A 115,343-nucleotide genomic window follows, 5' to 3' on the forward strand; every position below is an offset into this window, starting at 1 on the left:
CATTAGTAATCCTCCTTGGGAGAGAAAAAGCAATAGTAACATTAGCTGTAGCCTTTTTCATTGCTTATTTATGGATCGCGGTGGTTGTATTGATGGGTTATATAAGCCCTTGGGCATTGGTTATGTTCCTAGGTTTGAGAAAGCCAATCTCTGCTATTCAAAGTTTCCAAAAAGGAGCAAAAGATCCCGGATATATGCGTATCGCAATGAAATCAACAGCGATGACAAATACGATTTTCGGCTTCTTATTATCGGCAGGATTATTAATCAGTTACTTGTTTTAAATAAAAAATATTATTACGTGACTAAACCCCAATTTCTCAATTTTAATATAGAGAAATTGGGGTTTTATTTTTATAGCGTGTATTTTTCCTTTTAATCAAAAGCAAACTTTAAAAACAAATAAAAATATCAAGCATGTGAGCATCAAGAACGGAAGTGCATGGAATATACATCTTTAGCTTGATGGGTATGTGGCGGTACCCTATATCCATCAACTTAAGACCTTTATAACACCCTAGAATGAAAATTTTGTTTATTTTTTACAGAAAACGGGTTATTTTTTCGTTTTGGAGGTATTTTCTTTTCTTAGCTTGATGGCGATGGGGTTGAACTCCTATATCAATCTCTTGAGAAACTTTGCAACAGAAGCGGTCTAAGAATCAGATGTATCATTTTGTAACATGAACGGTCATAGAGTATTACAGTTAAGAAGAGTGTAAATATCAGATCATTCAGTAGTGATACTAATTAGGAGGAAACTAATGAAAAAACTCACATTTAACGATTTGAACTCGCTGGAAACTATGAGAAATCCCATACTGTTCTATAAAAACCTCATCGAGCAACAAGAGCGTTTCTTTCACATTGATGACTTTTATGGCATGGGAGGGGCATGGGTTGCATTGCACTATGATGATGTGGTTACCATTCTGAAAGATCCCCGTTTTATCAAAGATTTACGTAAATTCACACCGCCTCATGATAAGCAGAATCCCATTGAGGAGAATACAGCTGTGAGTAAACTGTTTGAATGGCTGATGAATATGCCGAATATGCTTACGGTAGATCCTCCTGATCATACTCGCCTACGTCGACTAGTCTCTAAATCCTTTACACCACGTATGATCGAGGACCTTCGTCCTCGTATTCAGCAAATTGCCGACGAATTGTTGGCTGCTGTACAGGAACAAGGAAAAATGGAAATTATTGCGGATTTTGCTTACCCACTACCCATTATTGTCATTTCAGAGATGCTCGGGATTCCCGCCACCGATCGAAACCAGTTTCGCGAATGGACACAAGAACTCATGAACGCCTCTGTGGATCCAAGTCAGGGAACTGCAGTTACAGCAACACTTGAAAAGTTTATTCATTACATCGAAGTATTGTTAAACGAAAAGCGTCTAAATCCTGATGCCGATTTGATAAGCGGGCTAATTCAAGCAGAAGAGCAAGAAGACAAGTTGAGTAAGAACGAGCTTCTTTCGACAATTTGGTTGCTCATTATCGCTGGACATGAAACGACAGTTAATCTAATCAGTAATGGTATACTAGCATTACTTCAACATCCCGAGCAAATGAATTTACTAAGGAAAGATCCTTCCCTGATTCCTTCCGCTGTCAACGAACTATTACGCTATGCTGGCCCAGTTATGTTTAGTAGCCGTTTTGCTGCTGAAGATATGACAATACATGGAAAGAGGATTCTCAAAGGCGAATTAGTTCTAATCTCTCTGACTGCTGCAAATATTGATCCACAGAAATTTTCCTATCCAGAAGAATTGAATATTTCACGGGAAGAGAATAATCATTTAGCCTTTGGAGCTGGTATACATCACTGTTTGGGAGCTCCATTAGCGCGACTAGAAGGACAAATTGCATTAGGCACTTTGTTACAGCGGCTTCCTAATCTTCGCCTAGCAATCGAACCGAATCAATTAAATTATAACCATAGTAAAATTCGTTCTCTTGCTAATCTACCAGTTGTTTTCTAGCCTATGATTTCAATGGGCTTAAACTGTTTATTTTTTCTTGGAAACATTCGTTATTTTTAAATTTTATAGTACACTTAGAACGAAATTTCGTGCTAATTTGTAACAAAAAAGCACAAAATTTCGTTTTGTAGTAATTCTGAATCCTTAAGTTGATGGCGATGTGGCGGTACCCCTATACCAATCAAGCTAATATTTTGAAATGCCCCAAAAACGAAAATTTTATCTTTTTATAGGTGTCCATGAGAGTTGAACTCATTTTTTCGTTTTGGGGTAATTTTGAATTCTTAAATTGATGGCAATATGGTGAGAACCTTTAATCGTAATTAGCATTATGATAATCGTTATTTAAGCTGGGCACTCTTCCATGGGGACGATATTCTATGTGAAAGGTATTATGTTATCACTTGTACTGAGGCTCTTCATGTTCAATTTGTTGAAGACGAGGATTTAAAGATTCAATAATTTCTTGAGCTTGTTGTGCTGCACCTTTATATAATTGTTTTGCTTGCTTGTTATCAGTATCAAGAACAAATCCTTCTAGGCATGCTTGAGCACTCTTTAATCCAGCGATAGTTTGTTTAAGTTTAGTACTTACTGTCATGTAGTATTCCTCCTTGTAAATGTGCTTCAAAATATAGAGTGCCTATTTTGTTATCATCGTACGATTTCCAATTTTAGGGTTATGCGAATGAGAAATTTTATAGTTAATCATTCAAAGAAGGATTTTTTTAGCTAATAGATGCATGGAATAGTTTTGTCCCAATAACAAAAACTAGCAGAAATAAAACGATAATATATAAAGGAGATTAAATGTGCTGAAAAAGATAAGAAGAATTTTCCAAGTGTTCCTCTTTTTATTTATCGGTGGATGTTTAGTTCTGTTTGTTTGGGGTGAAATTGACAGAACGATAGCCGAAAAAAATGGGGTATTTAGCCATAATTCTAGTCAATACCCTATGCGTCAAAGTGATATTACTTTGTATACAGATGGGAAACAGTTAAACAATCAACTATTCTCAGATATAGAGAAAGCAAAGCATTACGTGCATGTTAACTTTTTTTCTATTGCTGATGATAAAGTAAGCCATCAGTTTCTAGAGTTATTGCGGAAAAAAAGTCAAGAAGGTGTAGAAGTATACTATGCTTTGGACAGGTTAGGTGGAATTTTACTAAAGAAAAAGGAAAGAGAATTATTAGTTAAAAAAGGAGTTCATTTTACATATTACAATAAACCTGCTTTCCCTTATCTTTTTTCTTCTTTGGATCATCGGAATCATCGTCGTATTTCAGTTATTGATGGAAAGGTTGGTTACATTGGTGGATTCAACATCGGAAAGAAGTATTTGGGGGAAAAGGAAAAAATCGGTTATTGGAGAGATTATCATCTTCAAATACGAGGAGAAGGAGTTCAAGATTTAGAACAACAATTTGTATTAGACTGGAAGAGAAACTCAGAGAAACCGATTCCGATACACAATGCGGTAAAGGAAAAGGGAGCAACCTCGCAACGATTTACTGCATATTATAGTGGAGAAAAACTTGGGCAAGATTATAAAATGCTGTTTCAACAAGCAAAAGAATCCATTATTATATTAACACCTTATTTTATACCAAAAGACAGAACTATTTGGAACGCATTAGTAGATGCAAGAAAGAGGGGAGTCCGTGTCAAAATTCTATTCTCACCTCATTCGGATGCACTATTAGTTAAAGAAGCAGCATATCCATATATCCGAAAAGCATTAAAACAGGGGATGGAAGTATATGGTTACAAAAATGGGGTGTTACACGGTAAAGTATTTTTGATTGATGAAAAAGTATTGATGGTTGGGACCGTGAATTTTGATTCACGCTCGTTTCATTTAAATGAAGAAATGAACTGTTATATTCATGACCCTATCTATATTTCGAGAATAAAACCAGTGATTAATGCAGACTTACAAAATTCAAAGCAAGTAACATCCTCTGACGTCAACCAATTATCTATAAAAGAAAAAATAAAAGAAAAGGTTGCAAAAATGTTTGAGTATTATTTGTAAAGACAATGTATTTTTATACTTGGATAACAGGGGCTATACGCTTAGTGATTTTACATATTTTCCATGGAATCAGCTGGGCAGTTGCTACAAGTTCGATAGAAAAGGCTGTGATTGATGTATTCCACGATCTCTTCGTGGAGAAGCAATGGCATGGCTTTAGGACCAGTATTAGATCTTTGGGCAACCTAAGAAAACAGGTCACCCCCAAAACGATAAATAGGCTTTTTTCACAATAAAACCTAAAATTTCGTTTTGGGGGTGTTATAAAACTTTATCTTGATGGAAATGTGGCGGTACCTCTGGTTTTAAGTTAAAAAAATCCCCGGAAATAAACCTTTTATAAATATGATTATTTTATTTCGAGGGGCTCCTTATAAATCTTAGCTATATATTTTACGAAATCAATGACGGGATAGTGTATGAGTGAACGGTGCTGCGTAAAACGGATCCCTTCTTTTTCCATGTTCGAAATGAGTTGTTCAATTTCCAACTCTTTTTGTTGTATCCTATTATAATTTTGATATACAATGTTTTTCCATTGATAGGAAGAACCGTGAAAAAAATTCTCTCCTTTTACCCTGTGACTAAATATAATTTCTATTTTTTCTCTACGTTGTTTTTCCTTCATATGCGCTTCTGTTGACTGCATGTTTATCGCCTCTTCCCTTTTTGTTGTATACTGTTTCAAAAAATTTGGTCTAACTCATCATAGCCAATGTGCATTAAGCTTGTTGGGAATTGTCGTTTAAGGCTATCTCATCAACTATATTTTTTTCAAGCGCTTAATCTAATATATTGGATCATAATCTTACGTCTAAATAAGTTGATAGTGTATATAAAACACTATCAATCTTTATTATAAAACGATTCTTTATAGGCATGCACCTTTTTACACTCACCAAAATTTACAACATGACGAGTATCTTTATCGATGAATGTTATTCTGTATTTACTGAGGTTAGTTTTTATTTTGACTAACTAACATATTGTATGCCTCAGTATCTATTTTATAAAAAAGAAAATAGATGTAACGGTCCCTCTTTTGATAAAAAAATCCTATGAAAATATAGCGCTCTTAAAGAGTTTTGTTACAAGTTTGTTATGTTGGATTTAAAAAAAGGAAAGTAATATTTATTTGTAGAAAATTTTTAGAGATAAAAATAAGCTGAATATTCATGGTAAGAAAAGGGGGCACTTATATGCTAACAAATGATTTAGATTTCCGATTAGAACCACGTTTAAAAGAACTGTATGAACAACATAAAATAAGAGCGCAGAAGATAGACTGGGGTTATCATGAATTTTTACCATGGGATAAGGGAATGGACTTTAAAAGAGTTCCTTGGGATGAAAGTCAAGTTACTCTCCCTTCTGGTGTAATTACGGCCATTGAAACAGCTTTATTAACAGAAGTGAATTTACCGTGGTTTACAACGTATTTATCTGCAACTTTTAAAGGTTCCCTTTCTGTTATTACAGACTTTATTCATACTTGGACCTCAGAAGAGGATCAACATTCGAATTTATTAGAGACATATTTACTACTCACTCGAAGTGTAAACCCTAAACGTATACATGAATTAAGAAAATCAGTCGTTGAGTGTGGATTTGAGCCTGATTTTCATACACCAATCGAAGCCATGACGTATACGACGCTACAAGAACTTGCAACAATGGTGTTTTACAATAATGTAGCTAAGGTGGCAAGTAAGCATGATCCAGATCTTGCTACATTATTACGCCGTCTTGCAAAAGATGAAACACTTCATTATGCGTTTTATCGAGACGTTATTCGAACACATTTAGAATTGGAACCAAATTATTGCTACTATATTGCCAATGTGATTAGGAATTTTAAAATGCCAGGTGCCGTCATGCCTGATTTTGAAAATAGAATGGCTGTGATTGCAAAAGAAGCAAACTATGGGCCACTACAATATTTTGATCAAGTACTTGATGTAGTGGTTGAGTATTGGGGGTTAAAAGACTTACGACCAATTGCCCCTCTAGCAGAAAAAGCAAGAATTGAGATTTTAGAGTATCATATAAGATTGAAAAAAATACGGGATCGATTTGGCCGTTTTCAAGGAAAAACGGATCTACGTTAATGAGTAGAGATTTCAGAATATACGCGTGGGAATTCCCTTTTCTTTTATTTGAAATCTAGAACGCTCTCTATTATTTTGAGGATGTTTTCCTTAATTTAACTTCTGAAGAAAAAAGTAATTGACACCAAAAATAAACTCATGATATTATTAAATATTTGATAAAAAACAACATGTGTGTTAAGCTTGAGAAGGTTACCACATATGGAGGTGGGTTATATGTTTCAAATTGGCGATAACATTGTTTATCCAATGCACGGAGCAGGTATAATTGAAGCCATAGAAGAAAAAGAGTTCTCAGGGAAAAAGCAACTTTATTATGTCATAAAAATGTCCATTAGTAATATGCAAATCATGATTCCTAAGGGCAAAATATTGAGTTCGAATATACGTCCAGTTATTGATATACTTGCATTAAAGCACATTATACACATTTTTCACCATGAAGAATCCTGTAAATTACTGCCGTGGAAACAAAGGCATAAAGTGAACACGGACAAAATAAAAACGGGTGAAATACAAGAAGGTGCTGAAGTTGTACGTGATTTAATGCGTATGAAGAAAGAAAAAGCACTGAATACAAGCGAAAAAAAATTGTTGGATGATGCATATAAGTTTTTGGTTAGTGAACTAGAATTAATTAAAGGAATCACTGAAAATCAAATAAAAAGTTTCTGTTAAGATTTATTATAAATAATGTATGACATCTCTCAGAAATATCCTGAATTTTCTGGTCTATAATGATTATTAAAAGGAAGGTATTTCAAAGATATTCAATTTCTTCAACTCACTTTTAGAGTAGATACCTCTTTTGTTATTACTTCAATCTAATCCATTTTTATTTTTAAATTTCTTTTACGAACGTTTGAAGTTTCATCAAATAACTCGATTAAATAGTCACTTGATTTTTACAATCCTGATTCACACTGGCACGGACAAGGAGCCGTAAGGATGAAAGAGAGGTAGGGCTTTCATTGTTTTAGGTAATATACTATCTAAGTCATTATTTCTAGAAGAAAAAACAATCAATCTCACCGCCATCTTTAAGAGTTCCTTACATCTACTGAGACAGTGAATAGTAATTGTTTATCTTCTTTACGTAAAATTGATAAACGAACTGGTAACAACATATGGTCAACTACAAAAAATTGGTTTCCAGACCAGGAAACCAATTTAAATTTTATTTACATACCAATAGTAAATTAAGCGGTAAGAAGGAGTACACACATGAAAAAAATGTTAACAAAAGAATTAAGTAATGAATTAAAGAAGCGAGAAGGGATCATCTCTATTACAGTTGAGTCTTATGAAAAAATCGAAGTTGGTGGAATTCGTGTAGATGGACCAGCTATTATTCTAATTAATCAAGAATAGGTAAAAATAGTTGCATACAAGGAGAAAAGGATCGGCCTTTAAGAGAAGGGGGATCCTTTTTGTTTGTTGCAGCTAATATGGGATATACATAACTTTTATCTGATATGGTGGGGTTAAAAGGAAGGAGAGGGTTGGGATTATCATGGTGGAGAGCTTAATATTGGTAGGATTTCTTTTTACCTTATATAAATTAATTGATAAAAAACAAACTAATTATTTAAAATGATAGATTGTTTCCTTTTTAAGGGCTAGATTTATTTGAGAGTGAAATGGATTATTTAAAGGAGGAATTTAGATGGATGCAAGGAAAGAACGCATAAAATACGAGAAGATGTCAAAGAATTATAATCGTATTTATTTAGTTTCGTTTATCCTATTAATTGTACTTGTTTGTAGTAGTGTGATTATCATAGGAGCTACAGGGGGAAAATATGGAGTGTTTTTATTGTTAGCAATTTTACTTAATGCACGTATTACGAAAGAATCTCAAAAAAAGTATGAGTACTATTCTAATAAAGGGCGTATTTAAAATGATACATATCTTGAAAGGAACAACCTAGATGTACATTCAAAATATCCCTATATCATCACCTATTAACTAGTAAAAGTAACTTTATATAAATAATTTTTTAGCAATTTAGGAATAGAAACCGTATCTTATTAAAATGTTATTTCCGTTCATATAATGAATTATCCTTCTAGCATATTTATAAGATTTACATCATATATTAGGAGAAAGAATGCGAGTTAGAAAGGAGTCTTATAGAATGAGTTATTTGGAGGGAAATGACTTTAGTAAACAAAATATGGTAAGTGTGCCTAATCCCTATGTATATCAGACATTACAATCAGTAATTGGTAAACATGTGGTTATTGAAACTGTAAGAGGAAATATAAGAGGTAAATTAAAGGATGTGAAACCCGATCATTTGCTCATTGAAGATACGGTGCCATATATTGTACGCATTCAACAAATTGTATGGATTATGCCAAAACAATAATCAAATTACATGTAATTTGATTTATAACAGATTAGCGTCATAGAACATCAAATAAAAACACAGGGTTTTATCTCTGTGTTTCTTCAAATTTTCGTTTTTGGATATATGCTTGAGCATGGATAATTTCTTTCTGAAGTTCTTTTAATTCTTTCGTAGATCCAGATTCAATCCTCATGTACGTAGTAACTAGACTAATCATCATATCCATCTTCTCTACTATATTTTGAATGACCTGTTCAGATTGCTCTTTTTTAGGGTGTTGTATTGCTATTAAAGCATTTTCTATATAATTGTTCTTTCGTTGCTGGATATCATAAATAAACTGTTTTGTGTTTGAGTTCATTTGTTATTCCTCCGTTTTGGATATACTTCTATTCTATCATATTTGAATGGAAAATATGATATTACCCTAAATTCACACCTGTCTCGTATATCTCCTCAAATATATAACCTAATCTCTTAACGTACAGGGAACTAATCGAAATGTGTCAATTTTGTGTGAAACTTATAATTTTTTGACATAGTGCCCCCATGTTGCAAGATGGAGCTGCAGCACCGTTCTATCAAATGGACCCGTTTTTTACTTGTAACGTTCAAAAGGTTTAGAGGTTGTAGTACAATATCGCACACAAGCAATTGTAAATGGAATTGAATAATCAGCTTCAATCGTTGGGTGTAAATAAGAATGATTGAGGCTGAACGCGTAGAAGAGAGTAAAAAACGGGGAATAAAATAGGGAGACCAAAACTAGAAAAAGAAAAACTTTCAATTACACTACGTATAGGAGTCCTGTCCCATCGTTATCAAGCTAAGAAAATACAACTCCCCCCACAGTGACCTTTTTAGCAATCCACGCAACAGAGCCTTTATAGTAAGAGTATCTTGTTGGTAATAATCAAAAAAATCTATATTGTAATATAAAAAAACACTATGATATGAAAGGATACCTTACAACAATCCCAATAAATTCTTCTCAATAATTGAAAATAAAATCAATCCAGATTATTATATTGTTATTGTAAATTTATTTTATTGAAGGAGGATACATAGATGAAAAGCTCAAAAGGCGCTATTGAATCAGAGATAAGCAAAGCAATTACTCACTGGGAAAAGGACTACCTAGGACGCGGGTCTATATCCGTTAAGACAGATATATTACGGGATATGATTATCGTAAATTTACAAGGTATTTTAACACCGGCTGAATATACTGTTTGCGAAACAAAAGACGGTATGCTAACGATAAAGAAAAATCGTTCGGAGCTAGTTGAATCTGGAATTGATGATCTGAAAGAGATTATACTAGAATTAACGGGAGAGAAAGTGAAAAGCTTTCATACGGATATAAGCTCTCGTACAGGCGAACGAGTAATGATTTTTAAATTGCTTCATAATCTTGAGGAAAAATTTTAAAAATAAAAAATACCTTAAGGTTAGTGGAAGGATTAAGAAACCTACAAGTTTTGCACTTTATTTAACTTTATTAACATGCTAATAATTAAAAACTTGAAGCGAATTAGGTATAATAACTCTAAAAAAACAGATGAAGAAATTGACAAACTGCTTAATATGGTTTATCTTATAATTGTTTTAAAAAATTGATAGATGCTCATTTTAACAGTTTACTATAATTAAGGCTTTAGCATTTTTTTAATATGTCATATTGAAAAAATGAAAAAGTTTCTTAATGAAAAGATAGCGTATAACATAAATTGATATATTGATTGCATAATCTAGGAGATCAGAAATATACTTTTCTTTTTAACAGGAGTAATACATACATTATCTTCTATAAAATGGGAGCTCTTCAAAAAACTTTATTGAAGTTAGTTGAAGGGAAACCGACAATCTCCATAATTCAATGATGATATAAAATCATTGAATTATGGAAGTTGTCGGTTTTTTTTATGGGAAAAAACGATGTACTACAAAGAGTGAATGGAAATTGAAGTTAAAAAACTATCTTAAAAGAAATTTTTATAGGTTATTTTCGTTTGGAAGGGAGCATTGTACATGTTAATTTCGCTGAGTTCATCAACACTGTTAACATTATTTTTTATGGCGCTTAGTGCTTCTTGGCTAAGTGGATTGTTGTTTTTACATGCAAGGGTGCCTTTACGTTTTGTTCATATCCATATTGGTATCGCTGCATTGCCTTCATTGGTTTCTTTACTCGCACTTGTTAATCACAATGGAGATAGAGTTGTAGGGCCTTGGCATTTAGATACTTTAGCTTGGTTCATGGCTTTCTTTGTTCTTACAATTGGTTTAATCATTCAGCGTTTTTCTATACGCTACTTACTGGGAGATCGCTCATATCGAAAATACTTTGCACTTTTTACATTTACTACAGGTGTATCTTCAGTCGCATGGTTAAGTAATGATCTTCGTTTCATGATTATGTGTTGGGGTACAACACTTATAGGATTGATTCTACTCATAGGGCTAAATAAAGGGTGGAAAGTAGTTAGTGAAGCAACAAAAATTTCTAGTTATTTATTTACAATAAGCTGGATCGCCTTGCTAGCAGCTATCATTTGGCTTTTTCAAGTCACTGGACAGTGGCAGTTCACATCAGTTTTAACGAATGAAAATGTAGCTCAATTTGAAACGTTGGAGAAAACAGGAATTAACTTATTGATTATAGTAGCTGTGATGATTCCAGCAGCACAATGGCCTTTCCAAAGATGGTTAATTGAGTCAGCTGTCGCTCCAACCCCTGTTTCTGCTATTATGCATGCGGGTTTAGTAAATGCTGGCGGTATCATGTTAACTAGATTTTCACCTCTTTTTCATGATGATATTGCACAAATCATTTTACTAATTTTCTCTAGTATTTCTGTCTTAATCGGAACAGGAATTAGTCTAGTTCAAGTTGATTATAAACGTCAGCTAGTAGGATCAACTATTGCACAAATGGGGTTTATGCTTATTCAATGCGCATTAGGAGCCTATTTGGCGGCTGTTATTCACTTAATTTTACATGGTTTATTTAAAGCTACACTGTTTTTACAAGCTGGTTCTTCCGTACAACGTTTTGGGGCAGTGAAGCCGTCTAATGAAGGGCTATCTAATTTATGGATTATGGTCGGACGTGTTTTCGGATTATTTACAGCGATTGCTTTTTGGTTTACGACTTCTGGAGAAGGGTATCAAGTCGTGAGTGCGTTCATCTTAGGGTGGTCATTATACTTTTCATGGAAACAGCTTGTTGTTTTTGGAGAGGGAAGAATGGGACGAATTGTTGGCGTATTTATTTTAGCTGGATTTTCTCTCATTTACTTTACCGTTCATAATTCTCTTTATAAATGGTTGCATACTGACATGTATCAAAATGTTCAACCTTCAGCTTCAGCCGTTGTTTTTGTTATATGTCTCTTATTATTTGGTAGTGCTATTAGTACTCTCGTTTCTCGTAATCAATCCTCTACAATATTTGCTGTAATGTATCTTTGGTTCGTTCGAGTAGGTGAGGCGAGACAAAAGTCAGTAGAAAGTCATCCAAGCTATCTTAAACATTATGTATCAAAGGGAGGTAATCAGTGATGAGCATATCGTCAATCGTAACGAAAGAAACTTTAAAAAAGAAAGAGACAAACATTGAAGTACAAGAAAAGAATATGAATGATTTAGTTGAATCTGCTAGCCGAGTGATTGCACCACTTTGGCCGATCGCTACATTTGCAGCTCATCACCCCTGGATGGGTCTTGAAAAACAATCATTTGAACAAGTTGCAGATTGGTTAAAAGAAATTCGTAATGTGGATATATATCCGAGTGCTGCTATGATTCATTCAGCAAAGGCAAAAGGGAAGATTGAGGAATCATTTTTACAAAGTGGCTTGTCTCGTTGGCTTGATTCACAATCTTTTCATATCCCGCGAAAGAAAGCGGAGCAGTTTTGCCAAGCAGCTTTAAAATTAGAGGGATTACCTTCTAGCCTATTATCATCGCCACAATTAAATAAACTGGCAGAAGAAATGAGTTATATAAATACAGGAAGTATGAAAGACGCTTCTAAGCAACCTGTAAGTACATTGATAGAGAATCAAAAGGGTGACAACCTATCTGATATTCTTAATTATCATATTATTAAATGGTGTAAATTATATCTTGATGACTCCGGGGCAAGTTGGACGATGCCAAATCGAGAAAAAGGTTTGTATCGTGCATGGCATCACCTTATTACATTTGATCCAGCGCTCAGTAAAAATGAGCGTAGCGTTTTAAAAGATTGGCCAGAGGATGCCGAGGTAGCTTTAACAAGAGGTTTATCTGAATTAGGAATTTCTGAATCTAACAAGCAAGCTTACCTTGAAGGGCACTTGCTTGCTTTGCCTGGGTGGGCAGGAATGATACTATGGCGTTCCCGACAGTCAACTCAGGAGCAGGAACTCGTTATAGAATATTTAGCAGTTCGAATTTCTATGGAGCTGGCCATTGTCAAACCTTATTTACCTATAAAAAATCAAAGGGCTGAGAAAAAAGTTGTGATTGTCCCACTTATAGCTTCTTGGATCCATTGGGGGAATATTTCAACGCTGGAATGGTCACAAATGTCTGCAGCTGAACAAAGCGAATTATTAGCATTTGCATATCGTTTTGATGAAAATATTCGCAGGAAACTTTGGCTAGAAGCTTGGGAACAGACGCATGCAGAGCAATTAAAGGAAAAGATTGTTTCTAAGCAACGTGCAACTAATGTTAAAAAACGTGTACTAGCTCAATTAGCATTCTGTATTGATGTACGTTCAGAACCGTTTCGTCGCCACCTAGAAAAATCAGGTCCGTTCGAAACGTTTGGAATAGCTGGTTTCTTTGGGTTACCAATTGCGACTAGTGAACTAGGTAGTAATAACAGCCATCCTTCTTTGCCAGTTATATTAAAACCGAAACATCAAATAAAAGAGCTCGCGGATGAAAATGAATATAAATCTTATCAGCAACGTAAGAAGATAGACAGCTCAGTAAGTTATACGTTTAAGACGATGAAACAAAATGTACTTACAAGTATGTTACTACCTGAGGTAAGTGGGCCTTTACTTGGTCTACAAATGGTGACAAGGAGTTTTGTGCCAAGAAGAGTAGGTAGTTTCCTTCGTAATCTTCGTAAAACGATGTTACAAAAACCTGATACAACATTCTCACTTAATCATGTTCATGATACAAAATGTGAGATACCTATCGGTTTTACGAAAGAAGAAAAAGTGAACTATGTGCGTCAAGCTTTAAAAATGGTGGGATTGACAGAAAAATTCGCGCCTTTAGTTGTAATGTGCGGACATAGTAGTCAAAGCACGAACAACCCTTATGCTGCAGCGCTTGAGTGTGGTGCTTGTGGCGGAGCAGCAGGGGGATTCAATGCAAAAGTTTTCGCTACTTTATGTAATCTTCCAGAAGTAAGAGAGGCGTTGTCTGCCGAAGGTATTAACATTCCGGAGGACACCATTTTTGCAGCAGCTGAACATAAAACAACAGTGGATGAATTGGAATGGATTTACGTCCCAGAACTTTCGGAAAGTGCGCAAGAAGCATTTGATAATATTGAGTCGGTTATGCCAAATGTTAGCCAACATGCAAATAGAGAGCGTTTAACACAATTACCTAATTTTAAAACGAAAATAAAAAATCCGATTACAGAGGCACATCGTTTTGCAGAAGATTGGAGTGAAATACGTCCGGAATGGGGATTAGCCCGTAACGCATCTTTTATTATCGGACAAAGGGAATTAACTCAGGATTGCGACTTAGAAGGTAGGGCTTTCCTTCATAATTATGATTGGAAACAGGATGAAAGTGGCGATATATTAGTTAGCATCATTGCGGGACCAGGAACAGTAGCTCAGTGGATAAATTTACAATATTATGCTTCAACTGTAGCTCCTCATTATTATGGTAGTGGAAACAAAACAACCCAAACTGTAACGGCAGGTCTCGGTGTTATGCAAGGAAATGCAAGTGACTTGTTGCCAGGCTTACCTTGGCAATCCGTTATGCAGTCAGATAGTGAGGCATATCATTCACCACTTCGTTTACTAATTGTAATTCAAGCACCTATTGAATATATAGAGCGTTTGCTAAATAAGCATTTCACATTTCGAGAAAAGGTTCAAAATGGATGGGTTAGACTGGCAAGTGTTGATCCAGAAGGACAATGGAAAAATTGGTCATAACCATGTAATGAATAATGAACTATCCTTACTAGTTTAAAAGTTCTATAAATACAATAATGAAGAAGGAGTGCTCCATATGAATTCAAAGAATAAAAAAGTATTAGTATTAACAGACATTGAACATGGAATAGAGCCTATTATCCAACAAGAAACTAATATTCAACAAGAAAACATGTTGAATATACACAGCTATGATTCTGTAATTGTACATCCTTATGGAGATATAATGAGATCTATTATTATTGCTATTTATGAAGAAAATGTGGAAGAAATTTTTGTTGTAGGAATAGAGGATAAAGAAACTTCTTCAGTTAATCTACAAACTCAACGTGATTTCATAAAAAATAACAGAGAAATAGACTATCTCTTTAAAAATTGCATGCCTGAATTTTCAAGTGATAGCCTGAATGCATGGCTAAGTGGACAAGAAAATGTTAGTGAAAATATTGAAAAGAGTATAGATATGATTCGTCACCACCCGTTAGTACCTTCTGATATTAAAGTTCATGGTTTCATGATTGATAGAACATGTGAAAAAGAAACGGTGGTTAAAATTCCTACTAATAAAATAGTTGCAAAAGTTAATTAATCTATGAAAAACAAATAAATTCTTATGTATCAATCGCTGTTGTATAATAAATTTTATTATGTTTTAAGAATCAGAAGAGGTAGCCATGCAAAATAAAATTATCGTTATGTTTCAAAAAGATTTTCGATTATATGATAACCCATCTCTATTTGAAGCTTCTCAGTCCGGTGAGGTTGTTCCGGTATATGTACATGACGAAACTTTTCAATAGGAAGTGCGTCAAAGTGGTGGTTACATCATGCTATAAAAGATGTCCAAAAACAACTTGAGGCATTGGGCTCTACTTTAATAATTCGCAAAGGAAACACACAGGAAGAAATACTTTCTCTCATAGAACAGTTAGGTATAACGGCTGTATATTGGAATATTTGTTATGATCCGGACAGATTACAATCTAATCAAAAAATGAAAATAATGTTAGAAGGTAAAGGTATTATCTGTAAGGAATTTAATTCACATTTATTATTAGAACCGTGGATTATAAAAAAGAAGGATAACACTGAATATAAGGTGTTTACGCCTTTTTACAATGCATTTCAAAAGCAGGTAATACCTAAGCCTATTAGTAAAGTGCAGCGTATAAAAGGAGGAAATCCTTTGCCAGCAAGCTTATCTGTTTCAGAATTACATTTGCTGCCGACTATACGGTGGACATCTCATATTGAATCAATATGGGAGCCTACAGAAGAAGGGGCATACAAAACATGTAAGAAATTTTTCTCTAGCAAATTAGACTCTTATAGTGAAGGAAGAGACTTTCCAAATGAAAATGCTCATTCGATGTTGGCACCTTATCTTTCATTCGGCCAAATATCAGTGAGATGGATGTATCATTACTTAATAAATAAAAGTATGGAAAGACAATGTAGTCTTTTTGAAAAACAAGTAAATAGCTTTATCCGTCAATTGATTTGGCGAGAGTTTTCTTATTATTCGCTATATCATTATCCATTTACAGTATATAAACCTCTTAATAAGAGCTTTGAACATTTTCCGTGGAATAATGAAGAGGAGTTATTAACAGTATGGCAGAAGGGGGAAACTGGTTATCCGTTTATTGATGCGGGAATGCGGGAACTCTGGCAAACAGGTTTTATGCATAATCGGGCAAGAATGGCTGTGGCCTCTTTTCTTGTAAAGCATTTGTTAATTCCATGGCAGGAAGGAGCAAAATGGTTTATGGATACACTACTAGATGCTGATATTGCAAATAATACAATGGGATGGCAATGGGTTGCTGGAAGTGGAGCAGATGCATCACCATACTTTCGTATTTTTAATCCCATCACACAAGGAGAAAAGTTTGATAAAGGGGGGGAGTATATAAGAAAATGGGTACCAGAATTAAGAGATATGCCTAATAAATATATACATAAACCTTGGGAAGCATCTGAGCATATTTTACAAAAGGCTAATATACAGCTTGGTCATACATATCCTTTGCCAGTTGTTGATCATAAGGCAGCACGGGAGAGAGCACTTTGTGCATATAAAAGTATGAAAGAATTCGCATAAAATAGGTTAAACAATATGTATTTGAAATTTAAATATTAGAATGTTACCCATTAAAGGGACAGAATAATCATATAGAGTTTCTAAAACCTTTTATTGAAAAAGGAGAATGTTTATGAAAAAATCTAGTATTCTAGTGTTTTTACTAACATATGGTTTGTTTTATGTTTCTAGTATTTTATTTCCAATTGATCGTATGTGGTACGATGCACTAGAAAAGCCGTCTTGGACACCTTCTGGTATGACAATTGGAATAGTTTGGGCTGTATTATATGAATTTATTGCATTATCAGTTGCAATTATTTACAACAAATATGGATGTAAGCCAAAAATATTTTGGTTTGTATTCCTTTTAAATTACATGTGCAGTCAAGCATTCAGCTACTTTCAATTCAGTCAAAAAAATTTATTTTTAGCAACAGTAGATTGTTTACTAGTCGCTATTACTACGTTACTCCTCATAGCGGTTTCTTCCAAATTATCTAAAGCATCGGCATGGTTGCTAATTCCATATTTTTTATGGGCTACATTTGCTACATATTTATCTTGGACCATTTATCCCACTTTAACGGGCAGTAAGACCCCCACCTCCAAATGCAGCGAAAGAAAAGAATTTAGGTGGGGGATCAACTGCCCATAAAAGTCCGATTGGTTCAACTAATAATCAGTGGGGGATGAAGAAAACCCCCACTGATTAAAGTTTCACTTTATAGTATAAATTAAAGACGTAAATAAAAACTTGAGCATAATAAAAATGCTCGAGTTTTTATGTGTATGAATGATAATCTGAAATATGGAATATATACATCTTAGGGAGGTCATCTTTGTGAAGAAATGGATAAAAATTATTCTGTACTCTTTACTAGGTATTTTACTTATAGGAAGTATTAGTTTTTTTGTTTGGTCTCAGTTTACTTATAAACCGACGAAAGAGGCTTTGTCGTTAGTAGATGATAAAAAAGATGAAAATCATATCGTTTTTGGAGAGAAAGATGCTAAAATAGGGGTTATTTTTTATCAAGGCGCTAAAGTAGAAGCTGAGGCTTATAGTTACTTAGGGGAAGCTCTTGCAAAAGATGGGCACTTTGTAGTAATGCCTAAGTTGCCATTAAATTTAGCGATACTTGGAATCAATGCAGTAGACAGTGTAATGGAACAGTATCCTAAAGTTCAAAAATGGTATGTTGCAGGGCATTCAATGGGGGGAGCTATGATTTCTAAGTATGCCTTTCAGAATGAAGACAAGGTAGACGGGATCATTTTCTTAGGCTCTTATCCTGCAGATGACTTCTCTACGAAATCGATTCCGATGTTATCAATTTATGGGGAAGTAGATGCTTTAGCAACTATAGAAAAATAGAGAACAATAAAAAGTTCATGTCAAAGAATACAACTATGCACATGATAAAAGGCGGAAACCATGCTCATTTTGGCATGTACGGTGAGCAAAAAGGTGATAATGCAAGCTTAATTACGTCAAAAGCACAGCAAGATGAAACAGTGAAAGTAATGGAAGAATGGTTGTTAAAACAATGATAGCGAATGTAATCAAGTGATCGAAAGAATTCTCCTTCCTTGAGATATCCTAATGGTAGGTTGGGGAGGTAATTAAGAGTCTGCTCATAAGAGTAGGCTCTTTTATTTAATTTCTACCTCTAATTGCTTCCTTATTTTCTCCGGAACATCCTTTTCAGAAATAACGTCGTAAGAATATACATACTTTCCTTTTACATGAATTTTTAAGTAAGTTTTGTTTATAAAATCATTAGGGGTGCTAGTTCCTACTGTATATTCTTTCTCATTCCTTGATTCATCAACACCTTTTAGGACGTACATAGCTCGTCCTTTATGATGATAATCTGGAACACCATATCCCTTCGTAATGGCGTATACATTTTTTTCTTCAGTAATCGGATTAAATCTATCCAAATCCCCTCGTAATATGAAAGGGAGTATGTATATAGGTAGGCCTATTCCTAGTATGCAAAGTACTCGTGACATTTCTTTGATATTCAAAAACGTTAATAACCTATTGTATAAAGTTTTTTGAAAATTTAGGTTTAACATCTTTAAAATAGGTGTATTACATATTACATAACAACTAAATAAGAAAATAAAAAATCTAAGGGAGGAAAATACAATGCATAAGAATGAAAGAAAACCGGTGGTTCATGAATATGATAATGAACATGAAGTAGTTGTGAAAGTAAAAGAGCTAGAATTGCAAGGGATTCACCAAGATGACATTTACGTCTTAACGCATGAAACACATCTAACAAAAAAGATTGCGGATGATACAAATACAAATACGATTGGAGTAAAAGAACAAGGATTGGGAACAAGTATTATCAACTTTTTCTCCAAAAAAGGGGACGAACTCCGAAATCAAATGGAGGAAATGGGGTTGTCGAAGGAGGAAGCTAATTTATATGAAGAAAAATTAGATCAAGGGAGAATTTTACTTCTAGTAACAGCTGAAACACCAACGGCGAGTGATAGGCAGCCGCAAAACTATCATTCTCTCTAATAGATTGCAATATCTGATAAATAGATAAGTAAATTATTTTAGGTTGTAATATGGAAGAAAATAAAAGTAGAGAAGGGTGAGAAAAATGAAACATACAATATTTAAATATGCTGTGATTGGGATTACGACCGGAGTCATGGTCTCCCTGTTAAAAAAAGAAAATCGGAAAGCAATACAAACAAAAGGAAAAAGCGTAAAAGACAAACTACAAGAAGGAAACATAAAGGAAACATTAGAGAAGGTAACTGAGACAAGTAAACAATTCTCTGTAACTGCAGCTAATGTTGCAAAGCAAACATTACCACAACTGCTTACAGCCACACCGGTTGTCATTTCTACTATTAAAGATTTAACAGAAAACGAAAATAACAAAAAGAAAAAAGATGAAAAGGATAACGAAATAAATCAAAATAGTAAGGACATAGACGGAGAAAAAACGAAAAATGAAAAGGAATATATGAAAGAAGGGAAAGAAGAGAGTGCTTAGATTGAACTCTAAAAAGAGAAAGTGAGGAAAAAAGTATGAAATCTCTATATGCAATTGATGTAGGAATTGGTTTTACTAAGCGGGCATATCGACAGGATGTAGATTCTGAGGTGACGATTAAGAGTGAAGCTTCCACACTAGCCCCTGTACCTAATCATGCTGAAAGTGAAGATTTAACAAAGGTAAGTTTTATAGACTTAGACTTTGCATACTACATGGGAAATGAAGCACATCAATCTGACGCTTCATTTCTTCCTCCATTTGACGAAGAAATAGAAAATTATTATGAAAGCGAACAGTTTAAACAACAAATATTTGGTTGCATTGCAAAGGATTATAAAGAAAATGTCGTGTTACCTTTAGTTGTTACCGGGCTTCCCGTTACTTATTTTGGTAGTCAGCATGAGCAATTACAACGTGCACTAAAAAAAGAAACTTCCGTGCAAATTGATGGGAAATTTATTACTATTACGGTGGAAAATGCTTTGATTCTTCAGCAACCGGTCGCTTTACATGCCTATTTCTTAAAAGAGGGAATCATTCAGGAACAAGATCGTATCTTAATTATTGATGGTGGATTTCGTACATTAGAAATGACAGATATGAAACAGAATGTCATTTTAAATCATTATGAGACGGAACTAGGATGTAGCAAGCCTTTGAAAAATATTAAGAATATCCTGCAGAATCATGCAGGGGAAAGTGATCATTTGCATATTAACGACATACCAAAAGTATTAGAAAAAGGATATGGAGGTCGAGAAGAAAATCATCAGACGAGTCAGGTTAATACTTTGGTTCAAAAAGAGTTGGATACACATTTCCAAGACGTTATGCGTGTATTACAAGAACAATTTAAGTTAGACCAGTATGATACTATTATTTGGACAGGAGGAATAGTAGATATTCACAAAAAACGAATTGAAAAAATGCAAGGTGAAATTTCTTCTTTCCGTATGGTAGACGCTTCGAAAGAGGCTGCACTTCATGGATACTATATGATTGGAAGTCAAGTATTTGACGAAATCACGAATCAATCTGCATGTGAATCCAAATTATAATAACGACCGAAATGGAGTTCGTTGAATAGACTTGCCAAATTATGTGGCTTCTTTTCCACATATAAATAAGAAAAAATGAAAAGTGCTTGTATAGAGGAAATGTTTAAAATTTAGAATCCAAATAACTAATATATAGGGGGTCTTCCTTGTAACAGAAGAAGACCTCCTATGCCATTTAGTTTGTAATTTAGAAGATCTAAAAACTTTTCCTCCAAGACATGAATACCTACATATAAATTTCATATTACGGATATTATTCAATCAAACATAAAACTATTCAGAAAGGAAGAATGATATGGAATGCATAAAAATGCCGAAATGGGATTGGTATCATGTGAAAACTAGTGAACTTGAAAAACTTTCTTCTATAATCCCTCCTGATGTAACATCTTATTTCTCTCAATTTGTAAAAAAAATAAGTTCTCCTTGTGAAAATGGATTATATGTTTATACGTTTTCACCAAGTCAAACTTGTGTATATGGTTCGTTTTTATATGATCAAGATAAAAAGGACGCCAAAATCCAAAAGTTTCTTCATTATTTCGCAGCGCATGGAATACTGATAACGGTCCAGGAAAAAGAGGAAGAGAATTTTCAAAAATTAATACATAATTTCTCTATAGGTATAAAAAATTGTAATAGTTCCGCTGAAGGATTATGTGCTATCTTATCAATGTTTATATCTCACTATTTACGAAAGGTTGACTATTTTGAAAACAATTTCAGAAATGTGTTATGGGATTTTTACCATCATAATAACATAGCAGTTTTAGAAAGAATTTATCATATTCGTCATGAATTATTTATGAACACACATGTGTTTCGTTTAATACAAGAAGTGTTACAAGGCTTGGAGGAAGCTTGGTTAGAAAACCTAACAAACACCCTTTGTTATAAACAAACACACGTAAAATTAGAGCGGGGATTACAACTCGTTAAAGAGTACCAAGAAGAATTAGACACGATGATCCATTTACAAGAAGTTGTTTCTTCTCATCGTGGGAATGAAATTATGAAAGCTCTTACTGTATTAACTGCTGTAAGTACGCCTTTGACAGCCTTAGGAGCATTATGGGGGATGAATTTTAAATATATGCCTGAACTAGAATGGAAATATAGCTATTTAATCGCTCTCTTATTTATTATTTTCACAACAGGGGGTATGTATTTGTATATGCGATTCAAAGGGTGGACAGGTGATTTATTACGAGTAAAGAAAAAGAAATCTTTTTTTAAATCTAATTAATCCTGTTTATAAAAAATATGATAAATATATGGTTAGTAATATTTGTTAATTCAGGTAGTATCATATCCTCATCAACTTAAAGTTTTGATGTCCCCGCAATGATAAAAATGGTGAATATTTATATGAAAGATTAGAGCTCTCCTTCTTGTAGGAGGGCTCTAATCTTTGTTTAAAAACTATATCATATACATGGGCACACTCATTATCTGAAAGCGCTCCTATTATTTTTAAAGGACTGATTACAACTATATAATTGTTAATTGATAAATAAGTTGCAATTCTATCATATTATTTCTAATAAATGGAAATAACTAAAGGTGAATAATTTTGAGGAGGTTTTCAATTATGGCAGAAAACCAGGACATGAATTCTCTAGATGAACAAGACGTGAAACGTGAGACATTGACAACACGACAGGGGCACCCTGTGAAGGATAATCAAAACATCCGAACAATTGGGAATCGTGGTCCAGCAACACTTGAAAATTATCATTTCATCGAAAAAATTTCTCATTTTGATCGAGAAGAGGTTCCGGAACGTGTAGTACATGCACGAGGAGCTGGAGCATTTGGGTATTTTGAAACCTATGGAAAAGTTGGAGATGAGCCGGTAGAAAAATATACTCGTGCGAAAGTATTTTCAGGGGCTGGCAAAAAAACACCGTTAATGGTTCGTTTTTCTACAGTAGCTGGAGCCAAGGACTCACCAGAAACAGCAAGGGATCCACGAGGTTTTGCAGTGAAAATGTATACGGAAGATGGCAACTGGGATTTAGTGGGAAATAATTTAAAAATTTTCTTTATTCGTGATGCGATGAAGTTCCCAGATATGATCCATGCGTTTAAGGTTGATCCGGTTTCGAATGTGGCGAATCCTCAGAGAATGTTTGACTTTGTTTCTCGTACCCCAGAGGCAACGCATATGATTACATTTTTATTTTCTCCATGGGGTATTCCAGCAACATATCGCCATATGCAGGGATCTGGTGTAAATACTTATAAATGGGTAAATGAAAAAGGCGAGGCTGTATTGGTGAAATATCATTGGGAGCCGAAGCAGGGAATTCGAAATTTAACACAAGAGGATGCAAACAGTATTCAAGCAATGAATGTTAGTCATGCAACACAAGATTTATATGAAGCAATTGAGCGCAAAGATTATCCAGGGTGGGAGCTATTTGTACAAATTATGGAGGATGATTATCATCCAGAACTTGATTTTGATCCTCTTGATGATACGAAGCTTTGGCCAGAGGAGCAGTTCCCATGGTTACCGGTAGGACGTATGGTTCTTGATCGTAATCCAGTTGATTACCATTCAGAGATTGAACAAGCTGCTTTTGGTACAGGAGTACTTGTTGATGGAATGGACTTCTCAGACGATAAAATGCTACAAGGTCGTACTTTCTCTTATTCAGATACGCAACGTTATCGCGTTGGTGCAAACTATCTGCAATTACCTGTTAATGCACCTAAAGCACCTGTTCGTACAAATCAACATCGTGGTCAAATGGATATGCGTAATCCGAAAGAGTCTGGAGAAAATCCGCATATTAACTATGAGCCATCTATGCTAGGTGGTTATAAAGATGCAAACCAAGAAAAGCATCATCCACACCAACCAACTTACAATGCGGCTGCTATGAGTGCACCAATCGATCGTCCTAATAATTATGGTCAAGCAGGTCATACGTATCGTAGTTTTGAGGAGTGGGAACGAGATGAGTTGGTTAAAAATCTATCTGAAGCACTTGCAGTATGTGACAAAAGAATTCAGAATGCAATGATTGAACACTTCACACAAGCTGATGAAGATTATGGCCGTCGTGTAAAAGAAGGTATTGAAAAGAAAATGAAAGAAGCTAAAACGGAAAACAAACTTCCAGGCCGTGAAGTAAGTAAGTCAAAATATGGACAAGGTTCATTAGCTGCAAACGAAGCAACAAAAGATGCAGTGAAGAAAAGCCATGAATCAGATCCTTATTAATTAGACCTAAGCACAATAGGATATACTTAGAGGTGCCGTAAAATGGTTAGACAGCCTTTTATACGATTACTAAGTAGTTTTGTTTAAAAATATGAGAGTTACTAAATATCATAAGATAGTTGATAAACAAGTAAAAATAAAGCTTTATAAAAGATGCTTTTGGGTAAATCCAGGAGCATCTTTTTAAATAGTGATATTGAGATGTTAGGTTGATAAACCTCCATTAGTTTCGAATTGAATATTCTTCTTAACAGCTAACATGTATGGATTAGCTTTTTTAGGTCTCATAGGTGTATTCGTATATCATTATATTAATATAAAAATGACGCTTTAAATAACCCTCAAAACAAAGGTTTTTTGTCAGAAAACAATAAAATCTTATTAATTTTTATAATTTGTTGAATTTTTATAGAAATAATCCTCTTAATATATTAAAATAACATCGTATTATGTCTGATTTTAATTAGGGGAGAGAAATTTTATGTTGAAAAAAATCATTCCAGTTGCTTTAGCAATAAGTACAGTTACTTTTACTAGTGTATTTGCTGCGCCTTCAGCACAAGCAAGTACAGAATCAAACCGCTACATAGATGTGCAAATGCTCGGTATTAACGATTTTCATGGGCAACTAGACACTGTAAAAAAGATTAACAATAAAGATGCAGGGGGAATTGAGTACTTAGGGGCTTATTTACGTGATCGTGAAAAACAAAATCCGAATACATTAAAGGTACATGCGGGCGATGTTGTTGGAGCAAGTACTCCTGTTTCAGCATTATTACAAGACGAACCTACGATTGAATTTCTAAATGATTTGAAATTCGATGTTGGAACTATAGGAAATCATGAATTTGATGAAGGTGTTGCGGAAATGAACCGCCTTATTTATGGTGGATACCATGAGAAAACAGGAAATTTTAAAGGAGCAAAATTCCCATATGTTGCTGCAAATTTCTATAATAAATCCACCGGTCGTTTATTTTTACCACCATTCACTATAAAAAAGGTGCAAGGAGTTCCAGTTGGATTTATCGGAGTCGTAACAACGGATGTTCCTAACCTTGTTATGCCTACTATGCTAAAGAATGTAGAAATTACAGATGAAGTTGAAGCTATTAACAAATCCGTAAAGCAATTAAAAAAACTAGGCGTTAAATCTATCGTTGTTCTTGCGCATAACGGAGGTACAACAGATGGGAATGGCGTAACAAATGGTGATATCGTCCGATTAGCAAATGAGACTGATCCAGAAGTCGATGTTATTTTTGGTGGGCATAGCCACACCTATGTAAATGGAACTGTTAATAATAAACTTGTCGTACAAGCAAATTCTTATGGTATGGCTTTTGCCGATGTTGATGTAAAGATTGATCGTAAAACACAAGACATTGTTGAGAAAAAAGCAGAAATTGTTACAACTTACCATGAAGGCATAGAGCCTGATAAAAAAATAAAGAAGAAGATGGAGAAATATCAAGCAAAAATCGCACCTCTTGTTAATGAAGTTGTAGGTAAGTCTATTGCTCCACTAGATCGCAAACTCAATATGGCTGGTGAATCTACTCTTGGAAATTTAGTTGCTGATGCCCAGCGTACAACAATGCAATCCCAAATTGCACTTATGAATCCTGGTGGTATTCGTAATGACTTAGATGCTGGTGATATTACATGGGGAGAGATATATGGTATTCAACCATTTGGAAATCAATTAATAAAAGTAAATTTAACAGGTCAAGACATTCGTGATATTTTAAATCAACAATGGCAAAAAGACATAACAAGAATGCTTCAAATTTCAGGGATCCAATACACTTGGGATGCGAACAAGCCTAATGGAGAAAAAGTAACAAGTATTCGCTTAACAGATGGAGAAGAAATTATTCCTTCTAAAACTTACAGCGTCGTTGCTAACGCATTTTTAGCTTCAGGTGGAGATGGATTTGTATCCTTTAAAAACGGTAAAGATGCTGAAACAGGACCAACTGATTTTGAAGCATTAGTAGATTATATAAAAAAATCAAAAGAACCAATTCAGTCTATTATTGATGGAAGAATTCAAAAGATAAATTAGTTTTTTATTAATCTCAAAAACAAATAGATTACCTGTGCACTATACTTTTTCCTGTGCAGGTAATCTATTTTTTATGGGTTTGAAATAAAGTTTTACTGTGGACAATGGGTATACCGTCTAGATGCAGAGTGCCGAAAAAATGAAATTCGTATAATTGCCAATTCGTCCGTAACTATCATTGTTTTGTTTGATAGCAATGGAGTCCGGACACATCCATCAACTTAAGAGTTTGGACTATTCTTGAGATTAAAAGCACATTACCATTTTCTTAATTAATGAGAAAGGGTGATGTGCTTTTTATGAATATGCATAAAAAAACAAGGGTTGTCATTATTTGCCGAAGATTTATCTCGATAAAAGTCTCCCAATACACTTAAACCATTCATTAAATAAATCTTACTTTTAAATTTTCGATCTTAATGTTGATTGTTATGTGTTAATAAAAAATTAAATATTTCTGCACAACTTCTGCACATATATAGGTAGTTTCTATGTCATGATATATCAGTCAAGTGAAATGTTTCACATAAAGGGTAGAATACATCTTCACTATAGTTTCTGCGTAACTTACGCATACCCGAAACGATTTACTCTCTTGTTATACTTTTACATCAAAGCCCACATTACACTACAAAGCATAACAGGAAGGGGACATGAACATGAATAACCGAATGATTAAACACCTAAAAAACTTAAAAGTGAACAAAAAAAGTCTTGGAGCGGTTGCATTAGCAACTGGAATTATTGGCACGACACTTATTCCTCAAAATGCATACGCGCACGGTTTTGTTGAAAAACCTGGTAGCCGTTCCGCTTTATGTAGCCAAACTTACGGCGCACTAAATGTAAACTGCGGAAGCATTATGTACGAACCACAAAGTTTAGAAGCTCCAAAAGGATTTCCGCAAGCAGGCCCAGTTGATGGACAAATTGCTTCTGCAGGCGGCAAATTTGGTGGCATTTTAGATCAACAAACGGTAGATCGTTGGTTTAAAAATACAATTACTGGCGGGGAAAATACGTTTACTTGGAAGTTTACAGCGCCACACTTAACAAGCAAGTGGCATTATTACATTACAAAAAAAGAATGGGATCCAAATAAAGCGTTAACAAGAGCAGACTTTGAGCCAATTGGTATTGTACAACATGATGGCTCTGCGGCCTCAAATAATGTAGCGCACAAAATCAATGTACCTACTGATCGTAGTGGATACCATGTGATTTTAGCTGTATGGGATGTAGCGGATACTGTGAATGCGTTCTATAATGTTATTGATGTGAATTTGATTAATGATGTGAAACCAGACATAGAGGCACCAAGTATTCCAAATGGTCTTCAAGCTCAAAAAGTAACAGCGAATAGTATTGAACTAAAATGGAACGCTTCTACGGATAATGTAGGGGTAAAAGGATATCAAGTCTTCCGTAATGGAGAGATGATTGATACCGTACCAGGCACTCATTTTATTAATAAACAATTACAACCAAGTATGGAATACACTTATACTGTGAAAGCGATTGACGCAGCTGGAAATGTATCGAAAGAAAGTGAAGCGCTTACAGTGAAGACGACTGTTGAGGCTCCTGATACAGAAGCACCAACACAACCAAAAGGATTGCATAGTATGGGAACAACAGCGTCAAGTGTAGATTTAATGTGGAGTCCATCTGACGATAATATTGGTGTAGACCATTATGATATTTATAGAGAAATAGAAGGATCAATGAAAAAGATTGCAACATCTACAACGACTTCTTATATGGATAAAAATTTAGCTGCTAATACTACTTATAAATATGTAGTGAAAGCGGTTGATGTAGCTGGAAATGAATCTGTACAGAGTGATACATTCACAATTACTACAAAAACTGAAAACGCTCCATATGAAGCATGGGATGCAAAGAAAGCATATAAAAAGGGAGATAGAGTTCTACACGAAGGAAAATTGTATGAAGCAGTCCAGAATCATCAAGGGCATGGGGACCCAAACTGGATTTATGCTTTATCATTATGGAAAACAGTGTAAACATTACTTAAATATAAATTAAGAGATAATTGGCTTTGATGTAATAAGAAAAACTTGAGAAATCACTTCACTCTTTATCAAAAAGACGACGTATTCAGCGTCGTCTTTTTTTATCTATTATATGTTTTAATGTTACTAGGTAAAATATAGCATAAATCATTTCCTATCTACATTGCTATACTATTGAACTCTTTACACCCCCGTAGTCCTGGCGGCTAGAAGCCTTATCGCTTCATTCTTTAGATTGATACTTGCGTTAATATCCTTATCATGATGTGCACGACAAGAAGGGCTGTCCCATTTACGTAGATTATCCAAGCTATATGATTACAAATGTGGGGGGAATTTCTTTGCAAGCAATTATATTTCATTTTGAATAGAGAATGACGTTTTTTGTTTTGGGAAAGAATATGATTCTTAACTTGATAGAGATGTGGTGGTATCCTATTGTCATTAACTTATTATTCTATGGTTTTCTTTTCTATTTACTTATATTTTTATTGTTATTGAACTCTACTTCATTAAAAGTTTGTTTATATCCCAGGTTGCCTCGTGTGAAAATAAGAATAAACAAAGCAACAAATCCCAATCCTATCACTACAAATATATCCGTATTCTTTAAAACAGGGTTGGTGGAATGAATTTGTGCCAAGCTAAACGTATTTATACTCGCATGAATTAGCATGGCAATAAATAAGTTACCGTGATTGCAGTTATAAACCCAAGTGAGAATGATTGAAATCGGTAAACACAGTAAAATAAAAATTGGTAAATGAATATATAGGAGAGAAAAATCAGAACCCGGGCCACCCCTTTGTGCAGCCGTTAAGAAATGTGGAAGATGCCAAAAGGTCCACAAAACACTAAGTAGTAATGTAGCTTTTAACGGTCCAAACTTCAATTGTAGTCGAGGCAGGGCAAAACCTCGCCATCCGATTTCCTCAGGTAAAGGTCCACCGAGAAAGAAAATTGCTACAAAAGAGATGAGATAGGTTATAAAAAACTCATAATTAAAGTCAAGGAAAGTAGGTATCGCTCCATTTAATATCACCATACCTAGAAACATTGCAGCGGGGATAACGATGAGAGTAAACACATACCACTTCAAACCGACTTTAGTAGATAGGATGCTTTTTCTAAATTTTTTCCATGATTCCTTGCCTTCCAGAGTTCGAAACATGATATATGCTGCTAACATAGGACCTACAAATGCATTGGCGAAAAAGAAAATATCAAATGCCCTTATTTTAGGGAAAATACCCCATTGAGATAAGATAAATGGAATTAATACAATCCACGAGAATAAATATGCCATTACAAAAAATGAAGTTAACGGATAGGATTCCAAATACCCTCTCAGACCTGTTGATGAGTTTTTTGATTTTGTTAAATACTTCAACACAATCACCTCTTCATTTATAAAATACCGCATATGTGCTAATTCTACATATTTTCATAAAGAACCTTTTTAATGTAATAGAGTTGGTTTTTTTGTAAGAAGGGAGCGATATGTTCCGAAAGAAATGTAGAAATTTCTATAATAGTTTCCTTCAGTTCCTTATCTAACTTGAGTGCATCTGGGGGAAGTACCTTCTATCAAATTAAGAGCATAGACAAGATGAACTTTCGTCTATTAGAACTAAAATATTCATATTATAGAGGCATACTAGATTATGATGTTTTCCGTAACAAATATAGTTGAAAACTTCAGGTTTAGAGAGAATTATAAAGGGTATACATACACTATAAAGAGTTGATTGGAGATGAATGTTATGGTTTCAAATTACAGTAAAATTTATAGTGAATGAGTCTATAAAATTTGTATTCTTACTTTAAATAAAAAGGGGGCTAGTATACATGAATAAATGGTTAATAAATAAAAACATCCTATTTATTTTGTAAACGAGGGGCGTGTGAAAAATGAAAAATATGAAACGCAAGCTAGGAACCTTTGCACTCACAATGACTGGGATTGGCTCGATTTTAGGGTCTGGCTGGTTATTTGGTGCATGGAAGGCTGCTAAAATATCAGGAGGGGCCGCTATCTTTTCTTGGCTCTTAGGAATGATTGTAATATTATTTATTGCCTTACCATATAGCGAGTTAGGAGCCATGATTCCGGAGGCTGGCGGAATGGTAAAATATACCCAATACTCACATGGAGATTTCGTAGGATTTATTGCTGCATGGGCTAATTGGATAGCCATCGTCTCAGTTATTCCAGTTGAAGCTATAGCCTCAATACAATATATGAGTTCATGGCCTTGGGAGTGGGCAAGCTGGGCCAAGGATTTAGTAGACAATGGGATATTGACTTCAAAAGGTCTTGCAGCTGCTTCTTTACTTATTATTATATATTTCTTTTTAAACTATTGGACTGTTAGTCTATTTGCAAAAGTAAATTCTTTAATTACCATATTTAAAATCATAATTCCTGGTCTTACAATTGGTGCATTGCTATTTGTTGGATTTCATGGAGAAAATTTTACTAGTCATCAGGACTTTCATGTATCTAATTGGTCAAATGTATTAACTGCTATGGCAACATCCGGTGTTATTTTTGCATTCAATGGTTTTCAGAGTCCCATTAATATGGCTGGTGAAGCAAAGAACCCAGGGAAATCCATTCCTCGGGCAGTTGTAGGATCCATTTTAATTTCAACTATAATATATGCATTATTACAAATTGCTTTTATCGGTGCTGTAAATCCCAATATGATAATTAATGGATGGTCGAATTTAAATTTTAATTCACCATTTGCCGATTTAGCGATAGCACTAAATATTAATTGGTTAGTTATTGTATTATATTTAGATGCTTTTGTATCTCCTTCGGGTACAGGTACTACTTATATGGCAACAACATCACGCATGCTGTACGGAATGGAGAAGAATGGATATTTCCCTAAAGTTTTTGGGAAATTACATCCTATATATGGTGTGCCTAGATTTGCCATGATGTTTAATTTAATGATTTGTTTTGTTTTTTTATTCTTATTTAAAGGATGGGGTGTTTTAGCTGAAGTGATTTCAGTGGCTACATTAATTTCATATGTTACTGGACCAATAACAGTAATGACCCTGAGAAAAACTGCACCTAATTTTCATCGTCCTTTCTATATAAAGGGATTAAACATTATCGCGCCTTTAGGGTTTATTTTTGCATCATTAACATTATATTGGGCAAGGTGGCCATTAACAGGAGAAGTAATGTTTATTATACTTATGGGCTTACCTATATATTTTTATTATCAATTAAAAACAAAATGGGTTGGATTTAAGAAGAATTTTTTAGCTGGATTATGGATTGTGGGGTATTTATTATTTATGATTTGTATATCGTACATTGGAAGTGAAAGATTTGGTGGGTTAAATATTATAACTTATGGATGGGATATGGTACTTATTTCAATTGTTTCATTTCTATTTTATAGATGGGCTATAAATAGCGGATTTAAAACAAAAGATCTAAAGGTAGCACAGAAGATTAATGGTAGAATTAGTTGAATAATATACATAAATTAGAAAAAATGATTTATTCGAGGAATAAAGAATGTGTATGTATTTAGAAAATATAGTTAAATAATTTCTTTAAGTAACAGGAGCAGCTAGCAAAGGCTAACTGCTCAACTCTCGACCAAGGGAGCTAGAGTTGGGAAAATATTCAAAGCTGACTTTTTAAAGTCTTATATAGTATCGAGAAAACGTGGGTCGTATTTGTATGAAACATAAAAGAGTAGCTAATAAAAGTTAATTGCTAAGCCTTCGAGTAAGAAGGGAAAACAAAAACTGTATTTGCATTACTAACGGATGTAGCTCTGTTGGAAGACAGAGTGAATGAATCCAAAAAAATCTAGACAACTTTCTGAACAAAAGTTTATTAGCGCTTCAAGTGCTTTAACGGAAATTGAAATGAAAATTATGGGTTAATGGTATGAATGTATACCAAAAACTATTACGTGAAAAGTATGTATTAAATGGTGAAGGTAAATTAAATGAAAATGTATCTTGAACAGAAGACACTATATAGTAATACTTATACAAAAACAGTTAATTTAACTAAAAAGGACAGTTAAATGAAATATAACCGTTCCTAATTATAGGAACGGTTATAAATTTATCATGTGCTGGAGGTCAATCCGAATGGCATGGACTACCGTTGCTAAATAGTATAGACATGGAAATTAACGAGTATACGTAATAATAGCAAATAATAATAGTGGAAGCCGTAACGAATTATTAGTTCGTGATGCTGAAAGTGCAATCGATCAAATGAAATATAAAATCGCACAAAATTTCAATATACAACTTGATGGTCGATTCACTCGCTAATTATATAGTGTATGGATTAGAAGGAGGGATTATAATCTCTCCTTTTTTAATGGGAACAATCTATGCTCAAATGGTTTTCAAGGAATTTTAAGTAAAAGTATAAACTATTCTTCTGGATAGAAAGAACTAAGCTAATAGTTAGGAATTCATCATTTTGATGAGAACATATTTAATAATAAAAAGTAGTTAGCAAAAGCTAACTACTCGGTAACCAATTTGTTCTAAAACAGGTTAGTTATATTTTGGACAAGTCTTAAAAAATATACAACATAACTGAAAACAGTAATCTATGTTAATTGCTCTAACAAACAAAGCAACAAGGGTCTAATATTAATTATAAAATAAATTAATTAATTATTAAGTATTCACGATGTTAAAAACATAACAAAAGACATGTTTTATACCAATTTCGCTTCCTAATTGTTTATTACATTTAATAATGTAAATAATCTTATTAAAATAAATGGTGCAACGCAAATTAATTTAACTGTTGTAGATGTTGAAGAGTTAACTTGAAGGGGTAAAGAAGCTGTTTACTATTGCTTAGAAGAAATATCAGAATAGGTTTTTATAAGGAGAAAGCTTCATTTCGTTTATATCAAAATTTTTTGGGGGAAAGAGATAAATGGTAGAAAGAATGAATAGATAAACAAATTCTCAAAAATCATTATTACGTAGGGGGAAATCTATGGATAAGATAATAACGTTAATTTAAAAATTTCTTTTTTTATTTTTAACGTATTATTCTCGGAATAACATAATTCCTCCAAATAAAAGGGGAAATCAAATGTGAAATCATCGATAGATAGTATTCAAAAAAGTAAAAAATTAAAAAATCAAGAAAAGGAAGAGAGAGCAACATGGAAATCAATGTCTATGTTTCTAGTTCCCTTGCTTTTAAGTAACATATTACAATCAGTTGGACAATTATTTGGTATGGTGGTAGTTGGACGATGGCTTGGTGTGAATGAATTAGCTGCCATTTCAGCATTTTTTCCATTATTCTTTTTACTTGTTTCGTTTGTAATTGGGATTGGATCGGGTAGTTCGATTTTAATTGGTCAGGCATTTGGAGCCCGTAATGAAGATCGTTTAAAAGCCATTGTTGGTACGACGTTAACATTTACCTTTATAATAGGCGTTATTTTGGCAATAGCGGGAAATGTATTTGCTCTGGACATTATGCGTTTTATGGGTACGCCAGAGAATATAATTGATATGAGTGTGTATTATGCACGTATTTTATTTATTTCTATGCCAGTTTTATTTCTATATTTCTCCTATACAACGTTTATAAGAGGTACAGGAGATTCTAAGACACCGTTTTATTTCTTAATTGTTAGTACAGTCTTAAATATAATTCTATTACCTATTCTAATTTTTGGTTGGCTAGGAATACCCAAACTTGGTGTGTATGGAGCTGCCTATGCTTCTGTTATCTCGACCGTTGTAACATTTATTGTTATGCTTATGTATTTAAAGAAGAAGAATCATCCACTGCAATTAGATGAGACCGTACGGAAATATCTTCGTATGGATTGGGATTTATTAAAACTATTATTACGCCTTGGAATTCCAGCGAGTATTAATATGATTCTTGTTTCGTTATCTGAGATTGCGGTAATCGCATTTGTGAATCGTTTCGGTTCTGATGCGACTGCTGCATATGGGGTTGTAAACCAGGTTGCAAGTTATGTTCAGATGCCTGCGGTTAGCCTTGGAATTACGGTATCTATTTTCGCTGCGCAATCTATTGGTGGGAAACAATTTAATCGATTACAGGAAGTTATTCGTGCTGGAACTATTATGAATTATATAATTGGTGGTATATTAATCGCTTTTATTTACTTGTTTTCAAGAGAAATCTTATCGTTATTCTTAACGAACACGAATACAGTTGAAATTGCGCATAGTTTGGTGATGATTACACTTTGGAGTTACTTAATTTTCGGTCATGCTCAAATTATTGGTGCGACAATGCGAGCAAGTGGAACTGTATTATGGCCCACTATTATCGGTGTCGTATCAATATGGCTTGTAGAAGTCCCTGTTGCTTATTACCTTTCTTATCATACAAATCTTGGTATAAAAGGAATATGGATTGGATATCCAGCAGCATTTATTGTAAGTTTACTTTTGCAATATGGATATTATAAACTTTCATGGAAGAAGAAACAAATTTCACGACTTGTTAGTTAGAATAGAAGGTGAAAAATGATATTCTCTTATAAGTTGTCAGTTTTAGGAGTATGACTATAACATCATCAAACGAATAAAACCGAGTTACCCTCAAACGGGAGTATGTTGGGTTTAATTGTAAATTCAATTTCACCCTTTCATAGTTATCTTTAGAAATTCAACTCAATTTTTCATGTTGGGGAAGAATATATTTCTTAAATTGATAGGAATAGGACAGATTATATTTCGATTTGAGATTACGGACAATAAGGAGTTAAAAAAGCCAAAACAGCTACATACTATGTAGCTGTTTTGGCTTACATAAATTTAATTAGTAACCAGAGTCTTCTGAAGTAAGGTTATCTATCATTTTATAATCGTATTTTTGTAATGGTTTCTCAGCAGGCCCTTCAAGTACTTCTCCTGTATATGAGAATCGCGAACCGTGGCACGGACAATCCCAAGAACGTTCTCCATTGTTCCATTCAACTTCACATCCAATATGGGTACAAGTTGTATCTACAATATGAAGCTTACCTTCTGCATCTTTATAAGCTCCTTTTCTATGTCCATCAATATCAACAACAGCCCCTTCATCGTTAGATAAATCACGAATACATTTTTGTGGAATCTCTAACTTTCCTTTAATTAAGTGACCAACAACATTGGCATTTTCGACTAAGAAGTTCTTTAAACTTGGATTCATATGGAAACGGGAGGGAGTATATAATTCCCGAAATTTGTTCTTTTCTTTTAATATGATATCTCGGAATAAAAGAGCAGCTGCAGTTCCATTAGTCATACCCCATTTTCTGTATCCAGTGGCAATTAATATGTTTTTTTGATCAGATGTGATTTCACCGATATAAGGAATTTTGTCTAGTGTAATTAAATCTTGGGCTGACCAACGATATGCAATTTTTTCAAGTCCAAAAACTTGTTGTCCAAATATTTCCAAGGCCTCATAATGTTTTAGTGTTTCTCCACCCTGTCCTGTTTTATGACTTTCTCCAGAGATAAGAATAAATTCTTCTCCATTAATTGTTGTGGAACGGAGAGAACGTGTCGGTTCATCTACACTAATATACATACCACCTGGATAATCTGTTCTTGTCTTAGCGGCAATTATATAAGAGCGGTCTGCATGCATTCTTGTAGAGTAAAGTCCTGCACCTTCATAAAAAGGGAAATGGGAACAAGAGAGAATATACTTCCCTGTAATTTGAGCTCCTCCACGGGTAAGAACTACAGGTTGCTCGCCTGTTTTTATATTTACTGCCGTGGTATTTTCAAAGATGTGTCCACCTTTTTCTGTAATTATATTTGAAAGATGGACTAAATATTTAAGTGGATGGAATTGTGCCTGATTTCTCATAACAAGTGCATTATGTATTTTTAAATCAATAGGAAGTTTGTTTACAAGTTCGCCTTCAATATGAAGCTCTTTATAAGCTTCTGCTTCTTTTTCTAACTTATATGCATATTCTTCTGTTGTGGCATACAGATAAGCATCTTGTTGAGTGAAATCGCAATCAATTTGATGTTTATTAATTGTGGTTTGAATGAATTTTAAAGCATCGATGTTTGCTTCGTAATACAATCTTGCGGTAGTTCTTCCGGTATATCTGATAAGCTCGTCATAAATCATATCATGTTGAGCAGTAATTTTAGCTGTCGTATGTCCAGTCGTTCCATTTAATAATTTGTCTGCCTCTATAACAGCGACTTTTAGACCTTCATTTACTAAAAGATAGGCAGAAGTAATGCCAGTAATTCCTCCTCCTACAATAATAACATCGACCTGCATGTCATTTTCTAAGGAAGGGTATTCAGGTAAATGAACACTGCTCGTCCAGTAAGATTCAGCATTATGTGGTAATTTTCCACCGTAATTATCGTTATTCTTCAATATAAATCCTCCATCCAAAGTTTTATAGTTCTATTATTTCCACTTATTGAAGAGGTAAACTTTGAGCTTAGAAAATAGCAAATTGTGACTGGACGGCGTATTCAATGCATCTGTACTTTTGTATAAATAGAAATGATTTGTCTTTATCCTATATCTTTAATTATCTATCATGTTCAGAAGGATAAAAGTAGAAGATCCACATGGTGAAACAAGATATTTCTTAGTTTGTGTGAATGACTCGGAAGGTATTTTTCCCTATTTTAGATATTGGGTTGCATTTAAATAAAATTTGATTGAATTAATACTAAATAATCATAGAAAAGAGCGTGTTTTGAAAAAAGGTAAATCCAAACAAGCTCTTAATATTTTCAGTGGGTTTCTTTTTTTATTCACGTAGTAGATATTAATGATGTTACATATTATCTATTCTATGTTATAAAAAATTTAAATGTTCGTTTAAAATTAAGAAGTCTACAGCTTGATCTAATGATGAGGGAAACATGTATAATCTTCCTAAATGTAATGGGAAATTCAACATAGAAACAAGTGGTTTTAACAACATTAGTAATGGTTCGTGCAGTGCAATTTCATTTGTGTGATATAGCAAGAAGAATAATCACATTAGAAAAAATCAAGAATTTAATTTGTTAAGAGTAAAAAGAATCTTCAATATTTAAAACGCAAAAAACACCGAAACGACAAACATCGGTGTTTTTTGCGCTTTCGGGCACAGACGCTACTTCAATCCTATCATGATAGAAACAATTTCGAATGTAAGGAATTTGTAAGGGATAGGTAAGGAAAAAGAGATTTTCAATGTGTAGGATAAAAATATGAGGAGGCGTGAAGGGGGGATAAGTACGGCCTATATATAACAATCAGTAACAAGAGTGTTTTGTGAAAATAATGAGTACCATTGTTGCCTTTTCATCATTGGAAGAATGGATAGCTGTGTGGTTCGTATATGACACTGCTATCAACTATCTATACAATTTTAATAGAAGAGAGGAATGCTTTATGAAAACACGCAGTAAAATCACATGTGCAAGTCTAGCACTTTTAATAGGTGGAAGTTCCCTGTTATACATAACACCAACATCAGTTGTAAAAGCAGAATCTACGCAAAATGTATCTAGTTCGTTACAAACAAGTACACAAAGCGATCGTACTTCCGTTAAGAAAGCAATGCGAGATGAACTGCAACTTGGATACCCGGGAATACTCGCTCAAATTTCTAAGGGTGGTAAAACTTGGAGTTATACTGCTGGGGTAGCGGATCTGAGAACTAAGAAACCAATGAAAGAAGATTTTCGCTTTCGCATTGGCAGTGTGACGAAAACGTTCATTGCAACAGTTTTACTTCAATTATCTGGAGAGAACCGTTTAAATTTAGACGACCCTATTGAAAAATGGTTGCCTGGTGTCATTCAAGGAAACGGATATGATGGTAACCAGATTACGATCCGGCAACTATTGAATCATACAAGTGGTATTGCTGACTATATAAATTCAAAAGACTTTGATATTACGGATATAAAAAAATCGTATACGGCTGAAGAATTTGTAAAGATGGGGATTTCTCTTCCACCAGACTTTGCTCCTGGGAAGGGTTGGTCTTATTCAAACACAGGATACGTAATACTGGGGATCCTTATCGAAAAAGTAACAGGAAACAGCTATGCGGAAGAGGTTGAAAATCGGATTATTGAACCGCTTGATTTGTCAAATACATTCCTACCTGGCAATTCAAGCGTGATTCCAGGAACCAAGCATGCCCGTGGATATTTACAACTAGACGGAGCAAGTGAGCTAAAAGATGTTACTTATATTAACCCAGGTAGCTCGGATGGAGATATGATCTCTAATGCTGACGACTTAAACAAATTCTTCTCTTACTTACTCAGTGGCAAATTACTGAAGGAACAACAACTAAAACAAATGCTTACTACTGTTCCTACAGAAAGAGAGGGAACTAGATATGGTCTTGGAATTCTTGAAATTACGCTTCCGAATGGTGTTCCGGTATGGGGACACAGGGGTGCTGTTCCAGGGTTTTCCACTTTTGTTGGTGGAACACTTGGAGGAAAACATACACTCGCTATCAATTCGAACAGTTTAAACATTAATAACCCGGAATTTTTTAAAAACATTTTACTTGCTGAATTTAGCAAGTAGGAAAAACGGATAAATTTTGTCATTTGTAATTTCAATCGGAATGGATTACCGCTTGAAATGAGTATAGAGGGATTAAGTATCTAGAAACAATCAAGCCAATCATGAAGGATGGCTAAGTAAAAGGATTTGTTTATATATTGGCCAATTAAAAGAGCAACACATATAATGAGTGATTATTATGTATATACTATTGTATTTGTATGGGTATTGTAACTAATTGTAAATTTGTATAAGGTGCGAAGTCTAATTTAAGACTTCGCACCTTTGCTGTTTAACAGCTTTTATTGTGAAGCTATTAACAATAGAAAAAGGAGAATGTAACTAGTTATTTGGATGAATCTTGGTACATGCGCTATATAGGAGATCTTGCTGAAAAAATATACAAGAAAAAATCAAAATTAGAAGAATATATGTATGAGAGACAAGAAAGCTGAAGTAAATTAAAAATCTTTGCTTTTTTTGGTTTGGAAATAGTATTTTATCATCTTCACACATATAAGAAACAAAGGAATGTATATAAAGTATGTTTTGATAATAAAGGTTTAATTGGTTTGTTTTAGTAGTTTTATACTTATGAGTTAATTGGAAATTATAGCGGTTTTGTATACATAGTTTTTCTCGCCTTAATTGATAGCGCACAGATATGACGGTTATTTTAACCAAAATTTTCATGGAAATACCTTTAAGAAGAACGTGAGTTCGCACACATTGAGAACAAACGTTCTTTTTGTTAGGAGTGATAACCTTGTATGATTATTCTCTTTTACCGAATCGTATTATTCTTTGTGTAGATCTTCGTAGCTTTTATGCAAGCGTATCATGTATTAAAAAAGGACTTGATCCACGATATACGAAATTGGCTGAGATGTAAACCGGAGTGGATCAATCGTATTAGCAGCAACACCGCCATTAAAGCGTTAGGAATTAAGAAAATGGCTAGGTTGTACGAAATACCGAATCGGCCAGATATTATTATTGTGAATCCAATTATGCATACGTATATGAAATGTTCAACCTACATAACAGATTTAGCTTTACAGTATGTTGCGCCGGAAGATTTTCATCAGTATAGTATTGATGAAGTAGCTATAGACCTTACGCGGTCAATACACTTATTTGCTTCAACGCCTTATGAATTCGCAATTAATTTTCAAAAAGAAATATATCAAAAAACAAGACTAGACTGTACTATCGGTTTAGGACCAAACATACTCATGAGTAAGCTAGCACTTGACCTGGAGTCGAAGAAAAATGAAACTGGCATTGCGCAATGGGAATACGAGGACATTCCAACTAAGCTATGGCTTATACGTCCTTTAAGTAAATTTTGGGGAATTTCACATAAAACAGAAGCAAAACTAAATCAAAAAGGGATATATACAATAGGTGATTTAGCAAATTATCCTCTTCATTATCTAAAAAAATCATTTGGTAAAATGGGAGAAGAGTACCATTTACATAGCAATGGCATAGACTTTAGTCGTATATCTGAGAAATACGTACCTGCAACGACTTCAGTTGGTAAGAGCCAAATTATTTTACGTAATTACAATATAGATGAATTTCTAATTATATTATTGGAGCATATTGAAGAAGTTTGTTATCGTCTCCGTAGACAAAATAAACTTGCTCAAACGATACAGTTTTCAGTAGGGTACAGTTCAGAATATGGAGGGGGTATACGAAAAAGGCATACAATGAATAGAGCAACTAATTTGACCATGGATATATATAACGTCTGTAAATACTATTTACACGAACTGTATACTGGTGAGCCAATTCGATCAGTTAGTATTTCACTATCCAATTTACTAAATGAGGGAGAAGAACAGATTTCATTATTTGATAACATTGTACAACGTGAAAAAGAAGTTAAACTAACAAAGGCAATGGATGAAATTAGAGATCGCTTCGGAAAAAACAGTATACTAAGGGGAATATCATATACAAACTCGGCTACGGCTAGATATCGAAATACACTACTGGGGGGCCATAAAGCATGATGAATTCAAAGATACCTAAAGGACGAACCATGATCAAGTGGCGGGCATTTGCGGAGTTACCTGAACAATTTATTGGAATTAATAAGCTTATAGAAGAACAAACAAAAATTAAACGCCCTACATTAACTCCGGAAGAACAGGAAATTATAGAGAAAAAAATCATAGACTCTTACACATCAGAATCAGAAATATTACTTACATATTTTGAAGATGGTCGGCTGCTTACATGCTATATGACAGTAGTTAATATGGACTCTTTAAAACAAACTATAACATGTACAGATCCATACCGTAATAAAATTACAATTAATTTTAAGGATATCATACATATACAATAATGTTTACTTGAAGAATATAGATAATTAGTTAGGTTAAGCACTTTGAATTATGTGCCAAATATTATAACATGATAGAAGAAAAAGCTTTGCATAATATGCAAAGCTTTTATCTCTATTTACTCACAAAATATCCAATTGTGTAGATAATCCATAAGTGGACCGGATAGAAAAAATAAAACATATATTTTGTAAATGCATTATTCACACCACGTTCGCCGTTGTATAAAAAGAAGAATGGTAATGCGAATACCATCATCCATTGGTTGTTGAAACCAAATAAACCTATTTCTGTGAAAATTTCTTCCGCCATAAGTAACGTTGGGACTTCCATTAATGAAAGTAATACATATGTGATAATTAACCACATTTTCTTTTCTCTAAAGAAATAGAAGATTAATGTCATGATGACGCCCATGAAACTTGCTTCTGTAAACATTCCTAATGTACCCACAATAATTGCAGTTGGGATTCCGAGTAAATAGTTTTTTGTATGTTTCGTATAATCAATGGCACATAAGAATAACAGAAATAATAATGAAGTTATTGGTTCAAGGTGCTGAGAACGCAATTGATCAAATGAAGTATGAGATTGCACAAGAATTTGGTGTACAGCTTGGTCCAGATACAACATCTCGTGCAAATGGTTCTATCGGGGGTGAAATCACAAAACGTTTAGTAGCTATGGCGGAGCAACAACTTAGCGGTAGGTTTACTCATTAATATAAGTACAGGTAATGGAAGATATAGGGGGGAGTAATGCATATGTTTTTCCTGGATTAAATCCATAAATATATTTAGAAAGTTACAAGAAAAGCATCTAAATAGAGTGTTTTTTTCTTTATTGTATAAAAATTATCTAATAAACGTGAAATCGAAGGAGATGAACGTAGTATTGAAAATATATATACAAACGAGCATAATGAACAGAAATAGACACAGTTAAAAAGTACCTTTAATGTTTGCACAAGTGTACTTTTATAGATGTTTTTTCTTTCTGTGTTTCCTTAATAAGGTTCTTTAGGTAATGATGTAATGTAATTATTGCTAATATAAACCCACTCAAAATGCTCTGGTTTATAAATGTTTTATAACAGTATAGGAAGTAGGTAGATGATAATGAGTGATTATTTTGTAGAAACAAGCATAAAAAAGATTAAGGAAGCCAGCGAGAACAATAAATTAGTAGTCTTTGTGGGGGTAGGGGTGTCTGCAAATTCAGGAATACCTACATGGGGAGAACTAATAACTGAGATGGCAAAAGATTTAGGAGAGTTTGATGTTAAAAACTCTTCAGATACATATTTAAAGATACCTTAATTTTATTATAATGAGAGAGGAGAAAAGGAATATTTCCAGAAGTTAAACGAAGTATTTTTCTCGAGAAAGTATAAAACTAATCCCTTGCACAATGAAATATTTAAACTTAATCCTACCCATATTATCACAACAAATTATGATACTTTACTAGAAGAAGCAGCTATTGAAGGAGGATATTTTTATCATGTGGTTAGACATGATTTAGATTTACCATACGATAATTTAAATAAGACAATTATTAAAATGCATGGTGATTTTGAAAATAGAAATATAGTTTTGAAAGAAGATGACTATTTAAATTATTCAACTAATTTTACGTTAATTGAAAACCATTTAAAATCTTTAATTGCTACAAATACAGTTCTCTTCATAGGTTATTCTGTTAATGATTCTAACTTTAATTTGATATTCCAATGGGTTAAGGGTATCCTGAAGAATCATTTTCAACCAGCCTATCTTATTGAAAGTAGTAAAGAATATTCGAGAATGGAACATCACTATTATAAAAACCGTGGAATAAATATTATATATTACGATGAAATCAATTCTTTACAGAAAAATGAAGTTTTTGAGGACATGAATTGGAGAGGTAACTGACTATATGATGTAATAAAACATTTTAATACCTTTAATAAAGCTAATAGTTTAAATGAATTAGAATATGTATATGATAAATTAAAATGCTTTGAAAAGTTAAACTTTATTATGCCAGAGCAAATTATCAAAAGTTTGAATTTGAAATCATCCGTTTATGACTTGTCTGGTGATAAAACGATAACTTGTTCACTCTTAGAAAATATATTAACTAATATATTTTCTAAGAGTGAACAGCCCAAAAAAGAGAATTTATTTAAGAAGATTAGCTTGATATTTAATAAAGCAAATATTGCAGGGGTATCCAGAGATACAAAAGTTATTTTTGATGAAAACGATGGAGACAATTATCTAGATGGTATTATGAATGAAATCATAGCATCTGATAGTTTAATGGCAACTAAGGATATTAAAAATCCTAATAATCTTATTTTAGATAAAAATTATTTTTCAATGTTGAAACAGGCATTTGTTCATTATGAATCGGAAAATTTTTTAGAGGCATATAGATATTATAAAAGTATCTCCTTAAAATCTTTTTCTGATAAAGAATATTTAATCTATTATATATCCGAGTTTAATCGGAAACATGTTGGGAATATGTTATCTAAATTTTCTTTGAATAGCTTAGATATAGAAACAAAGTTAGAAATTGAGGAATTAGATATAGAAGAAATTTATTTAAAGTTGCCATATAAAGAAAGAAAAAGTTTAGAGTTTGTAAAAGAAATTCAAAATTTCAATTTAATATACAGAGTGCAAAACAAATTAACAAAAGAAGTAGAACAGCTAAAGAAGACTAAGCGTACTGTTGAAAAATGTGGATTTACAACGTTAAGGAAATTCCGATATAAAAAAGCCTAACTTCTCAATTTAATGTGAAGAAATTAGGCTTTTTTATTTAGTGATGAAACCCATTATCACATTTTGTATCATGTGGCATAGGCCCATCCAGGGAATCCAGAAAGGCAACAGTCTGTTTGAGGTTTCTCAAAAATAAATGCGCAAGATCCATGGAAAATCCATTTCGAACCACAACTCGCATAATTGTCACCGTTTCCATATCTGGAGGCAATGGATAGGCGGGTACTTGCCAACCGAACACACGCAATTGTCGAGATAAATCATAAAGGTTCCAGTTTGATGTGTAGCCATCTTTCAGTCGCCAAGCGAAAACCGGAATATCCGACCCCTCGGACAAAAGTTCAAACGGTTCCATCTTCTGAATGGCCTTGCTTAGAAAAAGAGCGACTTTCTGAGAAGCCTTTTGGACATCATAGTACCCACTTTTCCCTAAACGCAAGTAATTGTAATATTGCAGGAGCACTTGTGCACCGGGACGAGAGAAATTCAGGGCAAAGGTCGGCATATTCCCGCCCAAATAGGAAACGCGAAAGATTAGATCCTCAGGGAGATCTTCAGCTTCCCGCCAAATTATCCAACCCAATCCAGGATAGACTAATCCATATTTATGTCCGGATACATTGATGGACTTCACCCTTGGTAATTGAAAATCCCAGACTAAATCTGGTTGAAGAAACGGTGCTATAAATCCTCCCGAAGCTGCATCCACATGCATGGGAATGTCAAGACCAGTCTTCGCCTGTAAATCATCCAACGCTTTCGCAATGGCGGCAACCGGTTCGTAAAGACCAGTATAAGTCTCACCGAGAATCGGTACCACACCAATCGTATTTTCATCCACAGCTGCGAGGACCCCCTGAGGATCCAATTGAGGATGTTCAGGGCTAACCTTCACATAGCGTGGTTCAACCTCCCAATAATTCGCGAATTTTTCCCAAACGACCTGAACAGAAGAACTAAACACAATATTTGGACGATCTACCGGCTTTCCTTCGCTTTTACGTGCATTTTGCCAGCGTCGCTTTAAAGCAAGCCCACCGAGCATACATGCTTCTGAAGATCCAGTTGTTGAAACGCCCATAGTTGTAAGGGGGCTGGGCGAATGCCAGAGGTTGGCTAAGATGCGGACACATCGCTCCTCAATTTCAGCTGTCTGTGGATATTCGTCCTTGTCAATCATGTTCTTGTCGAATGATTTTGCATATAATTGCTCTGCAGCAGGCTCCATCCATGTGCTAACGAATGTTGCAAGGTTCAGGCGGGCGTTGCCATCAAGAGCAATTTCATCATGGACGATTTGATACGCTGTTTCTGGTAACATGCCTTCATCAGACATATGAAAGCGTGGAACGACGGATTCTCCTTCGCGGGCAAACAGAGGATTTACAGAAAATTCGTTAGGCAGCTCTTTTTGCATGTGATGCGGTAGAGACTGTGGATTATCTGGCATGATCTCTTTTCCTTCATATGCATCGTTTTGAACCTCTGCTTTTCGATCCTGTGGCATATAAGCACCCCTTAATTAATTGTTTAATAAACATATTATTTACAAAAAATCATTTGTTAAACAAAGGGGACAATTCTATTGAACGACTCAACACAATACCTACTTTAGCTTGGTTTTCGCAACTTCGGAAAATGAGGGACGATAGAACGTTAATGATTTTACGGTTGCAACGTTTTTCTGCAACCAACCTCATATTAATACTTTTATCTTCATTATATTAGTGATAGGTAGATTAAAAATATTGATATCTGTGCATAATTCAGCACCTGCTACTCTTAGTGATTTTTTATTATACATGAGAGAAATAGAGAGAAGGAATTACGTAATTTCTTATATCAACTTTGTTTCTTAATTGTTTATTCCATTTAATAACACAAGTGATTTTATTAAAATAAGAGGAGAAAAACCCTTGAATAGAAAGGATATTTAGTAGAAAAATATTTAAAGAGAAAATCTTTATCTTTAATTCAAATATCAGTACATGATTGATATTAGCAATACAGGAATAGTTATTTAATTCTAAGGGGAGGAACAATACTATGGCAAAAGTTCTAATATTTAATTTTCCAGGAGAAGGACATATTAATCCAACAATTGCACTTGTCGAAGAACTAATAAAAAGAGGCGAGGAAGTTATTTACTATTGCGTAGAAGAGTATAGAAGTAAAATAGAAAATACAGGAGCTTTGTTTCGACCTTATGAAAATTTCATATTACAAATAGACATGGTAAAAAGGATGAGTGGGCAAATAAATCCTCAAGAAATATTATTACACATAGTAAAATCTATGGATAAAATAATAGAGATAATTTTAAAAGAAATAAAAGGGGAAAAATACGATTATGTTATATATGATAATAATTTCGCTGTTGGATGGATCATAGCAGACATATTACAATTACCTAAAATTTCTTCATGTACAACATTTGCCATTACTAAAAAGATAGCTTCTACTCTTATGAAAAATCATGGAGAAAAAAATAAAAAATCTCCTTTATATCAGGAAGTCATGGGTATTTTAAAAAAATGGGAAGATATTTATGGCATTAAGCTTAATGAAAAACAAAATGTGATGACATGCCCAGGAGATATTACTATTGTATATACATCAAAATTGTATCAACCAAATGTAGAGGAATTTGATGATTCTTATATATTTGTCGGGACTTCTATTGAACAACGCAAGGATGTAAATTCTGTTTCCTTAGAACAGGAAAAGGGAAACAAGTTAATTTTTATTTCTATGGGAACAGTATTTAACCAGCAACCAGACTTTTATCACACATGTTTTGAAGCATTTCGGGATAGCCAGGTTACTGTCATATTAGCTGTAGGGGAACAAAATGATATTAATCAACTAGAAAATATTCCTTCTAATTTTAAGCTATATAATTACGTTCCTCAATTAGACATTTTACAGCATACTGATCTATTTATTACACATGGGGGAATGAATAGATCCAGTGAAAGCTTATATTTTGGTGTTCCTATGCTAGTTATTCCAGTTATGGGAGATCAACTTATAGTTGCTCAAAGAATAGAAGAATTAGAAGCTGGAGTTCAGTTAAATCGTAATTTGCTTACTCCAGAAATATTACGGAATACAACAATGCATGTGTTATCAAATGATATTTATACAAAAAACAGCCATAGAATTGGGAAATCTTTAAAAAATGCTGGGGGGTATAAGAAAGCAGTCGACGAAATTGAAACCTTTAAATTTAAAATGGGTATTAATTAAAGCAAAACTACTGTGACTTTAAAAATGAACTATGAAAATGAGCTATGTGGAGGGGACTAAAATGAAGCATTTAGAACAAAGATATCAAGAAACTAATTATCTACAATCTTATGAAAAAAGTCTAAAATTATGGCCAACTAGTTTTTTTTCTTATTTTGTGGAAACATCTCAAGGAAAGATCCATATTATTGAAAGTGGTAATAAATTAGCACAACCTCTCGTATTACTCCATGGAGCGAAGATGAGTTCGACAATGTGGTATCCAAATATCTTACACTGGAGTAACCATTTTAGAATAATATGTATTGATATTTTAGGGGATAAAAATAAAAGTGTTCTCAAAAAAGGCTTTACAGATCGCTTAAGTTACGCACTATGGTTAAAAGAAGTACTACATACATTAGAAATTAATAACATAAACATTGTAGGGTTGTCATATGGTGCTTTGCATACTGTTAACTTCTTGACATTTTTTCCAGAGAAGGTAAATAAGGCTGTAATAATGAGTCCTGCAGCAACATATATTCCTTTTCATCCTTTGTTTTTTTCCTATGCTTCAGGAATGGTGAGTAGTAGGGAAGGAGTAGTAGAATTTTTAGATTGGATTTTTGATAATCGGTACACTATTCATCCTTTTATTCAAGAACAATTGATAGCAGGAATGATGTGGAATAATTCAGTAAAAAGTGAAACGCAAATAGAACAGGGATTCCCATATATTTTTACAAATCAAGAGTTATCCGAAATTAAAACACCTATGCTATTAATGTTAGGAGAGAATGAAGTAATGTATAATCCAATAGAAGCTTTCAAATATGCTGAAAATTCATCACCCAATCTAACTATAGAATTGGTGAGGGATGTAGGTCATTTGATGTCTATGGAGAACCCTAAGTATATAAATAACCGAATATTAGATTTTTTTGATAATTAAGGCGTTTCTAGTATCACATTGCAGATGCTACATTAACTGCACTACTATAAGAACTGTAGTAGCTACACTAAAAATAGGTTTTTAGTTGAATGAATGCTTGTTCTTTCTAATACAACAATAAATGACCTAGCAATCAAACTTGCTATGGTACTGTTTATACCGTTATTCTTAGCATTACTTGCCAAAGTCATACTTATGAGATTTATAAGAGAATCGATTGCTGGCAGACTAGCATATCTATCTTGTCTATTTTTTATACACTATGTATTTAAATTTGTTACAGAGTAGAAAGACATCTTTGGATGTCTTTTCTTTATAAATAAAAGTAACGTGGTATGTAAAGCTATACGTTCACACAAGATTACATGTATTTAGTTTTGTAAATCTATAGAATTTCAGTTTGGATTTTCTTGTCCAATTAACTTTCATTATTCATGTGTTCGTTAAATTCACATTTAACGAATAATTGATAAAAGAAAAATAGTAGGTATTTGTGTAAATATATTGCAGGATATGGTCGAGTTAAATAAAAAATGTATTATAAGGTTTCAGAAAAAGAACTGAAGTCAAAATTGTCTTCAGTTCTTTTTGAATAATTAATGTCCTCGGACAACAAAAGTACTAATCACTCGGCCATTGTAAGTTACCTCATATTTATTTCCCTCTGTGATTGGCATAGAGAAAACAACTGGAGAAGATAACCCCTTTGTAGTAACATTTGTCATACCAATAACTTTATTAAATTCATATTGTTTAATAGTATATGTTACTCCTTTATCTCCTACTATAGAAAAAGAACTTGTCATGTGAGCTGGTACATTCGTTCTATTTCCATAATCTTTATCAGCAACCGTAACCTTTTGAATCTTCGCATCATTAATTGCAGCTTCTGCTTTTGTTAAACTTAATTCTGGAAAAGACAAAGTTGTTATACCTAAAGTTCCCAAAAGAATAGTACTAGATAAAATGATTTTTTTTGAACATTTTAAATCCTCCTAATGTTATTATTTCACTTACGTTTAAATATTAATATATTATGTTAAATTATTGCATATTCAGAATTTGATAAATAAACATCCGTTTATTCGTATAATTTGAAAATATCATTATATAATAAATGAAAAAACAGCTGACTTCTTACATAAAGTAACTAACTGTAGAGAAAGAAAATTTTGGCTTGATGGGCATGGGGTACCGCCCACATTTTAACCAAAATATATGCTAAGCAAATTTTGAAAAAAAGCCGATTTTACCCAGTTAAGAGTACATCGGCTCCTTAATATTTAGCAGTAATTTCGTATCCATGTGTACATAAAGATCTTTCCGTTATCGTTCCCTTAGAAAGAATCTGGCTTTACTCAGTTTTCTACCAAAAAATTGAAAAAATTTTAATGGCTTGATAATTAAGTTTAAATGATTTATATTTGTATTAAATGATAGATATTTCTATCAAAAATGACTTTATACAGAGAAAGGTGTGATTGAAATTGTTAAACGCCTCATTGGTGGAAAGCCTTTAGGTGCAGCAGCATTGAAAAGATTGGGAAGTAATGAGTGAGTTTTCACAATAAAGAACGCTATAGCTTTATGTAGTGCTTGATACCCTTGGATTGAATTATTTGGTAAAAACATCGAAACGCATTGAAATATATTTCCGTATAGTAACTAAATTAATTTTAAGAGATTAATAATGAATTAAAAAATCTATTAGTTGTTATCGTGTCTTGATGAAAAACGTAAAAATAGACAAGAGAAAATCCTGAAAAACCTGTTCACAAAGTATGGTATGAAGGCAAGCTAGTGAGGGGAATTCAAAAATTATTGGATAAAAGCGAGGCAAATAATATGACTTTTGAAGAAAAATTACAAGCATATGCAGAACTTACAGTGAAAATTGGTGTCAATATTCAACCAGGGCAATACTTATTAGTCAATACATCAGTGGATGTATTGGATTTCGTCCGTTTAGTTGTGAAAGAGGCCTATAAGGCTGGAGCAGGGCGTGTTCATGTTAATTTTTCTGATGAGGAAATGGATCGTGCTTACTTTGATTATGCCTCAGATGAGGAATTTAATCGTTTCCCAGAGTGGATAGTCAAAATGAATGATGAGCTAATCGAACGTAAAGGTGCATTATTAATAATAGATGCTACAGATCCTGATAAATTTACAGGTATTTCAGCTGATCGTCTAGCTATCTATCAAAAGGTATCGGGAGCTGCTCTAGGAAACAATCGCAACGCCGTAATGAAGGATTTAATAGCTTGGTCGATGATAGCAGTTCCTTCATCAAAGTGGGCATCAAAGGTGTTTCCGAATTTAGCATCTGAGGAGCAAGTACCAGCATTATGGGAGGCTATTTTTAAAGCTGTTCGTATCGGTGAAGGCAGTGCTGTTGAAAAATGGCGTGAACATGTAACAAATTTAGAATCTCGTGCGGTTCTACTGAACAATAAAAAATATGCGAAGCTTCACTATACAGCACCAGGTACTAATTTAACAATTGCATTAGCACCAGAGCATAAATGGATTACTGGAGGTGGTAAAACGCCAGATGATACTATCTTTATGGCTAATATGCCGACGGAAGAGGTTTATACGTTACCGATGAAACAAGGTGTAAATGGCTATGTAAGCAATACAAAACCTTTAGTTTACCAAGGGAATATTATCGACGGCTTTAAACTGACATTTGAAGAAGGAAAAATTATTAAAGCTGAAGCACAGAGAGGACATGATTTATTACAGGAGCTTATTAATGTGGATGAGGGCTCTTGCTATTTAGGTGAGATAGCACTTGTACCACATGAATCGCCAATTTCAGCATCGGGGATTTTATATTTTAATACATTGTTTGATGAAAATGCATCGAACCATTTAGCGATTGGTAAAGCTTATCCAACATGCTTAGAGGATGGAAGGGATTTAGAAAACGATCAACTCGAAATGTTAGGTGCAAATATTTCAGTAATACATGAGGACTTTATGATTGGCAACAGTGAGATGGACATCGATGGTATTTTACCAGATGGAACTGTAGAGCCAATTTTCCGTAAAGGTAGCTGGGCATTTTAAGTTTTTAATTTGAAGAAAGGAGTATATGAAACGATTATTAAGCATAATTGGTGCAACTATATAGATGTTTCATCTGTTTTTGCTCAGATTGAAAATTACCTCTTTAATTAAAAGTAAAATGCATTCAAAGGAGATAGGCCAATGAATTTCTGGGAAATCGTTTTGATAGTTGTGAATTTTAGTCTATTGAGTTGGATCCTGTTAGTAGGCAGGGAAACGAAAAAGTGGTCTGAATTAGCTACTTTGGTTGCTGTTGTAATGGTTACAGTTCAGCTATTGGTAGAAGGGTTTAGATGGCAGATGATTCCGGCATATGCATCCCCAGTAATCTTGATTTTATGCTATTTATTAGCTGAGCGGAAAAAGGGCTTTAGAAGCCGGGGTATATTCATGGTTAAAACTTTGTTGTTGTGCATCTATTTGTCTGTAGCAGTTGTGCTACCTTTACTTATGCCAGTATTTTCATTTGAAGAACCAACTGGCCCACATAGGGTCGGTACGAAGCTATATCATTGGGTTGATCATCAAAGAAATGAAGCATATTCGAATAATCCAACAGATCGACGCGAATTGATGGTGCAAATTTGGTATCCAGCAGCTCAAAAAAGCAAGGGTGATCAAGAACCTTATATTCGTAACATAAATGAGCTCTCCAAGGGATTGGAAAAAACATTGTCCATTCCTGCATTTGCATTCAGCCACTTGGAATTGGTAAAATCTCATTCGTTTATGGATTTACAACTCTCAGACTCAGAGAATCATTATCCCATATTACTTTTCTCCCATGGTTTTAATGGTTTTCGTAATCAAAACACGTTTGAAGTTGAGGAGTTGGCTAGTCAAGGCTATATTGTTCTAAGTATCGATCATACCTTTGATACTGCAGCTACCGTTTTTCCGGATGGTCGAGTTGCTTACGTACAGCCCTTCAATTTAACTGATGACGCAGGGGATAGCCACATAAAATTATGGGAGGAAGATGTCACCTTTGTGCTTAATCAGATAGAGAAACTTAACCAAAACGATGAGACCGGATTCTTTACAGGAAGGCTTGATACCTCAAGAATTGGAATGTTTGGGCACTCTTACGGTGGAGCTACCGCAGCACAAATACTTGCAAAAGATTCTCGTGTTAAAGCAGCTATCAATATGGATGGCGCTTTGTATGGGGAAATTTTACCTGAAAGTGGGATTGGAAAACCATTTCTGCTCATGAGTGCAGTAGAGCCTGATGAAGCAGATCCCGATAAAGTGACGGAACGATATGGGCGTGGGCTAGCTGGCGGTGGTATGTCAATGGTCATTCCTCATACAGATCATACAAGCTTCACTGATTTACATTTGTTCTCCCCACTGTTACAGAGTCCAGGTGAAAATCCAAAGGAAGTTCATCGCATTATAAACGAATTCAGCCTGGCATTTTTTAACCAGTATGTAAAACAGAAGGATGACGGCTCAACCCTTAAAAGGCTGATGACCAAATACCCGGAAGTGAATTTTAAAGTAAACCGATAACTTTATGCAGAAAGTACCTTCATTAAAAAGTAGGAAAATTACTGTAATTATTAATCCTTCATGAAAAAATGCTAAAAAAATTAGCAAGAAGGATAACCATATTAGTGAAAAAAATAAAAATATCACAAGGGAACATCGTGAAAAATAGCTTAGAAAACCTAGCTAATGTGATTATTTTCTCTACCAAGAAAGCGACTCGTACCATTTCCTTTGGCTTTTGTATGTATTACATCAAAAAATTAATCTCTTCATCGTCATCTACATAATGAAATGCTAAAAATGAAGCATTCAAAGTACTATCAGTTTCAGTAATATAATTCTTTTGGAAAAGCTAAATTCAGCAGCTGGACACTTTGTTTGAGATTGTTTATCATAATATCAAATGATATATTTATCTATCAAAAAATGACGACTTTATATATAAAAAGGAGAGATTGACGATGAAGAAAGACTTATCAACGTTAAAGGAAGCGAGATTTAACGCAATTCTTGATTCAGCTACTATATTGCTTGTTGAAAATCCTACTGCTTCGATGAATGAAATTGCGGAATATGCGGGAATTGGCATTGCTACACTCCATCGTTACGTCGAAAGCAGAGAGAAATTGATGCTGTTCTTGGGCCATCGGGCTATACAACTGGTAAGTGATACCGTAAACCAGATCCCACTGGATGAGGAAAGCAGCGAAAACTATATTCCAGAACTCATTGAAGCGTTAATTCCTTTAGGTGACAAAATCTATTTTCTAGGTCATGATGCATCTGTATTTAACAACAAAGAATTAGGTGAAGCTGAAGAGAAGCTGAGGGAACCTATACGACGCGTTATTGAGTTGTTACAACAAAGAGGTTACTTTCAGCAAACGGTTAGCAGCGAATGGATTTTGAATACGCTTTATGCCCTAGTTTTCCATACCTGGGAACAGGTACATGAAGGAAATGTGGCTAAAAAATCTGCTGCAGAGCTTGTTTTAAATACATTTTATTATGGTTTCAAAGCTAAGGATGAGTTAAGAAGGGAGTGAACGGATACAAATCCATGATAATTAACATCAATAATATAGAAAGCGAAAAGGAGGGCTGGGAAATGAATCAAATCTCTATTGTAAAGGCTGTTCATCAATCCATGGTGGGCGCCCAGCTAAATGTAATGGCATTGGAATACATGGCGTTTGCACTTGCAGGATCTGAGGAGCAGAACGCAGTCGAAGGGACTTTTTGTAAGCTATGGCGGCAGGGGAACAACCGTTTTAGTCATCAATACGCTTATGAAGCTCAAATGGATGGGAAAACTCTAGGGATGATTACTTGCTATCCCATCCCCGTTTTAAATCGTCTTGCTTGGCCCACTTTTAAACAGCTGCTTTCATTCGGAAAGTTGGATTTTGTTTTTTATAACATTCTGAATATCAAAATGCTTTATTCCATGATTACCTTGAAGGAGGGAGAAGATGACGAGTTTCACATCGGAACAATCGCCTTATTGCCTGAAAGTCGAGGACTGGGGATAGGTACCAGACTACTTGAGTTTGCCGAGGAACAGGCTGCCCTGCAAGGCTTTGCCAAATGCTCACTAACGGTAAAGAAAGAGAACCAACTTGCCATTAAATTGTATCAGAGGTTAGGCTACCAGATTACAAGTGAAATCAGTAAACCAAAGTTATCGTTGTACAGAATGGTCAAAAACATAGGACGTTACAACCTGTTATAAAAAAGTTGTAACGTGTTAGGGCAGTACTAATAGTACCGTCACATCAATATCAATCCAAGAGTGAACTACCCGCCACTTAACGTCCTAATGGACTGTTTGAAGTGGGGGCTTCTCGGTTAGTCGTTACTTTTGATAGCTAACGAATTCGTCCTAAGACAACCGAGCTAACTCCCTCGTTCCAAGGGTTATTTTATTGCTATCTATGCTAACGCTAATAGGCGTATTGCTTCATTTTTGATATTGATAGCTGCGTTATAATCTCTATCGAGATTTACACCACATATACAAGAATATACTCGCTCAGACAATGACATATTTTTCACATTTCCACAACGGCTATATGTTTTTGTGGAAGGAAACCATTTGTCTATTTTCACAAGTTGTTTGCCTTGTTCGTGTAGTTTATAAGCTAAAAAAGAAGTGAACATACCCCAACCATTGTCAGCGCCACTTTTCCAAAATGAAGTGCTTGCGACATTCCTTTCATATTTAAATCTTCAATAGCTACAACATCAAAATGAGTAGCTAACTCTTTAGACTTATGATGAAGGAAGTTCTTACGTTGGTTCGCTACTTTTTCATGTAACTTAGCTACACGGATACGTTATTTATTCCAACGAATAGAACCTTTTGTTCTTCTTGATAATACTCGTTGTGCCTTTGCTAATCGGTCTAACATTTCACGATAGAACTTAGGATAATTGGCTCTCTCATCCTCAGAACTAACGTATAATCGATCCATCGCAAAGTCTAATCCAACAACTGTTTCTACTTCTTTTTGTACAATCTCTTTTTCGTATTTAGTCAAGATAGACACATAGTATTTACCAGTAGGTGTCATAGAAATCGTACATGACTTGATTACATGGTCTTGTGGTATTTCTCTATGCTGCTTGATACGTACCATTTTCAGTTTTGGCAATTTGATATGACCGTTAAGCAACATAATATTTCCGTTCACTACATTCGTTGTATAAGACTTTCTGTCTTTTTTGCTTTTGAATGTTGGGAAGTCATTTTGACCACGAAAGAAATTCTTTCTAATAAGGCAATCAAGGAGATGGAACAAGAGGAATATAAAAAAGGAATGTGGCCAGGGGATGGAGATAATGTGTTCAACTATGGTCTTGGCTGGGATAGTGTGAAACTATACCCATTTGATAGATATGGGATAAAGGCTTTGTCTAAGGGCGGCGACACGGTCCTGCAACATGCGTCATTGATCGTGCTTCCAGAACAGAAGATGGCAGCAGCTGTGTTGTCATCCGGTGGTAGTAGTATTACAAATCAATTGTTGGCAAAAAAATTACTGTTAGCCACGCTAAAAGAGAAAGGGACAATTAAGGATATAAAACCAGATAAATCCTTCGGCAAGCCAGTCAAAGTTAAAGTGCCTCAAGACGTGATAAAAAAGTCGGGCTTTTATGGAAATAGCTATAGCCATTTCAAAATAGAAATTACGAAGAAGGGAGAACTGTTTTTACCAACTAAACCGGAAGAAAAATATGTATATACGGCGGATGGAAGCTTTATAAATGAGAAGGGCACTTCCAAGCTTAACTTCGTCACTGAGAAGAATGGAAAAGTTTATTTGAGAGAAAGCACATATGAATTATCGCCGGGATTGGGGCAAAATGTGCTCACTCACTATTTAGCCCAGAAATTAGAAAAGAATGTGTTATCGAAGAAAACAGCTGCTGCATGGGCGAAGCGTGAGGGCGGCAAGTTCTATCTCGTTAACGAAAAATTTAATTCTATGAACTATCTAGGACAACTCATACCTCTTAATACACAAATTACGCTCAAAGATGGCTATTGGGACGGTAAAAAAATTATAGGTCCAAATACGGCAACACATCACATTCAGATTCCCGTAATGGATGGCCGTGATACGAAGGAAGCACATTTCTATATAGAGGACGGTAATGAATACATGGAGATGGCCAGCTTTTTATACGTCAGTGAATCAAACGTGAAACCGCTTGATGCAGGTCAATTATCAAAGGTTACACTGCAAGCAGATGGGCATGCGAAATGGTTTACGATTCCGCAAGAGGCAGCAGGGAAAACAATGACGGTGGATTTGCCATCAGGGAGTTCATTCTCGGTGTATGATGAGAATGAAGTATGCGTCAATTTTACCGTTGTGAGTGGCAATAACAAGGTGAAACTACCGGAGAACGGAACGGTTGTATTTGCTGGCGCACCGAACTCAGAATTTACTATCACATTGAACTAGCTACAATTCGGGATAGACTTCAATGAAACAATACGACATGGAAAAGATGTTTTATTTGTATTTTAAGCATTTCCTTTACAAAGAGAAATTCCAAGAATGATATTAAAGTTAAATTCTTAGCTTAATATTGATGGGTATCTCTTTTTTTTTCGTAAATTTAAAATGTTTAATATGAGAGATTGTGTTCTAAAACGACGCTTTAGCGCTCTAACCAAAAAGGCTTTGGGAAAGAAAAATAAAATTTTATAAATTAATATTCCAATTATACCCTATATATTTACATTTAAGTAAATAATTTGTATTATTTGTTTGTTAAAAATATAATTAAAGGAGTAGTTAAAATGAAAAAAAGAATTCTTATTCCTGTAATGAGTATAGGTTTTCTAGTCTTTGGTGCATTTTATAGTCCTGATCAGAATACAGTTTCTGCGCAAATTAACACTGAAAAATTATCCGTTAATGAAAGTGAATTTTGGCTTAGTAATGGAAATCCAATAAAATATTCTCCATATTACAATACTATTATTGGGAGTGCTGATTTAAGTTCATCTAACGAAGGAAAAAGAAGCTATGTAGTATTTGAGTTTTATAATTTACGAGGTGATTTATTACATGTAGCAAGTGCCAATATTCTTCATCACTCGAATCTTCAAAAATTCTCAGTCCCTATAAAATATTTAGAAGAAGGTAGTTATTCCGTAAAGGTCAAGGTTATAAACGCAAAGGTAAATCCAAAAACCATTAAATTTGTTCATAAATAGTAAGGTGTTAATGAAATTCAATAATTAGTACAATATGATGGTTTAAATAACATAGAGACACATTTGGGTGTCTCTATGTATACAAAAGACCTACTATCCTATGAGAATAGTAGGACATTTCTATACTATTTATTATCCAATCCATCATTTTTTATAAACATATTGGATTTCTCAAAAATATACCAGTATTCCATTCGTCACCATAATAAGCATACTTGTATTTGTGGGTGGCACTTATTTTAGAGTAATTAGCAATTATAAATTTTAAAAGGAGAATTCATAAATATGAGCACGAAGAAAAAAATAGGGAAGAAGTTATTACTTGCTAGTGCAATTTTTACGATAACTATTCCTTCGGTTTCATATGCGGAGAAATTAATTTCACCTGAAAATTCCCAAGGTTCTCCAAGCATGTTTGAGGAGAGAAATAAGGATGTATTGAAATCAAGTCTATATCCCAATACATATAATAATCCGTTTAACCATCAATTTAAATCGACATTAAAGGAAATAAAAACGAATATAAAAAGAATAGACAATATTGCCAATGAAAATCCTGGAATATCTACTACTCTTTCATTTATACGTTCTATGCAAAATGAAGATTATAAGTCTGCATTTAATTTAACTTCTCGATCATTACAGAGAGTAATATCTGAAAAATGGCTGGAGAATTATTGGAAAGAAATTCCTGATCAATTACAAGCGGGTTCTTTTATAGAAATTGGGAAGGTTACACAAAAAGAGACAAATTCCGTCCATACAAATATAGAGATGCAATTAGTTTTTGAACAAATTACTGTACCTTTACTAATAAAATTGGATCCATCTGGTAAAATAGATGATTTTCAACTCAGAATGCCGTTTAGTCCTGTTGCAGATCGGCCATCGTATAGTAAGCCTGAATCATTTGTTGATAAAGAAGTAGTAGTTGGAAGTGATGCATTTCCATTACCAGGAACATTATCTATTCCGAAGGGAAAAGGTCCTTTCCCAGCGGTTATTCTTGTTCACGGAGGTGGAGCAGCCGATCAGGATTCAACAGCGTATGCTTTAAAACCATTTCGTGATCTAGCTGAAGGCCTTGCCTCGAAAGGAATTGCTGTCCTTCGCTATAATAAGCGAACCTATGAACATGGATTGAAAACAGAACTTAGTCCTTTTTATACAGTTGATAAAGAGACAACAGATGATGCTCTTCTTGTAACTCATTTTCTTCAAAATGAAACTATGATAGATAAGAAACAAATTTATATTATTGGTCATAGTCAAGGTGGAATGGTGATTCCAAGGATAATTGAAAAAGATCAAAATCAAAATATTGCGGGGGCAATTGTGATGGGAGGAGCGGCCCGTACAATTCAAGATGCTGCTTTAGATCAATTGGAGTATCGTTTGTCTATTGGAGCAATGAACCTAGAAGAATATAAATTTTACAAATCGCAATTTGAATTATTAAACGACCCTAATTTTTCTAGTCAGAATCCTCCAAAAGATTTTTATTTAGGATCACCAGTGTTTTGGGATTCTATTCGCAAAATTAAAGCAGCAGAAATGTCAAAAAAACAACAGACACCGTTATTGATTATGCAAGGAGAAAGAGACTTTCAAATTCAATCTAAAATCGAAATTCCTATTTGGAAAGAACAATTAAAAGAGCGAGATAACGTTGAGTATCGACTATATCCAAAATTAAATCACTTCTTTACAGAAGGAGATGGGGAGTTAAGTAAACCGGATGAATATAATAGCCCAGCTAATATTCCTGAGTATGTTATAAATGATATTGCTACTTGGGTGCAAGGAAAAACGAAATAAAACTGATAACTATATTTTTAATAGCTATTTTCGGTTCTTAAGATAGAAACATTTTTAATTTCTAGCTTGATGGGTATGGGGGTACTATTTCAAAAATCCAATAGCAATACTTTAAGTTTTAGAGGATACTAATGTTGAAGAAACAAAAGAAGAAGTATGAAATTAATGTATTAACTTTATAACGTATAAAAGAAAATGTAGTGATTAATCAAAATATGTTGGATGCTTCTCGATTAACTTTATTATAACATTGATATAGAAAATTTTAAATGCAATTTTACGTATATATAGATTGATTTATATTTATGCATATTACTCGTCATTTTCTTTTTGTTTTCATAATTTATTATTCTAATTTGCAATAACGATAATCAGTTAGTAAATTAGAAACATAAAAATAAATAACTATTCAAAAAACTGTGCATAAAAACCTGAATTATAACAAGTTTTTAGCACAGTTTTTTTATTTTATGCCTTTCATTAAAACTTGAATCTTTGGAGCCATAAAATATAAAATTACACTTAAAATGATTGAAAGGCCACCAATCGCACCGAAATAAATAATTTCTGTTTCAGGATTATATAATCGAACTATTTGAGCATTTATAGCTTGTGCAGCTGCACTAGTTAAGAACCATAGACTCATTGTTTGAGCAGAGAAGGCAGCTGGTGCTAATTTGGTTGTAATTGATAGACCTACAGGTGATAAACAAAGTTCCCCGATTACTACTAACAGGAAGCTAATCGCTAACCACATAGGGCTTACAAGGGATTCTGTACCATGGATATATGCAGGGATAATCATAACTAAGAAAGATAAACCAGCAAATAATAAACCAATAGCAAATTTATTAGCCGTACTTGGTTGACGTGAATTAAGCTTTACCCATAACCAAGCAAATACTGGTGCTAACAAAACAATATAAATAGGGTTTAATGATTGAAACCATGAAGATTGCAGTTCAAACCCGGCCAATTTTAATTGAGTACGCTGATCAGCATATGAAGCTAAAATGATAGCTCCTTGTTCTTGAATGGCCCAAAACATTGTTGCAGCAATAAATAATGGTATGTAAGCAATTAAACGAGACTTTTCAATTTTTGTAGTTTTCGGGCTACGATACATAAAAATAAAGTAACCAGTTGGAATGAGAATACCTAAAATACTTACTAATAAAGTGAATCGATTAATAGTTAAAATACCTGTTGGTATCGTTAAAATACAAAATAGTACTATAGCTATTGTACCAATACTAAACTGTTTAGTAACTTTTTTTCTTTCGATGTCTGTTAAAGGATTTGGTACTTGTGTTCCTGCTAAACCAAGGTTTTTCTTTTTTGTAAGAACAAAAATAATTAAGCCCAATAGCATACCAATTGCAGCAACACCAAAACCTAGGTGGAAGTTATACTTTTGACCAAGTGTCCCTATAATAAAAGGAGATAAAAGAGATCCTAAATTAATACCCATATAGAAAATACTGAAACCTGAGTCACGTCGAGTATCTGTTTCACTATATAAATCACCAACAACGCTAGATACATTAGGTTTTAATAACCCTGTACCTAGTACTAAAAACACCATAGATATGAATAAAGTACTTATAGTTCCTGGTAGTGCTAAAATTAGGTGACCTATCATAATTAAAACGCCACCCCAAAAAATCGTTCTACTTGAACCTAATAGACGATCTGCAATCCAGCCACCAATAATGCCAGACATGTAAACAAGAGATCCATAGATGGCCATAATTGACGCTGCGGTCGCATGATCCATTCCTAAACCACCTTGTGAGATTGAATAATACATATAATAAAGTAATATTGCTCTCATCCCATAGTAAGAGAATCGCTCCCAAAATTCTGTAAAGAATAGGGTAAACAACCCCTTAGGGTGTCCGAAAAAACCGCTTTGCGGAACAGTACGAATAATATCGCTTTTACTAATCTTCTCCATAAGAATACACTCCTTATATTTAAATATAACAATACCATATTAGTACAAACCAATAATTAGAAAATTAAAATAAAAATTTACTTAGTCAATTATTAGAATTTTTATAAAAAACAAATTTTGTGTTGCTTTTAATTTGGGTTTTACTTATATTATTTAATGTGGATATATTGATTGGAAATAATGATAGTGTATAAATATTAATACAAAATGTAGGAGGATTTATATATTGTTAATGAAAGAAGTTGCTATAGAAGGTATTTATCAGGAAATATTAGATGGAAAAAGAAATAAATTCCCTCCAAATACGTGGAAAGAAGATAAAGATAATAAAATGGCGCGGAGGGTAATAACATATTTGCTTAACAGTATTTTAAAATGGAATAAGGAAGACATAAGAAAAAAATGGAACACAAAATTAATTGTAAAGTATAGGCTACGGGGATTACTCAAACATAGGTATGAAAATAGCCCTTTTAAAGCAATAAATGATTTGTACCCAAATCAGTTCAAAGAATGGGAATTTGGTATGACTCCTTTAAATTATTGGACTAAAGAAAAAGCATTAACAATTTTGAAATGGATTATTGAGGAAAAAGAGGCCTTTCACGAGAAAAGCTCTTAGGAGTATACGGGAAAAAATGGTTAAAAAAAATAAGCTTAGCGCACCTCTGGCTATGTATTGGAATAGTAGCCCGTATGCAATGATTAATGATCTTTATCCAAGACGTTTTAAAGAATGGGAATTTGGTATGACTCCTAATAACTTCTGGACTAAAGAAAAAGCATTAGAAGCATTGAAATGGACCATTGAAGAAAAAGAGAGGTTAACTCCTAAACAATTGCTTGATATATACAATATAAAATGGTTAAAGACCCATGGATTAGCATCGGCATGTCAATTAATTTGGGGGAATAGTCCGTTTAGAATGATTAATGATTTATATAGAGACCGTTTTAAAGAATGGGAATTTAGAGTTACTCCTGTTGGATATTGGTCTAAACGTAAAGCATTAGAGGCGTTAAGGTGGACTATTGAAGAGAAAGAAAAATTGGATGAAAAACAGCTATTAAAGGTATTTAATCAAAAATGGCTAATAAAACAAAAATTATGGACACCGCTAAAACGTTATTGGAAAGGAAGTCCATATGAAATGCTTAATGCTCTATATCCAAATCGTTTCTCAAAAAATATGTTAAAAGGATATATTTAAAAGCAATGATTAAATTCATAATTATTGAGAAAGTTTATGATATAACATTCGGTTATTAATTTTGGAGAAGATACCTTAAAGGTGTCTTTTTTATACTTAAAAAAGAAAAATATTAATTTGTGTAAAAAACTTCAAAATACTAAAGGGATTTCTATTCTTAATTAAATAAAATTATTCATTAATTGTTTTATCTCTTTTCCTATTAGAACCAAATTTTTGCTAATTGAGATACTCCTTTTATTATCTCTTCTTCGCATAACTCACCAAATCCAAGTTGAATATTCCGAGAAATATTTTGAACAAGGATATACTATAATGCCGTGATCATGTGCTCTTTCAATTAGCATTTTTTCACTCATTTTTGTTTTCACTTCAATAATAATGAAAATACCGGAGCTACCACCTTTAATCTCGACAAATTCCTTAAAGTGCTTTGATAATTCCCTATTTAATAGATTCATTTTACGTTTATACAAAGCTTTCATCTTTCTTAAGTGCGAGTACCAATATCCTTCATTCATAAAAGTTGCCAACGTACGCTGATGAATAGATGAGGATGTTTGTTCAAGTAAAGGAAGTATCTTTTTATATTCATTTATTAGCCGCCTAGGCAAAACCATATAATTGACACAGATAGAGGGAAGGAGTGCCTTTGAAAAAGTTCCGAAATAAACCACCCTATCATTAGAATCTAAACTTTGAAGAGACGGTATAGGTTGATGAATATATCGAAATTCACTATCATAATCGTCCTCAATAATATATCCCTCCACCCTTTTTGCCCATTCAATTAATTTTAATCTTTCACTGACTGGGATGGTCACTCCATACGGAAAGTGGTGAGTAGGAGTGACATATAAAAGTTTAGAAGGCGATTTTAAAAGAAGATCGACTTGGATACCTCGTTCTTTTACAGGAATTGGATCCATAGTAAATGATTGAAGAACAAAAAGTTCCCTTGCCACGTTATATCCAGGATCTTCTACTGCCAATAATAATTTGTTCTGCGGAAGTATTAACCCCTCTTGATTGAAATAAGTAATCTGCTAGTGCTTTCCTTAATTTAATGTCGCCTTGTTTTTCTCCGTATGAAAACATGCTAGAGTCTTTAATAATTTTGTTTGTAATCATTCTCCATTTTTTCAAGGATCCATAATGTTTTCTTTTCAATTTTTTAGTATTTCACTTATGAAAATATGTTTTCCGTACTGATTCTTGTTATTGGTATTAATAATATTCATCACTTTTGTTTGGTTTTTATGTGAATGTTTATTTATAATCCACGGAAAATATTCGAGTCATTTTATCTTTTTTCGATAGTATCTGCCACCTAGTTGCAGAAGCTATTCTACTATCACACAAATTGATGAGGGAGTCTTCGGACATAAAATATACACGTTGTAACTTCTAATCTTACAATATTGTAAGATTAGAAGTTAGATAGTTAGATAGAAGTCATTAACTTATGAAAAAATCTCATCTATAATCCAGATATAAATCATTAATTAAAGGAGTATTTTAATGAAAAAAATTATAAGTTATGTGGTGGTTATTGCTATTTTTATAGGAATAGGATTAGGAGTAAAACGTTATGTGCAAGGTCCAGGACAACCAGTCGATGGGATTCTAGTTAGTGGTACTGCAGCTGATATAGAAAAAGTCAAACAAGAATTTAAAGATGATATTAAACAATCTATTGACTATAAAGTTAAGTACGTCACTACAATAAGAAAGACCCAATTATCAGAAGAAGATAAGAAACAAAATGATACAAATGAAGAATTTGAAATCAATACTACAGAATATGCAGTTATTAATAGTTCTACCGCGGTAAAATTATTTAATAAGGGACTTCTAAGAGCTAGAAAAGATCCGTATTCAGCGTCTACTATCTCTGAGATGGTGACAGATAAAAATAAAGTATCTAGTGATCAGAATCTATTATTTTCTTATGCGGGTAAGAATTCTACGGGTGATAATCCTACGGTTGATAATTTTGAAAATAACCAGTTGAATTTGAACGGTAAGATGGTACCTGCCCAGTATGTTAAACAGCAAATTTGGATTGGGTATGACCCCATGAACCTTGTTATCCTAAAAGACCAAGACTATAATGCAATTTCTGAATCAGAGTCAATAATGAAATTAATTCAATTTAAAAAACGAGATTTTGATTATAAAAACAAACAAGAAGTAAACAAAGTTTTACAAGAGATTAATAAGGTCTCATCGAATAATCAGCATAAAATAAACTTTGTAGAGGTACAAGACTAATTTAAAATGAAAATAAGGTGATATGAATGGAAATCGTAAGAATAGAAGATGTCGTCAAAAGTTATGGTGAAGGTAATAGTAGGGTAGATGCTTTGAAGGGCATAAACCTTACAATACATCAGGGGGAATTTGTTTCAATCGTAGGAGCTTCTGGATCAGGTAAAAGTACATTGTTGCATATTTTGGGAGGATTGGACCGCCCAAGTTCAGGAAAAGTATTTATTGGAGAGAACAATATTTATAAATATCCAGATAATGAACTTTCGATATTTAGAAGAAGAAAAGTTGGATTCATATTTCAGTTCTTCAATTTAATTCCTGTATTGAATGTGCAGGAGAATATAGCTTTACCCACTTTATTGGATAATGAACCTATAGATAATTCTTATATGGACGAAATTATTGAAATTCTGGGACTTCATGAAAGAAGAAATCATTTACCATCTGAATTATCAGGAGGTCAGCAACAACGGGTTTCGATTGGGAGAGCACTTATAAATCGCCCACATTTGATTTTAGCTGATGAGCCTACAGGAAATCTTGATACTCAAAATACAAAAGAAGTCATGGATTTATTAAGATTGACAGCAAAAAAATATAATCAAACTATTGTATTGATTACTCACGATTTAAAAATCGCATCAACTTCTGACCGTATTATTACAATTCAAGACGGGCAAATCATTTCCGATCAGTGGCTAGCCACGAATAAGCCTAAGACGGGAGGAAACTAATTTTGATTGGTAATTATAAACAATTAAGTAGGAGATACTTAAAGGGGAATATGAAACGTACAATTTTAACTTTGATCGGAATCATACTCTCTGTAGCGTTAATTTCTACAATCGGCCTATTTATGAACGGAACTCAGATTTCTCAAATTGAGAATACGAAAAAGAGGCAAGGGTATTCTTTTCATGCTGTTGTATTAAATTACGATGAATCGATATTGAAAAAAATTAAATATAACCCGCAAATTGAATCATTTGGTTTAATGTCACAGGGAGAAACAGTCCAAGTCGGAGAGGCTGCTGTACAAATGAATTTTGCTGATGATAACGCCTTGGAGTTTTTAAAATACAGTATTATTAAGGGGAGATTGCCATCTAATGATCAAGAAGTTGCTGTTGATCCCTGGGTATTACCTTATATAAAAGATAATATCCAAATAGGTGATTCATTCGAATTAAATGAAAAAAAATACAAATTGGTAGGTTTTCTAAGTGATAGTGTATATACACAGGAAAATAAAGTGGGGCGGTTACTAACCTATAAGCGTAAGTTTAGCGCTGGGGAAGGAAAAATATTAGTCGGAATTAGCCCGGAAGCAAACTTTAATGAGATTTTAGAGGGAATCAAGACTATTTCCGGAGAGAATAATATTAATATAAGTGAAGAATTAATTCAATTAGAGAAACCAGGTTACAATAATTCGATTATGGCCACGCTAATTATTACTATCAGCATTGTTGTGATAGCGACAGTTGTTGTGATTTACAACGCTTTTCAAATTAGTGTCGTGGAACGAACGAGGCAGTTTGGCCTGTTGAGAAGCATCGGTGCAACACGAAAGCAAATTAGACAAATCGTGCTGAGAGAAGCTACTTTTTTGGCTGTTATCGCTATACCATTAGGAATTATATGCAGCTTAATAGCACTTGCCTCTCTTCAATTCACTTTTTCACTTTTAATGGAAAATAGTAAAGGAGTCTCGATATTCCATGTTGATTGGAAGATTTTATTAATCAGTTCGATTATTACCTTCCTCTCTGTAATAGCGTCAAGTTTGTACCCAGCGTATTTTGCAGGAAAAATCTCCCCATTGTTAGCAATCAGCAGTAGGTTGTCAATTAAAAAGGAACAAATCAAAAAACAAAAGAATTCCATATTGAGAAAACCTTTATCTTTTCCTTTGAGCATGGCTATGAAAAATGTGAAGCGCAATAAAAATCGTTATACCATTACAATTTTATCAATTATTATAAGTAGTGTGTTATTTATTACTTTTTCGTATTTAATGAATGTTGCATTTGCATCTAAATCTTTTGATAAGTTATCTGTTAAATCGGATATTATAATTAAGCTAGAGGATAATAATTCAGATCATTTAGCTGAAAATGAACAAGTTTTGCATCAATTGAAATCACTTGGAAATATATCTAACGTAAACGAAAAGAAGGAGAATAGATTTGAAACTAAATTAAAGGATGTAACTCAATCTTCCGCGACAGTTAAGGAAATAGAAAACACGATTGGAAAAAGATATTCCATTACAATCGTAAATAATTATCAAGAAAATAAAACAAAAAAAGAAGAAAAACTTACTTTACAAGTGCTTGCATATAGTTTTATCACAGTCATTTCTTTAATTAGTAGCGTTAATATCCTCAATACTATAACTATAAGTATCATGACTAGACGAAAAGAATTGGCCGCTTTGAAATCCATTGGTATGTCACAAAAGGATTTGAAAAAAATGATTACCTATGAAGCTCTGATTTACGGTTTTTCTGGAAGTTTACAAGGAATCTTTTTTGGTTGTATATTGTCTTATATTATATATTTAGCTATTTCTGATATAATGAAAATGGCATGGACGATTCCCTATGAGGCTTGTATCGTTACGTTTGTTTCAGCTTTAATAATTAGTTATTTATCAGTCTTAAATCCATTGAAAAAAATTAAACAAGATAACATTATTGATACTATCAGAGAAGAATAATATTATAGGCCTGGCTAGATTATAGTCAGGCTATTGTGAGTGAAGAATAAGCTAGGGGAAGAAAAAGGAGGGGGCATACTTGAATAAAAAAATATTACTAGTTGAAGATGATGAAGCTCTTGGTCTAGCCATCGAATTTTCATTAAGAAATGAGGGTTATGAGGTAGTTAGAGCGTCCAGTGTAAAAGAAGCAAAATACCAGTTTGTTCACAATACATTTGATTTGTTCATCCTTGATATTGGTTTACCAGATGGTAATGGTTATGACTTATGTATATACTTTAAAAGGCAAAATGAAAAATCAATTATTATTTTTTTAACGGCACTAGATGAGGAAGCAAATGTGGTAATGGGACTGGATATAGGCGGAGATGATTATATAACCAAACCATTTCGGGTTAAGGAACTCATGGCTAGAGTGAAAGTACAATTGCGCAAACAAGCGACGCTTGAAACACCGCCTCAGATTTTAAGGTCTGAGAATATAAGAATCGATACGAACCTAGTCAAGGTTTATAAAGATTGTGAAAGTATTACATTGACGAATTTAGAATACAAGCTTCTATTGAATTTCATGATGAATTCTCACAAAGCCATTAAAAGAGATGAGCTCCTACTAAAAATAACGGAAGGAGATAATGTCTTTTTTGATGAAAATACGTTATCTGTATACATTAAGCGTTTAAGGGATAAAGTTGAAGACAATCCTCAAAAACCGCAGTTTATCGTTACCGAAAGAGGATATGGTTATCGTTGGAGTAAGGACGTGATTGGGTGAGCAAAATAATGAAAAATACTGAAATGAAAAGCTATATGACGATACTAACTGTTCTTTTATCTTTATTTACGATTTACCAATTTATTACTCAGCAATTATTCTATGATCATTTAAAACACGATTCTATAGCAACCTGGGGAGAAATTACCGCTAGATTGGTTGAGGAAAATCCTGAAAATGAATTAGAAATTATGAAAGCCTTAACAAATCATTCGTCTCATTCAAGTGAATATCAGGAAAAAGGGACAGAGATCCTAAAGCAGTATGGATTATATGAAGACTTGGAATCAAAATTTTTTCCTCATTTAAATTATCTAATTTTTGACCACAATCAATTTATTATTTGGGGATTGATTGCTTTTGGATTTTTGATTTTTTTTGCAAACTACATGCAACAAAAAATTATTTTTAATAAAATTAGCCAGCTTACTAGAGCTGCAAAAAAAATAATCGAGGGAGATTACTCAGTTGTCATTAATGAAAATAAAGAAGGGGATTTCGCGAAACTGGCAATTTCATTTCGCTCAATGAAGGATATCATTAGAAAAAATATGCAGGATTTGCTTGAAGAAAAGCAGTTTTTAGGAGAAATGTTGCAGGATATATCTCATCAGTTAAAAACACCGCTCTCAACTATTTCTATCTATAATGAAATGTTATTAAGTGAAAAACTATCCCGCGAGCAACAAGTTCAATTACTGCAAAATAATGATATTCAAATCTCTAGAATGAATGTCCTAATTCAGAATTTGTTAAAAGTAGCAAAAATTGATGCAAAAGCTATTTCGTTTGATAAAGAGCCAGGGAATTTAGTAGATACGACTAAGGAAGTTCTACATCGCTTGCAAAGCATGATAAGTGATAAAAATATATTGATTGATTGGAATGCACCGAGAGAAATAGTCGTTATTCATGACAAATTATGGATGCAGGAAGCTTTGTTAAATCTGTTGAAGAATGCAATCGAACATTCTAAACCCGGTGGTAAAATAATGATTCAGGCCAAAAATTCTCCAATCTATACAGAACTAGTGATCCAAGACTTTGGAGAGGGAATCTCAGCTGAAGAATTACCTCATATTTTTGAACGATTCTATAAATCAAGTAGTTCTAAAAAGCACGGATCGACCGGAATTGGGTTGGCACTTGTCAAAGCTATTATTGAGGCACATCACGCCTTGATTACAGTTGAAAGTGAAAAAAATGCTTATACAAAATTTACAATTACTTTTATGAAATTTTAATAACAGTTGGGTATATATTTTAACCTTTTTAATATAAAGGGGTTTTTTTATGTTTAATAGATTGAAGTATTTTCTTTTATCTGAGAAAGAAATAGTTGATACTGTGAAAAATTACAAGGAGGAAAAAATACACGTTTCCATAATAAAAGATTTTTTAGGGGATTTAATCTTAATAAGAACTTTTATATTTTTAATGTTTGTTCCAATATCAACTTTTATTTTTTCACTTATAATTTATGGAGCTGTTTTCTTTTTATCCGGTATTAAGATTACTGTTTGGGGCATCACTATAATGTTATTGGTTCCAATAACATTACTTTTCTATATGAATATAACTAATACATCAATTATTATTACTGATTTAGTGAGAAAATTTTTATTAACCATAAAATATCTAAATCCATTTTACTCAATATTAAATAAACCTTGGATATTTATTTTTGAATTATTATTTGGTTTTTTATATGTCTTTGTGCTATCTTTATTTTCTATTTGGATAGTATTACATTCATTAGAAATAGATTTCTCTGAATTTAGTTCGGAGGACAATCGAAGTTTCCAATTTTCAATTATTATTTTGCATACAGCAATTTATTTGTTTATAAGAGTTCATGGCCAGCATTGTAAGACAACTAAGCAAAAAATTAAAAAGCTGAAAATGAAATTTTATTTATGGTTTTGTTCTATGATTGCTAGTATTGTATATATATTTGAATCACTCTTTAATTATATGAATGGAATCCAAGCAATTTATTTTATTTTTGTTTTAATGATTGCTTTAGAAAGAACAGTGACACATTACAAGAAATTTATAGATTTTTTAGAATCTGAAAATTTGTATGAAAAATATTTTTAGAGAAAAAAGTCTTTTGAAATATAAAAATTTATACCTACTAAATACTGAACGAGTAAAAAAACGCTATTCTTTCTCTAGAATCATAGGAAAGGATAGCGTTTTTTTATGACTATTTTTGTATCTGATGAACTATGAGTAGTTGCTCAAGAAATTCAAGGCTTTTATCGCCAAATATCTTACGAAATCTTGCCAGAGAGTTTGGTTTCTTGCAACGAACCTGTAAATTTCAAACAAAAGATATACTCAATTCATGAGTAAGGATGGAAAAAAGAAAAAAATTCTATAATATTTCATATTATATCATATTATGTATATATTAATTTTATATAATATGAAATAATACATTTTATAATTATTTATTAAGATAAAATGTTATATTTTTGGGTAGAATATATAAATGGAGGAAATGTAATGAACAAGAATTTAAAATTTACTCAAATGATGATCGGGATTAGTACGATGGCATTATCATTTGGAAGTATTCAAACACAGGTATCAGCAGAAGAAAAAGCACCCTATAATATCTTACAAATGAAACCAATTGGGACAGAAACTTCAAAAGATGAAATTGTACATGCTACCAAAGTGGACGAAACATTGACTTTTGAAGAGCGTTTAAAAGTAGGCGATTTTTCACAACGTCCTACTCTGGTTATGAAACGTGATGAAAGTCAATTAAAGCAAAGCTACACTCTGGCAGAACTGAATAAAATGCCTGATAGCGAATTCATTGATACGCTATCAAGAATTTCTTGGAATCAAATTACCGATTTATTTCAATTTACTCAAGATACGAAAGCTTTCTATCAAAATAAAGAACGTATGAACGTTATCATTGATGAATTAGGACAACGAGGAAGTGCTTTCACAAAAGAGGATTCAAAAGGAATTGAAACATTTGTTGAAATATTACGTTCTGCTTTTTATGTAGGGTATTATAATAATGAATTAAGTTACTTAAAAGAGAGAAGCTTCCATGACAAATGTTTACCAGCATTGAAAGCGATTGCGAAAAATCCAAACTTTACATTAGGTACAGCTGAGCAAGATAGAGTAGTAGCCGCGTATGGAAAATTAATTGGTAATGCCTCTAGTGATACTGAAACAGTACAGTATGCGGTAAATGTTTTAAAACAATATAATGATAATCTTACTACGTATGTAAGCGATTATGCGAAAGGACAAGCTGTATATGAAATTGTAAAAGGAATTGATTATGATATACAGTCTTATTTGCAAGATACAAATAAGCAACCTAATGAAACAATGTGGTATGGAAAGATTGATAACTTTATAAATGAGGTTAATAGAATTGCTCTCGTGGGAAATATAACAAATGAAAATAGTTGGCTAATTAATAATGGCATTTATTATGCAGGTCGTTTAGGGAAATTTCATAGTAATCCATACAAAGGATTAGAAGTTATTACACGAGCGATGAGCTTGTATCCTCGTTTAAGTGGACCTTATTTTGTAGCAGTAGAACAAATTAAAACAAACTATGGTGGAAAAGATTATAGTGGAAATGTAGTAGATCTACAGAAAATACGTGAAAAAGGGAAACGACAATACTTACCTAAAACATATACATTTGATGACGGATCAATTGTCTTCAAGACGGGAGATAAAGTAACAGAAGAAAAAATTAAAAGATTATATTGGGCAGCCAAAGAAGTAAAAGCACAATATCACCGTGTAATTGGTAATGATAAAGCACTAGAACCGGGTAACGCTGATGATGTACTAACAATAGTAATTTATAATAATCCAGATGAATATCAATTAAATAGACAATTATATGGATATGAAACAAACAACGGTGGAATTTATATTGAAGAGAAGGGGACCTTCTTTACATATGAGCGTACGCCAAAGCAGAGTATTTATAGTTTAGAAGAGTTATTCCGTCATGAATTCACTCATTATTTACAAGGAAGGTATGAGGTTCCTGGTTTATTTGGAAGCGGAGAAATGTATCAAAATGAACGATTAACTTGGTTCCAAGAAGGGAATGCAGAATTTTTTGCAGGATCTACACGTACAAATAATGTTGTTCCGCGTAAAAGTATGATAAGTGGCTTGTCATCTGATCCAGCAAGCCGTTATACAGCAAAGCAAACTTTGTTCTCAAAATATGGATCATGGGACTTTTATAAGTATTCCTTTGCACTACAGTCATATTTGTATAATCATCAATTTGAAACATTTGATAAGCTTCAAGATTTAATCCGTGCAAACGATGTGAAAAATTATGACTCATATCGTGAATCATTGAGCAACAATACACAATTGAATGCAGAATATCAAGCGTATATGCAGCAGTTGATTGATAATCAAGATAAATATAATGTACCGCAAGTAACAAATGATTATTTAATTCAACACGCACCAAAGCCGTTAGCTGAGGTGAAAAATGAAATTGTGGATGTAGCAAATATAAAAGATGCAAAAATTACAAAATATGAGTCGCAATTCTTTAATACATTTACCGTGGAAGGCAAGTACACAGGTGGTACATCAAAAGGTGAGTCTGAAGATTGGAAAACGATGAGTAAACTAGTAAACCAAACTTTAGAGCAGTTATCCCAAAAAGGTTGGAGTGGTTATAAAACAGTTACAGCCTATTTCGTAAACTATCGTGTGAATGCAGCTAACCAGTTTGAATATGATATTGTTTTTCATGGTGTTGCAACAGAGGAAAAGGAAAAAACAACTACTATAGTAAATATGAATGGACCATACAGCGGGATAAGAAATGAAGAGATTCAATTTCATAGCGATGGTACAAAAAGTGAAAATGGAAAAGTTGTCTCTTATCTATGGAACTTTGGAGATGGTACAACGAGTACAGAAGCCAACCCTACCCATGTATATGGAGAAAAAGGAACATATACTGTGGAACTAACAGTGAAAGATAGTAGCGGAAAAGAAAGTAAAGAACAAACAAAAGTTACTGTAAAACAAGATCCGCAAACAGGTGGATCCCTTGAAGAGGAAAAGGTACTCCCGTTTAATACACTTGTAAAAGGAAATCTGATTACTCCTGATCAAACAGATGTTTATACGTTTGATGTTACAGTTCCAAAAGAAGTAGATATTTCTGTGGTAAATGAACAAAATATTGGAATGACATGGGTACTTTATCATGAATCAGATATGCAAAATTACGTAGCTTGTGGTGAAGATGAAGGAAATGCTATAAAGGGAAAATTTGTAGCGAAACCAGGGAAATATTATTTGAATGTGTATAAATTTGATGATCACACTGGTGAATATTTATTATTAATAAAATAAATTTATTTTCAATATGTATATAACGGTTGTTTTTTAGGAGGAGTCTGTCACGATAGGCTGCTCGGTTCTGGTGCAAAAAATCTATAAAACTTGGACATACTGATACTATTGCTCTAAAAAGGTGTATGATCGGTATGGAAAAGAAAAATTTGTTCAAATGGAAGCACTATCAGCCTGATATTATCTTATTAACGGTAAGATTGTACCTATGGTACAATCTAAGTTTTCGTGATTTAGTGGAAATGATGGAGGAACAGGGTTTATTCATTTCTCATACAACAATTATGCATTGGGTTCATCAGTATGGTTCTGAATTGGATAAACGGATCCGACGTTATCTCAAACAAATGACTCTTGGAGAGTCGATGAAGCATATATCAAAGTAAAAGGTCAATGGATATACCTGTATCGTGCTGTTGATTCGAAAGGAAGCACAATCGATTTTTGCCTAAGTAAAACAAGAGATCAGAAGGCTGCAAAGCGCTTTTTCAAGAAAGCTTTGCGGTCTTTTCATGTTTCAGAGCCTCGTGTTATAACAGTCGACAAGAATCCAGCTTATCCTATAGCAATTGAACAGTTGAAAAAAGAAAAAAGCATACCTAACGGTATGCGACTTAGACAACAAATGTACTTAAATAACATAGTAGAACAAGATCATCGCTTTATAAAGAAACGAATCCGTTCTACGCTAAGGTTCAAATGCTTTGACACAGCTATATCCATTCTTTCTGGAGTAGAAGCTATGCATATGATTAAAAAGAACAGATTGATTTACAGGATCAATCTGTCCAAAATCAGAAAGAATTCATCCATCAATTGTTTGAATTTGTAGCATAAAATACAATTCTGTTAGGAATATATTCGTTTTACTGGTTTTCATTTTATCTTTGCATCAGAACCTATTTTCTAAACGTAGCTGTCCTAATTCACTTGGCTCTTTTGGCCCTTTTCCATAAGAATATTGTTTTCCTACAGGTTGTTGAAAACAATACATTTGATCTGTACGATACCATTTCATCCATGTCTTAATTTGGGAAACGTTTTTAATTCCGAGCTTCTCCATAATCGTACGATTTGAATAACCATCTTTCTTCATTTCAATCACTTTCCACTTTATTTCTTCTGGGTAATGAACTCTAACTTTAAAAGATAGATCATAAAATTCACTCTAACATTCTTTCTCAATATTTCTTTTAAATTTTTGAAATATAATATAGTTAATTCTTTTATTTTTATATCTGTTTTCAACTGTTATGAATCCTTATTGAAAGGATTCATTTTTCATTCTGCTTTTGTAATCCAGTCGATTTTTCCGCATTAACTCATAGATTAAAAGGTCTAATTTTTGGCTAGAATCAATTACTTGTTGATGTCTAAATCCATAGTTATTTACAAGATCATTCAATTCTTTTTTTGATCTTCTATCATGTCATATAGCTTTCTTGTATCCACTTCTCTCGTTAAACTCCTTTATTTAGAATCTTGATAAAAAATGTACTCAAAAAATCACAAATAAAAAAACAAGACTGAAAACAGCCTTGTCCTGAAGGAAAACTCCTAACTAACTCTTATATCTAGAGTACAATATGTATTTTAAATTTAAAACTAGAAAATATAAACAAAGGATAAAAAAACTATAATTGTAACATTTTACAAATAAACAGTCAGAATAGCCTTTTTATAAAGGAGTTGTAGCTTTCCGTTATTTAGAACTAGTAAGGGGGCGCAACATGTCACCATCAAGCTCAGGTGTAAAGTTCCCAATGTTTCTTTGTTTTTAGTAACTATAAATTTATTGTTTAGTTTTGAAACCAAAATATTAAATATAAAATAAATCATACTCCCAAACAATATAGCTCTTAACATATTAAATAATTCGCCAACAAAATGATGACAGATAAAAGTTGAGCCAATAATCCTAAATTCCGACACCACTTTGTTAAAGTTTTATTAACTCCTATTCCATAAGATTGTGTGGAAATATGGTACATAATCTTCATATTTGACCGCCTTTGAAAATTGCTATAAGTGCCTACAAATTTCTTTGGATGTAAGAATATTCACTTACTGTAAATGTATTATTTACTTATGAATAACAAAACATGACTACTCGTATTAATACAAGATAGAGATGAATATGTTTGTGAAAATGTAGAGGAATAAATATTACTTTTTAATTTGGTATTTTATATTTAAATGTTATGTGTTAATAAAAAGTTAAATATTTCCGCACAACTTCTGCATATATATAGGTAATTTCTATGTCATGATATATCAGTCAAGTGAAATGTTTCACATAAGGGGTAGGATACTTCTATACTATAGTTCCAGCGTAACTTACGCATACCCGAAACAATTTGCTCTCTTGTTATATTTTTACATCAAAGCCTACATACACTACAAAGCATAACAAGAAGGGAACATGAACATGAATAACCCAATTATTAAATATCTAAAAAACTTAAAAATGAACAAAAAAAGTCTAGGGGCTGTAGCATTAGCAGCTGGAATTATTGGCACGGCACTTATTCCTCAAAATGCATACGCGCACGGTTTTGTTGAAAAACCTGGTAGCCGTTCCGCTTTATGTAGCCAAACTTACGGCGCGCTGAATGTAAACTGCGGAAGCATTATGTACGAACCACAAAGTTTAGAAGCTCCAAAAGGATTTCCGCAAGCCGGCCCAGTTGATGGACAAATTGCTTCTGCTGGCGGCAAATTTGGTGGTATTTTAGATCAACAAACAGTAGATCGTTGGTTTAAAAATACAATTACTGGCGGGGAAAATACGTTTACTTGGAAGTTTACAGCGCCGCACTTAACAAGCAAGTGGCATTATTACATTACAAAAAAAGGATGGGATCCAAATAAAGCGTTAACAAGAGCAGACTTTGAGCCAATTGGTACTGTACAACATGATGGTTCTGCAGCCTCAAATAATGTAGCGCACAAAATCAATGTACCTACTGATCGTAGTGGATACCATGTGATTTTAGCTGTATGGGATGTAGCGGATACTGTGAATGCGTTCTATAATGTTATTGACATAAATCTTATTAATGATGTGAAACCAGACACAGAGGCACCAAGTATTCCAAATGGTCTTCAAGCTCAAAAAGTAACAGCACATAGTATTGAACTAACATGGAACGTTTCTACGGATAATGTAGGGGTAAAAGGATATCAAGTCTTCCGTAATGGTGAGATGATTGATACCGTACCAGGCAATTATTTTATTAATAAACAATTACAACCAAGTATGGAATACACTTATACTGTGAAAGCGATTGACGCAGCTGGAAATGTGTCAAAAGAAAGTGAAGCACTTACAGTGAAAACGACTGTTGAGGTTCCTGATACAGAAGCACCAATACAACCAAAAGGATTACATAGTATGGGAACGACAGCGTCAAGTGTAGATTTAATGTGGAGTCCATCTGACGATAATATTGGTGTAGACCATTACGATATTTATAGAGAAACAGAGGGATCAATGAAAAAGATTGCAACATCCAATACGACTTCTTATATGGATAAAAATTTAGTTGCTAATACTACTTATAAATATGTAGTGAAAGCGGTTGATGTAGCTGGAAATGAATCTGTACAGAGTGATACATTCACAATTACTACAAAAACTGAAAACGCTCCATATGAAGCATGGGATGCAAAGAAAGCATATAAAAAGGGAGATAGAGTTCTACACGAGGGAAAATTGTATGAAGCAGTCCAGAATCATCAAGGGCATGGGGACCCAAACTGGATTTATGCTTTATCCTTATGGAAAACAGTGTAAACTTTACCTGAATATAAACTAAGAGATAATTGGCTTTGATGTAATAAGAGAACCTTGAGAAATCACTTTACTCTTTATCAAAAAGACGACGTATTCAGCGTCGTCTTTTTTTATCTATTATATGTTTTAATGTTACTAGGTAAAATATAGCATAAATCATTTCCTATCTACATTGCTATACTATTGAACTTTTTTCTTTAATAAGTCCAAAAGTCAACGTGGAGAATCCAAGTGCTCATAAAGGATACTTAGCTAACTGTTCACCCCACGATGATAATTCAGTTTCAATAAATCCTGCTTTTTTATATACAAATTTAGCTGTAAGGTTTTCAGGAGCATATCCAATCATTATTATAGAAATGTTTGCGTTATTATTTCTTCTTATCTCATCAATTACCAGATATATAGCTTGTTTACCTATACCTTTCCCTTGAAAATTTTCATCAATCATAAGTCTATAAATCCAATAATTATTATCATCAGGATCTATCCCAAACATAGTAAATCCTATCATTTTTTCATCAAGATAAATACCGTTTGCATAGAAATTATCTAGAAATTGAACTTCTGCGATAGAATAAAGGTTGGATGCAATAAATGTTTGTTGTTCTTCTTTAACAGATAGTCTAATTGCTTCTTTCCAATTACTTTTGTCAATAGGCTTTAAATATAACTTCTTCAATTTTATACTCTCCTTCTAATATTGAAGAGGAACACGTAGTTTATAGGCTAGTGAAACGTTATCCTCTTGTTTTTTTGCCCATTCAAATAAAAATATTTTCTCATTGACACCGCCTCCTTAAAGGTACAATTAAAATCACTTCGTTATATTCAATATAGTTATATTCTTTATCTATAAATTCTTTTCCTACTGAACAAATCCTATTTCTTTAGCTAATTAATTCAAGGTATATGCTAACAAATATCGGTAGAATTTCTTTACTTACAATTCTATTTTACTTTCAATAAAGAGTGGCGTTTTTTCGTTTTGAGGAAGAATATAATTCTTAACTTGATAGCATTGCCATCAACCTATTATTATAGGGATCTCTTTTCTATTTACTTATATTTTCATTGTTACTGAACTTTACTCTATTAGAAGTTTGTTTATATCCCAGGTTGCCTCGTGTGAAAATAAGAATAAGCAAAGCAATAAACCCCAATCCTATCACTACAAATGTATCTGTATTCTTTAAAACAGCGTTGGTGGAATGAGTTTGTACCAAGCTAAACGTATTTACACTTGTATGAACTAGCATGACAATAAATAAGTTACCGTGATTACAGTTATAGATCCAAGTGAGAATGATTGAGATTGGCAAACACAATAAAATAAAAATTGGCAAGTGAATATATAGGAGAGAAAGGTTAGAACCCGGTCCACCCCTTTGTGCAGCCGTTAAGAAATGTGGAAGATGCCAAAAAGTCCACAAAACACTAAGTAGTAATGTAGCTTTTAACGGTCCAAATTTTGATTGTAATCTAGGCAGAGCGAAACCACGCCATCCAATTTCCTCCGGTAAAGGTCCACCGAGAAAGAAAATTGCTACAAAAGAGATGAGATAGGTTATAAAAAATTCAAAATTAAGGTCACGGAAAGTAGGTATCTCTCCATTTAATATCACCATACCTAGAAACATTACAGCGGGGATAACGATGAGGGTAAACAAGTACCACTTCAAACCGACTTTAGTAGATAGGATGCTTTTTCTAACTTTTTTCCATGACTCTTTGCCTTCAAGGGTTCGAAACATGATATACGCTGCTAACATAGGGCCTACAAATGCATTGGCAAAAAAGAAAATATCAAATGCCTTTGTTTTAGGAAAAATAACCCATTGCGATAAGATAAATGGAATTAATACAACCCACGAGAATAAATATGCCATTACAAAAAATGAAGTTAACGGATAGGATTCCAAATACCCTCTCAGACCTGTTGATGAGTTTTTTGATTTTGTTAAATGCTTCAACACAATCACCTCTCCATTTATAAAATACCATATATGTGCTAATTCTACATATTTTCATAAAGAACCTTTTGGACGTAATAGAGTTGAGTTTTTTGTAAGAAAGGAGCGATACATTACGAAAGAAATGTAGAAATTTCTATAACAGTTTCCTTCATTTTCGTGTCTATCTTGAATACATCTGGGGGAGCATTTCATGCCTATCAAATTAAGAACATAGACAAGATGAACTTCGTCTTTTAGAACTAAAATATTCTTAATGCAGAGGTATACTCCAACAAATGTGGTTATTAGTGCTTTACTAACATGATTCGTTGAACCCTTAATATAGAGGCATACTAGATTATGATGTTTTTACGTAACAAATATCGTTAAAAGTTTATAGGTTTAGAGAGAGGTATAGAGGGTATACATACATTATAAAGAGTTGGTTAGAGATAAACTTTATAGTGAATTGGTCTATAAAACTTACATTCTTACCAGGTAACCGAATACTGCTCGTCCAGTAAGATTCAGCATTATGGGGTAATATTCCACTGTAATTCTCATTATTTTTCACTGTAAATCCTCCATCCAAAGTTTTATAGTTCTATTATTTCCACTTATTAGAGAGGTAAACTTTGAGTTTAGAAAACAGCAAAAGAACCATTATTCAATTAAATGGTTCTTTAACGAAATAGCTTAGTTTCATTCAACGGTTCCTTAATCCATTTTTCAGTTCCAGCAGATGTTCTTTTCATCATAAATATGACCTTTGGATCATCAAAAAATCATATTTATGATGTAGAAGAAGGTGCGATCATAATTCTAAATAACTGTTAATTTAGCGGTATTTGATAGATTTTGTCACACTTAAAATCATTAAAATTTATTCAAAACAGTATTCTTTTTTTTACTTTTAAATCTTATCTCCAACCTACAATTATTTTGGATTATAAAACATGTATCTTTAATAGCAACATGTTTTTATATTAGTTAATTGCGTTTGATATACTGCTTTGGCTCAGTGCAACGGATAATGGGTTCAATTAAAGGGTATTATCAAAAAGAATACTATAAAACAATTTAAGAAATAGATAAGGGGTGAACAAGTGGTGGAAAACATGATAAATGAGGATAAATTTGGCTTACAAAGGCAACCTTCTCAAAAAACGGTTGGTCAATATTTATTCGATTGTTTAAAATTGGAGGGCATTACCGAGATTTTTGGTATTGCAGGGGACTATAATTTTACACTTCTTGATACTTTAGAGTGTTATAAAGGTATTCGCTTTATAGAAGGGCGGAACGAACTAAACGCTGGCTATTCTGCAGATGGCTATGCAAGAATTAAAGGATTATCTGCTCTTATTACAACTTTTGGAGTCGGAGAACTCAGCGCTTGTAATGCTATAGCTGGGGCTAATAGTGAGCATGTACCAATCATTCATATAGTGGGTGCGCCCCCCGAAAATGAACAAAAAGAGCATAAGCTGATGCATCACACATTAATGGATGGGAATTTTGATGTTTTTCGCAACATGTATGAGCAAATTACTGCATACAGCACGGTGCTTACGCCTGAAAACGCTAAAATTGAAATTCCAGCTGCAATTCAAATTGCTAAAGAAAAGAAAAAGCCTGTATATCTTGTTGTGGCCGATGATTTAGTGACCAAGCCGATTAAAAATCGTGTAGAGCCAACACGCCAACGCCCAACATCTAATTTGAAAACTCTTCATGCTGCGGTCAATCATGTCCATAAGCTACTAGATCGTGCACATCGACCAGTTATACTGGTGGATGTAAAAACCATGCGTTTCGGTCTTCAAGCGGCAGTTCAACAACTGGCAGACACCATGAATGTTCCTGTTGCAACGATGATGTACGGAAAGGGAGGATTCGACGAAACCCATCCAAATTATGTGGGAATGTACTTGGGATCTTTTGGAGATTCTGAAGTTCAAAGTAAGGTAGAAAATGCAGATTGTGTCATCGCAATTGGTATGGTATTAGCGGATACTAATACCGCAAGTTTTACCGCAAAACTAAACCAGCTGATAACCGTCAATATTCAACCAGATATGGTTAAAATTGCTGAGGCAGAGTATCCGAATGTTCTTGCAACTGATATGTTACTTGCAATACAGAATGTGGGTTATAAGGGACAAGGGTTGGTAGAAAAAATGTCATTCCCTTACGACCAATTAAATACTAACACCGATGCCCCTCTAATAGCGGCGAACTATTATCCACGTTTTCAGCAGATGCTGAAAGAGGAAGACATTGTAGTTGTCGAGACCGGTACATTCTATTACGGAATGGCAGAGGTGAGACTACCGAGCGATGTAATATATATTGGGCAAGGTGGTTGGCAGTCCATCGGTTACGCAACCCCTTCGGCGTTCGGTGCTATTATGGCTGTGCCTGAACGCCGAGTGTTGCTGTTTACAGGGGATGGAGCCTTACAACTGACAGCCCAAGAAATCAGCACCATGCTTTATTATGGATGCAAGCCTATAATTTTTGTCTTAAACAATGATGGTTATACGATTGAAAAATATTTGAATGTAAAAACAAAAAATCAAAAGTACAACAAAATTCCTCAATGGTCTTATACTAAGCTAGCGGAAGTTCTTGGAGGTGATGCGTTTACAGCTACAGTCCGTACCTACGGAGAGCTTGATCAGGCAATAAGCCAAGCTGAAATAGAAAGTACTAAAAAACTCTGTATTATTGAAATGATTGTAAAAGATTCAATGGATGCACCTAGATATATGAAAACAATGCGCAATTATATGGAGAAGCAAGAAATGCAGCGTACTCAGCAATAGTCTTGAATAGACCAGGAAGATAAGTCTAATTTTTTTAGAGGAATTCTGAAAAATTGTTAGGTGTATTTTAAGATATAAAGTTGATGAATGTTCGATATATTAGGAAGAAGCGTGTTTTGAAGAAGATAATCATAACACGCTTTTTTTATATCCAATTGTCATCCCTTATTTGATACTAATAGCACAGTCCAAATCATATTCTTATAATAGAAAGGGGTGTAAAGTTAATTGATAAAAGTAAAAGTTCGTTTACAACCCATTGTAAGTAGGATAAATCTACCCACCGTTTTAAGAACAACTATACTTCCAGGTGAATCAATTGAAAGATTATTTATTGCAACCCAAATAGGAGAAATCTTTTACATAGGAGACGGAGAAATAAGAACTTTTTTAGATATTCGTTCTCGAATCATAAAATTAGGGAAGTCTGAACAAGGTGGATATGATGAAAGAGGGTTGCTAGGACTAGCGTTTCATCCACAATTTTATTATAACGGTTTGTTTTATCTTCATTATTCATTAGCTGGAACACAAGGACCGGGCGCTCTTGCTGAACCGTTTAAGCCTAATCCATGTGACCCAAAAACGTTAAATTTAAGATGGATAAATAGGGAAACTCAATATGATCATATTGATACCGTAGAAGAATGGATTTTACAACCGAATGGTCAACCTCAAAAAAGACGTACATTACTTAATATAAGAAGGCCATTTCTTAATCATAATGGGGTTAATAGCCTAAGTTTTTCACCTGAAACTGGGGCACTTGTTTTAATAACTGGAGATGGTGGATCAGGCTATGATCCATTTAATTTAAGTCAGGATGATATGGAGATAGCCGGTAAAATAATTGAAATTGATGTAGCTAAGAATACACTTATCAATAATCCCCCTGTAGTCACACGTTTTGATGAACTTCCCTCATCTATTCAGGAAACTCTTACGGTAATTGCTAAAGGCGTTCGTAATATCACAGGTATTTCATTTCAAAGGTTTTATAATCAGTATATTAAATATGTGGGAAATGTTGGGCAAGATTTGGTGGAATCAATTTTTTCATTTGTTCATTATAGACCTATACCAGTCACTCAACTTGTTCAAGCTTCTTTAATGATGAGATCTACTTCTGATCAAGACGGATTTATTAACTTTGGTTGGCGTGGGTGGGAAGGGAATTTTCCTACTTCTTTTATAAGACGCTGTTCTTCAACTCCCACTTTAGATGAAAAAATAATAGCTTATTATAATGAAACAGTTAAAACGTCAATGAAGCGGCTTCAACCATTCATTAGTTATTTTCATAAAGGTTCAGGACCTGATAAGTTTGATGGAACTGCACTTACAGGTGTCCAACCATATATGGGGAATGGAATCCCGAATTTAACAGAAAGTATTGTGTTTATCGATCTTGCTCGGAAGGAAGAATCTAACTCCCCAGTTAGAGGGGTTTTAGCCTATACTCGTCCTAGTATAGATGGTAAATTAAATGATTTTAGTGTTATTGAAACCGATTATAATTTTGGATCTCAATCAGCTTATTATGTTAACTTGGGAACAAACCTGAATCAAACTAGATTATATTTAGGGGTTTATGAATCTACAAATGTGACTGATTTAAACAAAGGTACTATTTTTGAAATTGTTCTATAAGACATTACCATAAAAATTCATACGGTAGGTCATGTTATATCTTTATGAAAATAAAGAGAGGGCATTTCAAAATAAATATAATTGCGAATTAAAAAAAAGGGTATTCAGCAATATCTTGCAAAATTTATGTTCATGAATTTATAGTAATACCAATTGAAATAGCTGCTATTTTAAAATATTTTCAGAGGAGCAATCATTCTTACAATTTTATTATAAAGGCAATACCGCATAAAATACGTGGGAATGAATAGTATAGAAAATGACTGTTTGGATATTTTTGGGTGGTGATTTTAATCAAATGGTTTGTCCGTTATTGGTATCAATCAATGAGAGAGATAGATGGAGACCATATTCACTTGAAAAAGCTCCCTTTTGCAGCCAACTTGATTATTACAGCCTTGCTGAGTGCACTTGCCGCCATGCTTCAATCAGCAGGAGGCTTTATGACAGGTATAGGCTACTTAATTAGTTTTTTAGCGACATTACCAATTTTTTTAGTTACGTCCCTTTCTATTCGTCAAGGAATCCTTTCTTATATCCTTACAATTCTCCTTTTATTTATCATTCAGCCGAGTGAATTAATTATTTTTCCATTTACAACAGGTTTATTAGGTATAGCTATAGGTGTGGCTTTTTTTCAATTGAATAAGAGAATTTTGGTTGTTTCTTTTTCATCAATATGTCTACTGGCGGGGATCATGGTGATACTGTATGTATTCCGTTTCCCAGTACTAGGCCCTACTGTTAATACAATTATAGATGCAAAGGTTATTGCAATAATATTTATATTAAGTTTTTTTTACTCCTGGCTATTCGTTGAACTTTGTAGAATATTTTTGAATAGATTGTATCGTTTTTTATAAATGCTGATTAAATTCCATTGAACGAATAAGTGTTGTAATATTAGATGTTTTAAAAGGAGGGGCAAGATGAAGCTAGCTTTTAGTACAAATGCATTTACAACATACACATTACTTGAAGCTATTTCAGAAATTGGAAAGTTGGGGTATAAAGGGGTTGAAATTTTAGCGGATGTTCCTCATGCTTTCCCACCTGTACATACTGCTGCTTGGGTAACTGATGTACGACAAAAAATAGAAAAATATGGCCTTGAGGTCTCAAATATAAACGGAAATACAGCAGCTGGATTTTTTCCATATTCTACTGGAGAACCTACATTTGAGCCTTCATTATGTAATGCAAGAGAAGAGGTGAGGAATCAGAGAATTAAATATACAAAACAATTAATAGATTTAGCTGTAATAGTAAATGCAAAAAACATCAGTATTACAAGTGGAAAGTGTCTTTCAGGGAACCCACCAGATCAAGCAATTAATCATCTTATAAATTCACTAATAGAGATTATGGACTATGCTGAACGACGTGAAATCAACGTAGGGATTGAGTACGAACCTGGCCTGTTAATAGAAAATGGCAAAGAATTGAATGAATTAATTCAAATAGTGGAATCAAATAGGCTGGGCGCAAATCTTGATCTCGGGCATGCAGATGTAATAAGAGAGGATATTCCCACTTTATTATCAAGTTTAAAGTCTAGGATATGGAACATCCACCTAGAGGATATAGCAGATCACAAACACTATCATCTTATACCTGGTCATGGGAATATTGATTTTAATCAATTATTTAATTATGTAAAGCAAATTAAATATAAGGGATTTATTACAGTAGAATTATATACCTATTGCGATGATCCAGTACTGGCAGCAAAGGAATCTATAGAATTCCTTACACCATATTTTAAGAATAGCCTTTTATGAGGGGAGAAAATTTATGAAATATTTTGATCCGCACATCCATTGTTATTCTCGTACAACAGATGATTATGAAAATATGAGTCTGGCCGGTGTACGCGCTGTTGTAGAACCCGCATTTTGGCTTGGAAGCGAACGCCGTTATCCTGAAACCTATTTTGATTACTTCCAACATTTGCTTACCTTTGAACCTGAGCGTGCTAAGCAATATGGAATCACTCATTATTGTTGTTTAGCTATGAATCCAAAAGAAGCAAATAACATTGATATTGCCTATCAAGTAATTGATGGATTGTCCGAGTATTTGCAACATGAACGGTGTCTTGCAATTGGGGAGATTGGATTTGATAGGATTACTCCTGAGGAAGAAGATGTGATGCGGAGACAACTGAAATTGGCTAAAGACCTCGATATGTTAGTTATGGTGCATACTCCCCATCAAAATAAGCGGGAGGGAACAAGAAGAACAATAGAAATCCTAAGGGAAGAAGGGCTTGAACCTGATAGGGTATTAATAGATCATAATAATTCAGATACTATTGATCTTTCCGTTGAATATGGAGGTTGGAGCGGAATGACAATTTATCCGACAAAAGTTTCAACTGATGAAGCAATTGAAATAATTGAACATTACAGCATAAATAAGATTATGGTTAACACTGCAGCAGATTGGGGACCATCTAATCCTCTTAATGTTGTAAAAACTGCACTTGAGATGCGAAAGAAAGGGCATGCGGAAAATATCATTCAAGAACTAGTTTGGAATAATCCAGTTTGTTTTTATGAGCAATCTGGAAAATTAAAACTAGATTCATAAGGGGTGAAAAGATTATGAAACTTGCATATAGCAGTAATGGATTTAAAAGATATGACCTGTTAAAAACAATAGATATATTATCCGAAATCGGATATGAAGGTATAGAAATCTTACTAGATATCCCGCATGCTTTTCCACCTGAAGTAACGAATGAGAAAATACTCATGATAAAAGACAAGTTGAAGCAACGGAACATGACTATATCAAATTTAAATGCATTCATGTTGTATGGAATAAAAGATAATTGGCATCCATCTTTTGTAGAGGTAGATGAAACAGAAAGAAGACAACGTATAGAACATACTCATAACTGTATTGACTTAGCTCAAAAACTCGGTGCAAAGACACTATCTACCGAACCAGGGGGGCCACTCATCAATGTAGGGAGGGAATGGGCAAATAAAGTTTTTATTTCTGCAATGGAAGAATTGGCTGATCATGCCGAAAAGTCTGGCATAACAATCCTTGTTGAACCTGAGCCTGATTTATTAATTGAAACATCAGATCAATTTATAGAATTTAAGAAGGCTGTTCCTTCGCAGGCAATTGCATTAAATTTTGATATAGGACATTTCTTTTGTGTTGGAGAAGACCCAGCTGCATTGGTTTATAAATTACTACCATATACACAACATTATCACCTGGAGGATATTGCAGCGAATCGCGTACATGAGCATCTGATTCCTGGTCATGGTGCTATTCCTATTCTAGAAGTTTTACAATCTATAAAGAAAACGGGTTATGATGGTTTTATTACCATTGAATTATACCCTTATGAAAATCATGCAATATCGGCCGCTAAAGAATCTTATGACTATGTGCAAAGTATCCTTAACAGCCTATGAGAAGAATTCGTACTTATTTTGAACTGATAAGATTTCCGAATACCTTTACAGCGATGGCAGATATATTGGCAGGCACCTGGATTGCAGGAATAGTTTTGAATCAAAGTTATTTTAGTCAGATTATTCTTCTTATGTTAGCGAGCGCATGCATATATGCGTCAGGGATTATTTTAAATGATTTTTTTGACTTTGAAATAGATAAAAGAGAGCGTCCTGAAAGACCTTTACCATCTGGTCGTATATCAATTCGTTCTGCTTTATGTTTTAGTTTTGTGCTTCTTACTGTAAGTATCATATCTGTATGTTTTGTTTCAGGTATCAGTTTTTTAATTGCTTGTATCCTCATTATGTTGGTATTTGTATATAATCGCTATTCAAAGCAGTATGACGTTTTAGGACCATTAACGATGGGGCTTTGCAGAGGCGTTAACTTGTTACTAGGATTGAGTATTGTACCAGATAAATTAGTAGAATTTTGGTGGTTAGCGGGATTAGGATTTATATATATTTTCACTGTTACTGTAATGTCTAAAGGTGAGGTTGGATCCGGCCTCTATCCTATACGAGTAAGAATTATGGCAGGAGCGGTCTTAACATGTGCTATTGCTATTTTGCTTTTGCATTTCTATGGTGTATGGGGAACAACTGTTATTACGATAATAGTTTTTTTATTATGGACTTTTTCAGGGATTTTACCAGCATTAGCAAATCCAATATCATCTAATATTAAAAAAGCAGTAGGAACATGTATAATTGGTCTTCCATTATTGGATGGAGCAATTGCTGCTTCATTTGGAGGATGGCCAGCTTTCTTTTCTGTATCTTCTTTCCTAATTATAAGCTATATCATGTCTCGTATCTTTCCCGTTACATAGATGAAAGGATGATATCTATGGAGAAAAAGAACGTGGTTGTATTAGATATTATTAGTTTGACGGAGGAGCATCTAAATGATGCTGAATTAACCCCAAATATTCGGAAGTTGCTAGAGAATGGCCAACAAGCAAAAATTAAACCTGTATTTCCGGCTGTAACTGGTTCAATGCAGGCTACGTATATTACTGGAACCTCACCAGCTGAACATGGAATTATTTGTAACGGTCTTCCAAATTGGGATACAAAAGAGATAACAATGTGGAATCAAACAATGCTACCAGTTGAAGGTAAAAAGATATGGGAGAAGTTGAAGGAAGAAGATTTGACAGCTGAAACAGCAGTGTTGTTTTGGCAGTTCAGTAAGTTGAGCACAGCAGACTATGTAGTTACTCCTGCCCCAATTCATCTCGATAAAAAAACAATTATGTGGTGTGATTCAAAGCCGAGGGGGCTATATGAAAAATTGAGGGGAAAATATGGGGAGTTCGATTTGAAGAGCTTCTGGGGTCCGCTCTCTTCAGTTAAATCCAGTGAATGGATATTAGATGCAGCAATAGATGTTTTAGAAGAATATAAACCAAGATTATCACTTGTATATCTACCCAATATAGATTATAACGCACAAAGGTTTGGGCCTGAAAGTGAAGCTGCGAAGAGATCCATTAAAGAAATTGACAGTTTAATTGGAAACTTTGTCGAGCAATTGGAAGAGCGCAACTTGAAGGAGCAAACACGGCTAGTTATTTTATCAGAATACAACTTTAAGACAGTTAATAGACCTATATTTATCAATCAAACGTTGAATAAAGAGGGATATGTGGCTATCAAGCATGTCGAAAATATGGATTTTCTCGATTTGGAGATGTCGAAAGCCTTTGCTTTAGCAGATCATCAATTGGCTCATGTGTATATTCAGGACTCACGTGATATTGGGGTAGTTAAAGAAATTCTCGAAAGAACACCTGGTATAGCCGAGGTATGGGGAGAAGAAGAGAAACGGGTTCATAAGATTAATCACGAGCTTTCGGGGCAGTTAATTGCTATTGCTGAACCTGACAGTTGGTTTGTGTACTATTGGTGGTTGAACGATGAACAGGCACCAGAATTTGCATACAATGTAGATATTCATAGGAAGCCTGGTTATGATCCAGTTGAGCTGTTTGTAAATTCAAAAACATTCCAAATACCACTAGAACCGGAGCGAATCAAAGGATCTCACGGTTTACCAGCAAAGGACAAAGGAGATTATGTGTCACTTGTAGTAACAGGGAGAGATTTTGAACTTCCAGATACATTAGAAGCAACCGAAGTCCATGACTTGTTGTTAAAACTTGTGGGGAATGGGGAGAGGTGAAAGAATGACATATCAGATGGGTGTATTATTTGTGGGAGTGCTAGGCACAGTTGCAACAACAACGATTTCTGGACTTTTTGCAGTCAATCAAAATCTTGCTCCACTAAGGGGCGTTATTTCTACAGAGAAAGAATTCGAGACATTACAGCTAACTCCACTCGATCAGATTGCTTTTGGTGGATGGGATATACAAAAGGATTCATTGATAGAAGTAGTACAAAAATATGGTATCATTCAGGAATCTATTTTGAAGAAAATTGAAATGCAACTCAATGATGTTCCTATTTGGCAAGCACCACTGGCTAATGTAAATGATTTTCTTAAAGGGGTCTATAGTCTGACAGGAGAGCCTGAGAACTTAATGAGCGCAGTGAATCAAATTCAGGCAGACATTAAAGAATTTAGAAAAAAATATAATCTTGAAAGAATTGTTGTGGTAAATACGGCTTCAACAGAAGAAAAGACAAAAAGTCATTCTTTATATCAGTCATTAAAAGCATTTGAGACTGGGTTAAGGGAAAATGCACCTCATATTCGACCAGGTATGCTGTATGCATATGCGGCAATGAAATCAAAATGTGCCTATGTAAATTTTACGCCGAGTGTGACGACTGAGATACCAGCATTACAGGAATTAGCAGAACTGCAGGCTGTTCCGACGGCAGGAAAAGATGGAAGAACAGGTCAGACTTTATATAAACATGTTTTAGGAAAAATGTTCAAACAACGTGGATTGAATATTGTCGGGTGGTATAGTACGAACATCTTAGGGAATCAAGATGGTGCAGTTTTAGAAAACCCAACACATTCTTCAACAAAAATTGATTCGAAATCCATTGGGTTAGAACAAATATTGGGGTACAGTCATTTTGATCATAAAGTAAGAATTGATTACTTTCCTGTCCGAGGAGATAGGAAAGAAGCCTGGGATACCATTGACTTTGAAGGTTGGTTAGGAGAACGAATGACAATGAAAATTAATTGGTTAGGTATTGATTCGATTTTAGCTGCCCCTCTAATAATTGATCTGTCCCGTTTTATGGAGCATGCACTTAGAGAAGGGAAGGTAGGAATAATGGAACATCTTTCCCTTTTTTTTAAAGCTCCAATTGGAACAGATGAGTATGCCCTTGATAAGCAATACCAAATGTTGTTGGGATACGTAGAATCTTTTGAATAAATTGATAATTTCGAGTCATCAATGATCTAGGGAAGCAATATTCATCTCTAAACTCAACTATGGTGTTTTTAGCGGAATATATAGTGTATTTTTTAGGTTTAATTATTATGGCTTATTGGTTTACTCAATCTAGAAAGAACAAAATGATGATTATTCAAGCAATACTTGCTTTTGTAACTGCAGAACTAATTGGAAATTTGGTAGGGAAATGGCATTTGGACTATCACCCATTTACAGTATTACCTAATGTTAATAAACTCGTCAATCATGCAGTAGATAACTCATTTCCTGGCGAATATACAACTCTATTTTTTTGATTTGTTTTTCATTTTGTTTGTTCGGAAAAGGGCTGGGTGCGTATGGGTTATACTTGCATTCTGTGTAGCTATTTCTCGTATCTGAGTAGGAGTTCATTATCCTTTCGATGGTATAACAGGAGTTCTAATAGGAATTTTTTCAACACTATTTTCGTATTTGGTAACACCCAAAATTACATTTATTAAACAATTGCTTAATTTTTACGAGAAAATAGAGCAGAATGTAATACCCTCTAAAAATAAATCGAAAAACTTTTGATTATGTAACACAATAAAAAAGATTACATATACTAATGAGTATTTTTTTCAATATCGTCTATATTAAAGAGCGCTTTTAAAAGCGCTCTTTAATTCTTAAATAAGAATTTTGTTTAATTTTATTAGTTGACCAAGAATATAGAAAAATTTATCAGGAGTGTTAGTGTAAATGTACTTGAAGAGATAATGTACTAAAAAAATGTCAACAATAATTGGAATGTTTTTAGTGGTAATTTATTTATTGATTCTATTTATATAAAAATTACATAACAGTAGCTGAAATAAAGCCATTAAATAAGACATTAAGTGTAACTGGAATCCATATAAAGGGTTATGGCCAACCACGAATAAATAGTTGGCCATAATGATCTTAAAGATCCATATCTTTTAATCCAGGACTATGCTCATTTGGCATTTCAGGAAGCTCTGGTACAGGAAAACCTTTTGGCGGTTCCGTTACTGTTAATGTTCCTTTGTTTCTACTCGGTGATTCACCTTGGAATATTTCTCCCATTCTTGTTGGATCTAAGCTGAAATTAAATTGTGCGTTATGAAATCCCATGTCTACATACTTTCTGCACTCTGGATATTTATTGATATCATAGTTCGGCACAGGGAAGAGTTTGCCCCATTCAACCCCAAGTGTCTCTAAAGCTTTTGCGAAAGCATTTTGATGTGCATTATCACGTACAATTAAAAATGCAAGTGTTTCTCTAAAGGTTTGATTGGAACTCATTTCATAAATTCTAGTTTTTTGAAGTACACCTGTAGATTCAAGTACGACATTATCTAATAAATCGCTAATTAAGTTTCCATGACTATATACCCAAGATCCATTCCATGGGTTACCAGCTGCATCAACAGGTAATGAACTTTGAGCGCCTACAATAAAGTGATGAGGATTTGCATGTTTAACCGCTTCATCAAGTGGTGCTTTGTCAATACCAGCATTTCCTGGCGTAGGTTCACCAGATCCAGTTAATAGTTGATTAATTGTATGTTGTACAAGTTCTACATGGCTTATTTCCTCTAAAAAAACACCTCGAAGTAAATCACGATATTGCTTCTCTTTACCTCTAAAATTTGAGCTTTGGAAGAAGTATTGCATCATTGTACGCATCTCCCCATAATGCCCACCTAATATTTCTTGTAAAACTTTTGCAGCAGCTGGATCTGGTTTGTCCGGCTTAATCATATTAATTATTTCCTCTTTATAATAAAACATGAAGTACACCTCTTTTAAGTTAGTTAACATTGTTATCGTGTCCGCTAATTGGTTGCTTAATACTTAAATTCATTTTTTTACCAACAAACAGTTACCTTAAAATGCAAAAGTCTTTTTGAAATAACTCTTTTCGATATGAGATGAAAGTGGGGGATAGCTACTTAGCATGTAATAAAAAAAGATAAGATTACGGAGTGCAATCTTACCTTTTCATAAAGAATAACAAATTGTATCTTCAAGGTTTCAAAATAACTTTAATACAATCATCTTCACGATTATTAAAAATTTGATAACCGTAGCTCGCTTCTTCAAGGGGGATTTTGTGTGTAATAATCTCCTTTGGATCGAATTCTTTGTTTGTTATTTTTTCAAATAGTTCCGGCATAAAATGAATGACAGGTGCTTGTCCCATTTTCAGATTAATATTTCTAACCCAAAATGCCCCGAGTGGAAAGGCATTATAATTACCGCCATAAACACCAGTCATTTGAACCGTTCCGTATTTTCTTACAGCTTTCGTAGCAATTTGAATAGGGCCGAGAGTTCCACCTTGTAATTTCAATTTTTGTTCTAGAAATTCTAGGGGTGATTTTTTTCCATCCATGCCCACGCAATCAATGACTACATCGGCACCGCCATGTGTAATTTCCTTTAAATGTTCTCCCATATCAGGAAATTTTGTAAACTCAAATACCTCAACGTTGTTAATCTTTTTTGCATAATTTATTCGATAATCTAAGTAATCGACTGCGATTACGCGTTTAGCACCTTGCATCCAAGCGAATTTTTGGGTCATTAATCCAACAGGGCCACAACCAAGAACGATAACAGTATCACCGGGCTTAACGCCTGCATTTATTACACTCCAATAGGCTGTTGGTAAAACATCGGATAAAAACAGTAGGGATTCATCTTCAAGTTCGCATGATTCCGGTATAACAAATGGAGTGAAATTTCCAAAAGGAACTTTTAAATATTCTGCTTGTCCGCCTGGATGGTTACCAAATTTCTCTGTATAACCAAAGTATCCACCAGAATCATAATGAGGATTGGAGTTATCACATTGACTTTCCATTTCATGTTGGCAATAAAAACAATGTCCACAAGCAACGTTAAAGGGAATAACAACACGATCTCCTTTTTTTACTTTCGTAACATCTGGACCAACTTCTTCAACAATGCCCATTGGCTCATGACCGATAATATACCCTTGCGGTAAAGGCATGTTGCCTTGATATAAATGTAAATCAGAACCGCAAATAGCGGTTGAAGTAATTTTTACAATAATATCATCTTTTTTCTCTAACTTCGCATCATCCACCTGTTTAACTTGTACTTTGTTTGGACCTTGATAGGTTACAGCTTTCATCTCATATCTCCTTAAGAATCATTTTTCATAATTTATATGTATCTCTTGGTAAAACAGAAGTCTTTAGTAAAGAGGAAGCTATACATAGTGTTGTTATGAAAGTATGTTATAGCAACTCTTCTTTCTTATGTCTTTTTCCTTATTTTAAGAAGAAACTCAATATTTATACATAATCAAATTCCCATAAAAAGGATAATTATTATTTCATAATTTGTAGCATATTAAAAACATCGGAGGTGAAATAATATGGCAAACAATAATAGTGGAAATCGTAATGAATTGTTAGTTCGAGGTGCTGAACAGGCTCTTGATCAAATGAAATATGAAATTGCACAAGAGTTTGGTGTACAACTTGGTGCAGATACAACAGCTCGTTCAAATGGATCTGTTGGTGGTGAAATTACAAAACGTTTAGTAGCAATGGCTGAACAACAACTTGGTGGTAGAGCTAACCGCTAAGTAAATTGACATACAATATAGTAGATATGTAAATCAATTTCTTTTGTATATGTGTAAAAATAAAAACCCTTATAGTAAATGGATTCTCACTCAAAGATTATTGATAATCTTCTTTCATAATCTTTGAGTATTTTATTTGTAAACTACTTTCCTAAACAATAAACACGCAGTGTTGGAAAGGTGTTTTCCATGCATAGTAGAAAATCTTTTGCAGGAAAAAGCATACTTAAAAATTTGATTTCAATATTGAAGTCAATATTGATTATGATATTTTCGAAAGGGAGGAATTTAAAAATGGGTATATTAAGTGGAAATCCTCAAAACGAACCATTACATTACGGAGAAGTATTTGATATTTGGAGTTATCTTCTAGCTGCACAAGGTGCCGTTGCAAGTCACCAAGTATTTATGAATCACACAGGTGATGAAGATTTGAAAAAGTTTCTAGAAGGCTTAATTGAAAATGACATGAATTCGGAAATAGAAGAATTAAAGGCGCTTTTAAAAGTTAATGGGGTTGCTTTACCACCTGCGCCTCCAGAACGACCAGTTGCATCTATTGAAGACATTCCTCCAGGAGCGCGTATTAATGATGTTGAAATAGCAGCAGCTGTTTCTGCAGGATTAGCAGCTGGTCTTGTGACATGTAGTCAAGTAATGGGAAAATGCCTTCGAGAAGATGTAGGGATGCTATTTGGACAATTTCATATGAAAAAAGCGCAAGCAGGTGTAACTTTGCTGCGTTTAAGTAAGAAAAAAGGATGGGTAGTACCACCTCCGTTACATGTGAAAAACTCTGATCAAGCTTAATAAACAAAAATAAAAAAGTGGCATTGGCCACTTTTTTATTTTTTAGATGTATCCTCAAGCTTGGATTTATTTATTGTAGAAGAATCTATATATTCATCTGACATTTCCATAGCATAGTTATCATGCTGAATATGATTGTGATTTCTTAATGTATTCTCGTTACGCAGTACTAACCTCTTCATATAAATGTGGAAGAAAATTTCTGTTCCACCAATAATTAAAGCAGCTATAAATGAAGAAAGTCCAATATTACGAGTAGCATCTAAATTAGTAAACAAGGATGTTAGTAACCAAATTCCGAAGAAGCTTAAGCCGACATCTGCTATTGTAGCAATCATATTTCCGTATTTAGGTAAAATGAAGAGATCCCCGATTAAATAGGCAGCTCCTGTAAGGAAAAGAGAAATTAGTAATACTCTAGGAATTGAAATGCCTTTAAAGATACTAAGTATGATTAGTAATACTGCAGTTATCGCTGTGTATTTAATTAATAAAGCAACAATATGTTTCATCCTTTTCCTCCATTGTTTAAACGTATATGGAATAAAATATTTCATTAAAAACGGGTTATGCTTTTATATAGCGTAACCCGTTTTAATCACTCTTTAATGGGAAGAGGTACAAGCTGGGTAAGAAGCAGGCTTATACTATGGATAGTATTTGCGGAATATCGAGTTTTATTCACAAAGGGTAGGTCTATCCTTATAATAGAGATGTTGCCTAAGTACAGTGTTTTTTTACTAAACTTAATAATTTTTTCTATTTTGATTTTGAAGTATATTTTAATTATTTAATATTAAAACCAAAGTTTTTTTGCTTAATGTGCCTTTTTATCTACATATTTTCCGTAATCAGGTACAGCAATTTTATCAAATTCTTGAACGAGTGTGTTGAGGCTTGTTGATAGCAATTCACCTGACATTGGTATCCCATGTCCCGTAATAGCGACCAGAGGCTTTAATTGTTCTAATTTAATGACTGATTCTTTAGCAGCTTTCCAGTCTGCTGTTAAATAACGAGGGGGTCCGCTTATTTCCTGCTCCTGAGTAAATACTTTATATAGATATTCCTGTTTCACTGTAACAAAAGCATCACCAGCAATTAAAGTTCGGTCTTTTTCTCGAAATAATGAAATATGTCCAGGAGTATGCCCTGGTGTATGAATCCATCTAAAATCTGGCATATGAGGAATAGTTCTATCGGTAGGTAGCGCTTTTACGCTACTTCCTAAATCAATTGGTTCATTAGGGAACAGGGGAGACATTTTCGCTACTATACCACCTTCAACTGTTGGATCTGGTTCAGGATAGCTTTGTTGTCCAGTCAAGAACGGTATCTCCATTTCATGAGCATAGACTGGAACATCCCAATACTTAATGAGTTCAATTATTCCTCCAACATGATCAAAATGCCCATGAGTTAAAATAATTGCTTTTGGGCGACTATTTGTACCAAATCGCTTCTCAGTGACAGAAATAATTTCATTTGCACATTTAGGCATTCCAGCATCAACTAAAACAAAATCATTGGTATGTGGATTTCCAACAAAACATATGTTGACGATTTGAATTGTGTAGCAAAATAAATTAGGCAATACTTCGATGCCATGACCACTTTCAATTGAAGTTGCCGGAATAAACTTGTAATCACTTCCATAATTCATTTCATTGTCCAATTTTTCTCCTCCTTAAGTTATTCTAATATGACATTATAGTTCCCTAATTTTGAAAATCCATTTTGGGGGATGTCGTTTTCTCCCGCTTTAATGGGCAGTAAGACCCCCACTGATTAAAGTTTCACTTTACAGTATACTGACTTTGTTTCTTACTCGTTTATTACATTTACTATCACAAGTGCCCTTATTAAAATGAGGAGAGAAACGTACTTGATTATAGGAAGTTTTTAATTTAAGAGGAGGAACTATCATATGGCAAAGGTACTAATGTTTAATTTTCCAGGGGAAGGACATGTGAACCCAACTCTTGCACTTATTGAAGAATTAGTAAAAAGAGGGGAAGAGGTTGTTTATTATTGTGTAGAGGAGTATAAGGAGAAAATTGAAAAAACAGGAGCTTTGTTTCGTCCATATGAAAATTTTTTAGCAAAAGTAGACATGTTGAAAAGGATGAATGGAGAAATAGATCCCTCTGAACTATTATTACATATGGTAAAATCCATGGATAAAATAATAAAGATTGTTATAGAAGAGTTGAAAGAAGAAAAGTATGATTACGTAATATATGATAACAATTTTGCAGTAGGATGGATCATAGCTGAAGCATTACATTTACCTAAAATCTCTTCATGTACAACATTTGCAGTTACGAAAAAGTTATTTAACGCATTGATGAACAATCATAATGAAGGAGACAAAAAATCACCTCTTTATCAAGAAGTTACGCATATTTTAGAAGAGTGGCAAAAGGTATATGGCTTTTCTATGAATGAAAAGAAAAATGTAATGACTTGTGCTGGAAATATTACTATCGTATATACGTCTGAATTTTTCCAACCTGATGTGGAGGAATTGGATGATTCTTATACCTTTGTTGGACCCTCTATTACATCACGGAAAGATATGCAAGAAATTACTTTTAAACAGAAGGAAGAAGAGAAACTCATTTATATTTCTATGGGAACTGTATTTAATCAACAGATGGATTTTTATTACATATGTTTTGAAGCATTTAAAAATTTTCCTGCTACCATCATATTGTCCGTAGGAAAACATATTGACATCAACCAATTGAAAAATATCCCATCTAATTTCAAAGTTTATAATTATGTGCCTCAGTTAGAGGTATTGAAACAAGCTAATCTTTTTATTACACATGGGGGAATGAATAGTTCTAGTGAAAGCTTATATTTTGGTGTTCCTATGATCGTTATACCAGTTATGGGAGATCAACTGATAGTGGCCCAAAGAATAGAAGATTTAAAAGCTGGCATACAATTAAATCTAAAAAAGCTTACTCCAGTGACATTATATAATGCAGTAATGGAAGTATTATCGAATGATGTATACTTAGAAAATAGTCATAAAATCAAATGTACTTTAAAAAATGCTGGTGGATATATTAAAGCCGCTGAAACAATAGAACTATTTAAGTTGAAGACGGGTATTAAATAAGATGCCCCAGTTGCCAAACACAGCAGCTGGGGCATCTTATTATTTCTTCCTAACTTAATTATACCACGTAAATAAAGTTCAAAATAGACTGTTTCTTCTCATTTACTCCTGCTACAATCAAGAACACATGCAAAGTAAGGAGAGATGTTACATGAGTTCTTTCGTTCTCGATTTTCAGGAAATAGAAAACACGCAGCTTTCACTCGTTGGTGGGAAAGGTTTGAATTTAGGGGAGTTATCCAACATTCAAGGGATACAAGTGCCAGAAGGATTTTGTGTGACAACAGTAGGATATGAAAAGGCTATCGAACAAAATGAAGATTTTCGCACTTTGTTGCAGCAGCTAACAAAGTTGAAAATGGAAGAGCGAGCTCAAATTGGTCAAATAAGTACGAAGATTAGAGAAGTTATTATGGCAGTAGAAATCCCTTCTGATGTAGTGGAAGCGGTAACTCATTATCTCTCACGTTTTGGAAATGAACATGCGTATGCCGTGCGCTCTAGTGCTACGGCTGAAGATTTACCATATGCTTCATTTGCAGGTCAACAAGATACGTATTTAAATATTATCGGAGAAGAAGCGATTTTACAGCATATAAGAAAGTGCTGGGCGTCTTTATTTACAGAGCGAGCAGTTACGTACCGCATGCAAAATGGTTTTGAACATAATCAAGTTTCTATATGTGTTGTCGTTCAAAAAATGGTTTTCCCTGAGGCTTCGGGCATTTTATTTACGGCTGATCCGGTTACTTCTAACCGAAAGGTGTTATCAATTGATGCCAGTTTTGGACTTGGTGAGGCATTAGTATCAGGATTGGTCTCTGCCGATAATTATAAAGTAAAAGAAGGCGAAATTGTCGATAAGATGATCGCAACTAAAAAAGTAGCTATCTATGCCTTAAAAGAGGGCGGAACAGAAACGAAACAGATTGATCCGGCTCAGCAAAAAATTCAAACATTGTCTGAACAACAAATATTACAACTAGCAAGTATTGGAAGACAGATTGAAGCTTATTTTGGTTGTCCGCAAGATATTGAATGGTGTTTAGCCCATAATACATTTTATATTGTCCAAAGTCGCCCCATTACGACTTTATATCCAATTCCTGAAGAAAATGATGGGGGAAATCATGTATATATATCAGTTGGCCATCAACAAATGATGACTGATGCGATGAAACCACTTGGGTTATCTTTTTTCCTGTTAACGACTAATGCTCCTATGCGTAAAGCGGGAGGAAGGCTGTTTGTGGATGCTACGCAACAATTAGCTTCACCTGCTAGCAGAGATTATTTAATAAACACTTTAGGAAAATCAGATCCACTCGTAAGAGATGCATTAACGACTATAATCGAGCGAGATAATTTTATTACATTGTTGCCGGATGATGAAAAAGAAAAGAGTGTTAGTAAAAGTAAGCAATCTGCAAATTCGCAACCAGAAATCGAAAATGATCCGGCAATCGTTATGAATTTAATACAGAATAGTGAAGCATCCATCGAAGAGTTAAAACGAAACATGCAAATGAAATCAGGGGTGGATGTACTTGATTTTATTTTGGAAGACATCCAGCAATTAAAAAAAGTATTATTTAACCCGCAAAGTATCGCTGTTATTATGGCAGGAATGAATGCTTCAACATGGATGAATGAAAAAATGGAGCAATGGCTAGGCGAAAAAAATGCAGCAGACACGCTTTCTCAATCGGTACAAAATAATATTACATCTGAAATGGGTTTAGCATTAATGGATGTCGCTGATGTGATTCGGCCGTATCAAGAAGTTATTACGTATTTACAACATGTAGAAGATGATAGCTTTTTAAATGAACTAGTTCAGTTTAAAGGTGGAGAAGAAGCCCGAGATGCGATTCTAACTTTTCTAAATAAATACGGAATGAGATGTAGCGGAGAAATAGATATTACGAAAACGCGCTGGAGTGAAAAGCCAACTACAATTATCCCGATGATTTTAAATAATATAAGAGATTTTGAATATGGCGCGAGTAAGCGGAAATTTGAAGAAGGACTGCAAGAAGCATTGAAAAAAGAAGAAGAGTTAATAGAGCGATTACAGCACTTGCCGGATAGTAAACAAAAAGTAGAAGAGACGAAGCAAATGATTCGTAATATCCGTAATTTTATCGGTTATCGTGAATATCCAAAATACGGCATGATTAATCGTTATTTCATATATAAGCAGGCATTATTGAAAGAAGCTGAGCAACTTGTGCAGAGCGGTGTCATTCGTGAGGTCGATGATATATACTATTTAACTTTTGAAGAACTTCACGAAGTAGTCCGCACGAATAAACTAGATTATGAGCTGATACAAAAACAAAAAAATGATTACAAATTATATGAAAAACTAACGCCTCCTCGTATCATGACGTCTGATGGAGAAATCATTACGGGTAAATATAAACGAGAAAAACTCCCAGCTGATGCGATTGTAGGTTTGCCTGTTTCTTCAGGAGTGATTGAAGGAAGAGCTCGCGTTATTTTAAACATGGAAGAAGCGAATTTAGAAGAGGGAGATATATTAGTTACAGCTTTTACTGATCCTGGCTGGACACCATTGTTTGTGTCTATAAAAGGGTTAGTCACTGAAGTTGGTGGTCTTATGACGCACGGGGCAGTTATCGCACGTGAATATGGATTACCGGCAGTTGTCGGTGTGGAGAATGCTACGAAATTAATAAAAGACGGACAACGAATTCGGGTACATGGCACAGAAGGGTATATTGAAGTGTTGTAATGAAATAAAAGATCATCCGCTAATATAGTGGATGATCTTTTATTATATAGCTGACTCATTTCTTCAAACCAGCTGCATAAAAAGGTCCATGAACTGCGATTGTAGATAAAATACGAGCAATTTCCTCTGGTGTTTCTTTTTGTCCATTATTTAACCATTGCTGAATCACACCAATATGAGCAGATGCCATATAAGAAGCTAAGTATTGGCTTGGGACAAGTAAATTCTCTTTGTTAATGAGAGCGCCATTCGTATCTTCAAATATTGTTTTCCACATAAAGTCCTTCAGTTTTGTTTGGAAAGATAAATCTCCTTTGGGACTTAATACAGCTTTCATAAAATCACTATTTTCATTTAGAAATGCAAGAATAGAAGTGATAAGTAGAAACGGCATTGTTGGGGAAGGGTTTGACCCAAGATCAGCAATCACTTCAGGTAATCTCTGTTTGGCAATGCTGGAAATTTTATACATAATTTCTTCTTGGCATTTCGTCATTAAATCAAATTTATCTTGATAATGCGCATAGAAAGTACCGCGATTAATGTTTGCTCTCGTTGTAATATCTTTCACTGTAATGGCGTCAAAACCTTTTTCTTCAATTAATTCCACCAATGCATTTCGAATGGCAGTTTTCGTACGAACAACACGTAAATCTAAATTACTATCACGCAAAGCATGTCCCTCCTTCATTTTAGCCAACACATTTCAAAGATGTGTCTTATAACCGACACATTTACGATTTTTGATTATTGTATAAGGTTCAACTCGAACATATAATTCAAAATATAAATAAACAACACGTTGTTGGTTATTATAAATCAAATGATAGGAGGAGAAAAGAAGATGTTTAAAAATAAACTTTTATTGTTATCACCAGTTATTGCACTACTTGTTGTTTTTATTTTCTCATTAACGTTATTTCCAACCGTTCAACCTCAGCCGAAAAACTTGCCAATCGCAATTGTAAATGAGGATCAAGGAGTAGAAATTCCGAATCAACCGAAGATGAATATGGGGCAAACGATTGTTGATAATATGAAAAAGACATCAAAATCAGAGGAAGAACCTGCGGTGAAGTGGGTAGAAGTGAAAAATAAAGAAGCAGTTCAAAAAGGCTTAAATAATCAAGAATATTACGCAGCATTAGTTATTCCGAAAGACTTTAGTACAAAACAAGCATCATTACGAACACCACAGCCATTTTCGCCAGAGGTAGAAATATTCGTCAATCAAGGAATGAATACAGCAGCATCAACTATGGCTGGGCAAATGTTAAGTGGGGTAGTTGATAATATGAACAATACTGTTCGCGCGCAACTACTAGAAGGCTTGAAAGCAAAAGGAGCTACATTAACAGCAGATCAAGTTTCAAATGTGGTAACACCGATTACGAAGATAGTAACAAATGTAAATGAAACCGGCAAAAATAGTGCGAACGGTAATTCGCCAATGTCTTTATTTCAGCCGTTATGGATTGCCAGTTTAGCGAGCGCAGCAATTATCTTTATTGCGATAAGTAAAATGCCAGTAGGTACAAGAAAAGAAAACTTCGTATTAAAACTAAAACAAATCGTAATAGGGGCTGTTGCGACACTTGTCATTGGGTTCGGTCTTACATGGATCGCGGATGGTATGGTAGGGTTAAATATTTCGAACTTCACAGATACGGCACTTTTTTTATCTATTACATCCTTTAGTTTCTTCTTAATGATATCGGCGGTACTTTCATTAGTTGGACTAAAGGGAATCGGTGTATTCGCTCTCTTACTATTCTTCGGGGCACCGTTATTATCGTTAGCACCGGAAATGTTGTCGCCATTTTATCAAGACTGGGTGTATGCATGGTTGCCAATGCGATTTATGATTGAAGGATTGAGAGAAATATTCTTCTTCGGAAAAGGGTTAAGCTGGAGTACACCTCTTACTGTACTCGTTTGGATTGGTGCGATAAGTATGATGATTATTTTAGCGACTGCTTTCAAACGTAGTGTAGGAAAGGAACACAAAACAGAATTAAACACATAAAAGATAAAAACGTTTCACTAGGAGTGAAGCGTTTTTATCTTTTATTGACTTATAGGTTAAAGGGAATAAAAAAGTTCGGATTTGCAGTTCCTTTTTGTATACATGCTCCTGCTATCTCAAATTGCATAAAATGTTATGCGGAATAATGGAGGGGATACGATGTATAATTCGAATTATTATGATTCGTATAGGCAAAATGATAAGCTGATTCGTGATATTGAGAAAGCAATTAACGGAGAGTTTAGTGCTATAAATTGCTATGCGAAATTAGCCAATATGGCTCCAAATGCGGCGGAACGAAATCAAATTCTTGAAATTCGTAACGATGAAATAAAGCATTTTCATCATTTTGTACAAATCTATACAAATTTAACTGGTCAGCAGCCAAAACCACAAATTACGGAAGAATGTCCAAATACGTACTTACAAGGATTAGAATTCGCTATACAAGATGAACAGAAGACGGTAGATTTTTACTTGGAAATTTCAGACGAAACATCGGATGCGCAATTAAAAGAGTTGTTGCGCAGAATAGCTGCGGATGAACAAAATCATGCGGTGTGGTTTTTATATTACTTTGTGAAGACGAAGTGAGCATTAAGAATGAATGGCTGATGTGATGAATATATTAGAATTTATCCCACTTCAATGGGCAGTAAGACCCCCATCTCAAAATGCAGCGAAAGCAAAGAAGTTAGGTGGGGGTCGGGCTGCCCATTAAAGTCCGATTGGTGAGGGCTGATTAAAGTTTCACTTTATTTTAAAGCGCAGTGCAACAATTGCATGAAAAACTTAAATATAAGCAGAAAGAAACCGTTTCATAAGTAGTGGGACGGTTTTTTTCGCGGTGAAATACAAGTTACATAGATATCGATAAAATATAGTAATTGAATTTGGTATATAATGTATGAAATGAAAACGAAAATAAATAAGCTAGGAGCAAATAAATGAAAAGAGGAATTACAGCAGATGTTCCAAATGAATATGATAATTTACTTTGGAAAGTGTTAAAGCCGATTGATATTTCTTCATATGATTGGTGGGTAGAGAGTGAAGAGTCATACTTAGTAGCACGTGGTGGATTGGATGAGGCATTATTTCCAGAAGAGCCAAGTATAGTGGAAGGATCAGATTTGAAAACTTTATTTAAAGACAATATATATTATGTTGTTTTTGCAAATTTAAAAGCGTATTCAAAAGGAGAGGAAGTAGTAGATATTGAGACATATGAAGAATTTAAAGAGAGTAAGTGTGAATTAGTTTTACTAGTTGCGGATTGTACATACGTCACAATTTACGCTAAAGATCAAAAAAAGATTGAATTGATGTATGAAAACGCAAGGAATCAAGGTTATTATGTTGAATACGTTACAGACGAAAATGACGGTAGAACGCGATTATCAGTATGATAGTAATTTGAAAGGGGAACAGCAATATGGATAGAAACACAGTTAAAGAATATACAATTCGAACTGCTATTGAAGGGGAAAGTGATAGCATAATCACTCTATTAAAAGAAGTAGCAGAGTGGTTACAACATAAAGAAGTAGATCAGTGGCAATATTTGTTAGGCGGAGAGGCTACAGCTGAAATACTAGAAGGTATAAGAGAGAAATATACATATGTGATTACGAAGGAAGATGAAATTATCGGTACAGTGACAGTATCTCCTAAACAAAATAAATGGGATGAACATATTTTTGGTAAAGAGGAAGTTTCTAATTCATTATATATTCATAGATTTGCGGTGAAACGGAAGTATAAGGGCAACGGAATAGGAGAATGGATTTTACGGTGGGTAGAAGAGAATGTAAAACATGACAAAGAGTTTTTGAAACTAGATTGTGTAGGGCATAATCGCATATTGAATGATTTTTATAAGAGAAATGGTTTTGAATATGTTGGGAGTACAGATGGACTTAGTAAGTTTCAAAAGAAAAGAGGATAGTGAATGGATCAAATTCATACTAATTTAGTTAAGAGGTTAATAGGTTAATAGGGGAACAGTTTCCTGAATGGGTACATTTAGAAGTGAAACCTGTAAAGTTTGTGGAATAGAGCGAGAGGATGGGCACTTTGGAAAGCGTTAATTACATATGATGCGAATAAGGCAAGTAATAAGATAGTGGCAGAAGAATCGTATCGTGTCATTCAAGTGATTGTGGATGATTATGAGAAGTAGTAGAAAAAGCCTATTTTAAAATAGGCTTTTTTATATGATTAAATATAGAAATCTAAAGAAGGAATCTGATGTAATTATACAGAATATTTAGATAATAGGGGGTGTCGAATTTTGAGTGAAATTGAATTAAAAAGGAATGTAATTAAGACAGGGAGTGAGAAGAGAATCATTCTTCGGTTTATACTCGCTAGTCTAGTTGGGGTGTTTATGTTTTTCGTACCAGTTACGATAAATGGTGTTTCGTCCATTATGATTGATCATATCGTATCATGGATTCGGTCTTCGGTTCCGAGCGTCGTGCCTTATTATGCACTACTCGTTATGATAATGGGTGCGATTTATCCGTTTTATACGAAAAAGTGGAATGCATCTATCGTAGACATTTGTTTTTCGATTTTAAAAGTAGTTGGTGTTGTCTTTGGTGTATTATATTGCTTGAAAGTAGGGCCAGCTTGGTTCTTTGCACCAGATGTAGGGCCGTTTTTGTATGAAAAACTAGTCATATCGGTAAGTTTACTCGTACCAATTGGTTCGGCTTTTTTAGCGTTATTAGTCGGATACGGATTACTTGAATTTATCGGTACGTTTTGCCGTCCCATTATGAGACCGTTATGGAATACACCAGGACGATCAGCAATCGATGCGGTTGCGTCTTTTGTAGGGAGTTATTCGTTAGCTTTATTAATTACGAATCGCGTGTATAAAGAAGGGAAGTATACGACAAAAGAAGCAGCGATCATCGCTACAGGCTTTTCTACAGTATCCGCAACATTTATGATCATCATCGCAAAAACATTAGGCATTATGCATTTATGGAATGTTTATTTTTGGACTACTCTCGTTGTAACATTCATCGTAACTGCTATCACCGTAAGAATCCCACCTCTTAGTAGAAAACCAGATACATATGTAACAGAAGAAGGATTCCCAGAGCCTGTTTATAAAGAAAAAATGCTAGAACGTGCTTGGGAAGATGCGCTAGAGGTGTCAAAGTCTGCACCGAGTATTATGAAAAATATCGCAGTGAATTTAAAAGATGGTTTTATTATGACAATGGGAATTTTACCATCCATTATGTCAGTAGGATTAATTGGTATCGTCTTAGCGAAATTCACGCCAATATTTGATTGGATCAGTTATATTTTCTATCCGTTTACATGGGCTTTACAATTACCAGAAGCAGAACTAGCTGCTAAAGCCGCATCCGTTGGTATCGCAGAAATGTTTTTACCTTCTCTTTTAGTTGTAAGTGCACCACTTGTGACAAAGTTTGTCATTGCGGTTGTTTCGGTATCATCTATATTGTTCTTCTCAGCATCCATTCCTTGTATTTTATCAACGGACATTCCGTTAAAAGTATCGGAACTTATTATTCTCTATGTACAAAGAACGATTTTAACATTGCTCATTATTACGCCGATTGCTTATTTGTTACTTTAAAGTTTTTAAAAGTGGTGTATTTCCACATCACTATTAAGCTAAGAAAATCAAATATCCCCAGACGTGAAAATATACAACTATCACGTCTGGGGATGTTTTTACTTATCTTTCGTATATGACGTAATGCTTCTTAAGAAGATTCCTCATCCTGCAAAAAAGAATCCTAAGCATAATAAGCTGCCTGGCGTTCCCCAAGTAATTTGATCTAGCATTTTTATCCCCTCCCAATTTATTATTATATAGCATTTATTGGGAATTATCAAAATCTTCCTTTTTCAAATGCATTCTATTATTATTATAAAACGTTTTTATTTTATATGATATAGTAACAACAAAGGGGGCTTTCAAATGGAAATCATTCACGAAAGAGCAAAGTTACGGTTAATAGATGGTAATGATGTCGAAACTTTGTTTTCAATTGTAGAAGGAAATCGGGATATTTGGGCGTATTTAATTTCTAAAATGGATAGTGTTCAAGATATGCAGCAATATGTGCAAAAAGCGATTCAGGGTTATGGAAAGGGTTCTCAAATGCCTTTTGTTGTAGTGGATCAACAGACGAATACGATTGTAGGAAGTACACGTCTATATAATATTTCAGTAGAAGATAAAACGGTCGAGTTAGGGCAGACTTGGTATCATCCAAGTGTGCAACGTACGAGTATTAATACAGAGTGTAAGTATATGCTTCTCCAGTATGCTTTTGAAAAACGGCATATGCTGAGGGTACAAATTAAGACAGATGCAAGAAACGAAAAGGCACAACGAGCAATTGAAAGATTAGGTGCAGTAAAAGAGGGCGTGCTTAGAAATGAAAGGAAATTGCCAAGTGGTCATGTGAGAGATGCAGTTGTGTATAGTATGATTGCAAGCGAATGGCCAATAGTGAAAGCTCGTTTATTGGAAAAATTAGAATTGTATAAAGAAAAGTTATAATTCGTGTTTTGAAAGGTATATTGTTCGTAATACATGAAAAATATACCTTTTTTCTTACAAAATGCTACTTTATTTTAATTACTTTTGTTTCATCGTTCCCTTCTGAGAAAAAATTCGTTACAATGTAGTTGTATGGTAATAAACTTATGAATTTAAAACATGTAATGAAAACCGCAAATGAAAATGAATTGATAATCCTCAATTTTAAATGAAAACCCTTTTATACATAAATAACAAGTAAAGTTCCTTCTTTTAAATAAACTCAAACAAAACGATTTGATATAAATGTTTTTTTATAGAAGTATGGATGATGTACGGAGGCAATTACAAATGAAAGAAAATAAGAAAAGTAAGAAAAGACGAATCTTTCAAGTATTTTTACTAATGATTTGTTCTGCTATTTTATATGTAAGTTATGCAGCTTACGATATTTGGAGCTATCGTTTTAAAACAGATGATAGTGTGAAAACGGATGCTGGTATCGTACTAGGAGCGGCTTCTTGGAATGGAAAACCATCCCCTGTATTTAAAGAAAGAATTAATCATGCAATTTCTTTATATAAGAACGGAAACATTAAAAAGATTATTTTTACGGGTGGTACAAAGTTCGAGGCAGAACTTGAGGAAGCGCGTACTGCAAGAGTATATGCAATGAAACAAGGTGTAAAAGACGAAGATATTTTAATTGAAACAAAATCCCTTTTCACTGAAGAAAACTTAAAGAATGCGAAGGAAGTTGGACTAGAGAACGGAATACGCACATACACGATTGTAAGTGATCCACTTCATATGAAACGCGCAATGAGAATCGCAAAACATATTAATATTGAAGCGTATGCTTCACCAACGCCGACATCAGCATATAAAACGTTAGACACAGAAATTCCATTCTTCTTTAAAGAATTATTCTCGTATATTGGATATGTAACCTCTTTGCCATTAAAGGCATTGAAGGGAGACTAATATAAGAAAAGAACCGATCCTTAAATAGGAACTTTTCTTATTAGTCAAAAACATTGTATTTTTATCGGAATAGTGAAACAATAGAGAGGTAGCTTCATATAATCATAATGAAAAAGTGAGCGGTTGATGAATCGAACATAAAGGAGATTATAGTATGGCACTCTCATTTGTTGAAACAGAAGAACAATCTTTCATTATTGCACAAATAAATAAATTGATTCCGAAGTTCATGGAAAGGGAGCATCAACTAAGTGAATTAGGATCATTTCCGTATGAAAATATAAGTGATTTGAAAGATATTGGATATACGAAATTAACGTTACCGAAGGAATTTGGTGGTAGTGCGATTTCTTTATATGACTTCGTTTTATTTCAAGAGAAAATCGCGGAAGGCTGCGGGGCTACTGCATTATCGATTGGCTGGCATCTTGGCATTGTAAAAGAGCTAGCGGAAAATCACTCTTGGAATGATGAGATGTTCAAATGGTTTTGTGAAGAAGTACGTAATGGTGCGCTTTTTAACAGAGCAGCAACAGAACCAAAAACAGGGAGTCCGACGCGTGGCGGTAAACCAGAAACAATAGCGGTTCAACAAGGCGATAAGTGGGTTATAAACGGAAGGAAAACTTTTACAACGATGGCGCCGATACTTGATTATTTTATTATTTCAGCGAGTATGGAAGGCCGCGAAGAAGTTGGTGAGTTTGTCATTCCAAGAAATACACTTGGTGTATCCATTGAAGAAACGTGGGATAGCGTTGCGATGCGAGGGACTGCAAGTCACGACCTTGTCTTACAAAATGTGGAGATAGAAAACCGTTTTTTTACAGATATAAAGGGCGGAAAAGTGAAACAAAAGGGTATTGGCTGGTTGCTACATATACCAGCATGTTATTTAGGAATTGCACAAGCAGCAAGAAATTATGCAGTTCAATTTGCGGGATCATACAAGCCAAATAGTTTAAATCATTCTATTAGTTTATTGCCGAATGTTAGAAGATTAGTTGGAGAATTAGAACTTGAGCTTATGCAAGCTCGCGTCTTTTTATATCAAATTGCGAAAAAGTACGATGAAGCAGAGGATAAACTATCACTGCAAGCCGAATTAGCAGCAGTGAAATATGCCGTAACGAATGCAGCGATATCTATTGTAGATAAAGCAATGCGCATCGTGGGGGCAAAAAGTTTATCAGAAAAAAATCCGCTTCACCGCTACTATTTAAACGTCAGAGCAGGATTACACAATCCGCCGATGGATGATGCAACACTATCTATGTTGGCGGATGCGGCGTTTCGGTCGTAGTTAAAAAATATTAGTCTAGAGCTAGAAGATCCTATTGCAGGATCTTCTTTTTTTATAATTAATAGATTGCATCTTACTATTTTCAAATTAGAGAAATTCTATTAAATTAGTAATCATATTCATTGGAAATTATGCGTAAGAATATAGTAAATGAAGGGAGATATAAAATGAATAAAGTGAAACTGAAAGTATTAAATGTAAGATATGTAGTGGTATGTATTTTATTCACGATTATATGTATCCTCACTTCATTCATCATTTCTAGTAATTCTAGCGTATTTAAATCATATTATATGAATCAGTTATTAGGAACGAATTCTACTAAAGGTCTAATGTATATGATAGGAAGTGAAAATCGTTATTTTGCAGAAGAATTTCATAAAGAAAAAGGACGAGCATCTTTGGAATCTTTTTTACTTTCACTTTCTACAAACATTAATGTAAATGATCTCCGAAGTTTATTAACCAGGGAACTTCCTAATATGAATCAATTTTACTCGGAAATATTAATTGCTGGGGAAGGAACAGATTATACGAACATTCCTGAAGAATCCAGTATTCCTTTAGATAAAATTAAAGATAAAGGTACTGCTATTGAACACCCAAAGAGTGGGAAAGAAAACAATTCTACTGGTGAAAATGCAAATACACAAAATAACGGTGAAAATAAAGTTTTTATTTATCATACACATAGTTGGGAAGCGTTTATTCCTCTCATTCCAGGTGCTACTGTACCCGATGATGCTTCCAGTACAAATAATGAAGTGAATATTACATTTGTTGGAAACTATTTAAAACAAAAGTTAGAAGAAAAAGGAATAGGTGTTTCACATGATACGACAAATATGAGGGATTTTCTGCGGAATAAAAATTTAAATTGGGCCCAATCTTATAAAGGGTCCCGCCAAATATTACAAGACAAATTAATGCAAGATAAAAATATTATGTTCCCAATGGACCTCCATAGAGATGATGCACGAAAAAATACTACAACAAAAAATATTAACGGAAAGAATTATGCTCGGCTCTATTTCATTTTAGGGCGAGAAAATCCTAATTATGAAAAAAATAAAAAAATAGTAACGGCAATCAATTCATATTTAGATGAAAAGTATTACGGTTTAAGCCGAGGGATTTTTATTAAAGATCGTAAAAGCGGGAACGGAGTATATAATCAAGACCTTTCTCCCAATGCATTATTGATTGAAATGGGAGGGGTAGATAATACACCAGAAGAATTATATGCTTCCGTTGACGCATTAGTAGAAGCATTTAGCCACTATTATAATGAAGTAACTAAGAAAACTAACTGAAATAAAAAGGAGTGACATCTAGTCAGAAGTGCTAGGGGGTTACTCCTTTTTTGTGGAATATAAAATCACCAATAGATGTTAGTAGTTAAAAAATCTTTCTTTTCATTCTTCTTTTTATAGTTTTATAGGAGAATGCTATGCTTCTTATTTCACCTACTGTATAATAAGAAAAAAGTACGAAAAGAGGTCATCTCATGCTAGAGGTTATTGCAACATGTTTAGAAGATGTGAAACGAATTGAACGAGCTGGCGGGAAGCGAATTGAATTAATTTCATCTTATACAGAAGGCGGTTTAACACCGAGTTATGCATTTATTAAAAAAGCGATAGAAGCAGTACATATACCGATTCACGTTATGATTCGTCCGCATGCGAAGTCTTTTACATATACGGAAGAAGAAATTGAAATGATGAAGGAAGATATTATCGTTGCACAGAAGTTAGGTGCAGCTGGTGTTGTATTAGGTGTATTAAACGAACAAAATGAAGTGGATGAAGAAAAATTAGCCGATCTATTATCTGTTGTAGAAGGAATCAATGTAACGTACCACCGTGCGATAGATGATATAGAAAATCCGGTAGAAGCGATGAAAACTTTAAAGAAGTTTCATAAAGTGACTCACATTTTAACTTCAGGTGGACAAGGAAATATAGTGGAGAATATACCGGTACTTACAGAAATGCAAAAGGTAAGCGATGGTCAAATTCAGCTAGTAGTTGGAGCTGGTGTGACAAAAGAAAATATAAAGCAATTGCTAGATGAAACTGGAATCACGCAAGCTCATGTCGGTACAGCGGTAAGAGAAGGGAAATCATGTTTTTCTGACATTGATCCTAATTTAGTACAAGAATTAGTTCAAATATTAAAATAAACACGTAAGAAAGAGGAGAAACGATGAAGGAAAATACGAAAAAAGAATTATTCTCATGGGCTAAAACGATAGGATTTACCCTTGTATTAATCGCTATTATTCGCAGTGTTTTATTTACACCTTCATTAGTACAAGGTGAATCGATGATGCCTACTTTAGAAAATAACGAACGAGTGCTCGTGAATAAGATTGGTTATAGTATCAGTGGATTAGATCGCTTTGATATTATCGTCTTCCACGGAAAAGAAGGATACGATTTAGTAAAACGAGTAATTGGTTTACCAGGCGATACAGTTGAGTATAAAAATGATGTGTTATATGTAAACGGAAAAGCGATGGAAGAACCATATTTAAAAGAGTTTAAAGAAAAAGCAGCAGGCCGTGTATTAACTCCAGACTTTACGTTAGAACAAATTACAGGAAAAACGAAAGTGCCAGAAGGCCAAGTGTTTGTTTTAGGAGATAATCGTGAAGTTTCGAAAGATGGTCGTATGTTTGGATTTATTTCAGAAGATGAGATTGTCGGAAAAGGACAAGCTGTTTTCTGGCCGTTGAAACAAGTAAGAGCGTTATAAACAGAAAGTATGGAAGAAAATATTCTTCCATACTTTTTTTGTGCCTTATTTATATATATCGAGTCATAGGCTTGAAAAAAATATTGATAGAATTGAGAGAATATTTTATAATTTTAAATTATATATTTGTTTCAAAATACGGAATTAAAGTTCTGGAATTCGGAACAAGAGGGAGATAGAATGAGTATAAATAAAACGGCAGTTAAGACAATGGATATTTTAGAATTGTTTTATGAGCATGAAGAGCTAAGTTTAACAGAGATGGTTCAACTTACGAGTATGCCGAAAACATCTGTTTATCGTTTAATTGGCTCGTTAGAAGAAATGGAGTTTTTACAAAAAAGCGAGAAGGGGAAATATCGTCTCGGAGTCGTTTTTTTACGATACGGTCAACTCGTTTCACAAAGATTATCAGTAAGAAATATTGCGATTCCCTATATGAAAGAGCTTAGAGATAGTTTAGGGCAGGCAGTTAATTTAATTATTCAAGACGGTAATGATGCGATTTATGTGGAAAAGATGGAAGGTGCTCAGCCTGTACGTGTGTATACAGCAGTTGGTAGAAGAGCTCCACTTTATGCGGGTGCATGTCCGAGAATTTTACTATCGTATTTCTCTGAGGAAGAGAAGCAGAAATACATAGAGGACACGGATTTAAAACAGTTTGCGGATGGAACAATTGTGGATAGGGAGCAGTTGCTAGAAGTGTTACAAATGGCGAAAAAGGAAGGACACACAATTAGCTACTCTGAGTTAGAAAATCATACAGCCGCTATAGCAGCGCCCATTTTTGCAAGTGATGGAACGGTTGTAGCGGGGATTAGTATTTCGGGATTAGCAATTGAGTACAGCGAAAGTAACATTTCATATTTTATTGCGAAGGTGAAAGAAACAGCACATCGCATTTCGAAAGAACTTGGCTTTTTGGCATAGAAAGAGGGAGTGGGATGAAATTTTCTGCGTTAGGGGATCAAGCAATTATTGTTACATTTGGTGAAGAAATTGGAATGGAGACATACGAAAAAGTGCAGCGATTGTTTCAAGCGTTAGGGCGGCATCCGTTTACAGGAATGGTTGAGTGTGTGCCGTCTTTCACCTCATTAGCAGTCTACTATAATGTATACGAAGTATGGAAGCGAAATGGGAGAAGTGAAGGGCCGTATCATTACGTTTGCCGGTATATACAGGAGCTTTGTAATTCGTATCAAGAAGAATTACATCAAGATGTGAAACATATTTCTATACCTGTTTGCTACGGAGGAGAATATGGACCTGATTTGGAAGAGGTTGCGCATTATCGAGGATTACGAGCGGAGGATGTCGTTCGCATACATAGCGAAACAACATACTTTGTATATATGTTAGGTTTTACACCAGGGTTTCCGTATTTAGGAGGGCTATCAAAAGAATTAGAAACACCTAGAAAAGAAACGCCACGATTACAAATACCTGCTGGTTCGGTAGGGATTGGTGGAAATCAAACAGGTATATATCCGCTTGAAACACCGGGTGGATGGAATATTATTGGCCGAACACCAATCTCCTTATTTAATCCAGAAGAAGAAACACCAACATATATTCAAAGCGGTATGTACTTACGATTTATTCCAATAACGAAGGAAGAGTACATATCACTTGAGGGGGCTAAAGAATGGATGTAGAAGTTTTGCATGCAGGGATGTTTACAACAGTCCAAGATTTAGGGCGAACTCATTATCAACAATACGGTGTACCAGTTGGAGGGGCCATGGATCAAAGTGCACTTCGGATAATTAATATGTTAGTCGGTAATGAGGAGAATGAAGCGGGACTCGAAATGACAATTATGGGACCTAAATTGTTAATAAAGAAAACGACCTTACTTGCGATTGGCGGAGCGGATATGGAGCCGTTACTGAATGGGGAGCGTATTCCATTGTGGCGTCCCATTTTAGCAGAAGAAGGTAGCATGCTTTGTTTCGGAAAAGTGAAAAGTGGTTGCAGAGCGTATGTAACTTTTGCAGGTGGTATACAGATTGATCGCATAATGGGAAGTAAAAGCACTTACATACGTGCAGCGATTGGTGGTATTGAAGGGAGAATGCTGAAAAAAGGAGATTATTTTCAAATTGGTACGCACACAGAAATGGCGAGTCGTTTTATTCAAGACTTAAAAAAGAGAGAGCAAATCAAAACGAACTGGGCAATTAGCAACAGCATACGGCCAAAGTATAAGAAATATCCTAAGCTTCGCGTCATAATTAATTTTGAATATGATCAATTTACAGAAGAAAGTAAAAAGGCATTTTTTACGAAAGAGTATAAAGTATCTAATTACGCTGATCGTATGGGCTATAGAGTTGAAGGAGAAGTTTTAAATAGAGTGGAAGAAAAAGAGATTTTATCGAGTCCTGTTACATTCGGAACGATTCAAGTGCCGAATGGTGGACAGCCGATTATATTAATGGCAGATAGGCAAACGACGGGCGGATATCCAAGAATGGGAAATATCATTTCAGTAGATTTACCTCTTCTTGCACAGTTAAAACCAGGAGACTATGTTTCATTTGAGAAAATTACACTTGAAGAAGCGGAACAATTGTATATAGAACAAGAAATCAATAGGAATCTATTAAAGAAATTCATCGCTTTACGAAGCTGACATTAGGAGGGTAATATCGTGACGACAATCGATTTAAACTGTGATTTAGGAGAAAGTTTTGGAGCTTATAAAATGGGGAATGATGATGAAATTCTTCCGTTCGTTTCCTCTATAAACGTTGCTTGTGGTTTTCATGCGGGTGATCCG

86 protein-coding genes and 16 pseudogenes (2 of these 102 cut by a window edge) are annotated in these 115,343 nt (G+C 34.0%); 80 read left to right on the top strand and 22 right to left on the bottom strand.

Translation table 11 applies throughout. The features are described from left to right. On the top strand, positions 1 to 284 hold the final stretch of the coding sequence (gene menA / locus Q9B79_RS03020) for a 1,4-dihydroxy-2-naphthoate polyprenyltransferase (protein ID WP_306182563.1). It extends 628 nt beyond the left edge of the window; the window shows 284 of its 912 coding nt (coding positions 629–912); the start codon falls outside the window, past its left edge; the stop codon is at positions 282 to 284. A 480-nt stretch (positions 285 to 764) separates the two neighbouring features. Further along, the gene (locus Q9B79_RS03025; protein ID WP_306182564.1) at positions 765 to 1,997 is read left to right on the top strand and encodes a cytochrome P450 family protein; all 1,233 of its coding nucleotides are present in this window, start codon (positions 765 to 767) and stop codon (positions 1,995 to 1,997) included. Positions 1,998 to 2,397: 400 nt separating this feature from the next. On the opposite strand, the gene Q9B79_RS03030 is transcribed toward Q9B79_RS03025, so the two are convergent. Beyond that, complete coding sequence (locus Q9B79_RS03030; protein WP_000218931.1) at positions 2,398 to 2,598, bottom strand: DUF1657 domain-containing protein; 201 nt, start codon at positions 2,596 to 2,598, stop codon at positions 2,398 to 2,400. Positions 2,599 to 2,809: 211 nt separating this feature from the next. Between Q9B79_RS03030 and Q9B79_RS03035 the strand changes: the two genes are divergently transcribed. Further along, positions 2,810 to 4,036, top strand: a complete 1,227-nt coding sequence (locus Q9B79_RS03035) for a phospholipase D-like domain-containing protein (RefSeq protein ID WP_306182565.1) — start codon at positions 2,810 to 2,812, stop codon at positions 4,034 to 4,036. 349 nt (positions 4,037 to 4,385) lie between these two features. Here the strand turns inward: Q9B79_RS03035 and Q9B79_RS03040 are convergent, their stop codons facing one another. Continuing rightward, positions 4,386 to 4,685 carry a hypothetical protein gene (locus Q9B79_RS03040; RefSeq protein ID WP_306182566.1) on the bottom strand — a complete coding sequence of 100 codons (300 nt, stop codon included), beginning with the start codon at positions 4,683 to 4,685 and terminating at the stop codon, positions 4,386 to 4,388. 550 nt (positions 4,686 to 5,235) lie between these two features. Here Q9B79_RS03040 and Q9B79_RS03045 point away from each other — a divergent pair. The 5 genes from Q9B79_RS03045 (at position 5,236) to Q9B79_RS03065 (ending at position 8,516) form a co-directional block, all read left to right on the top strand. Next, on the top strand, positions 5,236 to 6,144 hold the full coding sequence (locus Q9B79_RS03045; RefSeq protein WP_000957102.1) for an acyl-ACP desaturase: 909 nt from the start codon (positions 5,236 to 5,238) through the stop codon (positions 6,142 to 6,144). 216 nt (positions 6,145 to 6,360) lie between these two features. Then, the gene (locus Q9B79_RS03050) at positions 6,361 to 6,822 is read left to right on the top strand and encodes a CarD family transcriptional regulator (RefSeq protein ID WP_000486297.1); all 462 of its coding nucleotides are present in this window, start codon (positions 6,361 to 6,363) and stop codon (positions 6,820 to 6,822) included. A 546-nt stretch (positions 6,823 to 7,368) separates the two neighbouring features. Next, positions 7,369 to 7,515: a BC1881 family protein gene (locus Q9B79_RS03055; RefSeq protein ID WP_000738548.1), complete on the top strand. Its 147-nt coding sequence runs from the start codon at positions 7,369 to 7,371 to the stop codon at positions 7,513 to 7,515. Positions 7,516 to 7,810: 295 nt separating this feature from the next. Beyond that, the gene (locus Q9B79_RS03060; RefSeq protein WP_306182567.1) at positions 7,811 to 8,044 is read left to right on the top strand and encodes a hypothetical protein; all 234 of its coding nucleotides are present in this window, start codon (positions 7,811 to 7,813) and stop codon (positions 8,042 to 8,044) included. A gap of 238 nt (positions 8,045 to 8,282) precedes the next feature. Then, on the top strand, positions 8,283 to 8,516 hold the full coding sequence (locus tag Q9B79_RS03065) for a YuzF family protein (protein ID WP_000120818.1): 234 nt from the start codon (positions 8,283 to 8,285) through the stop codon (positions 8,514 to 8,516). 67 nt (positions 8,517 to 8,583) lie between these two features. Here Q9B79_RS03065 and Q9B79_RS03070 read toward each other — a convergent pair whose 3' ends face one another. Further along, positions 8,584 to 8,859: a hypothetical protein gene (locus Q9B79_RS03070; protein ID WP_001087713.1), complete on the bottom strand. Its 276-nt coding sequence runs from the start codon at positions 8,857 to 8,859 to the stop codon at positions 8,584 to 8,586. 707 nt (positions 8,860 to 9,566) lie between these two features. On the opposite strand from Q9B79_RS03070, the gene Q9B79_RS03075 reads away from it, so the two are divergent. From Q9B79_RS03075 to Q9B79_RS03105, 7 genes and pseudogenes are all read left to right on the top strand, one after another. Beyond that, positions 9,567 to 9,929 (top strand): Na-translocating system protein MpsC family protein, encoded by a 363-nt coding sequence (locus Q9B79_RS03075; protein ID WP_061659178.1) that lies wholly within the window; start codon positions 9,567 to 9,569, stop codon positions 9,927 to 9,929. Between the two features lie 600 nt (positions 9,930 to 10,529). Next, a complete protein-coding gene (locus Q9B79_RS03080; RefSeq protein WP_306182568.1) occupies positions 10,530 to 12,062 on the top strand; it encodes an NADH dehydrogenase subunit 5 in 1,533 nt (510 codons plus the stop codon). After that, positions 12,062 to 14,689: a DUF2309 domain-containing protein gene (locus Q9B79_RS03085; RefSeq protein ID WP_306182569.1), complete on the top strand. Its 2,628-nt coding sequence runs from the start codon at positions 12,062 to 12,064 to the stop codon at positions 14,687 to 14,689. Before Q9B79_RS03080 ends, Q9B79_RS03085 begins: the two co-directional genes overlap by 1 nt. A 76-nt stretch (positions 14,690 to 14,765) precedes the next feature. Continuing rightward, entirely contained in the window at positions 14,766 to 15,278 is a 513-nt protein-coding gene (locus Q9B79_RS03090; RefSeq protein ID WP_306182570.1) for a carbonic anhydrase, read from the top strand. An 85-nt stretch (positions 15,279 to 15,363) separates the two neighbouring features. Further along, a pseudogene (locus tag Q9B79_RS03095) lies at positions 15,364 to 16,793 on the top strand (cryptochrome/photolyase family protein). A 112-nt stretch (positions 16,794 to 16,905) separates the two neighbouring features. Continuing rightward, complete coding sequence (locus tag Q9B79_RS03100; RefSeq protein ID WP_306182571.1) at positions 16,906 to 17,430, top strand: TspO/MBR family protein; 525 nt, start codon at positions 16,906 to 16,908, stop codon at positions 17,428 to 17,430. 186 nt (positions 17,431 to 17,616) lie between these two features. Beyond that, a pseudogene (locus Q9B79_RS03105) lies at positions 17,617 to 18,326 on the top strand (alpha/beta hydrolase). Between the two features lie 102 nt (positions 18,327 to 18,428). Here the strand turns inward: Q9B79_RS03105 and Q9B79_RS03110 are convergent. Continuing rightward, complete coding sequence (locus Q9B79_RS03110) at positions 18,429 to 18,791, bottom strand: YxeA family protein (protein WP_306183316.1); 363 nt, start codon at positions 18,789 to 18,791, stop codon at positions 18,429 to 18,431. Positions 18,792 to 18,930: 139 nt separating this feature from the next. Between Q9B79_RS03110 and Q9B79_RS03115 the strand changes: the two genes are divergently transcribed. The 7 genes from Q9B79_RS03115 to Q9B79_RS03145 all read left to right on the top strand — a co-directional run bounded on the left by Q9B79_RS03115 (position 18,931) and on the right by Q9B79_RS03145 (position 28,195). Continuing rightward, the gene (locus Q9B79_RS03115) at positions 18,931 to 19,317 is read left to right on the top strand and encodes a YflT domain-containing protein (RefSeq protein ID WP_306182572.1); all 387 of its coding nucleotides are present in this window, start codon (positions 18,931 to 18,933) and stop codon (positions 19,315 to 19,317) included. A gap of 85 nt (positions 19,318 to 19,402) precedes the next feature. Further along, positions 19,403 to 19,804: a peptidase U61 gene (locus tag Q9B79_RS03120; protein ID WP_306182573.1), complete on the top strand. Its 402-nt coding sequence runs from the start codon at positions 19,403 to 19,405 to the stop codon at positions 19,802 to 19,804. A gap of 35 nt (positions 19,805 to 19,839) precedes the next feature. Beyond that, complete coding sequence (locus Q9B79_RS03125; RefSeq protein WP_306182574.1) at positions 19,840 to 20,865, top strand: ParM/StbA family protein; 1,026 nt, start codon at positions 19,840 to 19,842, stop codon at positions 20,863 to 20,865. Positions 20,866 to 21,160: 295 nt separating this feature from the next. Continuing rightward, on the top strand, positions 21,161 to 22,111 hold the full coding sequence (locus tag Q9B79_RS03130) for a magnesium transporter CorA family protein (protein WP_306182575.1): 951 nt from the start codon (positions 21,161 to 21,163) through the stop codon (positions 22,109 to 22,111). A gap of 345 nt (positions 22,112 to 22,456) precedes the next feature. Then, positions 22,457 to 24,097, top strand: coding sequence for a catalase (locus tag Q9B79_RS03135; RefSeq protein WP_306182576.1), 1,641 nt, complete (start codon positions 22,457 to 22,459; stop codon positions 24,095 to 24,097). Positions 24,098 to 24,578: 481 nt separating this feature from the next. After that, on the top strand, positions 24,579 to 26,168 hold the full coding sequence (locus tag Q9B79_RS03140; RefSeq protein ID WP_306182577.1) for a bifunctional metallophosphatase/5'-nucleotidase: 1,590 nt from the start codon (positions 24,579 to 24,581) through the stop codon (positions 26,166 to 26,168). Between the two features lie 659 nt (positions 26,169 to 26,827). Further along, positions 26,828 to 28,195, top strand: a complete 1,368-nt coding sequence (locus Q9B79_RS03145) for a lytic polysaccharide monooxygenase (protein WP_306182578.1) — start codon at positions 26,828 to 26,830, stop codon at positions 28,193 to 28,195. A gap of 192 nt (positions 28,196 to 28,387) precedes the next feature. Here Q9B79_RS03145 and Q9B79_RS03150 read toward each other — a convergent pair. Continuing rightward, a pseudogene (locus tag Q9B79_RS03150) lies at positions 28,388 to 28,507 on the bottom strand (IS200/IS605 family element RNA-guided endonuclease TnpB); the annotation flags it as partial. A gap of 169 nt (positions 28,508 to 28,676) precedes the next feature. Next, positions 28,677 to 29,627, bottom strand: coding sequence for a CPBP family intramembrane glutamic endopeptidase (locus tag Q9B79_RS03155; RefSeq protein WP_306182579.1), 951 nt, complete (start codon positions 29,625 to 29,627; stop codon positions 28,677 to 28,679). Positions 29,628 to 30,115: 488 nt separating this feature from the next. On the opposite strand from Q9B79_RS03155, the gene Q9B79_RS03160 reads away from it, so the two are divergent. The 3 genes and pseudogenes from Q9B79_RS03160 to Q9B79_RS03170 all read left to right on the top strand — a co-directional run bounded on the left by Q9B79_RS03160 (position 30,116) and on the right by Q9B79_RS03170 (position 34,726). Then, a complete protein-coding gene (locus tag Q9B79_RS03160) occupies positions 30,116 to 31,702 on the top strand; it encodes a glutamate/serine transporter AimA (RefSeq protein ID WP_306182580.1) in 1,587 nt (528 codons plus the stop codon). 696 nt (positions 31,703 to 32,398) lie between these two features. After that, a pseudogene (locus Q9B79_RS03165) lies at positions 32,399 to 32,506 on the top strand (small, acid-soluble spore protein, alpha/beta type); the annotation flags it as partial. Positions 32,507 to 33,397: 891 nt separating this feature from the next. Further along, on the top strand, positions 33,398 to 34,726 hold the full coding sequence (locus Q9B79_RS03170; RefSeq protein WP_306183317.1) for an MATE family efflux transporter: 1,329 nt from the start codon (positions 33,398 to 33,400) through the stop codon (positions 34,724 to 34,726). A 310-nt stretch (positions 34,727 to 35,036) separates the two neighbouring features. Here the strand turns inward: Q9B79_RS03170 and Q9B79_RS03175 are convergent, their stop codons facing one another. Beyond that, entirely contained in the window at positions 35,037 to 36,614 is a 1,578-nt protein-coding gene (locus tag Q9B79_RS03175) for an FAD-dependent oxidoreductase (RefSeq protein ID WP_306182581.1), read from the bottom strand. A 1,017-nt stretch (positions 36,615 to 37,631) separates the two neighbouring features. On the opposite strand from Q9B79_RS03175, the gene Q9B79_RS03180 reads away from it, so the two are divergent. From Q9B79_RS03180 to Q9B79_RS03190, 3 genes and pseudogenes are all read left to right on the top strand, one after another. Continuing rightward, on the top strand, positions 37,632 to 38,789 hold the full coding sequence (locus tag Q9B79_RS03180) for a serine hydrolase domain-containing protein (protein ID WP_306182582.1): 1,158 nt from the start codon (positions 37,632 to 37,634) through the stop codon (positions 38,787 to 38,789). A gap of 745 nt (positions 38,790 to 39,534) precedes the next feature. Next, a pseudogene (locus tag Q9B79_RS03185) lies at positions 39,535 to 40,792 on the top strand (Y-family DNA polymerase). Further along, positions 40,789 to 41,130: a YolD-like family protein gene (locus Q9B79_RS03190; protein WP_306182583.1), complete on the top strand. Its 342-nt coding sequence runs from the start codon at positions 40,789 to 40,791 to the stop codon at positions 41,128 to 41,130. The pseudogene Q9B79_RS03185 and the gene Q9B79_RS03190 overlap by 4 nt, the downstream one beginning before the upstream one ends. A 112-nt stretch (positions 41,131 to 41,242) precedes the next feature. Here Q9B79_RS03190 and Q9B79_RS03195 read toward each other — a convergent pair. Further along, positions 41,243 to 41,656, bottom strand: a pseudogene (locus Q9B79_RS03195) (TraX family protein); the annotation flags it as partial. Between the two features lie 8 nt (positions 41,657 to 41,664). Here Q9B79_RS03195 and Q9B79_RS03200 point away from each other — a divergent pair. Both Q9B79_RS03200 and Q9B79_RS27050 read left to right on the top strand, forming a co-directional pair. After that, positions 41,665 to 41,850, top strand: coding sequence for an alpha/beta-type small acid-soluble spore protein (locus tag Q9B79_RS03200; protein WP_372339535.1), 186 nt, complete (start codon positions 41,665 to 41,667; stop codon positions 41,848 to 41,850). Between the two features lie 396 nt (positions 41,851 to 42,246). Next, positions 42,247 to 43,872 (top strand): annotated as a pseudogene (locus Q9B79_RS27050) (SIR2 family protein); the annotation flags it as partial. Positions 43,873 to 43,942: 70 nt separating this feature from the next. On the opposite strand, the gene gad reads toward Q9B79_RS27050, so the two are convergent. After that, positions 43,943 to 45,412 carry a glutamate decarboxylase gene (gene gad, locus Q9B79_RS03220; protein ID WP_306182587.1) on the bottom strand — a complete coding sequence of 490 codons (1,470 nt, stop codon included), beginning with the start codon at positions 45,410 to 45,412 and terminating at the stop codon, positions 43,943 to 43,945. A gap of 539 nt (positions 45,413 to 45,951) precedes the next feature. Here gad and Q9B79_RS03225 point away from each other — a divergent pair. The 3 genes from Q9B79_RS03225 (at position 45,952) to Q9B79_RS03235 (ending at position 48,376) form a co-directional block, all read left to right on the top strand. Then, positions 45,952 to 47,154 carry a macrolide family glycosyltransferase gene (locus tag Q9B79_RS03225; protein ID WP_306182588.1) on the top strand — a complete coding sequence of 401 codons (1,203 nt, stop codon included), beginning with the start codon at positions 45,952 to 45,954 and terminating at the stop codon, positions 47,152 to 47,154. Between the two features lie 61 nt (positions 47,155 to 47,215). Next, positions 47,216 to 48,088, top strand: a complete 873-nt coding sequence (locus tag Q9B79_RS03230; RefSeq protein ID WP_306182589.1) for an alpha/beta fold hydrolase — start codon at positions 47,216 to 47,218, stop codon at positions 48,086 to 48,088. 93 nt (positions 48,089 to 48,181) lie between these two features. Beyond that, positions 48,182 to 48,376 carry a hypothetical protein gene (locus Q9B79_RS03235; RefSeq protein WP_306182590.1) on the top strand — a complete coding sequence of 65 codons (195 nt, stop codon included), beginning with the start codon at positions 48,182 to 48,184 and terminating at the stop codon, positions 48,374 to 48,376. Between the two features lie 308 nt (positions 48,377 to 48,684). Here Q9B79_RS03235 and Q9B79_RS03240 read toward each other — a convergent pair whose 3' ends face one another. Next, positions 48,685 to 49,011 carry a hypothetical protein gene (locus Q9B79_RS03240; protein WP_306182591.1) on the bottom strand — a complete coding sequence of 109 codons (327 nt, stop codon included), beginning with the start codon at positions 49,009 to 49,011 and terminating at the stop codon, positions 48,685 to 48,687. Between the two features lie 922 nt (positions 49,012 to 49,933). Here Q9B79_RS03240 and Q9B79_RS03245 point away from each other — a divergent pair. From Q9B79_RS03245 to Q9B79_RS03260, 4 genes are all read left to right on the top strand, one after another. After that, positions 49,934 to 51,163 (top strand): aminopeptidase, encoded by a 1,230-nt coding sequence (locus Q9B79_RS03245; protein WP_306182592.1) that lies wholly within the window; start codon positions 49,934 to 49,936, stop codon positions 51,161 to 51,163. 141 nt (positions 51,164 to 51,304) lie between these two features. Next, complete coding sequence (locus tag Q9B79_RS03250; protein ID WP_306182593.1) at positions 51,305 to 52,678, top strand: alpha/beta hydrolase family protein; 1,374 nt, start codon at positions 51,305 to 51,307, stop codon at positions 52,676 to 52,678. Positions 52,679 to 53,118: 440 nt separating this feature from the next. Continuing rightward, a complete protein-coding gene (locus Q9B79_RS03255; protein WP_306182594.1) occupies positions 53,119 to 53,703 on the top strand; it encodes a TetR/AcrR family transcriptional regulator in 585 nt (194 codons plus the stop codon). Between the two features lie 62 nt (positions 53,704 to 53,765). Beyond that, the gene (locus Q9B79_RS03260) at positions 53,766 to 54,389 is read left to right on the top strand and encodes a GNAT family N-acetyltransferase (protein ID WP_306182595.1); all 624 of its coding nucleotides are present in this window, start codon (positions 53,766 to 53,768) and stop codon (positions 54,387 to 54,389) included. 200 nt (positions 54,390 to 54,589) lie between these two features. On the opposite strand, the pseudogene Q9B79_RS03265 reads toward Q9B79_RS03260, so the two are convergent. Beyond that, a pseudogene (locus Q9B79_RS03265) lies at positions 54,590 to 55,428 on the bottom strand (RNA-guided endonuclease TnpB family protein); the annotation flags it as partial. Here Q9B79_RS03265 and Q9B79_RS03270 point away from each other — a divergent pair. The 3 genes and pseudogenes from Q9B79_RS03270 to Q9B79_RS03280 form a co-directional block, all read left to right on the top strand. Beyond that, a pseudogene (locus Q9B79_RS03270) lies at positions 55,417 to 56,628 on the top strand (serine hydrolase); the annotation flags it as partial. The pseudogenes Q9B79_RS03265 and Q9B79_RS03270 overlap by 12 nt on opposite strands. Positions 56,629 to 56,969: 341 nt before the next feature. Beyond that, complete coding sequence (locus tag Q9B79_RS03275) at positions 56,970 to 57,389, top strand: hypothetical protein (RefSeq protein WP_306182596.1); 420 nt, start codon at positions 56,970 to 56,972, stop codon at positions 57,387 to 57,389. Between the two features lie 285 nt (positions 57,390 to 57,674). Next, complete coding sequence (locus Q9B79_RS03280) at positions 57,675 to 59,207, top strand: alpha/beta hydrolase (protein WP_306182597.1); 1,533 nt, start codon at positions 57,675 to 57,677, stop codon at positions 59,205 to 59,207. Between the two features lie 463 nt (positions 59,208 to 59,670). On the opposite strand, the gene Q9B79_RS03285 is transcribed toward Q9B79_RS03280, so the two are convergent. Then, positions 59,671 to 61,164, bottom strand: coding sequence for a peptide MFS transporter (locus Q9B79_RS03285; protein WP_306182598.1), 1,494 nt, complete (start codon positions 61,162 to 61,164; stop codon positions 59,671 to 59,673). Between the two features lie 226 nt (positions 61,165 to 61,390). Between Q9B79_RS03285 and Q9B79_RS03290 the strand changes: the two are divergent. Continuing rightward, a pseudogene (locus Q9B79_RS03290) lies at positions 61,391 to 62,375 on the top strand (DUF4046 domain-containing protein). 202 nt (positions 62,376 to 62,577) lie between these two features. Here Q9B79_RS03290 and Q9B79_RS03295 read toward each other — a convergent pair. After that, a pseudogene (locus tag Q9B79_RS03295) lies at positions 62,578 to 63,521 on the bottom strand (aminotransferase-like domain-containing protein); the annotation flags it as partial. Between the two features lie 375 nt (positions 63,522 to 63,896). Between Q9B79_RS03295 and Q9B79_RS03300 the strand changes: the two are divergent. From Q9B79_RS03300 to Q9B79_RS03335, 8 genes and pseudogenes are all read left to right on the top strand, one after another. Beyond that, positions 63,897 to 64,649, top strand: coding sequence for a lipoprotein BA_5634 family protein (locus Q9B79_RS03300; RefSeq protein WP_306182599.1), 753 nt, complete (start codon positions 63,897 to 63,899; stop codon positions 64,647 to 64,649). A gap of 26 nt (positions 64,650 to 64,675) precedes the next feature. After that, complete coding sequence (locus Q9B79_RS03305; protein WP_306182600.1) at positions 64,676 to 65,383, top strand: ABC transporter ATP-binding protein; 708 nt, start codon at positions 64,676 to 64,678, stop codon at positions 65,381 to 65,383. A 2-nt stretch (positions 65,384 to 65,385) separates the two neighbouring features. Next, positions 65,386 to 67,371: an ABC transporter permease gene (locus tag Q9B79_RS03310; RefSeq protein WP_306182601.1), complete on the top strand. Its 1,986-nt coding sequence runs from the start codon at positions 65,386 to 65,388 to the stop codon at positions 67,369 to 67,371. Positions 67,372 to 67,450: 79 nt separating this feature from the next. Continuing rightward, a complete protein-coding gene (locus Q9B79_RS03315; protein WP_306182602.1) occupies positions 67,451 to 68,149 on the top strand; it encodes a response regulator transcription factor in 699 nt (232 codons plus the stop codon). An 8-nt stretch (positions 68,150 to 68,157) separates the two neighbouring features. Beyond that, complete coding sequence (locus Q9B79_RS03320) at positions 68,158 to 69,393, top strand: HAMP domain-containing sensor histidine kinase (protein WP_306182603.1); 1,236 nt, start codon at positions 68,158 to 68,160, stop codon at positions 69,391 to 69,393. Positions 69,394 to 69,442: 49 nt separating this feature from the next. Further along, on the top strand, positions 69,443 to 70,249 hold the full coding sequence (locus tag Q9B79_RS03325) for a hypothetical protein (RefSeq protein WP_306182604.1): 807 nt from the start codon (positions 69,443 to 69,445) through the stop codon (positions 70,247 to 70,249). Positions 70,250 to 70,660: 411 nt separating this feature from the next. Continuing rightward, positions 70,661 to 73,543, top strand: coding sequence for a collagenase ColA (gene colA, locus Q9B79_RS03330; protein ID WP_306182605.1), 2,883 nt, complete (start codon positions 70,661 to 70,663; stop codon positions 73,541 to 73,543). Positions 73,544 to 73,677: 134 nt separating this feature from the next. Continuing rightward, positions 73,678 to 74,380, top strand: a pseudogene (locus tag Q9B79_RS03335) (IS6 family transposase). A 61-nt stretch (positions 74,381 to 74,441) separates the two neighbouring features. On the opposite strand, the pseudogene Q9B79_RS03340 reads toward Q9B79_RS03335, so the two are convergent. Then, positions 74,442 to 74,639: pseudogene (locus Q9B79_RS03340) on the bottom strand (IS3-like element ISBt2 family transposase); the annotation flags it as partial. 165 nt (positions 74,640 to 74,804) lie between these two features. Beyond that, positions 74,805 to 74,971: pseudogene (locus tag Q9B79_RS03345) on the bottom strand (aspartyl-phosphate phosphatase Spo0E family protein). A gap of 1,000 nt (positions 74,972 to 75,971) precedes the next feature. On the opposite strand from Q9B79_RS03345, the gene Q9B79_RS03350 reads away from it, so the two are divergent. After that, positions 75,972 to 77,339, top strand: coding sequence for a lytic polysaccharide monooxygenase (locus Q9B79_RS03350; protein ID WP_306182606.1), 1,368 nt, complete (start codon positions 75,972 to 75,974; stop codon positions 77,337 to 77,339). A 235-nt stretch (positions 77,340 to 77,574) separates the two neighbouring features. On the opposite strand, the gene Q9B79_RS03355 is transcribed toward Q9B79_RS03350, so the two are convergent. Then, on the bottom strand, positions 77,575 to 78,021 hold the full coding sequence (locus Q9B79_RS03355; RefSeq protein ID WP_306182607.1) for a GNAT family N-acetyltransferase: 447 nt from the start codon (positions 78,019 to 78,021) through the stop codon (positions 77,575 to 77,577). Positions 78,022 to 78,394: 373 nt separating this feature from the next. Continuing rightward, positions 78,395 to 79,315 (bottom strand): CPBP family intramembrane glutamic endopeptidase, encoded by a 921-nt coding sequence (locus Q9B79_RS03360; protein WP_306182608.1) that lies wholly within the window; start codon positions 79,313 to 79,315, stop codon positions 78,395 to 78,397. A 1,088-nt stretch (positions 79,316 to 80,403) separates the two neighbouring features. On the opposite strand from Q9B79_RS03360, the gene Q9B79_RS03365 reads away from it, so the two are divergent. The 10 genes and pseudogenes from Q9B79_RS03365 to Q9B79_RS03410 all read left to right on the top strand — a co-directional run bounded on the left by Q9B79_RS03365 (position 80,404) and on the right by Q9B79_RS03410 (position 91,195). After that, a complete protein-coding gene (locus Q9B79_RS03365) occupies positions 80,404 to 82,122 on the top strand; it encodes an alpha-keto acid decarboxylase family protein (RefSeq protein ID WP_306182609.1) in 1,719 nt (572 codons plus the stop codon). 228 nt (positions 82,123 to 82,350) lie between these two features. Further along, entirely contained in the window at positions 82,351 to 83,772 is a 1,422-nt protein-coding gene (locus Q9B79_RS03370; RefSeq protein WP_306182610.1) for a PQQ-dependent sugar dehydrogenase, read from the top strand. Positions 83,773 to 84,098: 326 nt separating this feature from the next. After that, a complete protein-coding gene (locus tag Q9B79_RS03375; protein WP_306183318.1) occupies positions 84,099 to 84,635 on the top strand; it encodes a hypothetical protein in 537 nt (178 codons plus the stop codon). 66 nt (positions 84,636 to 84,701) lie between these two features. Then, positions 84,702 to 85,553 (top strand): sugar phosphate isomerase/epimerase family protein, encoded by an 852-nt coding sequence (locus Q9B79_RS03380; RefSeq protein WP_306182611.1) that lies wholly within the window; start codon positions 84,702 to 84,704, stop codon positions 85,551 to 85,553. Positions 85,554 to 85,566: 13 nt separating this feature from the next. After that, positions 85,567 to 86,364, top strand: coding sequence for a TatD family hydrolase (locus tag Q9B79_RS03385; protein ID WP_306182612.1), 798 nt, complete (start codon positions 85,567 to 85,569; stop codon positions 86,362 to 86,364). A 14-nt stretch (positions 86,365 to 86,378) separates the two neighbouring features. After that, positions 86,379 to 87,209, top strand: a complete 831-nt coding sequence (locus Q9B79_RS03390) for a sugar phosphate isomerase/epimerase family protein (protein WP_306182613.1) — start codon at positions 86,379 to 86,381, stop codon at positions 87,207 to 87,209. After that, positions 87,206 to 88,084, top strand: a complete 879-nt coding sequence (gene eboC, locus Q9B79_RS03395) for a UbiA-like protein EboC (protein WP_306182614.1) — start codon at positions 87,206 to 87,208, stop codon at positions 88,082 to 88,084. The genes Q9B79_RS03390 and eboC overlap by 4 nt, the downstream gene beginning before the upstream one ends. A 17-nt stretch (positions 88,085 to 88,101) precedes the next feature. Beyond that, positions 88,102 to 89,439 carry an alkaline phosphatase family protein gene (locus Q9B79_RS03400; protein WP_306182615.1) on the top strand — a complete coding sequence of 446 codons (1,338 nt, stop codon included), beginning with the start codon at positions 88,102 to 88,104 and terminating at the stop codon, positions 89,437 to 89,439. 4 nt (positions 89,440 to 89,443) lie between these two features. After that, positions 89,444 to 90,619 (top strand): inositol-3-phosphate synthase, encoded by a 1,176-nt coding sequence (locus tag Q9B79_RS03405; RefSeq protein ID WP_306182616.1) that lies wholly within the window; start codon positions 89,444 to 89,446, stop codon positions 90,617 to 90,619. A gap of 59 nt (positions 90,620 to 90,678) precedes the next feature. After that, positions 90,679 to 91,195: pseudogene (locus Q9B79_RS03410) on the top strand (undecaprenyl-diphosphatase). A gap of 369 nt (positions 91,196 to 91,564) precedes the next feature. Here Q9B79_RS03410 and Q9B79_RS03415 read toward each other — a convergent pair. Together Q9B79_RS03415 and Q9B79_RS03420 are read right to left on the bottom strand one after the other, a co-directional pair. Then, entirely contained in the window at positions 91,565 to 92,419 is an 855-nt protein-coding gene (locus Q9B79_RS03415) for a manganese catalase family protein (protein WP_048527794.1), read from the bottom strand. A gap of 235 nt (positions 92,420 to 92,654) precedes the next feature. Further along, a complete protein-coding gene (locus Q9B79_RS03420; protein ID WP_306182617.1) occupies positions 92,655 to 93,788 on the bottom strand; it encodes a zinc-dependent alcohol dehydrogenase in 1,134 nt (377 codons plus the stop codon). A gap of 246 nt (positions 93,789 to 94,034) precedes the next feature. Between Q9B79_RS03420 and sasP the strand changes: the two genes are divergently transcribed. Next, on the top strand, positions 94,035 to 94,247 hold the full coding sequence (sasP, locus tag Q9B79_RS03425) for a small acid-soluble spore protein, SasP family (RefSeq protein ID WP_000002833.1): 213 nt from the start codon (positions 94,035 to 94,037) through the stop codon (positions 94,245 to 94,247). A 294-nt stretch (positions 94,248 to 94,541) separates the two neighbouring features. Beyond that, the gene (locus tag Q9B79_RS03430) at positions 94,542 to 95,057 is read left to right on the top strand and encodes a DUF3231 family protein (RefSeq protein ID WP_306182618.1); all 516 of its coding nucleotides are present in this window, start codon (positions 94,542 to 94,544) and stop codon (positions 95,055 to 95,057) included. Between the two features lie 35 nt (positions 95,058 to 95,092). Here the strand turns inward: Q9B79_RS03430 and Q9B79_RS03435 are convergent, their stop codons facing one another. Then, the gene (locus Q9B79_RS03435) at positions 95,093 to 95,569 is read right to left on the bottom strand and encodes a YndM family protein (protein ID WP_000680658.1); all 477 of its coding nucleotides are present in this window, start codon (positions 95,567 to 95,569) and stop codon (positions 95,093 to 95,095) included. Between the two features lie 305 nt (positions 95,570 to 95,874). Further along, entirely contained in the window at positions 95,875 to 96,732 is an 858-nt protein-coding gene (locus tag Q9B79_RS03440) for an MBL fold metallo-hydrolase (RefSeq protein ID WP_306182619.1), read from the bottom strand. 252 nt (positions 96,733 to 96,984) lie between these two features. On the opposite strand from Q9B79_RS03440, the gene Q9B79_RS03445 reads away from it, so the two are divergent. Together Q9B79_RS03445 and ppsA are read left to right on the top strand one after the other, a co-directional pair. Beyond that, on the top strand, positions 96,985 to 98,187 hold the full coding sequence (locus Q9B79_RS03445) for a macrolide family glycosyltransferase (RefSeq protein ID WP_306182620.1): 1,203 nt from the start codon (positions 96,985 to 96,987) through the stop codon (positions 98,185 to 98,187). A 151-nt stretch (positions 98,188 to 98,338) separates the two neighbouring features. Beyond that, positions 98,339 to 100,945, top strand: a complete 2,607-nt coding sequence (gene ppsA, locus Q9B79_RS03450; RefSeq protein ID WP_306182621.1) for a phosphoenolpyruvate synthase — start codon at positions 98,339 to 98,341, stop codon at positions 100,943 to 100,945. A gap of 55 nt (positions 100,946 to 101,000) precedes the next feature. Here ppsA and Q9B79_RS03455 read toward each other — a convergent pair whose 3' ends face one another. Further along, positions 101,001 to 101,618: a TetR/AcrR family transcriptional regulator gene (locus Q9B79_RS03455; RefSeq protein ID WP_074567704.1), complete on the bottom strand. Its 618-nt coding sequence runs from the start codon at positions 101,616 to 101,618 to the stop codon at positions 101,001 to 101,003. 171 nt (positions 101,619 to 101,789) lie between these two features. Here Q9B79_RS03455 and Q9B79_RS03460 point away from each other — a divergent pair, with 171 nt between their 5' ends. From Q9B79_RS03460 to pxpA, 16 genes and pseudogenes are all read left to right on the top strand, one after another. After that, entirely contained in the window at positions 101,790 to 102,971 is a 1,182-nt protein-coding gene (locus tag Q9B79_RS03460; protein ID WP_306182622.1) for a YhgE/Pip domain-containing protein, read from the top strand. 159 nt (positions 102,972 to 103,130) lie between these two features. Further along, positions 103,131 to 103,565 (top strand): ferritin-like domain-containing protein, encoded by a 435-nt coding sequence (locus tag Q9B79_RS03465; protein ID WP_306182623.1) that lies wholly within the window; start codon positions 103,131 to 103,133, stop codon positions 103,563 to 103,565. A gap of 353 nt (positions 103,566 to 103,918) precedes the next feature. Further along, entirely contained in the window at positions 103,919 to 104,380 is a 462-nt protein-coding gene (locus Q9B79_RS03470) for a DUF2691 family protein (RefSeq protein ID WP_306182624.1), read from the top strand. Positions 104,381 to 104,406: 26 nt separating this feature from the next. Continuing rightward, positions 104,407 to 104,919 carry a GNAT family N-acetyltransferase gene (locus Q9B79_RS03475; protein ID WP_306182625.1) on the top strand — a complete coding sequence of 171 codons (513 nt, stop codon included), beginning with the start codon at positions 104,407 to 104,409 and terminating at the stop codon, positions 104,917 to 104,919. Positions 104,920 to 105,021: 102 nt separating this feature from the next. Next, positions 105,022 to 105,153: pseudogene (locus Q9B79_RS03480) on the top strand (aminoglycoside phosphotransferase family protein); the annotation flags it as partial. A gap of 111 nt (positions 105,154 to 105,264) precedes the next feature. Continuing rightward, positions 105,265 to 106,593 (top strand): YjiH family protein, encoded by a 1,329-nt coding sequence (locus Q9B79_RS03485; RefSeq protein WP_306182626.1) that lies wholly within the window; start codon positions 105,265 to 105,267, stop codon positions 106,591 to 106,593. A gap of 348 nt (positions 106,594 to 106,941) precedes the next feature. After that, positions 106,942 to 107,529, top strand: a complete 588-nt coding sequence (locus Q9B79_RS03490; RefSeq protein WP_306182627.1) for a GNAT family N-acetyltransferase — start codon at positions 106,942 to 106,944, stop codon at positions 107,527 to 107,529. Between the two features lie 330 nt (positions 107,530 to 107,859). Then, complete coding sequence (locus tag Q9B79_RS03495; RefSeq protein ID WP_097907989.1) at positions 107,860 to 108,492, top strand: YdcF family protein; 633 nt, start codon at positions 107,860 to 107,862, stop codon at positions 108,490 to 108,492. Positions 108,493 to 108,646: 154 nt separating this feature from the next. Further along, on the top strand, positions 108,647 to 109,795 hold the full coding sequence (locus Q9B79_RS03500) for an acyl-CoA dehydrogenase family protein (protein ID WP_306182628.1): 1,149 nt from the start codon (positions 108,647 to 108,649) through the stop codon (positions 109,793 to 109,795). Positions 109,796 to 109,962: 167 nt separating this feature from the next. Further along, complete coding sequence (locus Q9B79_RS03505) at positions 109,963 to 111,108, top strand: stage II sporulation protein P (protein ID WP_306182629.1); 1,146 nt, start codon at positions 109,963 to 109,965, stop codon at positions 111,106 to 111,108. 194 nt (positions 111,109 to 111,302) lie between these two features. Further along, complete coding sequence (locus tag Q9B79_RS03510) at positions 111,303 to 111,980, top strand: copper homeostasis protein CutC (protein WP_306182630.1); 678 nt, start codon at positions 111,303 to 111,305, stop codon at positions 111,978 to 111,980. Positions 111,981 to 112,003: 23 nt separating this feature from the next. Next, complete coding sequence (lepB, locus tag Q9B79_RS03515) at positions 112,004 to 112,555, top strand: signal peptidase I (protein ID WP_306182631.1); 552 nt, start codon at positions 112,004 to 112,006, stop codon at positions 112,553 to 112,555. 180 nt (positions 112,556 to 112,735) lie between these two features. Further along, entirely contained in the window at positions 112,736 to 113,488 is a 753-nt protein-coding gene (locus Q9B79_RS03520) for an IclR family transcriptional regulator (RefSeq protein ID WP_306182632.1), read from the top strand. Between the two features lie 14 nt (positions 113,489 to 113,502). After that, positions 113,503 to 114,216: a 5-oxoprolinase subunit PxpB gene (gene pxpB / locus Q9B79_RS03525; RefSeq protein WP_306182633.1), complete on the top strand. Its 714-nt coding sequence runs from the start codon at positions 113,503 to 113,505 to the stop codon at positions 114,214 to 114,216. Continuing rightward, entirely contained in the window at positions 114,207 to 115,196 is a 990-nt protein-coding gene (locus Q9B79_RS03530; protein WP_306182634.1) for a 5-oxoprolinase subunit C family protein, read from the top strand. Before pxpB ends, Q9B79_RS03530 begins: the two co-directional genes overlap by 10 nt. 18 nt (positions 115,197 to 115,214) lie before the next feature. Further along, positions 115,215 to 115,343 carry the start of a 5-oxoprolinase subunit PxpA gene (gene pxpA / locus Q9B79_RS03535; RefSeq protein WP_306182635.1) on the top strand. 633 nt of this gene lie beyond the right edge of the window, so 129 of the gene's 762 nt are visible here — the first part of the coding sequence; the start codon lies at positions 115,215 to 115,217; its stop codon lies beyond the right edge, outside the window.

Origin of the sequence: Bacillus sp. MHSD_36 (assembly GCF_030757775.1) — a bacterium.
Lineage (GTDB): Bacteria > Bacillota > Bacilli > Bacillales > Bacillaceae_G > Bacillus_A.

Coding starts and splice junctions, on each gene's coding strand:
- Q9B79_RS03435 (WP_000680658.1), bottom strand. CDS start 95,569: ATGAAACATATTGTTGCTTTATTAATTAAATACACAGCGATAACTGCA.
- ppsA (WP_306182621.1), top strand. CDS start 98,339: ATGAGTTCTTTCGTTCTCGATTTTCAGGAAATAGAAAACACGCAGCTT.
- Q9B79_RS03490 (WP_306182627.1), top strand. CDS start 106,942: ATGGAAATCATTCACGAAAGAGCAAAGTTACGGTTAATAGATGGTAAT.
- Q9B79_RS03250 (WP_306182593.1), top strand. CDS start 51,305: ATGAATTTCTGGGAAATCGTTTTGATAGTTGTGAATTTTAGTCTATTG.
- Q9B79_RS03390 (WP_306182613.1), top strand. CDS start 86,379: ATGAAACTTGCATATAGCAGTAATGGATTTAAAAGATATGACCTGTTA.
- Q9B79_RS03030 (WP_000218931.1), bottom strand. CDS start 2,598: ATGACAGTAAGTACTAAACTTAAACAAACTATCGCTGGATTAAAGAGT.
- Q9B79_RS03470 (WP_306182624.1), top strand. CDS start 103,919: ATGAAAAGAGGAATTACAGCAGATGTTCCAAATGAATATGATAATTTA.
- Q9B79_RS03325 (WP_306182604.1), top strand. CDS start 69,443: ATGTTTAATAGATTGAAGTATTTTCTTTTATCTGAGAAAGAAATAGTT.
- Q9B79_RS03155 (WP_306182579.1), bottom strand. CDS start 29,627: ATGCGGTATTTTATAAATGAAGAGGTGATTGTGTTGAAGTATTTAACA.
- Q9B79_RS03235 (WP_306182590.1), top strand. CDS start 48,182: ATGCTTGTTCTTTCTAATACAACAATAAATGACCTAGCAATCAAACTT.
- Q9B79_RS03380 (WP_306182611.1), top strand. CDS start 84,702: ATGAAGCTAGCTTTTAGTACAAATGCATTTACAACATACACATTACTT.
- Q9B79_RS03125 (WP_306182574.1), top strand. CDS start 19,840: ATGAAATCTCTATATGCAATTGATGTAGGAATTGGTTTTACTAAGCGG.
- Q9B79_RS03025 (WP_306182564.1), top strand. CDS start 765: ATGAAAAAACTCACATTTAACGATTTGAACTCGCTGGAAACTATGAGA.
- Q9B79_RS03500 (WP_306182628.1), top strand. CDS start 108,647: ATGGCACTCTCATTTGTTGAAACAGAAGAACAATCTTTCATTATTGCA.
- Q9B79_RS03275 (WP_306182596.1), top strand. CDS start 56,970: ATGAAAAAAAGAATTCTTATTCCTGTAATGAGTATAGGTTTTCTAGTC.
- Q9B79_RS03300 (WP_306182599.1), top strand. CDS start 63,897: ATGAAAAAAATTATAAGTTATGTGGTGGTTATTGCTATTTTTATAGGA.
- Q9B79_RS03145 (WP_306182578.1), top strand. CDS start 26,828: ATGAATAACCGAATGATTAAACACCTAAAAAACTTAAAAGTGAACAAA.
- sasP (WP_000002833.1), top strand. CDS start 94,035: ATGGCAAACAATAATAGTGGAAATCGTAATGAATTGTTAGTTCGAGGT.
- Q9B79_RS03055 (WP_000738548.1), top strand. CDS start 7,369: ATGAAAAAAATGTTAACAAAAGAATTAAGTAATGAATTAAAGAAGCGA.
- Q9B79_RS03475 (WP_306182625.1), top strand. CDS start 104,407: ATGGATAGAAACACAGTTAAAGAATATACAATTCGAACTGCTATTGAA.
- Q9B79_RS03510 (WP_306182630.1), top strand. CDS start 111,303: ATGCTAGAGGTTATTGCAACATGTTTAGAAGATGTGAAACGAATTGAA.
- Q9B79_RS03505 (WP_306182629.1), top strand. CDS start 109,963: ATGAATAAAGTGAAACTGAAAGTATTAAATGTAAGATATGTAGTGGTA.
- Q9B79_RS03070 (WP_001087713.1), bottom strand. CDS start 8,859: ATGAACTCAAACACAAAACAGTTTATTTATGATATCCAGCAACGAAAG.
- Q9B79_RS03130 (WP_306182575.1), top strand. CDS start 21,161: ATGGAATGCATAAAAATGCCGAAATGGGATTGGTATCATGTGAAAACT.
- Q9B79_RS03445 (WP_306182620.1), top strand. CDS start 96,985: ATGGCAAAGGTACTAATGTTTAATTTTCCAGGGGAAGGACATGTGAAC.
- Q9B79_RS03190 (WP_306182583.1), top strand. CDS start 40,789: ATGATGAATTCAAAGATACCTAAAGGACGAACCATGATCAAGTGGCGG.
- Q9B79_RS03080 (WP_306182568.1), top strand. CDS start 10,530: ATGTTAATTTCGCTGAGTTCATCAACACTGTTAACATTATTTTTTATG.
- Q9B79_RS03245 (WP_306182592.1), top strand. CDS start 49,934: ATGACTTTTGAAGAAAAATTACAAGCATATGCAGAACTTACAGTGAAA.
- Q9B79_RS03280 (WP_306182597.1), top strand. CDS start 57,675: ATGAGCACGAAGAAAAAAATAGGGAAGAAGTTATTACTTGCTAGTGCA.
- Q9B79_RS03085 (WP_306182569.1), top strand. CDS start 12,062: ATGAGCATATCGTCAATCGTAACGAAAGAAACTTTAAAAAAGAAAGAG.
- Q9B79_RS03110 (WP_306183316.1), bottom strand. CDS start 18,791: ATGTCACGAGTACTTTGCATACTAGGAATAGGCCTACCTATATACATA.
- Q9B79_RS03285 (WP_306182598.1), bottom strand. CDS start 61,164: ATGGAGAAGATTAGTAAAAGCGATATTATTCGTACTGTTCCGCAAAGC.
- Q9B79_RS03375 (WP_306183318.1), top strand. CDS start 84,099: ATGAGAGAGATAGATGGAGACCATATTCACTTGAAAAAGCTCCCTTTT.
- Q9B79_RS03075 (WP_061659178.1), top strand. CDS start 9,567: ATGAAAAGCTCAAAAGGCGCTATTGAATCAGAGATAAGCAAAGCAATT.
- Q9B79_RS03305 (WP_306182600.1), top strand. CDS start 64,676: ATGGAAATCGTAAGAATAGAAGATGTCGTCAAAAGTTATGGTGAAGGT.
- Q9B79_RS03415 (WP_048527794.1), bottom strand. CDS start 92,419: ATGTTTTATTATAAAGAGGAAATAATTAATATGATTAAGCCGGACAAA.
- Q9B79_RS03045 (WP_000957102.1), top strand. CDS start 5,236: ATGCTAACAAATGATTTAGATTTCCGATTAGAACCACGTTTAAAAGAA.
- Q9B79_RS03460 (WP_306182622.1), top strand. CDS start 101,790: ATGTTTAAAAATAAACTTTTATTGTTATCACCAGTTATTGCACTACTT.
- Q9B79_RS03065 (WP_000120818.1), top strand. CDS start 8,283: ATGAGTTATTTGGAGGGAAATGACTTTAGTAAACAAAATATGGTAAGT.
- Q9B79_RS03420 (WP_306182617.1), bottom strand. CDS start 93,788: ATGAAAGCTGTAACCTATCAAGGTCCAAACAAAGTACAAGTTAAACAG.
- Q9B79_RS03255 (WP_306182594.1), top strand. CDS start 53,119: ATGAAGAAAGACTTATCAACGTTAAAGGAAGCGAGATTTAACGCAATT.
- Q9B79_RS03135 (WP_306182576.1), top strand. CDS start 22,457: ATGGCAGAAAACCAGGACATGAATTCTCTAGATGAACAAGACGTGAAA.
- Q9B79_RS03350 (WP_306182606.1), top strand. CDS start 75,972: ATGAATAACCCAATTATTAAATATCTAAAAAACTTAAAAATGAACAAA.
- Q9B79_RS03225 (WP_306182588.1), top strand. CDS start 45,952: ATGGCAAAAGTTCTAATATTTAATTTTCCAGGAGAAGGACATATTAAT.
- Q9B79_RS03430 (WP_306182618.1), top strand. CDS start 94,542: ATGGGTATATTAAGTGGAAATCCTCAAAACGAACCATTACATTACGGA.
- Q9B79_RS03140 (WP_306182577.1), top strand. CDS start 24,579: ATGTTGAAAAAAATCATTCCAGTTGCTTTAGCAATAAGTACAGTTACT.
- pxpB (WP_306182633.1), top strand. CDS start 113,503: ATGAAATTTTCTGCGTTAGGGGATCAAGCAATTATTGTTACATTTGGT.
- Q9B79_RS03040 (WP_306182566.1), bottom strand. CDS start 4,685: ATGCAGTCAACAGAAGCGCATATGAAGGAAAAACAACGTAGAGAAAAA.
- Q9B79_RS03405 (WP_306182616.1), top strand. CDS start 89,444: ATGACATATCAGATGGGTGTATTATTTGTGGGAGTGCTAGGCACAGTT.
- Q9B79_RS03160 (WP_306182580.1), top strand. CDS start 30,116: ATGAAAAATATGAAACGCAAGCTAGGAACCTTTGCACTCACAATGACT.
- Q9B79_RS03180 (WP_306182582.1), top strand. CDS start 37,632: ATGAAAACACGCAGTAAAATCACATGTGCAAGTCTAGCACTTTTAATA.
- Q9B79_RS03230 (WP_306182589.1), top strand. CDS start 47,216: ATGAAGCATTTAGAACAAAGATATCAAGAAACTAATTATCTACAATCT.
- Q9B79_RS03170 (WP_306183317.1), top strand. CDS start 33,398: ATGTCTATGTTTCTAGTTCCCTTGCTTTTAAGTAACATATTACAATCA.
- lepB (WP_306182631.1), top strand. CDS start 112,004: ATGAAGGAAAATACGAAAAAAGAATTATTCTCATGGGCTAAAACGATA.
- Q9B79_RS03090 (WP_306182570.1), top strand. CDS start 14,766: ATGAATTCAAAGAATAAAAAAGTATTAGTATTAACAGACATTGAACAT.
- eboC (WP_306182614.1), top strand. CDS start 87,206: ATGAGAAGAATTCGTACTTATTTTGAACTGATAAGATTTCCGAATACC.
- Q9B79_RS03120 (WP_306182573.1), top strand. CDS start 19,403: ATGAAACATACAATATTTAAATATGCTGTGATTGGGATTACGACCGGA.
- Q9B79_RS03530 (WP_306182634.1), top strand. CDS start 114,207: ATGGATGTAGAAGTTTTGCATGCAGGGATGTTTACAACAGTCCAAGAT.
- Q9B79_RS03260 (WP_306182595.1), top strand. CDS start 53,766: ATGAATCAAATCTCTATTGTAAAGGCTGTTCATCAATCCATGGTGGGC.
- Q9B79_RS03520 (WP_306182632.1), top strand. CDS start 112,736: ATGAGTATAAATAAAACGGCAGTTAAGACAATGGATATTTTAGAATTG.
- Q9B79_RS03100 (WP_306182571.1), top strand. CDS start 16,906: ATGAAAAAATCTAGTATTCTAGTGTTTTTACTAACATATGGTTTGTTT.
- Q9B79_RS03200 (WP_372339535.1), top strand. CDS start 41,665: ATGAAGTTATTGGTTCAAGGTGCTGAGAACGCAATTGATCAAATGAAG.
- gad (WP_306182587.1), bottom strand. CDS start 45,412: ATGCCACAGGATCGAAAAGCAGAGGTTCAAAACGATGCATATGAAGGA.
- Q9B79_RS03465 (WP_306182623.1), top strand. CDS start 103,131: ATGTATAATTCGAATTATTATGATTCGTATAGGCAAAATGATAAGCTG.
- Q9B79_RS03115 (WP_306182572.1), top strand. CDS start 18,931: ATGCATAAGAATGAAAGAAAACCGGTGGTTCATGAATATGATAATGAA.
- colA (WP_306182605.1), top strand. CDS start 70,661: ATGAACAAGAATTTAAAATTTACTCAAATGATGATCGGGATTAGTACG.
- Q9B79_RS03385 (WP_306182612.1), top strand. CDS start 85,567: ATGAAATATTTTGATCCGCACATCCATTGTTATTCTCGTACAACAGAT.
- Q9B79_RS03050 (WP_000486297.1), top strand. CDS start 6,361: ATGTTTCAAATTGGCGATAACATTGTTTATCCAATGCACGGAGCAGGT.
- Q9B79_RS03320 (WP_306182603.1), top strand. CDS start 68,158: ATGAAAAATACTGAAATGAAAAGCTATATGACGATACTAACTGTTCTT.
- Q9B79_RS03060 (WP_306182567.1), top strand. CDS start 7,811: ATGGATGCAAGGAAAGAACGCATAAAATACGAGAAGATGTCAAAGAAT.
- Q9B79_RS03400 (WP_306182615.1), top strand. CDS start 88,102: ATGGAGAAAAAGAACGTGGTTGTATTAGATATTATTAGTTTGACGGAG.
- Q9B79_RS03495 (WP_097907989.1), top strand. CDS start 107,860: ATGAAAGAAAATAAGAAAAGTAAGAAAAGACGAATCTTTCAAGTATTT.